A 115343-nucleotide genomic window follows, 5' to 3' on the forward strand; every position below is an offset into this window, starting at 1 on the left:
GCATCGGACATCGGACCGCAATGGAATTGCGGGGCATCTCGTGTTGGCCGCTGGAGCGAAATGTTCCGGACAAAAAATCCTGCTGCGTCTCCAGGGCGTTTGGCCAAGTGGTGACCGAGCTTTCAGCGGTTCGAGAAGCTGTGGCCAGTCATGCTGCCCGAGCAGCCCAGAAACTGCGCCGCGATGGACTGGTGGCCAGCCACATCACCGTGTTCCTGATGACAGACCGATTCGACAATGGCGACCGGGTTCTTCCTCGGTCTGATTACGAAAGTGCCGCGACCGCTGAATTAGGAGGTTGGACCGCTGATAGTCGGAGGTTGGTCGGGGCTGCTACAGCAGTCGTCGAGCGGCTATTCCGTCCAGGTCGTGATTACAAAAAAGCCGGTGTAATTCTGCCGTTCCTCGAACCGGATGCATGCGCTCCACGAGGGCTATTCGACCGGCCTGAACCGAAATCGAAGAACCTCATGGCGGCGTTGGATGCGATTCACGCCCAGTACGGTCGCCGTTCAATTCACTTCGCCGCTGAAGGCACAAAAAAAGCCTGGGAGATGAAGCAGGAATTACGGTCTCCGCGCTATACAACCTGCCTTTCGGATGTTCCGAATGTGCGGTGTTGAGCCGTCAAGCCGGTGTCGAATTTCCAGGCCGCCCAACAGACCTGGGATGATAATAGGCTTCGAAAAAAATGGGGTCGCGTTCCGTTGCCGAACAAGCAATCTGGACGGCCCGAGGAATTCTGGACTTCCCCCCTTTGTAGTTCAGCCAGGTGCTTTGACTCACGCCAAGCAGGTCGGCGGCCTCTTGATTGGACACCTTCATGCGGCGCTGCCATTCAGACAGTTCTCGGCTCTCAAACGGACGTTGCTGGTCACGGAGAGCTTCAAGATGAACGCTATCAATCGCCGCATTGCCATCCTCATCCCACTCGACCGACAGTCCGTATTCCGCCACAGCGGCCCGTGAAAAGAACGCGGTCTTGAGCAGCGGCGAAAGCAGAGTGCCCCCCGTGGAAATCCATCCCGAGAGGTCAACGGAATCGGTGTGCCCGTCTTCCCAGGTGACAACCAGAATTGTCTTCGGTGCGGTGGCCACGGAGGCAATGCGCGGAATCGGGCGGGTATCGGGAAACGCGGGCACTCGAACCTCCATCAAACAACCGGGTAACGCGGGTTGCACAAATTCCACTCGGAAATCAGCCGGTCACGGTTTGAATCTGCCCAACCGGAAATTTCGCCGAAAACATCGGCAGGAACAGACCCACGAAGAATCGCGACCGGGGAAATTCCGACCAAAGCCGAGAAATCAGGCGCAAGCACATGGAAGTGAGGCGGCAGGTGGTCGTTGCCATACACGCGGAGAATCACGTTTCCGAACTGCGTCAGTTTGCCCACATACACCTCATTCCGAGCCGGGGAAAACATACCACAAAAATTACACTGCCTGGGAGCAGTTTTTGCGCTGACATTTCGATGCGTCTCGATAGACCGAGGTTCATTGGGCCAGTTCGCCGAGGCCCCATTTCCGTCTCAATAGAGTGATAATTTGACTTTTGGGACGATTCTCTTTAAAGTCTTAGGTCTCATTGAGACGAGGCGGGATGAATTATGATTATCGGTTACGCCCGAACTTCGACCTTGGACCAAGTCGCCGGTATTGAGGCCCAGGTCCGCGACCTCACGGCAGCAGGTTGCGAAAAGATTTTTCAGGAGCAGGTCTCGTCGGTTGATGTCGCTCGTCGCGAACAGCTTGAACTGGCGCTCGAATTCACCCGTGAAGGGGACACCCTCGTGGTCACAAGGCTGGACCGGCTCGCGAGGTCCGTTTCCCATCTCCTGGGAATTATGGAGACCCTTCGAGGAAGGGGCGCTGAATTGCGAATTTTGGGAATGGGCATCGATACAGCGACGCCGACCGGCAAATTGATGCTGACGGTATTGAGCGGTGTCAGCGAATGGGAGAGGGAGATTATGCTTGAGAGACAGAGAATCGGGGTGGAGAAAGCAAAACGTGAGGGGAAGTACAAGGGCCGGAAGCCCTCCGCCATGCTCAAATCGGACGAAGTTCGACGGCTGAAGGCGGACGGACTTGGCGCAACTGAAATTGCAACCCGACTTGGAATTGGCCGCGCGTCGGTTTATCGCGTTCTTTCCGCCGACGCTTGAACTGGATTCGGTATTGTTTTGTTCTCAAGAAATGAAAATCGCATCATTGCTTTTTCAAGAATAGCCTTTTCCATTTCATCGCGAATGATTTTTAGCTCTTCAAGGCCCTCAGTCAGTGCCTCTGCTTCGTCTTCATTATCAGTTTCTGATAGCGCAATTTCCGTGTCTGCTTTGATTCTGTCTATTTGAATTCGAAACATACAAAGTGGGTAAATTCCTGGTTCTCGACCTCTCGATGTCGTGGAACTAAACCAAGATGGCTCCATGCCCCATAATCTACTAAATTCGCGCTGGCTATAGACAGCGCCCATTTCTAAAAACTCCGCATATAATTCTTTCAAATTCCTCATTCGAATCACCTTTGCAAATTGCTACCTGTGTAGCTATTTATCAAATGATTCAAATTTTCTGTTCGTTATTTATTTTTTAATTCATGGAATTTTTTCTCGATAAAATTAAGCATGACTGCCATCGCTTCGCTCGGCAGCGCATGCGTCGCTGTGAACGCCGTCGCTCGCATGCTCGCTCGGCTTATCTCGCGACCTATCGCTTTCGCTCCTGTACAAATTCATATTTTATAATATTAATATTTCCCCTGTATGGGCGCGAAGGGAATAGGTTTTATCCCCCCTGGAATATCTCAACATAATTAAATATTCCAAGGGGGATAATCTCTTCACTTCGGCATGGTATGCTTCGGTCAAGGTTCAATGTTCGGGCGGTTTTCAATGTTTGAAACAATGCAGGCGGTTATCCTGTACCTGCTTTAACCCGGATTAACTGTCTCCACGACAACAACGGTTCAGCAACAATTTAAACTGATTGGGTAAGTCTGTCTGTCCCACTCTTGCTCAATATGGCAAGCAGTGTTTGGTGTGGATTTCGTTCGGCCATGTCCAAAATAGTATTCATCGACAAGTTTGCTGCTGATGATGGTTGATAATTTCTAATCAGAGCCATCGTCATTTCTCCTACGCCGTCAGCGAGGGTGCCACTTTGTTTACAGTCGCGGCGGCAATCTCAAGGCATCCCATGGGGCTTGGATTTGCTTACAATTCGACTTGGTGGCGGTGCCCACCTCAACTACCCGTTATGCGTATAAAGTTAAATATATGCGTTGGTAGGCTTTAATAACAACAACACCGCTGTAATAATATTTAGTTCAATTTCCTAATTTTATATCTTTCCGCAATTTCTGCAAATAATTTCTCTAGCTCGTCCTTGAGCATTTCGGGGTGGTCATTGACGAGTTGAGCCATTAACTTGGCTCTCCAACTGTCACGCTTCGAAACAAAGTCTCTTCGTAAATTCAGGGGGCGGCGAAAGTGCATTCCTTGAATGAATTTTATTGATGCCATTGTTTTGCTCTTACCTTTGTAATTCATAAATATCCTCAAATAACAAAAACCCCCAAGGGTCGCACGCCTTGGGGGTTTTCACTTATTGTCCACTACTGGACGCCGAAAACACATTGAACTATTGTGCGACCTTGTTCATATCTATTTATCATTTTCTCTTAAATTCACGGCTAAATCAATTTAATTCTCGACTTTACGAAAATTCTGGTGTCGGAAAAATTGTCCAGCAAACGGACATTGTGGGGAGTGGCGGCGAGGTATGAGCCCGCCGCCACCATCGTTGATATCTTGTTATGGTTTTGAGTCTGAATTTTTCAGATAACTGCTTATGTTTTCGTCGGATGTGAAAAAATATGCGCCCTTCATTTCATTCATTAACGAATAAGATGTTGGCATATCCACCTCTATGGCGTTTTCAACCTCACCCCAGTATGTTCCATTCCACCATTCCTTCAACTTCGAACCTAACATTTGTCTTGATATGTACATAGCATCTCCTATTTGTTATTTTACAATGTTCTCGCGTGAGCGAATTTTCGTCAATTTAATTTTATGGCGACAGAGCTTAAGTCTGCCACCAATGGGAAAATCCCCACTTAGGACTGACGCAGTCTGATTTTGGTTGCAATATTTTCATCCAGAAACTCATCCCACATGATTCGTATCAGGTCGAAACCATACGCATCAATGTTGTCATTGATGAATGTCTTGAACCGTTGAATTATCGAATCATCAACGTCTTTATCTGTGAACATCTCAACCATATCCCGTGTTTTAAATTTGAAATTCATCTCGATTGGCATCTCCTTGCGTTGTTATCCGTGGCCAGAGTTACTCAAACTGCCCACACACGTATGGTCGCCGCCCGGTGCCGATTTTGGCAATTTAATTTAAAAATTGACATGCGGTTTTTCGGATTTAGCTGACGTAGCGTTGCAATTATGCAACATGCGATTAACCCTAGCGTGTACTTTTCCACGCGATACAATGTGTTCAGAATTTCAGAATTTCAGAATGAGGCCCCATTGACCTCCTTCGCTTTTTCACCATAGGCTTTTCGAGCCGATGGCCATGCTGGGCAACGGGAGGGTGGCGCATTGCGTCTCATTAAAAACAGCGGGAACGACCGCGTCATCGACGAACTGCGTCATTGCCTTCACTCGAAGTCCTCACTGGATATAGCATCCCCCGAGTTTTCCCTGTTTGCCTTCGCCGAGTTGATGGACCTTTTGGCGGGCGTCGAGCAGGCTCGGTTGGCCTTGCCCTCACCTGACCGCAACGACTGGGCAATGCTTGGCAACGAGTCGGACAGGGCGTTTCGCAATCGGCTGCAAATCCGCTGGCTCGCCAAGCAATGCGCTGACTGGGTGGCGACGAAGGCCGAAATCAAACAGGCCAGCAGTTCCATTCCGCAATCGACCATGGTTGTCCGTTCCGACGCAGGCGTCCCGAGTCGCGTCATCACGGGCACCAGTTCATTTTCCACCAGCGGACTGGGCCTTACGCCGAATCACCAACTCAGCCTCATCCAGGCGGCGGAAAATGCCGATGAATGTTCGCTGTTGGCCTCATGGTTCGACGGCCTATGGTCAAGTCTGCCTGTAACCGGGGATGCCAAGGTCAACCTGCTTGCGCGGTTGCATGAATTGTCGGCCCATCGGCGGCCTTCGCTCATCTACTACCTGACGCTTTTCCACCTGTTCAAAGACCTCGGCGACGAACTCGATGAGGAAAAAATCATCAAGTCGGCCACGGGCATCAAGAACAGCGTTGTCTGGCAGAAGCTCTACAAGTTCCAGCGGGACGGCGTTGTCGGGGCCATCGACAAACTGGAACGCCACGGCGGCTGCATCATCGCCGACAGTGTCGGCCTTGGCAAAACCTTCGAGGCCTTGGCCATCATCAAATATTACGAACTGCGAAACGACCGCGTGCTGGTGCTGGCACCGAAGCGGCTTCGCGACAACTGGACCATTTACAAGGCCAACGACCGCCGGAACGTACTCGCCGCCGACCGTCTGCACTACGACGTTCTGAATCACACCGACCTTTCTCGCGAGGGTGGCCAGTCCGGCGACATCAACCTGTCGCACATCAACTGGGGCAACTATGATTTGGTTGTCATCGACGAGTCGCACAATTTCCGAAACAAGATTACCCACCAGGGTAGGGAAAGCCGCTACGACCGCTTGATGCGTCAAATCATTCGCGAAGGTGTCAAGACCCGAGTGCTGATGCTCTCGGCCACTCCCGTCAACAATCGGCTCGCTGACCTCAAAAACCAGATTGCATTCCTCACCGAGGGAGCGGACGGGGCACTCGACGGCCATGGCATTCCCAGCATCGAGGCGACGGTTCGTCAGGCCCAATTGCAGTTCAATCGCTGGCTTCGCCTGGAGGAGGCCGACCGCAGACCGTCGCGGTTAATGGACATGCTCGGCTTCGACTATTTCAAGCTGCTCGACCTGCTGACCATTGCCCGCTCCCGGAAGCACATCGAAAAGTATTACGGCACCGCCGAGACAGGCACCTTTCCGACGCGCTTGAAGCCGCTCAACATCAAAGCTGATGTGGATTTGGCGGGCCAGTTTCCGGCCATCCGCGATATCAACAACGAGATTCGGCGGCTGAACCTGAGCCCCTATGCGCCGTTGCGGTATGTCCTGCCGCACAAAATGGCGGATTACGACGCCAAGTACAGCACCCGCATTCGCGGCGGCCAGAGTTTTTTCCGACAGGCTGACCGCGAGGAAAGCCTGGTGCATCTGATTCGCGTCAATCTGCTGAAACGCATGGAAAGTTCCGTGGCGTCGTTTGCCTTGACCTTGAAGCGGCAACTCGGCGGCGTCGATGCCTTGCTTGCCCGCATTGATGCTCACGAGGATTCTGTCGAGGAACTGGACATCGACGACGTGGAAATCGACGACCCCACCTATGAGTCGCTGCTGGTGGGCCGCAAGGTCAAGGTGCTGTTGCAGGACGTTGATAGGGTGCGTTGGCGTCAGGACTTGCAGGAGGACCGCAACCGCCTTGCGACGCTGCTCTCCGCCGCCGAGCAGATATCGGCAGAGCGGGATGCCAAATTGGCGGCGCTTCGTAAACTCATTGCCAACAAGGTCAGCCAGCCCATCAATGCGGAAAACAAGAAGGTCATCATCTTCACCGCTTTCGCCGACACGGCGATGTATCTGTATCAGGAACTGTCGGGCTGGGCGCAGAAGGAACTCGGCGTGCATTCGGCGGTGATTGTCGGGGCGGGCAGCAATAAGACCAATCAGCCCAAGTTGCGGACGGACCTTGCCTCCCTGCTGACGGCGTTTTCACCGCGCTCGAAGGAGCGGCCCGCCGAATTTTCCAGCGAGGGCGATATCGATTTGCTCATCGCCACCGACTGCATATCGGAAGGCCAGAACCTGCAAGACTGCGACTACCTCATCAACTACGACATTCACTGGAACCCCGTTCGCATCATTCAGCGGTTCGGACGAATCGACCGCATCGGCTCACCGAACGCCAGCATCCAGCTTGCCAATTTCTGGCCCAACATGGAGTTGGAGGAATACATCAATCTCGAACAGCGGGTGAGCGGCAAGATGGTCTTGCTCGATATCTCGGCCACGGGTGAGGAAAACCTCATCGAGCAGCAATCGGGCAATCAGATGAACGATTTGGAATACCGCCGCCAGCAACTCTTGAAGCTGCAAGACACAGTCATCGACCTCGAAGACCTGTCCAGCGGCGTCTCCATTGCCGACCTGACGCTGAACGATTTCCGCATCGACCTTGCGGGCCACTTGCGGGAACACCCAGGAATGCTCGACTCCCTGCCGCTGGGTTCGTTCGCCGTCACCACGGCGGCGGAATTGGGCGATGCGGCGATTCCTCCGGGTATGGTGTTTTGCCTGCGTGCCGTTGGCGAGGCGGGAACCAATATGGCCGAATCGGGCTATCCGCTGGCTCCACACTATCTGGTTCATGTCGGCGACGATGGCGCGGTGCTGTTGCCTTTCAACCAGCCAAAGCAGATTCTCGACCGTCTGAAAAAGCTCTGCATTGGGCGCGACATGCCCGACGCTTCGGCCTGTGCCAGATTCGACAGGGCCACACGCGACGGCAAGGACATGGGGCGCGCCCAAGGCCTGCTGGCCAAGGCCATCGCATCGGTTGTTGGCAAGAAGGAGGAGAAGGCGGTTGCCAGTCTCTTCACTGCTGGCGGAACCCACGCCCAAAAAGGGGAGTTTGCGGGCGGCAGTGATTTTGAGGTGGTGGCATGGCTCGCCATTTTGTCGGAGGCGGCTGCATGAGTTTTGCCGCATTCCTCGATGCACTGGCATTGCCTGCCGATGCCAAGGTCGAGCAGAGAGTTCCAAAGAAACTGCTGGTGGAGCAAGGGGCACCGACGGCGGCGGACAAGCGCCAAATTCAAGACGGCATCGACGAATTGCAATGGGTCGCGGCGCTGAAGCCGACAAACATCGGCGTCCCCATGTTCCGCGACGCTGACCGTGAATATCTTGAAATCGCCGTTTTGACGGCAGTCTTCCGCCAGAACGCCAAGGCGGCCCGATTGATTGAACTCATTCATCGGGCGATTCCCTACCCGGTCCTGCTGGTGTCGTCATTCCTCGATGCGGACAAGCGGTGTGTCAACGTGTCGGCGGCACACAAGCGGTTTGCCCAGAATGAAGCGGGCAAGTTCGTCATCGATGAAATCCTGACCACGAGCCCCATCGCCCAGGATGTGGTGACCACCGCGACCGCGCAGGCATTTCTCGGTTCGCTTGCGTTGTCCAGATTGCCAACCCGTGACCTTTTCGCTTTCTATCAAGGCTGGATGGATGGCATCGTCGGCCTCGCAGCATCCAGCATAACGGGCCGATTCTCCTTGCCTGAATCGCCCGAGCAAACGCGACAAATGAGAGAATCCATCGCCAGGAATTCACGTATCATCGACGAGCTATCCGCGCTACGGACGCAGGCGGTCAAAGAAAAACAGATGAACCGACTCGTTGAACTGAACATGAATATCAAACGGCTGGAATCTGAATTGGCCGCGAACCAATCCGCATTAAACGGAATACATTTGTGAGAGCCACGCTATGAAAAAAATCGACGCCAATGACCCAGCATCCCAGTCCGCAGACATTGTCACCGACAATTTGTCGCAACTGAAATCTCTGTTTCCCGAGGCGTTTGCCGAAGGAAAAGTCCAGTTTGACGTGCTCCGGCAGTTGCTGGGCGGCGCTGTCGATGAGGCGGACGAGAAATACGGCCTCAACTGGCACGGCAAGCGTCGGGCACGGCAAATCGCCTTGACGCCGAGCACTGGCACGTTGCGGCCTTGCCCTGATGAAAGCGTTGATTGGGACACCACACAGAATCTGATGATTGAGGGCGACAACCTCGAAGTGTTGAAGCTCTTGCAGAAAAGTTATGCGGGGAAGGTAAAACTCATTTACATCGACCCGCCTTACAACACGGGCAAGGACTTCGTTTATCCAGACAACTTTCAAGACAGCATTAGAAGCTATCTCGAAATAACAGGGCAGGTTGATGGTGGCAACAGACTAACGGCAAATACGGAGTCAAGTGGTCGTTTTCATACAGACTGGCTTAATATGATGTACCCGCGATTGAGGCTTGCCAGAAGCCTGTTACGTGAAGATGGTGCCATAATAATTTCTATTGATGAGAAGGAATTGCAGCATCTGAGATTGTTGGCGAACGAAATATTGGGCGAGGAAAACTTTGTTGCGACTGTCAGTGTTGTTTCTAATATGAAGGGTAGAAATGATAAAAAGCATATTGCTGCTTGTCATGAATATATCGTCATATACGCAAATCCAAAATTCATATCAAATGGACTACCTCTGACGGATGAACAAAAGGCTGCATTCAAGTTTACTGATGAGGACGGCTATAGATATGCGTTGAGAGACCTTCGTAAAAGAGGTGGCCCTGACCGTCGAGAGGATAGGCCAAAAATGTTCTTCCCAATTTACTGGGATGTAACATCCGATAAGTGTTCGATGGAAAGGGTTTCTGCCACAGATATTGAAATATATCCCTACCGGGGCGATGGAGCAGAAGGGCGTTGGCGATGGGGTAAAGAAAAAGTAATGAGTCATCTCGACTGGCTCAAAGCTAAGCGTTCTGAGCGCACAGGACGTCTTGATGTTGAGCATCGTGTTTATCTCGACCCCAGCAAATCTCTTGAATCTGAAGTTGATGATGACCTTGATGATGATGACGACGAAGAAGCAGTCGAGCGGACATCAAAGCCGAAATCAATTTGGATTGGGGGAGAGCTTTCCAGTGATAGTGGCAAGCGGTCTCTAAAGGAACTTTTACCCGGAACTGCGTTTGATTTTCCGAAATCGGTTGAACTTATTAGGACGTGTGTGCTTATCGCAACATCAAAAAATGATATAGTGTTGGATTTCTTTGCGGGTTCGGCCACAACGAGTCAATCGGTCATGGCACAAAATGCCATTGATGGACATAGCCGCCGATTTATCATGGTTCAGTTACCAGAGCTTCTTGATATTAAAGATAAAGACCAGAAAGCTGCCGCAGCATTTTGTGATTCTATTGGTCGCCCAAGAAACTTGTCAGAGATAACAAAAGAGCGAATGCGTCGGGCTGGAAAGAAAATTAAGGATGACAACCCTCTCTTCTCTGGCGATACAGGATTTAGAGCATTTAAACTTGATGCATCGAACATCCGTGCATGGAACCCAAACCCAGAAAATATTGTGTCGTCGCTGTTGGAGCACCATGAGCATTTGCTGGAAGATAGAACTGAGGCCGACGTAATCTATGAATTGCTGTTGAAGCTTGGCCTCGATTTGTGCGTTCCGATGGAATCACGGACGGTGGCTGGCAAGTCGGTCAAGGCCGTCGGCGACGGCGTGCTGATGCTGTGCTTGGCCGAAAAACTGGTAGCCACGGAAATCGAGGCGGTCGCGGCTGGTATCGTGTCATGGCACAAGGAGCTTGCCCCTGCGGGCGATTCAACCGTGGTGTTCCGCGACAGTGCATTTGACGGCGACGTTGCCAAGACCAACATGGCCGCCATCCTCGCCCAGAACGGCCTCGAAAACGTTCGCAGTCTGTGAGGCCGTGATGAAACTGCACTTTGAATCCAATCTGGATTACCAGCACGCGGCCATCGAGTCGGTGTGCGACCTGTTCCGTGGCCAGGAAATCTGCCGCACGGAGTTCACGGTTTCCAGCCAGAGCGAGCGGAAGGTTCTCGGCCAAGCCGACCTCCCCTTGGGCGGCAGTTTTTCGCAAGGCCAATTCGGCCTGGTTCAAAACGAGTTGGGCGTCGGCAACAGATTGACCCTGCTCGATGATGAACTGCTCGCCAACCTCAACGAGATTCAGCTTCGGAACGGCCTGCGTCCGTCGGCCTCGCTGGCCTCTGGTGACTTCACCGTCGAAATGGAAACGGGGACGGGTAAGACCTATGTCTATATCCGTAGCGTCTTCGAGTTGAACAAGCGATACGGCTTCACCAAGTTCGTGATTGTCGTGCCTTCAGTCGCCATCAAGGAAGGCGTCTACAAGACGCTGCAAATCACGGCGGAGCATTTCCGCAATCTCTATGCGGGCGTGCCGTTCGATTTTTTCCTGTACGACTCGTCGAAGTTGGGACAGGTCAGGAACTTCGCGACCAGCCAAAATATCCAGGTGATGGTTATCACCGTAGGTGCCATCAACAAGCAGGATGTGAACAACCTCTACAAGGACAGCGAGAAGACCGGCGGCGAGAAGCCGATTGACCTGATTCGCTCGACCTGTCCCATCATCATCGTCGATGAACCCCAGAGCGTTGATGGCGGCCTCGAAGGACGGGGCAAGGAAGCCCTGGACAAGATGAACCCGCTTTGCACCTTGCGGTATTCGGCCACCCATGCGGACAAGCATCATCAGGTCTATCGTCTCGACGCTGTGGATGCGTATGAGCGGAAACTGGTGAAGCAGATTGAGGTGGCTTCGGCGGCAGTCGATGGCGGCCACAACAAGGCCTATGTTCGGCTGGTGTCGGTCAGCAACAAGTCCAACAAAATCCGTGCTGTCCTCGAAGTCGATGTTCAGCGTGGAACGTCTGTGTCGCGTGACCAGATTACGGTCCAGGCCGGTTACGACCTGGAGCAATACACCAATCGCCCCATCTATTCGGGCTATCTGGTGGAGGACATCGGCTGCCGCAAGGGTGACGAGTACGTCCAACTCAGCAATCAGGAAGAACCGTTGCGTATCGGCGGGGCCATTGGTGGCGTCGATGAGGATGCTGTGAAGCGGCAGATGATTCGCCGCACCATCGAGGAGCACCTGGACAAGGAGCTTCGTTTCAACCCGCTTGGCATCAAGATTCTGTCGCTGTTTTTCATCGACGTGGTGGAGCATTACCGCCAATACGACAGCAACGGTGCGCCCGTGAAGGGCAAATACGCCGAGATGTTCGAGGCCGAATACAAGATTGCCGCCGCCAAGCCGAAATTCCGCACCCTGTTCCATGAAATCGACCTGACGCACGAGGCGTCGGACGTGCATGACGGCTACTTCTCCATCGACAAGAAAGGAAAATGGGCACAACCCGACCTTGATGCAGATGGAGAAATGAAGAATCAAACAAGCAGGGACAATGCGGAGCGGGCCTACAATCTCATCATGAAGGACAAGGAGAAGTTGCTCGGCTTTGAGACGAAGCTGAAGTTCATCTTTTCGCACTCGGCCTTGCGGGAGGGCTGGGATAATCCGAACGTGTTTCAGATTTGTGCGCTGCGTGAAATGGGAACCGAGCGGGAGCGGCGACAGACCATCGGTCGCGGCCTACGCCTGTGCGTCAATCAGAATGGGGAGCGGCAACGCGGATTTGAGGTCAATACGCTGACGGTCGTCGCGACAGAGAGCTACGAAGATTTTGCCTTCAACCTGCAAAAGGAAATCGAGGCCGATACGGGCATTCGCTTCGGCATCGTGGAGAAGCACCAGTTCGCAGCGATTGCCGCGCCCGACGCCAATGGCGAGGCCAAACCGCTGGGCGTGGCGAAATCCGAGGCCATCTGGACGTATCTGAAAGAGGCTGGAATGCTCGACGCCAAGGGCAAGGTCCAGGATGCCCTTCGCACGGCCTTGAAGGACAAGACGTTCACACTGCCCGAGGAGTTCGCTTCGCAAAAAGCCGAAGTCAGTGAATTGCTGAAAAAGCTGGCGGGCGGCCTCACGGTCAAGAACGCCGACGACCGCAAGCAAATCCAGACCCGCCAAGCCGTCGTGCAGAGTGCCGAGTTCAAGGCTCTCTGGGACAGAATCAAACACAAGACAACCTATCGGGTGCAGTTCGATAATGAGGCCTTGATTGCCGCCTGCGTTCAGGCGGTGAAAGATTTACCTGTGGTCATCAAAACCCGCCTGCAATGGCGTAAGGCTGATTTGGCCATTGGCAAGGGCGGTGTGGGCACCCACGAAACCTCATCGTCAGCCCCCATCATCCTCGAAGAGCAGGACATCGAGTTGCCCGACATCCTGACCGAGTTGCAGGACAGGACTCAACTGACGCGACGCAGTCTTGTCCGCATCCTGACCGACAGCGAACGGCTCGACGACTTCTTGAAAAATCCGCAGCAGTTCATTGACCTGGTTGCCGACTCCGTCAATCGGGCGAAGCGCATGGCCCTCGTTGATGGCATCAAGTATCAGCGCATCGGCGATGAGGCCTATTACGCACAGGAGCTTTTCAACCAGGAAGAACTGACGGGCTACCTGAAAAACATGCTGCCTGCGACCAAGGCCGTCTATGAATATGTGGTCTATGACTCTGGCGGCGTTGAGAAGGGTTTTGCCGAGGACCTGGAGAAGAACGACGCGGTGAAGGTCTATGCGAAGCTACCGGGATGGTTCCGTGTTCCGACGCCGCTGGGCACCTACAACCCTGATTGGGCGGTGCTTGTAGAAGTCGATGGCATGGAAAGGCTCTACTTCGTCGTGGAAACGAAGAGCAGTCTTTTCGCTGAGGATTTGCGCGACAAGGAGAGTGCAAAAATCAAATGCGGGAAGGCTCATTTTGAGGCTCTGGCCGTTGGTGAAAATCCCGCCACATATTTGGTAGCGAGAAACATCAACGACCTGATGGCAAAAGTGATGTAGTCCCGAGGTTCATCGTTTTTGGATGAATGGGCCGGTGCGGGAATGCGGCCCGCATCAACCGAGACAATGCAGCATGCGGCGGTTGGCCCCCAGACGGCGGTCGCCGAATTCCACCAACATGCGATTTGGCTGCGCCTGCGGTCGTAGCCTTTTGATGTGTTCGAAGGCTTGAAATTCTTGCCCTGGCCGATGCTGACAGGCCAGCAGATATGCTGCCGCCGTACTCCGACTGATACCGGCCCAACAATGGGTCAGCACCCTGGCCCCCTTCGTCAGTGTCTTGCCGAATTCCAGGATGGCCTCGGCGTGGGTGGGAGATGGGCACCCCGCGTACTCCAACAGCGCTGAATTCGAAGACGTAACGGTCATTCCATGGGCATCCCAAAAGTCCAATTTAAGGACATTCATGGAGACCGAGAATTCAGGACGGTCATCGCCAGGGTCAAGAATTGAAACGACATGGGTAGGAGCGAACTCCTCCAGCATTTCGGGCAGTTCATTGAGCCCGCAGATGGCGAGCATGAAGGGCAGATTCCACAATTTCTTGGAATTCGTAGTCATCCCCGGACATTACCAAATTCATACCGCAAAACCAACGCCATCCTTTCTGAAAAATCTGAATAAAATTGATAGTTACTTAATGCTGTGAGTCTTGCTATAGTATAAAAATAATATGCCTCAGGAGGCAAGAATGCTTAATCTCAAACTGTCCGACATCAAGCGGCCTCTTGTGGCCGAAACCCGTAAAAAGTCTACTCGCGATGTTGTCGCTGATGCCATTTTGCATCAAATTTCATTGCTCAAAAATCCGGAATACGTCATTGAGCGGACTCGCTACACCAAAGACGACCAGGGCACCTATGGCCGCAAGGTCGTTGCTCTTCCGCCGAAGCCGTGGTGGTGGCAGGCCGTCGATGGCACCATGATGGTCCAGGTCAAGTACGGTTCCTCCACCATCGTGGAACTTGAGGCCGGTAAGCCGACCATCATCGCCGGGAAAAGCACCAAGGACGTGGAGGTGGCGCTGACCCAGGTCGCCGAAGCGGTGAAGGCGGGAAAGCTGGATGCCCAAATTGAGACCGCCAAAGCCCGCGCAAAGGACAAGCGCAAGCCCAGGAACAAGGCCAATTAGGCCTTATGGGGCGGGATGGATGTTACCTCCCGCCCCATCCCTGGCTTCGCATTGAAGGAATATCACCAATTGTTTTCCATAAATATTTTTGCTATCGCTGCAATATGAATATATTTATCGATTTAGATGGCGTGGTTTTTCGAAATCCCAACAATAATGTTTGGGGTGGTGAGTGCGAGATTTCACCACACGCCTTGGAGTTTCTTCAATTCTCTGTACTGAATTTTAACTGCTTCTGGCTTACGGCCAGAGATAGGTCTGGTAACATTAAGAATATTGAAGCTGCATTCAAGATGGCGTTGAAAGTCGAAATTATTCCTGGTGAGTTGGCCTCCTTGATTCAAGATATTCGGCCAGTTTACTGGAGCGGTACGAAAACCACCGCCATTGACCTGGAATCTGACTTCTATTGGCTCGACGATAACCCCCATCCTGACGACCTGTTGAGGCTCGAATCTGCTGGACGGCTCGACCGGTGGGTTGAGGTTAACACCGAGGTTAATTTTGATGATTTGCTCAGGGTCATGGTGCTGCTGGAGCCTCTGTCCTTCAAACGGTGATAAATACTCGGTGAATTTACATCCGAGGAGCAACGCATGCGACTGCATCAATTTAGCCCGTCATCATTCCCTTCTACGCCAGCAAAATCGCCAGACATCTCGAATGGCGATGATGAAGGGGCTCAGGTTCTTGACGATATCAAGGCCATGGCCGCCCGCTTGAACCGGTTTCTCGATGATGCCTTTGGCAGCATTGAGGCATTTAACCGCCGCCCGAAGCGACCAGCTAAAGCAGACGAACGCTGAGAATTTGATAGGCTTGGTCGGTCGCCGTCCAGCCCGTCTCGACACGCCTGGACCAATGAGCCAAGCTTGATGAGCCTGTTTCCGCCCCAGGGGCTCCGCATGTACAAAATCCGATTGGGGATTGCGGTGAGGCATTCTCCAGGTCGTAGACCAGTTCGTTCATTTCATCGTCCGTCATGGATTTGGATGCCCGTGCAGCCAGTTCGCGGCTGGCGACGTGCAGGACCGTGTATTCCGCCTCCCTCTGGCATGACCGACAGGGTGTTCGGGAAATGACCTCCACGACCCCGTAATCGGATTCTGGAGCCACGCTGACCGCGTCCTTGGCGGTGATGGTCATGTCGGTCCTCGTCGCATCCTCGGCGCAGAGGGCGACTTGCATAATCCGCCCAAAAGAATCGACCATGGTCAGGGGAGAGCCGATTTCGGTCGTGATGTTGGTGATTGCTCCGGTCAGGTGGCCGAATAGCCCAAAAGTTCCATCCAGTAAGCGGGTGCGGGCTTCATTGAAGTCGGTAGCCGCCATGGAGATGCTGCCCTGGGCGGCCACGGATACATTGCCGTTTGAATAGTGCCGCAGAATCTCGATGGTCGCGCCATCGACGACTTTGCCCTCGAATTTGAGGCCCAGTCTGGAGCCACGGTCGATGGGATGTTTGGCGGCCTCCCCAACAAGGCGGAACGGTATGACGAACGTGGATAGGCTGCTGCGTTGATGGGCGGGATTTTGGTAATTCATGGAGACCTCCTTATAGAGGTATTTATCCTGCTACGCTCGCAGCCTGTACCGAACGCTCTTTGAGAATTCCTGCCTCGATTCCGGCGGCGAGTACCGTATCACCGAGAGCGTTTCTGACCTCGTCGGGCAGAACAACGAGTGGTCGCTTCTGGCGGTCAACCGGAAGCCGAACAGCCGTCCCATTAGAGTCGGCTTCGACTCGCACCGAGTTGATGATGATTTCGATACCGGCGATTTCGATGACAACATCGGCAAGGGCGAGCAGCCGACCACAGCCACTCACGGGAGTGATGGCAATGCACTCGCACCTGATGGCGATGCTCTCTTCGTCCGATTCGCTCATGTTGCCCCTGCACGACCGTGATTGTAGGCTTCACAGCTATAAGGCCGCTGTGATGACCACAAACTGCTACTCTTCGTCTGTGGCCTTAACTCGGCGCTTAATTGAGACGGCAATTAATTTACCCCCCATCTTAAACCCTCCCTTGAGTAACATCATGATTATATCATCCTTGTTTTCGAGCCAAAAACACGGTTCCAGCTTAAGATACCTCGAATCATCACTATCCGCAGTCGTAACCGAATACAGTCCCTTTACACTCTCCTCCAATACCGCCTTAACCTCATGCGGGTTTACATGCTCGCTCCATTCCAGTTGGACCCATTTCTTTTTTTGTATTTTCGGAGAACCCTTAATATAACCTTTAACCAGATTAATTTGGTCAAAATAATACCGTCTTTTGGCGATATCATTTTCCTCCCGCATCAGAAATACTAATTTATCAATTACCGCGTGGCACCGGGCGGCATTGAACCAATTGACATGATTAGTAATCGGGTAATCATGTCCAAACCAATTACTATCAATGACAGAGGCTGGTACATGCACCATCTTACTGGCCATATCCTTTATTATATAACATCCATTTACAGCCTCGCCATATGGGCCTGTAGTGGTGGTGATTACCTCTACCGCTGGCTCTGGCTCGGGGCTATGGATAATCAATATAGGCCCTACAGTGGGAGCGGATACGATGGGGTTGGATTGCGCTTTGCGCGCACGCATCGTCACCCACGCCTTGTGGGCGGCTGCAACCCTCTTGGGGTCTTTTCCCCCGCCCGGTGGGGATGTAGGGGGGACAGGAGCTATAGGCCCCTGTAGGCCCGGCAATTGATGCCACTCCACACCATCAATGGTGGGGGGATACTCAACATCCTTCTTGGGGTGCGCCGCACTCCACTGCTTCATAAAAAACGGCACCCCATACTTTTGGCATTGGCGCAGGATGGCCTCGGCCCACTCCCGTTGCATCGGGCGGTGTTTGGCCCCCGATTCACCCCCCACAATGACCCATTGCAGTGTGCCATCAGCCAGCCATGGGGTTAGGTCCACCGGCTCTAATAGCGGCTCGACCGATACAAATCTAACGGCGGCTTTGACCCGCCGCAAATCGTCAAGTCTATGATATGACTTAGGGGTGCCACAAGTAGTACCCATCCAAACATTGGCGGGCACATCTAATGTTTGACTCATATCGGCCATTCGGTCAGACCGTTTTGAGCAAATCAAAAAATTTGTGCCTTTGTTATTTGACTTAATGGCGTCAAATAACTGTATTATAGTGCCATCGTCAACCCCGGAATGGAATGTATCAGACATTGAGTTCACGAATAGGCGGTCAGACCTAACAGTTTTAATCTTATCAATCTCTTTATCGACAATTCCAATTTTTCCGGTGGGGTGGACAACACCATTAACCTTATGTGTCGTCCCCGCATATCCTGGGGTGCCCATGGCTTGATGCCGATGCGCCCAGTTAGTCATATAGCAATTTGCACATTCTGGGCCAATTTTTGAGCAGCCCTTAAACGGATTACTTGTGCCTGTGGCCCATGCTATCCCTGTCGTCATGTTTACCATAATGATGCCCTCTCATTTAAAACAACTCACAAATGGCATCACTACTTTGCTCGGATTTTCCCATTGTTTTGTGGTACTTATTAATAAGCGTGAGCGCTATGTGATGCCTGCTCATATATATTCTTGATATCCATACCGCCATTTGTCCACATTATTTTTGTAGTATAGATTTTGCCAGAATGAGTAATGAAAATCATTACTGCTATTCTTACATGGTTATCACCCGATAACCATGTATAGATTGAACTCACAACATACCTCATACATATACGCATATGCCCTATGGCAGTACCTGTTTTGTTCCATCTGGGCCGATAGTTATGTATAGTTTGACCCTTGATGTATAACCCTCCAACCACCACGGCGCGGACCAGTAACGGATTCATCTACCGTCCAGTATTGGCCCTTTACGGTCCCGTATATCCGCCCACCCATCCCAGGACCAGCCATCATTACCTATTTTTTGGAGTAATGCAGGTTTTTGCAAAATTCGCCTTTACCATTGCCCATAATAAAGACGAATTATGTAATTAATAAGCACCGTAACCAATACGCTATCGGTCAAAGACGCCTTAAAACAATACGTTAAAATCACTCTATACTACACTTTGTACTGTCAATACTTCATTTTGTCAAAATTGACCGGCGCGAAATATTATGGCAACCTCTGCCCATCGACAACACCAGGGGTAATTAACCATGACTACCTATCAGGATATGCGCCAAAATCTGACCGACAACATGTCGCTTGAGGACGTTAAGGCGTACGCACTTAACTACCTCGACATAATCGAGCAAGTTTTTGCAATCCTCGCCGACACCACCGCCCGTAACCGGGCTGCATTGGACGAATATAACGAGGCCATGACCTAACCTAATATCGGGGATAGCCATGGACAAGGTTTGGCTCACCAGTAAGGAGGCGGCTGCATATACGGGGGTGGCCGTAGGCACCTTATATAACCGTCACACGCTAGGCCAGCCCCCCAAGGCCCAAAAAATTGGCAACCGACTCCGGTACCATGTCAGCGAGTTGGACCGGTGGATAACCTCCAACGATAACCACCCACCCCCACCAGCAAAACGAGGGCGAAAACCGATATATTAGCACTCGTTAAAACACCCCGCCTTGAGCGGGGTTTTTTATGGCTTCGTTCTAATTAAGTTCACGAATTCCGGTAACCATGCGGTAACTCAAAATCGTGAAAGTGCATGATAACTCATGAAAGCGAGTGAAGATAACTCTACCGTGTGTTGCAATAGCATTTTATCAAGCTATTGATTTATATGGTATTTTTTGCCTCAGTGGCTGGTTCCGCTAGAATAGTTGATTTTATTGAAGACGTTGTACTTGCCCACCGGCCGCTTCATGGGCATGCGGGCGACCACCTCGAAGCGCTCGGCGTCGAAGACGATCAGTTCGCCGTCGGCCTCCATCACCGAGATCAGCACATGCTTGCCCGAGCGGTCGAACTCGGCATGCGCCGTGGTGCGGCCCGGCGCCGGGCGCAGCGTCCTGGCGATCTCCATGGCATTGAGATCGATGATCTGGATGGCGTCCTTCTCCTTGCCCATGGAGACGTCGATCCAGGCATAGCCGGTGTTTTCGTGGCTGCGCATGAAGAAGCCGGGACCCAGCGTCGGGATGCGCTTGACCGTCTTCCAGGTCTCCATGTCGATGATGCTGATCACCGCCTCCTTCAGGTGCGGCGTCGCCATGTAGTCGCGGCCGTCCTTCCTGAAGATGATGCCCGAGCCCAGATGCGGCATGCCGGGCAGATCGATCTCGGCGATCTTGCGCTTGATGTCCAGATCGACCACCAGCCCCTTCTTGCCGTCGCGCGACGCCCCCATCACCCGCTCGTAGGTGCGGTCGAAGAAGAAGTCGTCCAGGTAGTCGGGGGTGCGGATGCGGATGGCCTGGAAGCGGCCGCCGGGGCTGATGCCTTCCTCCAGGCCCTTCTCGTAGGAATGGACGAAGCCGTTCATCACCGGCCCGGCGTCGTCGGCGTAGGGAATCTCCCAGACCTCCAGGATATCCTTCAGCGCCACCACGAAACTGGACCTGGGCGGCGCGGTATAGACCGCCGAAACCCGCGAGGTGGCCTTCTCGTCGCCCACCACCGGAATCACCTGGAGCGGCGACAGGTCGCGGGCGTCCAGCGCCACCAGGGTGTGGGGCAGCATGTTGCCGACCATCAGGAAGCGCCCGTCGTGGGAGACGGCGACGTTGCGGGTGTTCACCCCGGCCCGGATCTCGGCGACGATCTGCAGGGTATAGAGGTCGTACTTGGTGATCCAGCCGTCGCGCGACGCCAGATAGACGAAGCGGCCGTCGGGCGAATACTTGGCGCCGCCGTGCAGGGCGAAGCGGCTGGCGAAGCGGGCCAGCGGCTTGAACGAATCGCCGTCCAGGATGGTGACGTGATGGTCGCCGGTCTCCACCACCGTGAACAGGTTCAAGGGGTCGGTGGTCCATTGCGGCCGGGCCGGCAGGCCGGCGGGATCGACGCTGACCACGTGCGACGCCTTGATCTCCGCCATGCCCCAGGACGGCACCGCCGCCAGCGGGGTGTAGACGTATTCGGCCAGCACCTTGATCTGCTCCGGCGACAGCTTGTCGGCATGGCCGGGCATCTGGGTGGCGTCGCGCCCCTGGGCGATGACCTTCTCGGCCTCGGCCTTCCTGAGACGGCCGAGATTCTCGGGCAGCAGGGCCGGGCCGATGGCGCCCAGACGGTCGCCACCGTGGCAGGCGGCGCAATGCTCGGCGTAGAGACGGGTGGCATCTTCGGCCGCCAGGGTGGGGGCGGCGAGAATTGTCATCCCGACGACCATCGGAAGGAGGGATCCCATCCTGGCGCGCCTAAGCAAAGCTCGCACGACGGAGCAGGCGGAGATCCCTCGCTGCGCTCGGGATGACAGGTCGGAAATGCTCATGCCAGTCCGATCTCCTCGTCGCTCAAGTAGCATCCCGGGTCTTCCGCCCAGGCGTTGCCGGTGACCCGCTGGGCCCGCACCCGGGTGTTGCCGTTACACATGTCGAGATGGGCGCAGGCCTTGCAGCGCCCCTCCACCGGCCGGGGCCGCGCCTTCAGCCCGGCCATCAGCGCGTCCGAGGTATCGGGCCAGATGGCGGAGAACTGCCGGTCGCGCACGTTGCCCAGATTGTGGTTCCACCACATGGTGTCAGGGTGGACCTCGCCCAGATTGTCGATATTGGCGACGTTGATGCCCGACGCGTTGCCGCCCCACTGCACCAGCTTGGCGGCGATGTGTCCGGCCTTGTCCGGGTGGTTGCGCCGGACCCAGGACAGGAAATAGGGACCGTCGGCGTCGTTGTTGCCGCTGACGAACTCCCGCTCGCGCCCGGCCGAGGCATGAGCCCAGGCGGTGTCGAACAGATAGTCCATGGCGTTGCGCGTCACCTGGATGGTGGCGTCGTCCAGACGGTTCTTGTTGCCGCGCCCGGCGTAGTTCAGGTGCGAGAAGTAGAACTTGGCCACCCCCTCGCTCTCCATCAGGTCAACCACCTGGGGCAGTTCGGCGGCGTTGTCCATGGTCATGGTGAAGCGCAGGCCGACCTTGACGCCCCTCTTCACGCAACGGCGGATGCCGCCCATGGATTCGGCGAAGGCCCCCTGGCGCGCCCGGAAGCGGTCATGGGTGGCATCGATGCCGTCGATGCTGATGCCGACGTAATTGAAGCCGATCTCGGCGATACGGTCGGCGACCCTGTCGTCGATCAGGGTGCCGTTGGAGGACAGCGCGGTATAGAACCCCATCTCCTTGGCGCGGATGGCGATGTCGAAGATGTCGGGACGCAGCAGGGGCTCGCCGCCCGACAGGATCAGCACCGGCACGCGGAAGGACTTCAGATCCCGCATCACGCCGAACACCTCGTCGGTGGACAATTCGCCGGCGAAATCCTTGTCGGCCGAGATGGAATAGCAGTGCTTGCAGGTCAGGTTGCAGCGGCGGATCAGGTTCCAGATGACCACCGGTCCCGGCGGATCGCGGCGCGGCCCCACGGCGGACGGGGCGACAAGCTCGTGCATGAACTGGGAAACGCGGAACAAGGCGAACTCCTACAGACGAAGGCCCGTCTTCTTGAGGATGCGCGACGAGAACAGCACCAGATGGCCGCGCGACAGCGGCCCCAGCGCATCGGCGACGCGCTGGACCAGGGCATCGGCATCGGCCTTTTCCTTGGCGTGGATCATGGCGAACAGGGAATAGGGCCAGTCGGGCAGATGGCGCGGCCGGTGATAGCAATGGCTGACGAACTCCAGCTCGCCCACCCGCCGCCCGGCCTCGGCAATATCCTGGTCGGCCACGTCCCACACGGTCATGCCGTTGAACTTGTAGCCCAGCGCGTAATGATTGGGCACCACCCCGATGCGGCGGATGACGCCCTCGTGCAGCATGCGCTCCATGCGGTTCATCACGTCCTCGGCGGAGGTGCCCACCTGGCGCGCCACCTCGTGATAGGGCTTGTCCACCAGCGGCAGCCCGTCCTGGGTGGCGACCACGATGGCGCGGTCGATGGGATCGAGGGGGGTGGTCATGCCTCAAACCTCAGTCCCACGTAGAACTCCTGGATCTTCGGCATATCGTGAACTTCGACCCCGGTCCTGGCCTCGATCTCGGCCAGCACCTCGGCCTTGCGGCCCGGCTTTTCCGTGGCGACCACGAACCACATGTTCAGCGCGTGCTCGCGGGCGTAATTGTGCGCCACCTCGGGGTAGGAATTGACCAGTTCGGCCACCTCGTCGAAGCGCTCGGCCGGCACCTTCATGGCCGACAGGGTCAGTTCGCCCCCCATCCTCTCGGCGTGCCACATGGGGCCGAAGCGCGAGATGATGCCGTCTTCCTTCAGCTTGCGGATACGGGCCATCAACTGCGTCCCGGTCAGGCCCAAGGGTTCGGCGATGGCCCCGAACGGCTGGTCGCAGATGGGGAAGCCACCCTGCAGGGAATTGATGATGGCGCGGTCGATGTCGTCCATGGCCCGCTCCTATTCCGCCGCCGCCGCCCGGGGGATGGGGCGGCCGTAGCGCGCCCCGGTCTGCTTGAACCGCCGGGTGGAAAACAGCACCGCATGGGGATAGGCGCCCAGGTCGAAGCGCCGCACCAGCCCCGCCACGATCTCCTCCACCGCCGCCCGGTCGCGGCCGTGGATCATGCAGAACAGGTTGTAGGGCCAGTCGGGCAGGCGGGGCGGCCGGCGATAGCACAAGGTCACCTCGGGCGCGTCGCCGAGGCGGCGGCCCACCTCGCTGACCACCGCGTCGGGGATGCTCCACACCGACATGGCGTTGGCCTTGAAGCCCAACTCGTGGTGGCGGACGATGATGCCGAAGCGGCGGATGACGCCTCCGTCGCGCATGGCCTGGATGCGTCCGATCACCTCGGCCTCGTCCATGCCCAGTTGCGCCCCCACCGCCCGGTAGGGATGGGAAACCAGGGGCAGGCCCTCGGCCAGGGCCGAAACCAGGGCGTGATCGCGGTCGCTCAGCTCCATTTGAGGTCGAATCCCAGGTCGATGTGAAAATGCTCGAGCAGCGGCAGGTCGAGGACCTCGATCCCGGCGCTTTGGGAAATCTCGGCCAGCACCTCGGCCACCCGCGCCTTGGACGGCGCGGTCACCACGAACCACAGGTTCAGGCGGTGCTCGCGCTGGTAATTGTGGTTGACCTCGGGGAAGGCGTTGACCAGATCGGCCACCTCTTCCAGGCGGTGGTCCGGCACCGCCATGGCCGCCAGGGTCGAGCCGCCCACCGTGTGGGGACGGAACACCGCGCCGACCCGGCTGACGGAGCCGCCGCGGGTCAGGCGCGCCAACCGGTCCATCACCTCGTCCTCGTCCAGCCCCAGACGCTCGCCCAGCACGGCATAGGGCCGGGATTCCAGCGGGAAGTCCTGCTGGAACTCGTTCAGTAGCCTCTGGTCGAGGTGATCCATGCCTACAGCCCCGTCTTGCCGGCGCGGCTGGTGAAGAAGATGCCGCTGGGCTTGACGGCGGGCAGTTCCGCCACCGGGGCCAGGGTCTCGGTGTCGTAGACCACCACCTTGTCGGAATCCCGGGCCGACAGCCACACCCGCTCGCCCTTGGCGGTGAATTCCATGTGCAGGATGGCCAGCCCCGGCTCCAGGGTCTTGATCACCGTCTTGGTCTGCGTATCGATCACCTGGACCTTGGAGTAATCGGGCAGGGCGAAATTGACCCACACCTGCTTGCCGTCGGGCCGCGCCATGGCGAAGACCGGCTGGCCCGCCACGTCGACACGGGCCTTTTCCGTCCATTTGCCCTTGTCCACCACCAGCACCTGATGATGCCCGATGGCCGGCAGCCACACCTCGTCGCCGGCCACCGCCCAGCCGCGCAGATGGGGCATCTTGTAGACCGGCAGGGCCTCCTTGCCCTTGCCGTAATGGTCGAGGATGCGCTTCACACCCTTGTCGGGGTTCCACAGGTCGAGCAGCGCGATGCCGTCCTCGCCGAACAGCCCGGCCAGATACCAGCGCCCGTCGCCGGTGATCAGCGCGTCATAGGGCAGCTTGCCGATATTGGTGTGCTTGGTGAGCCTGGGGGCCTTGGGGTCGGTCAGGTCGGCGATCCAGATCTCGCCGGCGTCGTAGAGGGAATAGATGAAGCGCCGGCCCGACAGGTCGGCGATGCCGATCACCTTGCTGGCCTTGCCGTCGGCGCCGATGGCGGGAATGTCGGCCACCTGCTCCAGCGTGGCGGCGTCGAACACCTTGATGCCGCCCGGCGTGTAATTGGCCACCGCCACCAGCGAGCCGTCCTGGGAAATGGCGCCGCCGATGGAATTGCCCGACTGCATCACCCGCCCGGCGATGGCGCCGCTCAGGATGTCCACCTTGGTCAGCCCGCCGTCGCGGCCGAACACATAGGCGAAGCGCTGATCGCGGGAATAGACCAGGGCGGCGTGGGACAGATCGCCCAGGCCGGACACGCTGGCCAGCTTGGTGGACGTGCTGTTCTCCACCACCATCAGGCGGCCGTCGGCGCGCTCCACCACTAGGCCGAGGTCGCCGGTACCGCGCAGGACGGGCTGGCAGGCCGACAGCAGGCCGAGGCCCAGACCAAGGCCCAGAACGGTGGCGGCAAGGCGCTTCATTTCAGCTCTCCCATCAGATAGGCGGCGATCCAGGCCGCCTCCTCGCGGCTCAGCATGGCCTTCCACGGCGGCATGGGGGTGCCGGGGCGCCCCTCCAGGATGGTCTCGATCACCGCTTCCGCCGACAGCTTGGCCAAGTCTTCCTGCCGCAGGGGCGAGCCCAGCCCGCCCTGGCGAGTCATGCCGTGGCATGAACCGCAATCCTGGGCCACCATGTCCTTGAGCTTGGCCTGACGCGCCGGTGCGACCTCCGCCGCCGCCGGCCACGCCGCCAGCGCCAACACCACCGCTCCCGTCACTGCCGCAAGCATTCGCATCCTCGGCCCTCCCACAGGCTGAGCGAGGAATATCACTCCCCGTTCCCCAGCGGCTTGACGTTGAGCAAGAGTTTGGAACCTGACCAATCTCACGCCTCGGCGGCGCCGGCCCATTCGGCCATGTCCTGCTCGGCGGCCAGGGCCACCACCTTGCCGATGATCAGCAAGGCGGGCGGCTCCACCTGCCAGCGGGCCACATCGGCCTCCAGTTCGGCCAGGGTGCCGCGCAGCACCCGCTGGGCCGCCGTAGTGCCCTTTTCCACCACCGCCACCGGAGTGGCGGGGTCGAGGCCGGCGCCGGTCAGCCCCCGGGAGATCAGGCCGGTGGTGCCCACCCCCATGTAGACCACCAGGGTGCAGGAGGGATCGGCCAGCCGTTCCCAGTCCAGGTCCAGGGTCTGGTCCTCCAGCAGATGGCCGGTGACCAGACGGACGCTGCGCGCCACCTCGCGGTGGGTCAGCGGAATGCCGGTGGCGGCGGCGCAGCCGGCGGCGGCGGTGATGCCCGGCACCACCTCGGTGGCGATGCCGTAGCGGGCCAGATACATGGCCTCCTCGCCGCCCCGACCGAAGACATAGGGGTCGCCGCCCTTGAGACGGACCACCTTGCGGCCGGGCCGGGCCAGGCTGACCAGCAGATCGTTGATCTGGTCCTGGGGCAGCAGGTGATGGCCCTTGGCCTTGCCCACCGAGATGCGGGTGGTGCCCGGCGGAATCAGGTCGAGAATGCCGTCGCCCACCAGACGGTCGTAGACCACCACGTCCGCCGACGAGATCAGGCGCAGCGCCTTGACCGTCAGCAGATCGGGATCGCCCGGCCCCGCCCCCACCAGATGGACCAGCGGCCTCACATCATCGGCCATATCGCCCCCGTCCCCCCTGTTGCTCACGGCGTCACTTCGACGGTTCCGACCATCTCCGGGTGCGGCCCGCAGCGGTACGGATAGGTGCCCGGCCTGTCGAAGGTCCGTTTCCAGCTTTCCCCCGGAAACAGCCGGTCGGATTCCTCCAGCCCTTCCTGTTCGAAGAACACGCTGTGGCTGGTACGCTTCTCGTCATTGACCCATTCCACCGTGGTGCCGGGCTTGATCCTCAGCGCCTGGGGCATGAACAGGTTCTTGTCCATGCCCACCCGGACGGTGTCGCCCGCCCGGGCGGCGGAGGGGCCGGTCAGGACCAGGGCCGCACCGCCGAGCAGGATCAGCAGGAACCGACGCGTCATGACCGGCCTCCGTTTCCTGGATTACGGCAGCTTCATCGCCTTGATCTCGCCCTCGGCGTCCAGACCCAGCTTCATGTCGAGGGACACGTGGTGGAAGCGGCCGTTGGCGAAGTCGTCGTGGACGGCGAAGCCGACAGTATAGCTCTTGCCCGCCTCGAGGGCCACCGTGCCCGGCTGGGCGCTCTTCAGCTTGCGGGTCATGGTCACCACCCAGTTGCCGCCCTCCTTCTTGCCCGAGGCGGTGAGGTCGGTGCCCGGCTTGAGCACGCGCTCGGCCAGGACGTAGCCGTGCTCGGCGGCGCCCGACGACTTCCAGCGCAGCAGTTCCAGGAAGCCGCCGTTCTTCAGCAGGGCGTCCAAATCGGCCTGGGGCTTCAGCTTGTCCCAGTTGTCGCGCTTGGCGGTGTCGAACTGGGTGCGGCTTTCGGGAACATACTTGGTGACGTAGCCGGCCTTGGTGTCGATGCCCTTCACCGCACCCAGCGCGGCCGCCGCCGGAGCGGTCGGCATGTCACGGGCGTCGGAGTGGCAGCTGGTCCAGCAGCCCGAGCGGGCCGCCATGTCCACCTTGCCGCCGTCGATCATCATGGCGACCTTGACCTCGTTGTCGGGGTCGAGCTTGCCGCCCTTGGCGAAGGGTACGTCGGCATGGGGGCCGGCGGGAAATTCGAAGCGCAGGTAAAGGTTCTCGGCATCGTAGGCCGCCTTGACCTTCAGCGGGAAGGCGGGGCGCTTGCCCGCGATGGGGGTCTTCTCGGCCTTGGCGCCGGACACCAGCTTGGCCCCCATGTCGGTGGCCTCCTGGGAATGGCACTCGAAGCAGCGGTCGCCCTTCTTGAAGGCGCGCACGCCGCCGTGGTCGGCGCCAGTCAGAATCCATTCCATGGAGGTCTGGCCGGGATAGAACAGCATGGTTTCGGAAACGGGCACCCCGTCCCAGTTGACCGCCTTGGGGGCGGCATGGGCGGCACCGGCCACCAGGGTCGAGACGGCGAAAGCCGCGGCGGCGGCATGAAACGCGAACTTACCCATCTGCATTTCCCTCCCAGGATAAAACGACCGGATGCGGAGTCCCCACCCCGCATCCGGCCTTGTCCGTCAGGCTACATCTTGACCGCCTTGATCTCCCCTTCGGCGTCCAGACCCAGCTTCAGGTCGAGGGACACGTGGTGGAAGCGGCCGTTGGTGAAGTCGTCGTGGATGGCGAAGCCGACGCTGTACGACTGACCGGCGGCCAGATTGACCTGGCCCGGCTGGGTCGCCTTGAGACGGCGGACCATGGTGACCACCCACTTGTCGCCTTCCTTCTTGCCGGTATAGGCGACGTCGTTGGCGGCCTTCAGCACGCGCTCGGCCAGGACGTAGCCCTGTTCCGACGCGCCCGAGGATTTCCAGCGGGTCAGGTCGAGGAAGGTGCCGCCGGCCAGCAGGGCGTCGATGTCGGCCTGGGGCTTCAGCTTGTCCCAGTTGTCGCGCTTGGTGGTGTCGAACTGGGTGCGGCTTTCCGGCACATATTTGGTGACGTAGCCCGCCTTGGTGTCGATGCCCTGGACGGCGCCCAGGGCGCCGGCGGCCGGCGCGTTCGGCATGTCGCGGGCGTCGGCGTGGCAGCTGGTCCAGCAGCCCGAGCGGGCTCCCATGTCCACCTTGCCGTTGTCGATCATCATGGCGACCTTCATCTCGTTCTCGGGGTCGAGCTTGCCGCCCGCGGCGAACGGCACCGGATTGTGCGGGCTGGCCGGGAATTCGAGACGCAGGTACAGGTTGTCCGCGTCGTACGCCGCCTTGATGGACAGCGGGACGGCGGGACGCTTGCCGGGAATGGGGGTCTTTTCCGCCTTGGAGCCGGACACCATCTTGGCGCCCATGTCGGCGGCCTCGTTGCTGTGGCACTCGAAGCAGCGGTCGCCCTTCTTGAAGGCGCGGGTGCCGCCGTGGTCGGTGCCGGTCAGAATCCATTCCATGGCGGTCTGGCCGGGGTAGAACAGCACGGTCTTGGTCTCTGCCACCTTGCTCCAGTCCACGGCCTTGCCGGTGACGGGGGGCAGGGCGGCGCCGCCGGCGGCCGGAGCCGCGACGGTGGCGGTGGCCGCAGCCGGAGCGGCGGCGGTCTTGGTCGCGGCCTTCTTGGCGTCGGCCTCGGCCTTCTTCTTGGCCTCCTCGGCGGCCTTCTGCTCCTCCTCCTGCTCCAGCAGGTGGTGGACCGGCTTGTGGGCGATGCCCTTGTGGCAGTCGATGCAGGTGCCGCCCTCGGCCTGGGCGTTCTCGTGCTGCTTCTTGGCGCGCTGCTTCTGCACGGCCGGATTCATCTGGTCGAAGGCATGGCAATTGCGGCATTCCCGCGAATCCGTGCTCTTCATGGTCTCCCAGACGCGCTTGGCCAACTGGTAGCGCTTGCCGTCGAACTTCTCGGGGGTGTTGACGGTGCCCATCAGCCAGTGGAACACCTCGCCGCTGGCCTGAATCTTGCGGACGAACTTGTGGACCCAGTCCCTGGGCACGTGACAGTCGGAACACGTGGCCCGCACACCGGAACGGTTGGTGTAGTGGACGGTCTTCACATACTCCTGGTAGACGTTATCCTTCATCTCATGGCAATTGATGCAGAAGCCAAGCGTGTTGGTGGCTTCCATCGCCGTGTTGAAGGCGCCCCAGAACATGATGCCGCCGACGAAGATCACCCCGGCGCCGAACAACGACGCGCCCAGGACTTTCATCCGCAGCAGTTTTCCGAGCAAGGATTCAGTAGCCATTGCGCTCCCCAGCGTACCCGAGTTGCCCGCCCTCAAGTGAAACCGATACCATGACGGATCGGAATCCGACTTGACCTTGGACAATGATTGATCGGGACGCGGGGCCGGTTTCCATGGAGGCCTGCGTCCCTGACACTCTTCCGGTCAGGCCCGCGCCTTCCTCCTGTCCGCTTGCGCGGACGCCCTCCGGACGGCATGCGCGGGCTCCGGAATGTGACGGACTGTAATCATCACCGGCGGCAATAGACGTGATCTTGATCAATTTACCTTGGGTTTGCCCGCCTTCATTAACATTAGGTCAGTCTAAAATAAAGACACCCCCGCGCCCCCTCCCCCCTTAACCAAGATCAAGTCGCCGCATTCTTTTTAGAGAGATGATAATGAATGTTCGGGGGCGGCATCATCGAGTGCTCCCGGCGGCGGGAGGAACGATGAATTCCGACACCCTGTGCGCGATGAGGCGAAGCCGGCTGTTTTCGGCGATTCCTGCCGCGGACGTTGCCGTCCTGCTGGAGGGGCACCGCACGCTGACCCTTCCCGACGGCGCCCTGGCATTCGCCGAGGGGACCCCCGCCGACTCCCTGCTCCTCGTCCTGTCGGGCGAAATCCTGATCGACCCCTCCGCCGTATCGCCCCAGCTCCGGCTGTCGGTGGGCGACACCGCCGGCGAGGAGGCGGTGCTGACCGGCACCCCCCATGCCGCGACGGGGCGGGCCGCCGGTCCGGTCACCCTGCTGGCCGTGCCGGCCGGCGTCCTGATGGCCTATCTGGAATCCCATTTCGACGTGGCCATCGCCACGATCTCGGCCATGGCCGGCCACCTGCGCGAGCAGGTCCGCGAGATCACCGAACTTAAGATGCAGTCCACCGCCGAACGCCTGGCCAGCTACCTGCTGGCCCTGGCCGGCGACGCCACCGGCCGCGCCGTGGTGCGGCTGCCCTACGAAAAGCGGCATCTGGCCGATCACCTGGGCATGGATCCGGCGACCCTGTCGCGGGCTTTTGCCAAGCTGCGCGATAAAGGTGTGGTGGCCAGCCGCACCGATAAGGTAGAAATCGCCGATGTGGCGAAGCTGAGGACCTATGGCGACTGCGCTGCGTTCACCGCCTAGCGGATCCATGGAACCGAAGATGTCGGGCGGCCCGGTGTCGTGCCCCTGCCATCCGTCCTGCGAGGGTCCCACCGCCGATTGCGACCGCACGCTGACCACGCCGCAGCGGGTCTTCAAGGGCGTGCGCAGCGCCCAGGAGGTGGTGGCGGCCCTGCCGCTGTTCGACGGCATCCTGCCCGACGTGCTCAACCGCCTGCTGGCCGATTCCGCCACCATCACCCGGCGGCGCAGCACCTTGCTGTTCGGGGCCGGCGACGAGGCCGACTGTTTCTATATCGTGCTCGACGGGGCGGTGAAGCTGTTCGCCCTGGCCCAGGACGGCCGGGAAAGCATCGTCGAGATCTTCGGACCCGGCACCTCGTTCGCCGAAGCCGCCATGTTGTCCACCGGCCGCTTCCCGCTGCACGCCGAGGTGATCGAGGACGCCACCCTGATCCGGGTCGGGCGCCGCGCCTTTCTTTACACCCTTCACTCGGACCACGCCCTGGCCTACCGCATGCTGGCCGCCCTGGTGAAGTGGAACCGCCGCCTGGCGGGCGAGATTTCCGACCTCAAGGAACTGACCCCCTGGCAAAGGGTGGCCGAGTTCCTGCTGGCCCAGACGCCGGCCACCGAGGGTCGGGTCGAGGTGCTGCTGCCCTTCAACAAGGAAGTCCTGGCCAGCCGGGTGGGAATCCGCCGCGAAAGCCTGTCGCGGGTGCTGGGCCGGCTGCGCGTGCTGGGAGTGCATACTTCCGGCAATGCCGTCCAGATAGACGATGTAGACCTGTTGCGCCGCGCCTGCTTCGAAGCCGGCAGCGGCCGCAACTGATATGTACTGAGGCCTGGATCAAGACTTTCCTCGACGGAATTTGACGATAGTCACATCCCGACGGTTCCGGGAAGCCCATTGTGCCCAGACCTTAGTACTTTGGCCGCCGCCCCCGTGGGGCCCCCGGCCACGGTGTTGTTTGACGTTAAGGGAGGGTTGCCGTATGTGGAAGGGTGTTCGGAACGCATTGTTGCTGACGGCGCTGCCGTTCGCGATGAGTGGGGCCGCGATGGCGCAGGAAGCGACCTTGAGCAAGGAAGCCAAGGAAGCCAGCGCCAAGATCTACTTCGAGCGTTGCGCTGGCTGTCACGGCGTGCTGCGCAAGGGCGCGACTGGTAAGAACCTCGAGCCGGCCAACACGGCCAAGCTGGGACAAGCCCGCCTCGAGAAGATTCTGGCCAATGGCACCGACGGTGGCATGGTGAACTTCGATGACATCCTGACCAAGGATGAAATCAAGAACATGGCCACCTACATCCAGATGACCCCCGACGTTCCGCCGGAATGGGGCATCAAGGACATGACTGCTTCGTGGAAGGTCACGGTGAAGCCGGAAGACCGTCCGAAGAAGCAGATGAACAAGATCAATCTGAAGAACGTCTTCTCGGTCACCCTGCGTGACTCGGGTGAAGTCGCCCTGATCGACGGCGATACCAAGAAGATCTGGACCATCATCAAGACCGGCTATGCCGTGCACATCTCGCGCCTGTCCGCTTCGGGCCGCTATGTCTACGTCATCGGCCGCGATGGCAAGCTGGACATGATCGACCTGTGGATGGAGACCCCCGCCGTGGTGGCCACCATCAAGATCGGCATGGATGCCCGCTCGGTCGACACCTCCAAGTTCAAGGGCTTCGAGGACAAGTACGCCGTGGCCGGCTCCTACTGGCCGCCGCAGTACGTGATCATGGACGGCGCCGACCTCAAGCCGCTCAAGATCGTCTCGACCCGCTCCATCACCGTGGACGGCGAGTATCACCCCGAGCCCCGCGTCGCCTCGATCGTCTCCTCGATGATCAAGCCGGAGTGGGTGATCAACCTGAAGGAAACCGGCCTGATCAAGCTGGTGGACTACTCGGACATCAAGAACCTCAAGGAAACCACCATCGAGTCGGCCAAGTTCCTGCACGACGGTGGTTGGGACGCCTCCAAGCGCTACTTCCTGGTCGCCGCCAACGCCTCCAACAAGGTGGCTGTCGTCGATACCAAGGAAGGCAAGCTGGCTGCCCTGGTTGACACCAAGTCCAAGCCCCATCCGGGCCGCGGCGCCAACTTCAACCATCCCAAGTTCGGTCCGGTGTGGGCCACCTCGCACCTCGGTGCGGACGTGATCACCCTGATCGGCACCGATCCGGCCAAGAACAAGGCTAATGCCTGGAAGGTCGTCGCCGAACTGAAGAACCACGGCGCTGGTTCGCTGTTCGTCAAGACCCACCCCAAGTCGAACAATCTGTGGGCTGACGCCCCGCTGATGCCGGAAGCGGCCGCCGCCGAGTCGGTGACCGTGTACGACATCAAGAACCTCGACAAGGGCCCGGAAGTGATCAACATCGCCAAGATGGCTGACCTGCCGGAGACCAAGGCGGTGAAGCGCGCGGTGCACGCCGAGTACAACGAGAAGGGCGATGAAGTGTGGTTCTCGATCTGGGCCGGCAAGACCGACCCGTCGGCCATCGTCATCATCGACGACAAGACCCGTAAGCTGAAGGCCGTGATCAAGGATCCCAAGCTGATCACCCCGACCGGCAAGTTCAACGTGTACAACACGCAGCACGACATCTACTAAGACACCAACTCCACCCTACGCCCCCGGGGATCGCAAGGTCCCCGGGGATTTTTTTGTCCTATGGCCGTCTCGCAGGACGACCATAGGCCTCATTCCCTCGGTATCTGGCGGAAGGGCGCGTCCTTGTGACGCTCTCCCGGAGCCTGCCCCACAGAAAAAAGCCCCCGGTCGCGAGACCGGGGGCTCTTGCCGTCGGGACAGGACGCGAAAGGATCAGCCGGCCTGCTTGGCGGCGGTGCGGCGCGCCGCGTCCATCAGCTGCTTCAGGGTCTGCTGGTCGAGAGCGCTGGAGATGATGCGGTCACCGACGATGAAGGTGGGCGTGCCGCCGATGTCCAGGGACCGGGCCAGATCGAAGTTCTTCTTCAGCTGCTTCTCGAGTTCGGCGCCGCCGATATCCTTCTTCAGCTGCTCGACGTTCATGCCCTGCTCGCCGGCAATCTTGTAGATGACCTTCTCGTCCAGGCGGCCGCGGAACTTCATGAAGGCGCGGTGGATGTCGTCGTACTTGGCCTGGCTCTGGGCCTTGGCCAGCAGGGCGACGCGGGCGGCCAGCACCGAATCCGGGCCGAGAATCGGGTATTCCTTGATCACCACGCGGACCTTGCCGTCGGCCTTGATGGCCTCCCACAGGGGGTCGAAGGCCTGCTTGCAGAAACCGCAATTGTAGTCGCTGAACAGCACGACGGTCAGGTCGCCCTTGAGGTTGCCGCCCTGGGGATCGTCGGCATTCTTGTAGATGTCGTCCTTGCGGGCTTCCAGCATCTTGTGGGCGTCGGCCTCGGCCTGGGCGCGCATCTTCTCGCGCAGCGCCTCCAGGGCCTCGCCCAGGACCTCGGGATGTTCCATCAGGTAGTCGCGCACCACCTTCTTGACCGCCTCGGTCTGCTTGGGGGTCAGCGGGACCTCCTGGGCGGCGGCGGGAAAGGAGGCAAGGGCAAGGCCCGACACCATCAGGGCAGCGGCGAAAGTCTTGGCGATCATAGGCGAGGCACCCTCAGCAGGCGGAATGATGGCGGGCATATTGGCCGAAGCCGCAAGGCGGGGCAAGACCTACCACCACTTGCGGCCCCTCTCCTGCTCGGCCCGGACATGCGAGGCGCGTTCCTTGATGTCCTGGATGCGCAGCCATACCGATCCCTGCTTGCCCAGCAACTGCTCGGCCTTGTTGGCGTGGAACTGCGCCTCGGACAGCTTGCCGGACAGCATGTAGTGCTCGGCCAGGGCATAGGAGGCCATGCCCTCCTTGCCGTTGCGGCCAAAGGCGATGGCCAGTTGCTGCCAGGCGAACCGATCCTCGGGCTCGCGGTTGACGGCGGCGGTGAGGTGGGTCTCGGCCTCGCCCAGCATGGCGGGGTCCTCGGTTTCGATCAGCACCTGCCCCAGGGCGATGCGCAGCAGGGCGCTGTCGGGCAGCAGCTTGACCGCCTTGCGGTAGGGCTCGACGGCCTCGGTGCCGCGGGCGTTCTCGAACAGCATCTGCCCCTTCAGTTCCCAGAAATAGGGATCGTTGGGCCGTTCCTTGATCAGGCCGTCGATCAGCCCCAGCGCCATGGCCACATCCGGCTTGCGATAGGCGGCGACGGCGCGGGCGTAGCGCGCCTCGATGCTGGCATCCGTTTCCTTGTAGCGCTGGAAGGTGCGGATGGGCGGCTCGATGAAGGCGAACAGCTTGGCCTTCATCCGCTTGTGCATCTCCACCCATTCCGGCGGCCAGGGCGTCTTGGAATAGGGCGAATGCTCCACCGCGTTGCGCACGAAGGAGACGCGGTCCCGGGTCAGCGGGTGGGTGCGGACATAGGGGTCCTGACGCGACGAGACCAGGGCTTCCTGGTCGCCGAGGATCTCGAAGAACTCGATCAGCCCCTTGCCCGATTGCCGGGTGTCGTCGAGGAAGCGCATGGCCATCTGGTCGGCCTGGCTCTCCTGGCTGCGCGAAAAGGCCAGCAGGCTGCGCATGGCCAGTTCGTTGCCGCCCAGCATCATGGCCGCCGCCGCGTCGCCGCGCCCCGAGGCGGCGCCGGCCGCCGCCGCCAGCAGGGTGGCGAGAATGGCCTCGGTCGAGGCGCTGGCCATGGCGTCGGTGCTACGGATCAGGTGGCCGCCGGCGATGTGGCCGGTTTCGTGGGCCATCACGCCGATCAACTGGCCGGGATGCTCGGACCGCACCAGCAGGCCGGTGTGGAAGAAGATGTTCTGGCCGCCGGCGACAAAGGCGTTCAGCGTCGAATCGATGATCAGGTTGATGCGCACCGCCGAAGGGTCCAGGCCGGCCGCCTGAAAAATTGGCGTCCCGAAAGTCCGGATGGTATTTTCCACCTCCGCGTCACGGATGAACTGCCGTCTGGGCTGCGATTGGGCCAGGGCGGGCGGCATCGAAGCGACCAACAGGAACGTCACCAGAAGGATAATGCGCGTGAGCAAGGATCTCTCCTCATCGGTCAATTCGTTGCGCGGCCGCAATTCCGCTGTTTGCCTCGCCGCTCTGGCGGCGGTGCTGGCGCTGGCCGCCTGCGGTGATCCGGCGCGGCCCGTCGGCCATGTGGGCCATATCTCCGGCTTCGCCGGCATGGTCGCCGCCGACGAGCCCCGCGCCGCCATGCTGGGCCGCGACGTGCTGTCGGCGGGCGGCACCGCCGCCGACGCCGCCACCGCCATCTACTTCGCCCTGGCGGTCACCTACCCGTCCACCGCCAGCCTGGGGGGCGGCGGAACCTGCATAGTACATGATAGCGGCAAAAAGAAGACGGAAGTCTTGGATTTCCCCGCCATCGCCTCGGCCATGTCCGGGCCGCAGCCCTCGGCGGTGCCGGCCAATCCCCGCGGCTTCTACGCCCTGCACGCCAAGTACGGTCGGCTGCGCTGGGAAAGCCTGCTGGTCGAGCCCGAGCGGCTGGCCCGCAGCGGCGTCACCGTGTCGCGCGCCCTGGCCAACGACCTGTCGCGCGGCCTGCCGGTCATCGGCCGCGACCCGGCGGCGCGCGGCGTGTTCATGCGCCCCGACGGCTCGGTGCTGCGCGAGGGCGACCTGATGCTGCAGCCCCAGCTGGCCGGAGTGATCTCGACGCTGCGCCACCATACCGGCAATTTCTATGTTGGTCCCCAGGCCCGCGAGCTGGTCAAGGCGGTACAGGCGGCGGGCGGCACCCTGTCGCTGGACGACCTGCGCGACATCCGTCCCACCTGGCGCGACGCCATCTCCGTCAAGGTCGACAACGAAACCGCCTGGTTCTCGCCGCCGCCGTCGACGGGCAGCACCATGGCGGCCCAGCTGGTCGCCGCCCTGTGGCCGCGCTGGAGCGGGGCCGACGCCGCCGAGCGTCCCCACCTGCTGGCCGAAACCTCGGCCCGGGCCTTCGGCGAACGGGCCCGCTGGATGCGTCCCACCGGATGGAGCGACGAATCCCCCGATGCCCTGGTGGCCGAGGCGCGCATCGCCGCCATGATGGCCGGCTACGCCGCCGACCGCCACCAGCCGGTGGGCGATGTCGCCGCGCCGCCCACCGACAGCCAATCGGGAACCGGCTTCGTCACCCTCGACATCAACGGCATGGCGGTGGCGTGCAGCGTCACCAGCCACGGCCTGTTCGGCAACGGCCGCATGGCGCCCGGCACCGGCATGATGCTGTCGGGGGTTCCCGGCCTCAACGGGCCGCCGGCCACTGCCGTGATGGTCAGCACCAACACCCACAATGGCGCCGTCCGCTTCATCGGCGCCGCCTCGGGCGGCGGTACCGCCGCCTCGGCCCTGGCCCAGAGCTTCCTGGCCGCCACCAAGGACAACAAGCCGCTGTCCGAGTCCCTGGCCCTGCCGCGGCTGGTCCATGCCGGCAAGCCCGACGCGGTCTTCGCCGAGACCGGCGCCATCACCCTGGACCCGGCCCCGCTGCAGGCCCGCGGCCACCAGGTCAGCGCCACTCCCATGCCCAGCCGGGTGGAGGCCATCTACTGCCCCCAGGGCCCCAAGAACTCGGAAGGCTGCGACATGGCCACCGATCCGCGCGGCTTCGGCCTGGCCACGGTGGCGGGCAAGAAGGAATGAGCGAGGCGAAGAGGCAGACATCATGAGCTTCAAGGCGGCCAGGCGGGGGGCCATCGCCCCCTTCATCGTCATGGACGTGATGCGGGCGGCGGCGGCGCGCGAGGCGGAAGGCGCCGACGTCATCCATCTCGAGGTGGGCCAGCCTTCGGGCCAGGCGCCGGCCAGGGTGCTGGAGGCGGCGTCCCGCGCCGTGCGGGCCGAGCCCCTGGGCTATACCCTGGCGCTGGGCCGCGATTCCTTGCGCGAACGCATCGCCCGGCATTACCGGCAGGCCTACGGCATCGCGGTGGCCCCCGAACGCGTCTGCGTCACCACCGGCTCGTCGGCCGGCTTCCTGCTGGCCTTCCTGGCCGCCTTCGAGCCCGGCGACCGGGTCGCCGTGGCCGCGCCGGGCTATCCCGCCTACCGCAACATCCTGGAAGCCCTGGGGGTGGAATGCGTGCTGGTGCCGGTCGGCCCGGCCAGCCGCTGGCAGATCACCGCCGACATCCTGGCCCGCGTCGAGGGCCGGCTGGACGGCGTGGTGGTGGCCAGCCCGTCGAATCCCACCGGCTCCATGCTGTCGGCCCCCGAAGTGGCGGAACTGGCCGCGTGGTGCGAACTGCACGCCATCCGGCTGATCTCCGACGAGATCTATCATGGCATCACCTACGGCCGCGCCGCCGCTACCGCCGCCGGCATGGCCGCCGCCTCCCATGCGGTGGTGATCAACAGCTTCTCGAAATACTACGCCATGACCGGCTGGCGCCTGGGCTGGATGGTGCTGCCCGATGATCTGGCCCGCTCGGTGGAATGCCTGGCCCAGAACCTCTACATCTCGCCGCCCACCCTGTCCCAGGTGGCGGCCGAGGCGGTGTTCGACTGCATCGACGAGTTGGAGGCCCGGGTCGCCGCCTACCGCGCCAACCGCGACATCCTGCTGGCCGAACTGCCGGGGGCGGGTTTCGACCGGCTGGCACCCTCGGACGGCGCCTTCTACCTCTATGCCGACGTGTCGGAACTGACCGGCGACAGCCCGGAATTCTGCGCCCGCATGCTGGCCGAGACCGGAGTGGCCTGCACGCCCGGCGTCGATTTCGATCCCCTGGAAGGGACACGCACCCTGCGTTTCTCCTACGCCGGTTCGGCCGCCCACATGGTCGAGGCGGCCAGACGGCTCAAGGCGTGGAGAAAATAGACGGCTAGGGCCAATCGACATTCAAGCGGATGGGACGAAAAATGGGCCACAGATGAACACAGATTCCCGCTACGCCGGACACAGATAAGGAATATTCCCAATTCATCTGTGTTTACCTATGTTCATCTGTGGCTGAAATTTCTGTCTGGAAGACGCTCTGGCCTGAAATCAGCCGAATTCCCTGAATGCCGATACAGCCTAGACCAGGTCCCGCACCACCTGGCTCATCTCGTCGGCGGCCTTGAAGACGTTGGCGTTCACCGAATAGGCCTTCTGGGTGACGATCATCTTGGTGAACTGGTCCTCGAGCGCCACGTTGGAGGTCTCGACGGCCATGGCCACGATGCCGGCGCCGCTGCCCTGGTCGGTGATGGCGGCGACGGTGAGTTCGCCCGCCTGCTCGGTGGCGCGGAACAGGGTGCCGGAAATGGGGTCCAGCTGATCGGCCGAAACGAAGGTCGCCACCGGAATCTGGTACAGCGTCTTGGTCTCGCCGTTGTCGTAATGGGCGATCACCTTGCCGTCGGTGGCGATCTCCACCGAATCCATGGTGCCGCTGGCATAGCCGTCCTGGTCGATCACCTTGACGCCGAGGCGGGTGGCGCTGTCGCCGGAGAACTGGGTGAGCTTGCGCAGGTCCAGGGTCACCGTATTGGATCCGGCATCGGCGTCGGCCCAGGTCACCGTGAAGGTGGCGCTGGCCGGCGTCAGGATGTTGCCCGCTCCGTCGAAGGTGATGGGAATGGCTTCGCCATAGGTCGTGCCGTCACCGGTGAGATCGCTGACCGTCCCTTCGGCGGCGACCGGCTGGAAGCGCATGTACCACTGGCCGTTGGCGGTGTGCTCGAAGGTAAGCGTCAGGTTGTGGGCCTCGAACGCCTCATCGTAGATGGTCATCGTCTCGGCGATCTCCTCGAATTCCGGCTTGTCGGAATTGAGGTCGATGCTGGCGGTGCTCTGCAGGGTGGGACCGGCCGACCAGTCGACGATCAGGTCGGCGAAGCCGGTCCCCGACGGCGAGGTGGTCGGCGCGGTGATGTTGCCGTCGGCGTCCACGGTGACGGTCACCGGCGAGCCGGTGATGGTGCCGACGCTGCCGCTGGCCGGGTTGGCCGGCAGCGAGAACGCCACTTCCCAGGTATCGCCGTCGACCCGGTTCCAGGTCATGGTCAGGTCCTGGGCGGTGCCGAAACCGTCGGTGATGCTGGTGGTGTCGGTGAAGGTCTTGGTCGAGCCGGTCATGGCGGCGTTGGACGGCAGATTGGCCACCAGCTGAATCTCGGTGGTGGCGAAGCCGTCGCTGCTCTGGCCGATATTGGCGTAGACCGGGGTCAGCGAACCGGGCATTACGACGCCCAGTTCGTCGGCCTGCCAGCCCATCAGGTAATTGCCGTCGGCGGTGGTGAAGTAATTGTTGCCGTCGACCGCCCGCTGGGTGAAGTTGCCCGCCCGGGTATAGAGGGTGTTGGACGCGTTCCCGCTGCTCGGGGCGCCGGTGGCGTCGGGCTGCGTCACGATGAACAGGCCCCGGCCGTTGATGGCCATGTCGCTCCACACGGTGGTCGGCGTGATGGTGCCGGCCTGGGTGATCAGGTTGCGGTCCACCGGCCGCACGCCGAAGATGTTCTTGTTGCCGGCGGTGGTCACCGGATTGACTTGGGCGGTGTGGGTTTCCGACAGCACCGTCTTGAAAAGGGTTTCCTTTTCCTTGTACCCGTTCGTGTTGACGTTGGCGATGTTCTGCGAGATCGAGCCCATGGCCCAATCCATCGTCTGCATCGCCTGGCTCGAATTGGCAAAAGCACCCCAGAGCATCGTCGCCTCCATGTCACGACGGGCATTGATCCGCCTCCAGCGTTGCAATGCGGATGCCACTTGCAAGACCGTTGCATATCAATGCGTTATCTCATCGGAAGGCGGCAGGACTTGCCGGAAGCGGAGTGCAAAAAAGCCCGCCCGGCAGAACTTGCCGGGCGGGCCTTGCGTTCGCCCCCGATGGGGGAAAGCTAGATAAAATAGGCCTTCAAGGGCTCGAAGCCGTTGAAGTTCACCGCCGAGTAGGAGGTGGTATAGGCGCCGGTGGAGAGAATGCGCACCTTGTCGCCCACCTTGAGGGAGACGGGCATCTCGTAACCGGCCTTCTCGTACAGGATGTCGGCGGAATCGCAGGTGGGGCCGGCCAGCACCACCGGGGCGGTATCGTCGCCGTCGCGGGTGGTGACGATGCGGTACTTGATGGCCTCGTCCATGGTCTCGGCCAAGCCGCCGAACTTGCCCACGTCGAGATAGACCCAGCGCACGTCGTCGTCGTAGCCCTTGCGGCTGATCAGCACCACCTCGGTCTCGAGAATGCCGGCGTCGCCCACCAGGGAGCGGCCGGGCTCGATGATCATGGCGGGGATGTTGTTGCCGAAATGCTTGGTCATGGCGTCCATGACGGCCTCGGCGTAACGCTCGATGCCGTCCACTTCCTTGCGGTAGCGGGCCGGGAAGCCGCCGCCCAGGTTGACCATGCGCAGGTCGATGCCGGCGGCGTCGAGCGCCGAGAACAGCATGGCGGCCTTGCCCACCGCGATGTCCCACTGCTTCAGGTCGGTCTGCTGGCTGCCCACGTGGAAGGACACGCCGTAGGGGTCGAGGCCCAGGTCGCGGGCCTTGACCAGCAGATCCTTGGCCATGTCGATCTCGCAGCCGAACTTGCGCGACAGCGGCCATTCGGCGCCGTCGCAGGTCATCAGGATGCGGCAGAACACGCGCGAGCCGGGCGCCGCCTCGGCCAGCTTCTCCAGCTCGGCCTCGGAATCGAAGGCGTACAGGCGGACGCCCTTGGCGTAGGCGTAGGCGATATCCGACTGCTTCTTGATGGTGTTGCCGAACGAGATGCGCTCGGCCGGGGCGCCGTTGGACAGGCACAGGTCGATCTCGCCGCGCGACGCCACGTCGAAGCGCGAGCCCTCGCCCACCAGCATGCGCACGATCTCGGGGGCCGGATTGGCCTTGACCGCGTAATAGACCTCGGCCAGCGGCAACCAGCGTCGCAGGCCCTGATAATTGTCGCGCACCACGTCGAGATCGACGACCACGCACGGGGTGACGGGACGAACTTCCTCAAGGAAACGGGCAATCTTCGCGGTCATCGCGAAATTCCTCTTCGAACAGGCCGGGGGCCGACGGCACCCGAAAACTCTCTCTGTTCGGCCCACGGCACTCAAACCGCGAGACGACGCTTAGGTGACGGCAATTCGGGAAGCCGTCAAATCCGCCGGGAGGTACTTCGCACATCGACCCACAGCAAGGCCCAGGCCTGCCGCGGGGGGAATCCGTTCGCGAAGAGAGGATTGGAGTTCATCGACAGCGACTGCCGAGCCACCACGTTCATAGCTACTTCCTCCAAGCACCGGGGGCTTTACACCCCGCTTGCACCCAGAAGACGCCTTGGACGTCGTTACTTAAACCCCCTCGGGGGCCAGAGGCACGTGCGCTGTACGTCTCACCTGAAGCCGCTATATACGCCGTTTTCGGACGATGAAAAGGGAAAAATGTCCCCTGGAAAAAAAAATCATGGCGGCCAGGGGCTTAGCCTATACTTTTCAAATGGTTATCATGGGAACGGGAATCCGTTTCCCATCCCGTACCCCCCCAGGGATAGCGCCGGCCGGCCGGGGCGGCGCACCATCATTTGATCAGGGCGGAGAGTTCCTTGAATTCCGGGGTGCTGGCCCGGTGCAGCCACTCGAAGATCACCATCTCGACGGTGACGATCCCGATTCCGCAGGCGGCCATGCGCGCCATGGCCGCCTGATAGTTGGCGGGATCGCGCGACGCGCAGGCGTCGGCCACCACCACCGGCTTGAACCCCGCCGCCAGGAAGCCGAGAGCGCTTTGCAGCACGCAGACATGGGATTCGATGCCGGCGATGACGATCTGGTCGCGGCCCGTGCCGCCGATGCGGGCGCGGATGCCCTCGTCGGCGGCGCAGGAGAAATGGATCTTCTCCATGACGGCGCCTTCCGGGGCGTATTCCAGCAACTCGCCCGAGGTGGTGCCCAGACCCTTGGGGTACTGCTCGCTGATCACCACGGGCAGGGCCAGCCGGGCGGCGGCGCGCAGCAGCAGGGAACAGCCGCGATAGACCCGGCGGGGGTCGCTCATCACCGGCGCCAGGCCTTGCTGCACGTCGACGATCAGCAGGCTGGAACGGGGGGCTTCGATCAGCATGGCGGGGGGTCTCCATCAGGTCCGGAACCAGCCTAATCCCGCCCCTGTGGACGGTACAATGGGGAAACCGTGTTCTGTCATTGACTTAAGGCGGGGAAACCATAATTATCCGCCCCCACATGACGACCCATCAAGACATCGGCCGCGAAGACGGCCCGGAAACCGCCACGACCACCTTCGAAGACCTCGGCCTCGGGCCGGAGATTCTGAAGGCGCTCGCTGAATCGGGGTATACGCACCCCACCCCCATCCAGGCCCAGGCGATCCCTGTGGTGCTCATGGGCCGCGACGTGCTGGGCTGCGCCCAGACCGGAACCGGCAAGACGGCGTCCTTCACGCTGCCCATGATCGAGATCCTGGCAGCCGGCCGCGCCAAGGCGCGCATGCCGCGCTCGCTGATCCTGGCACCCACCCGGGAACTGGCCGCCCAGGTGGCGGAGAACTTCGACAAGTACGGCAAGTACCATCCGCTCAAGAAGGCGCTGATCATCGGCGGCGAATCCATGAGCGACCAGGTGGCCCTGCTGGACCGCGGCGTCGACGTTCTGATCGCCACGCCGGGGCGCCTGCTCGACATGTTCGAGCGCGGCCGCATCCTGCTCAACGACGTCAAGGTGCTGGTCATCGACGAAGCCGACCGCATGCTGGACATGGGCTTCATCCCCGATGTCGAGAAGATCGTCGGCCTGCTGCCCAAGATTCGCCAGACCCTGTTCTTCTCGGCCACCATGGGCCCGGAAATCCGTCGCCTGGCCGACGCCTTCCTGATGAACCCCAAGGAAGTGAAGGTCTCCACCGGCGCATCGGCCGCCACCACCGTGGTCCAGGCCATGGCCGTGGTCGAGGAGATCGACAAGCGCGAGACGCTGCGCCACCTGATCCGCATCGAGGAAGTGAAGAACGCCTTCATCTTCTGCAATCGCAAGCGCGACGTGGACGTGCTGTTCCGCTCCCTGAAGAAGCATGGCTTCGACGTGGTGCAGCTGCACGGCGACATGGCCCAGAGCGCGCGGGGCGAGACGCTGGAGAAGTTCAAGAAGGGCGAAGCCCGCCTGATGGTCTGCTCCGACGTCGCCGCGCGCGGCATCGACATCTCGGCGGTCAGCCATGTCTTCAATTTCGACGTGCCGATCCACGCCGAGGACTACGTCCACCGCATCGGCCGCACCGGCCGCGCCGGCATGGAAGGCCACGCCTTCACCATCGCCAGCCCCGACGACGGCCGCTTCGTCGGCGCCATCGAATCGCTGATCGGCACCACCATTCCCCGCATCGAGGTCGAGGGCGTCCCCGCCCTGGACCTGGACATGACCGCCCGCAAGGGCCGGGGCGGCCGCACCGGCGGTTCCAAGGATTCCAAGCGCCCCGCCCGGAGCAAGGACGAGGGCCGCAAGGACGAGGGCGCCAAGCCCCGGCGCGAGCGCAAGCCCCGGCGTGAGGAGACTCCCGCCGCCGAGATCGAGGCCGAGGCCGAGGTCGCTCCCGCCGAATCCATCGAGTCGCCGCGCGAGGAACGTGCCGAGCGGCCCGAACGCGTCGAGCGCTCCCGCGGGCGCGGGCGTGATCGTGACGAGCCCCGCCGCGACGAGCCCCGCCGTGGCGGACGCAATCGCGACGAAGGCCGCCGTGACGAGCGCGGCGGACGCCGCCGTGGCCGCATCGACGAACTGGGTATCGGCGAGATGCTGCATCCCGACGGCGTCATCGGCTTCGGCGACCACATGCCCGATTTCATCGCCGCCGCGGTGCCGCTGCCGGTCAAGTCGGCCAAATCCGCCGGCGACAGCGATGCGGATATGGATGCGGATGCGGATATGGATTCCGAATCCGAGGATTGACAGGCAACGGGGCGGGCCATCTCGGTGGCTCGCCGGCACGACGGAAGGCGTCCCCCATGCAGACCATCTTCGTCCAGGTGAAATGCGAACTGGGGCTGGCCTATCAGGTCGCCGACGAGGCTGTCGATATCGAGCAGGTCTCGGAGGTCCACTCCATCTCCGGCCAGTACGACCTGATGGTGAAGTGCTACCTGGACGATTCGGCCGATATCGGCCAGTTCGTGGTGGATACCATCCAGCGCCTGCCGGGCGTCAAGGATACCTTCACCCTGATCGCCTTCAAGGCGTTCTCCTGAAGTCTTGTTGGGCCGGACTGCCGCCGGGGCGGTGAAATCCACCCACCTCACACTTTAGAATTATTTTAAAGCCGTGACATCCTCCCCACCTTCCTGACAGGGCCTCTCCGTTCCGGGCCTTTGGCCTCGGACGGCGGCGCCTTCCCCGACGCGCCCCATGACGGTCGCGAGGACCAGCAGGAGGAACCCCATGGCATCCCTGAACGGCTCCAAGACTATGGACAACCTGAAGGCGGCCTTTGCCGGCGAGAGCCAGGCCAACCGCCGCTACCTCTATTTCGCCCAGAAGGCGGACGTGGAGGGACACAACGACGTCTCCGCCCTGTTCCGCTCGACGGCGGAGGGCGAGACCGGCCACGCCTTCGGCCACCTGGAATTCCTGGAGGCGGTGGGCGACCCGGCCACCGGCCAGCCCATCGGCCCCACCGATTCCAACCTCAAGGCGGCGGTTGCCGGCGAGACCCACGAATACACCGACATGTATCCCGGCATGGCCCGTACCGCCCGCGACGAGGGTTTCGACGAGATCGCCGACTGGTTCGAGACCCTGGCCAAGGCGGAGAAATCCCATGCCGGCCGTTTCCAGAAGGCCCTGGACGGAATGGGAAGCTGACGCTTCTGTCCGCGCCCTGTGCGGGCAGGATGCCTGCGCTCCAAGGAGGACGGCTTTCCTTGGGGCGCGGCCGTCCCGGCCGCATCGCCTTGAAGGAGGACATCATGCGCGAAGGCAGCCTGGAAGCCCCCACCCGCCATGCCCATGACTGGCGGAGTCCCGATTACCTGGACCCGACCAGGGTGGACGCGGAGCTGCGCCGCCAGTTCGAGATCTGCCACGGCTGCCGCCGCTGCTTCAACCTGTGCGATTCCTTCCCCCGCCTGTTCGACCTGATCGACGCGGCGGGCGATGCCGAGCTGGCGGGTGTTTCCACCCCGGCGCTGAAGCCGGTGGTCGACGCCTGCACGCTCTGCGACATGTGCTTCATGACCAAGTGTCCCTACGTGCCGCCCCACGCGTTCGACCTGGACATCCCCCACCTGATGGTGCGCTACCGCGCCATGGAGACGGCCCGGGGAAACACGCCCTTCGTCGCCCGCCAGCTGACCCGGACCGACCGTAACGGAAGGCTGGCCGGGCTGGCCCCCGCCCTGGCCAACTGGGCGACACGGCGCGGCAACCGCCTGACCCGGCCGCTGCTCAAGCTGGCCGCCGGCATCCATCCCGATGCCGACCTGCCCCGCTATCACGCCGACACCCTGGAAAAACGCGCCAGGGCCGGGGCGCCGCCCATCAACCAATCCGCCCCCGCTTTGGGGCGCAAGGCGGTGCTGTTCGCCACCTGCTTCGGCAATTACAACAATCCCGACATCGGTTCCGCCGCCCGCGCCGTGCTGGCCCATAACGGCGTGGTCACCGAGCTGGTCTATCCCGAATGCTGCGGCATGCCGCAACTGGAGCACGGCGAGATGGAGGAGGTGGCGCGCAAGGCCCGCTCCGTCGCCCGATCCCTGGGCGAATGGATCGACAAGGGCTGGGACATCGTCGCCCTGGTGCCGTCCTGCGCCCTGATGCTGAAATTCGAGTGGCCGCTGATCGAGCCCGGCGACGAGGCGGTCCGGCAACTGGCTGCCGCCACCTGGGACATCACCGAATACATCGTCGACATCGCCCGCAAGGAGGGCCTCGCCCCCGGCTTGAAGCCGGTGCCGGACGGCGTGGTGCTGCACCTGTCCTGCCACGCCCGCGCCCAGAACATGGGGGCCAAGGGCGCCGACCTGCTGCGCCTGATCCCCGACACCCCGGTCAAGGTGGTGGAACGCTGCTCGGGCCACGGCGGATCGTGGGGGATCAAGACCGGGTTCTTCCCGGTGGCGCTGAAGGTGGGCAAGCCCGCCGCCCGCCAGGCCGCCGACAGCGGCTGCGGCCACTTGGCCGCCGAATGCCCCCTGGCCGGGGCGCATGTGGCCCAGGGGATCGAGGGCATCGACCCCGCCTCACGGCTCAAATCCTCGCGCCATCCCGTCGAGATTTTCGCCGCCGCCTACGGCTTGAGCGGAGGGAACCGGTGAACCGGGCCCCGACTAGGCCCAAGGGGTCGCGCTGCTTATGCCGCGAAAGCCAAGCGGAATTTATCGAGGCGTCGCTATGAAAGGGAACGGAAAATGACCGTCATCACTCCCGCCGACATCCTGCCGCTCGACGCCTATGAGAGGGTGCGGCCCCAGACCCGCGCCGCCATCATCGCCCTGAAGCGCAACCGCCGGCTGGCGGTGGGGCCGCATGTCACGGTGTTCTTCGAATGCCGCGACACCATGCTCTACCAGATTCACGAGATGCTGCGCGCCGAGAAGGGCGGCGCGGCCCAGTTGGAAGGCGAGTTGGAGGCCTACAATTCCCTGATCCCCAACGGCGGCGAGCTGATCGCCACCCTGATGATCGAGATCGACGACGAAGGCCTGCGCCACCGGGTGCTGTCGGGGCTGGGCGGCATCGAGGAGAGCATCGCGCTCGAGGTGGACGGCGAAGCCGTCGCCGCCCGCCCCGAGACCGACGTGGAACGCACCACCGCCGACGGCAAGACCTCGTCGGTGCATTTCCTCCACTTCCCCTTCACCCCCGCCCAGATCGAGCGCTTCCGCCGCCCCGGCGCCCGGGTGGTGTTCACCGTTTCCCATCCCGGCTACGGCCACATGGCGGTGCTGCCGCCGGCCACCATGGCCGCGTTGGCGGGCGACTTTTCCTAACTCCCCATCCGGGTGGCACGGGGCCTATCCACAAGAATCTTGCGGATAGGTCCGAACGGGTGTTCCTACGCTTGACCCGGCCCCCCACTATCGGCCAAAACACCTCACCGGAAATTGGATGTTGGCCGATGACCGAACAGTGCAAGCCTGGGACCGGCAGCGGGACCATCGGAGCCTATGAACTGCGCCGCGCCACCGAGGCGGCGGCGCGGGCCGCCTATGCCTGGATCGGGCGCGGCGACAAGGCCCTGGCCGACGATGCCGCCGTCTCCGCCATGCAGGCCGGGCTGGACAGCCTGAACCTGGACGGGCGGATGCTGGTGGGCGAAGGCCCCGCCGACGAGATCGGCATGCTCTATCACGGCCAGCGCTTCGGCTCCGGCACGGCCGAGCCCGCCTGGGACCTGGTGGTCGATCCGCTGGAGGGCACCTCGTTCCTGGCCAAGGGGATGACCAACGCCATGGCGGTGGTAGCCATGGCGCCCCACGGCAGCCTGTTCGACCCGGCTCCGGCCCGCTATATGGAAAAGCTGGCCGCTCCGCCCGCCGCCAAGGGAAAAATCGATCCCCAGGCCCCGGTGGCCGAGCGGTTGCGGCAATTATCCGGGGCGCTGAACAAGCCGGTCGAGGACATCACCGTCTACGTGATCGAGAAACCGCGCCACAAGGCGCTGGTCCAGGCCATCCACGCCGCCGGGGCCCGCGTCGCCCTCTATCCGGCCGGCGACGTGGCCGGCGCCCTGATGGCGGCCATTCCCGGTTCCGGCATCGACGCCCTGATGGGCACCGGCGGCACGCCCGAAGGCCTGCTGTCGGCCATGGCCATCCGCGCCATGGGCGGCGAGTTCCTCGGCCGCATCGACCCGCAGCTGGCCACCGAGGCCGCCGCCGTCCAGGCCGCCGGCATGGACCTTGGCCGCTGGTACCTGTTATCCGAGATGGTCCGCACCGACGACGTGGTGTTCTGCGCCACCGGGATCACCACCGGCCTGCTGCTCGACGGCGTCGAGCGCACCCGCGAATCGGAAAAGACCCAGACCCTGATGATCGGCGGGGCCGCCGGGCCGCGCCAGATGCTGACCTCGTGGCACCACCGCGCCTGACTTGACCCTTCACTTTAGTTAAGGACTCCTCGATGACCACCCACGCCGCAATGGCCAATGCCATCCGCTTCCTGACCATGGACGCCATCGAGAAGTCCAAATCGGGGCATCCCGGCATGCCCATGGGCATGGCCGACGTGGCCACCGTGCTGTTCTCGCGCTTCCTCAAGTTCGATGCCAAGGCCCCCAAATGGGCTGACCGCGACCGCTTTGTGCTGTCGGCCGGTCATGGCTCCATGCTGCTCTACGCCCTGGGCTACCTGACCGGCTTCGACGACCTTTCCGATATCGAGCAGATCAGAAATTTCCGCCAGTTGGGCTACCGCACCGCCGGCCACCCGGAATTCGGCCACGTCGCCATCGCCGAGACCACCACCGGCCCGCTGGGCCAGGGCATCGCCAACGCCGTGGGCTTCGCCCTGGCCGAGAAGATGGCCGCCGCCCGCCATGGCGCCGACATCGTCGACCACTACACCTACGTCATGGCCGGCGACGGCTGCCTGATGGAGGGCCTCAGCCAGGAGGCCATTTCCCTGGCCGGCGTGTGGAACCTGTCCAAGCTGATCGTACTGTGGGACGACAACCACATCTGCATCGACGGCGACACCGCGGTGTCCACCTCGGACGACCAACTGGCCCGCTTCGCCGCCTCCAACTGGGACGTGTGCCGCGTCGATGGCCATGACCCCGAGGCCATCGCCACCGCCATCGAAGCCGCCCGGCAAACCGGCCAGCCCAGCCTGATCGCCTGCCGCACCACTATCGGCAAGGGCGCCCCCACCAAGGCGGGCAGCGAGAAGGTTCACGGCGCGCCGCTGGGCGGTGACGAGATCGCCGCCGCGCGGACCGCCGCCGACTGGCCGCACGCTCCCTTCGAGATTCCCGCCGACGTGCTGTCCGCCTGGCGCGCCGCCGGGAGCAAAGGCGCGGCGGCCCGCGCCCAGTGGGAGAAGCGCCTGGGCGCCTATGGGGCCAAGGCCGAGTTCGAGCGCACCAATACCGGCCAGTTGCCCGAAGCCTGGAAGCAGGCGGTGTCGGCCTTCAAGCAGAAGGTCTCCGCCGAACAGCCCAAATGGGCCACCCGCAAGGCCAGCCAGGAAGTGCTGGAAGCGCTGACCCCCGCCATCCCCGAGATGATCGGCGGCTCGGCCGACCTCACCCACTCGAATCTCACCATCACCAAGGCCACCAAGCCGGTGTCGGCCAGGGACTTCTCGGGCCGCTACATCCATTACGGCGTGCGCGAACACGGCATGGCCGCCATCATGAACGGCCTGTCGCTCCACGGCGGTTTCATCCCCTATGGCGGCACCTTCCTGATCTTCGCCAACTACCTGTGGCCGGCGCTGCGCATGAGCGCCATGATGGACCAGCGGGTGCTCTACGTGCTGACCCACGATTCCATCGGCCTGGGCGAGGACGGCCCCACCCACCAGCCCATCGAGACCCTGGCGGCGCTGCGCGCCACCCCCAACGTGCTGGTGTTCCGCCCCGCCGATCCGGTGGAGACCATGGAGGCCTACGAGGCCGCCCTGGAAAACACCACCGGCCCCAGCGTCTTCGCCCTGTCGCGCCAGAACCTGCCGACGCTGCGCACCACCCACACCGACGAGAACCTCACCGCCAAGGGCGCCTATGTGCTGGCCGAGGCGGAGGGAAGCAAGCGCCAGGTCACCCTGATCGCCACCGGCTCGGAAGTCAGCCTGGCCATGGAGGCCCGCAAGCTGCTGGCCGGCAAGGGCATCGCGGCCGCCGTGGTCTCCATGCCCTGCTGGGAACTGTTCGAACGCCAGCCGAAGGAGTATCGTTCGGCTGTGCTGGGTGAAGGCACCGTGCGGGTCGCCGTCGAGGCGCTGGGCACCTTCGGGTGGGAGCGCTGGACCGGTGAAAACGGCGCCGTCATCGGCATGAACGGCTTCGGAGCCTCGGCCCCCGCCGAGAAACTCTACGAGCATTTCGGCATTACCGCCCAAGCGGTGGCCGACGCCGCCCAGGCCCGCCTCTAAGACGGGCCGGACCGGAAAACGCCAGGAAGGAGATGAAGTAAGATGTCCCTTGTTTCCATGCGCCAGCTCCTCGACCACGCCGCGGAGAACGGCTACGGCATTCCCGCCTTCAACGTGAACAACATGGAGCAGGTCAAGGCGATCATGGAGGCCGCCTCGGCCACCGATTCGCCCGTCATCCTCCAGGCCTCGGCCGGCGCCCGCAAGTATGCCGGCGAGCCCTTCCTCCGCCACCTGATCCTCGCCGCCATCGAGGCGTTCCCCCAGGTTCCGGTCTGCATGCACCAGGACCACGGCACCAGCCCGGCCATCAACGTGCGGGCCATCCAGTCCGGCTTCTCGTCGGTGATGATGGACGGCTCGCTCAAGGAAGACGGCAAGACTCCCGCCAGCTGGGACTACAACGTCGACGTCACCCGGCGGGTGGTCGATATCGCCCATGCCTGCGGCGTCTCGGTCGAGGGTGAGCTGGGCTGCCTGGGCTCGCTGGAAAGCGGCATGGCGGGCGAGGAGGACGGCGTCGGCGCCGAGGGCAAGCTGGACCATTCCCAGCTGCTGACCGACCCGAACGAGGCCGCCGAATTCGTCAAGCTGACCCAGGTGGACGCCCTGGCCATCGCCATCGGCACCAGCCACGGCGCCTATAAGTTCACCCGTCCGCCGACCGGCGAAGTGCTGGCCATCAAGCGCATCAAGGAAATCCACGCCCGCATCCCCAACACCCATCTGGTGATGCACGGCTCCTCCTCGGTGCCCCAGGACCTGCTGAAGATCGTCAACGATTTCGGCGGCGATCTGGGCCAGACCTACGGCGTGCCGGTCGAGGAAATCGTCGAGGGCATCAAGCACGGCGTGCGCAAGATCAACATCGACACCGATCTGCGTCTGGCCGTCACCGGCACCATCCGCAAGTACTTCCACGACAACCCCAAGAAGTTCGACCCCCGCGACTACCTGAAGCCCTCCATCGCCGCCATGGTCAAGGTCTGCACGTCGCGCTACGAAGCCTTCGGCACCGCCGGCCAGGCCTCGAAGATCAAGGTGATCGGGCTGGAGGACATGAGCAGCCGCTACGCCAAGGGCGAGCTGGCTCCCAAGGTGAACTGAGAAACCTCAACATGTCGTCACCCCCGGGCTCGTCCCGGGGGGGCCATGGATGGCCGGGTCAAGCCCGGCCATGACGATTTCTAAGACAGGACCACCCCCATGACCGTCAAGATCGCGCCTTCCATCCTGTCCGCCGACTTCGCCCGCCTGGGCGATGAGGTCAGGGCCATCGACGAGGCCGGCTGCGACTGGGTGCATATCGACGTCATGGACGGCCACTTCGTGCCGAATCTCACCTTCGGCCCGGCCATCATCAAGGCCATCCGGCCCTATACCACCAAGGTCTTCGACGTCCACCTGATGATCGACCCGGCCCAGCCCTATATCGAGGACTACGCCAAGGCCGGGGCCGACATCATCGTGGTGCACGCCGAGGCCGACAAGCACCTGGACCGCTCGCTGCAGCTGATCCGCTCGCTGGGCAAGAAGGCCGGCGTGTCGCTCAACCCCTCGACCCCCGAGACCGTCCTGGAATACGTCATGGACAAGCTCGACCTGGTGCTGGTGATGAGCGTCAATCCCGGCTTCGGCGGCCAGAGCTTCATCGAGGCCCAACTGGAAAAGATCGCCCGCATCAAAAGGATGATCGGCCACCGCATGATCGACCTGGAAGTGGACGGCGGCGTCACCGCCGACAACGCCCACCGCGTGGTCGCCGCCGGCGCCAACGTCCTGGTGGCCGGCTCGGCGGTGTTCAAGACCAAGGATTATGCTGCTAATATTGCGGCGTTGCGGCGCTAATCCGGCAGCGTCAGCCTCCCGTCCTCGCCCAGATTGAAGCCGGGATTCCACGCCACCTCCCAGGCGAAGCCGTCGGGATCGGCGAAATAGCCGCTGTAGCCGCCCCAGAACGCCTCCTCGGCCGGTTTGAGCAGGCGGGCTCCGGCCGCCACCGCTTCGGCCAGCACCCTATCCACCTCGTCGCGGCTGCGGGTGTTGTAGGCCAGGGCGAAACCGGGAAAGCCGCTGCCCTCGGCCGACAGGCGGGCATCGGCGGCAAGGTCGCTCCGGGGATAGAGCGACAGGGCCAGGCCGCCCATCTGATAGAAGGCGACGCCTTCGGCCGCCGCCACCTTGCGCCGCCAGCCCAGCCCTTCATAGAAGGCCCGCGCCCGGTCAAGGTCGGCGACGCCCAGGGTGATCAGACTGATGCGTGGTTCCATGGCGTCTCTCCTCGAGACGAGGATGCCCCCTCGCCGCCGCCATCGGCAACAGGTTCCCCCCGCGCCTGCATCACCGGCACCACACCTGCCCACACCGGCCAGGATATGTCCGCCTCGTCGTCCACCGGCGGGCCGGAGCGGGTCTTGGCCGATCCCTCGGTGATGGCCAGCGCCAGCAGCCTTGTGGCCGCCAGTTCCTTGGCGGTGACCGGCCGCACGGCGGCGCTGCGCCCCGGCGCCAGCTTGTCGATCAGGGCGGCGAAGGCGGCTTCCTTCTCCGCCGGATCGGTGACCTCCACCGCCCGGCCGAACAGCACGACCGACCGGTAGTTCATGGAATGGTGAAAGGCCGAGCGGGCCAGCACCATTCCGTCCACCAGGGTCGCGGTAATGCACAGCTCGGCCCCCGCCGCCATGGCCTTGGCGAGGCGCGAGCCCTGGCCTCCGTGGAACAGCACGCGGTCGCCCATGCGCCAGTGGGTGGTTGGTATACCGACCGGTCGCCCATCCTCGACGAAGGCCACGGTGCAGACCAGCGCCTCGTCGAGGATGGCGGCGATGACCGCGGGGTCGAAGCTGCCCCGCTGGGGCCGCTGGCGGAACGTGGTACGGTCGGTTCTGGCAAGCATGCTGGTCTCTCCTTTCCCATCTATACTGCCCAACGGGTGGTTCCCTGTGAAGGTCCAGTTCTTCTATGATGATAGAACCACTTCGCAAGGCCCGCCATGTCCCTGCCCCTCGTCCTGCCCGCCGATGACACCGGTCTGCCGCTGCACCGCCGGCTCTATCTCGGCCTGCGCGAAGCCATCCTGGACGGGCGGCTGGCGGAGGGTGCCGCCCTGCCCTCGTCGCGTACCCTGGCAGCGCAATTGGGCGTGGCCCGCAACACCGTGCTGGCCGCCTACGACCAGTTGGCGGCCGAGGGCTTCACCGAGGGTTTCCAGGGCTCGGCCACCAGGGTGGCGACCCGCCAGCGCCCGGTGGGGACGCCGCCATCCGCCCGCCCCGCTCCGCCCCCCGCCCTGGGCAGGCGCGCCCAGGCCTGGAACGCCGCCCCGCCCATGCTGATGGCGCGCGACCCGTCGCGCCCCCTCGCCCCCGGCGTGCCCGATCTGGCCGCCTTTCCCCATGCCGAGTGGCGCCGCGTACTGGGGCGGCTGTGGCGGCGCCCGCCGGTGGACCTGATGTGCGGCGTCGATCCCCTGGGCCATCCGCCGCTGCGCCGGGCCATCGCCGAGCATGTGGGACGGACGCGGGCGGTGCGCTGTGTTGCCGATCAGATCATGGTGGTGGGCGGCTCGCAGCAGGCCCTCGACCTGGTAGCCCGCGTGCTGCTGGAACCCGGCGAGACGGTGCTGGTGGAAGACCCCGGCTATGGCGGGGTGGCAGGCGTGCTGCGCGCCGCCGGCGCCCTGGCCGAGGCGGTGCCGGTGGACGCAGACGGCTTCGACCCCGTCTTGGCCGAGGCGCTGTGCCCCGAAGCCCGGCTGGCCTTCGTCACCCCGTCGCATCAGTTTCCCAGCGGGGCCACCATGCCGCTGTCCCGCCGCCTGGCCCTGGTCGGGTGGGCGGCGCGGCGGGACGGCTGGATCGTCGAGGACGATTACGACAGCGATTTCCGCCACTCGGGATCACCCACCGCCTCGCTGCAGGGTCTGGACCGCCATGGCCGGACGCTGTATCTCGGCACCTTCTCCAAGAGCATGTTCCCCGGCCTGCGCCTGGGCTGGCTGGTGGTGCCGCCGCCCCTGCTGCCGGCCTTCGTGGCGGCGCGGCGCACCGCCGACATGGCCCCGGCCGGACTGACCCAGGCGGCCATGGCCGCCTTCATGGAGGAAGGCCATTTCGGCGCCCACCTGCGGCGCATGCGCGCCCTGTACGGCAGGCGGCGGCGGGAACTGCTGGCGGCGGCGGAGCGCATCCTGGGGCCGGGCCTGCCGGTCACCGCCGGCGAGGCCGGCCTGCACGCCATCCTCTGGCTGCCGGAGGGCAGCGACGAGCAAGGGGCGGCGGAGGCGGCTCGTGCCCAGGGGCTGGCCCCGGCGCCGCTCGGTTTCCACCGTGTCACAAAAGGCCCGCCGGGACTGATCCTGGGCTATGGCAATCTGGCCGGATGGAGCCTGGATGAGGCGCTGAAACGGCTGAAAACCACCATCAGCCCCTTGATATAACCGGATTAATCTTTCCGTCACAAAAGCTTCACGCTTCCGTCGCCGGGCTGTAACACAGCACCGGTATAGTGTCGGCCGTGGGAGCTTAGCCTCCCCATCCCGTTGCCTGCCCTTCGGAGGTTCCATGTCCACCAAGACCCTGGCCGTCGCCGCAATCGCCCTGGCCGCCATCGCCACCGCCGGCGCGGCGCAAGCCCGCGATCAGATCCGCATCGTCGGCTCGTCCACCGTCTACCCGTTTTCGACCGCCGTGGCCGAGGCCTTCGGCAAGGCCGGCAAGTTCAAGACCCCGGTGGTGGAAAGCACCGGCTCGGGCGGCGGTCTCAGGCTGTTCTGCTCGGGCGTCGGCCCGGACTTTCCCGACGTGGCCAATTCGTCGCGCCGCATCAAGGCGTCCGAGGTCGAGTTCTGCGGCAAGAACGGCGTGACCGCCATCACCGAGATGAAGATCGGCTATGACGGCATCGTGCTGGCCTCGTCCAAGAAGGCCAAGCCCATCAACCTGACCCGCCAGCAGCTGTTCATGGCCCTGGCCAAGGACGTGCCCCAGGGCGGCAAGCTGGTGCCCAACCCCTATCAGAAGTGGAACCAGATCGATCCGTCGCTGCCCGATGCCAAGATCGTCGTGCTCGGCCCGCCGCCCACCTCGGGCACCCGCGACGCCTTCGTCGAGCTGGTCATGGAGACCGGCGCCGAGAAGTTCCCCGAGCTGGTCGAGCTGAAGAAGGCCGACGCCAAGGCCTTCCAGAAGGCCTACAGCGCCATCCGCGAGGACGGCGGCTACATCGAGGCCGGCGAGAACGACAACCTGATCGTCCAGAAGCTGGAAGCCAACACCGCCATCTTCGGCATCTTCGGCTATTCCTTCCTCGACCAGAACGGCGATAAGGTCCAGGGCGCCACCATCGAGGGCAACCAGCCGACCTTCGACAACATCGCGGCGGGCAAGTACACCGTGTCGCGCCCGCTGTTCTTCTATGTCAAGAAGGCCCATGTGGGGCAGATCGCCGGCATCAAGGAATTCGTCGGCGAATTCGCCTCGGAGAAGGCCTGGGGCAAGTCCGGCTATCTGGCCGACAAGGGCCTGATCCCCATGCCCGACGCCGAGCGTAAGGAATGGGCGGCCAAGGCCGCCGGCCTCGCCGACCTGAAGATGTGATCAAGCGGGGGGAACCGGAACGGTTCCCCCCTTCCTTTCGGTTTTCCCGGTCCGGTCATCGCCATGCCCACCATCCTCCTTACCCTGGTCCTGCTGGGCCTTGCCTCCGCCGCCTATCATCTGGGACGGGGCAAGGCCTTGTCGGTTTCGGCCGACGGCGCGCCGCTGCATTCGCTGCCCCGCTACCACGGCTATTACGTGGCCCTGTGGTGCGGCCTGCCCGCCCTGGCCCTGCTGGTCGCCTGGACCGTGCTGGAGCCCCAGGCGCTCCGCGCCCTGATGATCGCCGCCCTGCCGCCCGAGCTGCGCGGGCTGTCGTCCCAGCATCTGTCCCTGGTGGTCAACGAAGTGCGCAACGTCGCCCTGCACGGCGCCCAGCCCAGTTCGGCGGCGGTGGCCGAGGCGGCGCGGCATTACACCGCCCTGTCCGCCACCGGAAGCTGGCTGCTGACGGCGCTGTGCGCCGCCCTGGCCGTGGCCGGGCTGTCCTGGGGCCGTTCGCGCATCCACGCCGACGCCCGCATGCGCAACGCGGTGGAGCGGGTGGTGGGCGTCGCCCTGGTGGCTTGCTCGACGGTGGCCATCCTCACCACCATCGGCATCGTGCTGTCGCTGATCTTCGAATCCCTGCTGTTCTTCGAGCATGTTCCGCTGCACGCCTTCCTGTTCGGCACCGAATGGAGCCCGCAGATGGCCATCCGCGCCGATCAGGTGGGCAGCTCGGGGGCGTTCGGCGCCGTGCCGCTGTTCGCCGGCACCTTGCTGATCAGCGCCATCGCGCTGGCGGTGGCGGTGCCGTTGGGCCTGCTGTCGGCCATCTACATGTCGGAATACGCCCAGCCGCGCTTCCGCGCCGTGGCCAAGCCGCTGCTGGAGATCCTGGCCGGCATTCCCACCGTGGTCTACGGCTTCTTCGCCGTGCTGACCATCTCGCCCTTCCTGCGGGCCGTCGGCGCCAGGCTGGGCCTGGGCATCGAGGCGGAAAGCGCCCTGGCCGCCGGGCTGGTCATGGGCATCATGATCATTCCCTTCGTGTCGTCGCTGTCCGACGACGTCATCAACGCCGTGCCCCAATCCCTGCGCGAAGGCGCGCTGGGCCTGGGCGCCACCCGCTCGGAGACCGTCATCCAGGTGGTGATCCCCGCCGCCCTGCCCGGCATCATCGGCGGCGTGCTGCTGGCCGCGTCGCGGGCGATCGGCGAGACCATGATCGTGGTGATGGCCGCCGGCATGGCCGCCAACCTCACCGCCAATCCCTTCGCCGCCGTCACCACCGTCACCGTGCAGATCGTCACCCTGCTGGTGGGCGACCAGGAATTCGACAGTCCCAAGACCCTGGCGGCCTTCGCCCTGGGGCTGGTGCTGTTCTGCGTCACCCTGGCGCTGAACATCGTCGCCCTGCACATCGTCAACAAGTACCGAGAGAAGTATGACTGACATGGCCGAAATCACCGCCGCCCCGGCCGCCGCCCAAGCCGCGGCCCGAACCGACGTGATCGCCCGGCGCCTGGCGCGCCGCCACGCCGCCGAACGGCGCTTCCGCGCCATCGGCATCGGCGCGGTGGTGGTCTCGGTGGCCTTCCTGGGCACCCTGCTGTTCAACATCCTGTCCAACGGCTTCGGCGCCCTGCTGCAGACCCGCATCCTGCTGGACGTGGCCTTCGACCCGGCGGTGATGGACATCGGCGAGCGGCGCGACGCCGATTCCCTGGCTGCGGCCGATTACGGCGGGCTGGTCAAGGCGGCCATGGCGGCCCGCTTCCCCGAGGTCGCCAGCCGGGGCGAGAAGCGCGAGCTGAACGCCCTGCTGTCCAACGGGGCCGGCGACGCGCTGCGCCGCATGGTGCAGGATGATCCGAGGATCATCGGCACCACCCGGCCGATCTGGCTGATCGCCTCGTCGGACCTGGACATGGCCGTCAAGGGCATCATGCCGCGCCAGGCGGGGGCCGAGGGCTTGCGCTTCAGCGAGCGCCAGCTGGCCTGGATCGGCAAGCTGGAGGCCGAGGGCGCCCTGGCCCGCCAGTTCAACACCCGGCTGTTCACCGCCGGCGACTCGCGCGAGCCGGAGCTGGCCGGCCTGTTGGGCGCCATCGTCGGCTCGGCCTTCTCGCTGGGCATCACCTTGCTGATCTGCTTTCCCATCGGGGTGGCCACCGCCGTCTATCTCGAGGAATTCGCGCCCAAGAACCGCTGGACCGACCTGATCGAGGTCAACATCAACAATCTGGCGGCGGTGCCCTCGGTGGTGTTCGGCCTGCTGGGGCTGGCCATCTTCCTCAACACCTTCGGCCTGCCCCGCTCGGCGCCGCTGGTGGGCGGGCTGGTGCTGGCGCTGATCAGCCTGCCGACCATCATCATCGCCGGCCGCGCCGCCTTGAAGGCGGTGCCGCCCTCCATCCGCCAGGCGGCCATGGGCCTGGGGGCGTCCAAGCTGCAGACCGTCACCGACCACGTCCTGCCGCTGGCCATGCCCGGCATGCTGACCGGCACCATCCTGGGCATGGCCCATGCCCTGGGCGAGACGGCACCGCTGCTGATGATCGGCATGGTGGCCTTCATCGTCGACATTCCCGCCGGGCCGCTGGACCCCGCCGCCGTGTTGCCGGTCCAGGTCTATCTGTGGTCGGACAGCCCGGAACGCGGCTTCGTCGAGAAGACCTCGGCGGCGATCATCGTGCTGCTGGTCTTCCTGTCCCTGATGAATCTGGCGGCCATCTGGCTGCGCAAGAAATTCGAACGCCGGTGGTAGCCCCCATGAACCAGTACATTCCCAAGGGAACGGCCAAGGTCTCGGCGCGTGGCCTCGACGTCTTCTACGGCGACAAGCAGGCGCTGCACCATATCGACCTGGACATCGCCGCCGGCGAGGTCACCGCCCTGATCGGGCCGTCCGGCTGCGGCAAGTCCACCTTCCTGCGCTGTATCAACCGCATGAACGACCTGGTGGAGGGCGCCAGGGTCAGCGGGACGCTGACCCTGGACGGCAACGACATCCACGACCGCCGGCTGGACGTGGTGCAACTGCGCGCCCGGGTCGGCATGGTGTTCCAGAAGCCCAACCCCTTCCCCAAATCCATCTACGAGAACGTCGCCTACGGGCCGCGCATCCACGGCCTGGCCCGCGACCGGGCCGAGCTGGACGAGATCGTCATGAACAGCCTGGAAAAGGCCGGCCTGCTGGCCGAGGTGGAAAGCCGCCTGTCGGAATCCGGCACCAGCCTGTCGGGTGGCCAGCAGCAGCGCCTGTGCATCGCGCGGGCCATCGCGGTCAACCCCGAGGTGATCCTGATGGACGAGCCCTGCTCGGCGCTCGACCCCATCGCCACCGCCAAGGTCGAGGAACTGATCGACGAGTTGCGCGACAACTACACCATCGTCATCGTCACCCATTCCATGCAGCAGGCGGCCCGCGTCTCGCAGCGCACCGCCTTCTTCCACCTGGGCAAGCTGATCGAGGTGGGCGGCACCGAGGAGATCTTCACCAATCCCTGCGAACCGCTGACCCAGGGCTACATCACGGGCAGGTTCGGTTGATGAGCGAGGCGCAGCCGAAGCGCGGCGCCATTGCGGCGCCCGAAGCGAAGCGGAGGAGCCAAGGGTGCGCGAGCACCCACCCGGCATTTGAGGGGCACGCAAAGTGAGCGAGCATACGGTCAAATCCTACGACGACGAGCTGTCCCACCTGTCGGGCATGATCGCCCGCATGGGAGGGATGGCCGAGGCCCAGCTGGGTTCGGCGCTGCAATCCCTGGCCCGGCGCGACGACGATCTGGCCCACAAGGTGATCGACAGCGACGCCCGCATCGACGAACTGGACCACGAGGTGGACAGCTTCGCGGTGCGCCTGCTGGCGCTGCGCCAGCCCATGGCCGGCGACCTGCGCCACATCGTGGCGGCGCTGAACATCTCGGGCGAGATCGAGCGCATCGGCGATTACGCCGCCAACGTGGCCAAGCGGGTCCTGGTGCTCAACCAGCTTCCCCCCACCTCCAGGGCCGCCGGCGTAATCCGCCTGGGCGAACTGGTGCAGGCCCTGCTGAAGGACATCCTGGATGCCTATGTGGACCGCGACCTGGACAAGGCCATCGGCGTCTGGGGACGCGACGAGGACGTGGATTCCCGCTACAATGCCGTCTTCCGCGACCTGCTCGCCCAGATGACCGGGGATCCCGGCACCATCACCGCTTCGACCCACCTGCTATTCATCGCCAAGAACATGGAACGCATCGGCGACCACGCCACCAACATCGCCGAGACCCTGCACTTCCAGATTCTCGGCACCCAGCCCAAGGGCGAGCGGCCCAAGGGCATTTCCCCCGGAGCCCAGGAATGACCGCCCGCGACACCGCCAATCCCTCCAAGCCCCTGGTCCTGGTCGTCGAGGACGAGGCGGCGCTGGCCACCATGCTGCGCTACAACCTGGAAAAGGAAGGCTACCGCGTCGCCGAGGCCGGCGACGGCGAGGAGGCGCTGACCCTGCTGGCCGAGCGCAAGCCCGACCTGGTGCTGCTGGACTGGATGCTGCCCTCGCTGTCGGGCATCGAGATCTGCCGCCAGATCCGCCGCAAGCCCGCCACCCGCGAGCTGCCCATCATCATGCTGACCGCCCGGGGCGAGGAAGGCGACAAGATCAGGGGGCTGAACACCGGCGCCGACGATTACCTGACCAAGCCGTTCTCGCTGCCCGAGCTGATGGCCCGGGTGCGCGCCCTGTTGCGCCGCGCCCAGCCGGTCAGCCAGAAGGGCCAGATCGGCTGGGGCGACATCACCATGGATCTGGCCGCCCACCGGGTGACGCGCGGCGGCAAGGCCATCCATCTCGGCCCCACCGAATTCCGCCTGCTGCAATTCTTCATCCAGCATCCCGGCACGGTGTTCTCGCGCGAGGAATTGCTGGACGCCGTATGGGGGCCGGACATCTACGTGGAGCCGCGCACCGTCGACGTCCACATCCGCCGCCTGAGGAAGGCGCTCAACTGCGACACCGAGGCCGACATCATCCGTACGGTGCGCGCCGCCGGCTATGCCCTGGACAGCGAGGACGCTGCGTAAAACCCACACACCTTAAACCGTTGAAACTTTCCAAGCCCCGCCTGTATGATCCGCCCGCCTTCCGTCCGGGAGGCGCGTCGAGGCAGAATCAGGTTCCCGCCCGTGGCCGTTCCTCTTCACCAGTCCATCCGCATCGGTTCCTACATCGTGCGCCAGCACCTTTCCGGCAATAAGCGCTATCCGCTGGTGCTGATGATGGAGCCGCTGTTCCGCTGCAACCTGACCTGCGCCGGCTGCGGCAAGATCGACTATCCCGACGCCATCCTGAATTCCCGCATCTCGGTGGCCGACGCCCTGGCCTCCATCGACGAGTGCCCGGCCCCCGTGGTGGTGCTGGCCGGCGGCGAGCCGTTGCTGCACCGCGAAATGGACCAGATCGTCGAGGGCGCCCTGGCCAGGGGCAAGATCGTCTTCGTCTGCACCAACGCCCTGCTGCTGGAAAAGAAGCTCGACAGCTTCAAGCCGCACAAGAACTTCACCTGGACCGTCCACCTGGACGGCAACCGCGAGGACCACGACCGCGCCGTGTCGCGCGAAGGCACCTTCGACCAGGCGGTATCGGCCATCAAGGCCGCCAAGGCCCGGGGCTTCCAGGTCAACATCAACTGCACCCTGTTCAACAACGCCGATGCCGAGCGCATGGCGGAGTTCTTCGACTACACCAAGACCATCGGCATCGGCGGCATCACCCTGTCGCCCGGCTACGCCTACGAGCGCGCCCCCGACACCGAGCACTTCCTCAACCGCCGCGCCACCAAGGAGCTGTTCCGCAAGCTGTTCCGCCTCGGCAAGGGCAAGAAGTGGGAATTCACCCAGTCGTCGCTGTTCATGGACTTCCTGGCCGGCAACCAGACCTACCAGTGCACGCCGTGGGGCAATCCGACCCGCAACGTGTTCGGCTGGCAGCGCCCCTGCTACCTGCTGGGCGAGGGCTACGCCAAGACCTACAAGGAACTGATGGAAGAGACCAACTGGGACTCCTACGGCACCGGCAAGTACGAGAAGTGCGCCGATTGCATGGTCCATTCGGGCTACGAGGCCACCGCCGTCACCGACACCATCAGCCATCCGCTGAAGGCGGCCCTGGTGGCGCTGCGCGGCCCCCGCACCGAGGGCCCCTTCGCTCCCGATCTGCCGCTGGACAACCAGCGCCCGGCCATCGACAACTACGACGAACTGATGGCCAAGAACCTGGAAATGCTACACACCGAGGGTCGGACCAACAACCTTCACCGCGTCTCCCAGGGCAACTAGGGCGGCGCGGCTGTCGAGGCCGACCCGGATCAGCCCCGGCAGTTCCCACGGGCGGCGAGCCAGCGCCGCCATGACGGCCAGCGGCCGGGGGGAGCCGTCGGGAGCCAGCCCCACGAACACCGATCTGGGCAACCCCCGATCCGCCGGATCGGCCACGGCGCGCAGTACGGCGAAGGGCTTTCCCGCCCTGGCGCAGACCCGGGCCATGGCCCCGCTTTCCATATCGACGATGGACGCGCCGCCGTCATGAAGGGCGCGCTTGGCCGCTGGCGTGGCGGCGATGCGGCCGACCGCCGCCACGGTGCCGGAGCGCGAGAAGGGAATGCCCGACAGCAGGCGGCATTTCCACACGCCGTCCGCCTCGAAGGTCTCGCCCTCCCACTGGACGTCGCTGCCCACCACCACATCGCCGGGCCGGAGTGCCGGGTCGAGGCCGCCGGCGATGCCGAAGGACAGCAATCCCTCGGCGCCCTCGGCCAGCAGCCGTTCCGCCAGTTCGGTCACCCGCCGGGTCACGCCGCCCGCCGCCGCCCAGACGGTGCCGGGGGGCAGCAGGGCGCCCTCGGCGGTCATGCCGACGATGACGCCCACCCGCGCCCCCTTGCCCAGTCCCGGCCCCCAGCAGGATTCGGGAAAGGCGTGGTCAGAGGGCATGCATCACGGGCCCGGCATTGCCGGTGGTGAGGTTGCGGTAGCGGGCCAACGCCCAGACCGGGAAAAACTGGCGATAGCCGTGGTAGCGCAGGTAGAACACGCGGGGGAACCCCACCGCGGTGTAATGCTCCTCGTCCCACAGGCCTTCGGCGTTGCGGGTGCGGATCAGGTAGTCGATGCCCCTGGCCACCGCTTGGCTCTTGGTCTCGCCCGCCGCCATCAGGCCCAGCACCGCCCAGGCGGTCTGGGACGGCGTGGAGGGACCACCCTCGCCCCTCGGCTGGTCGTCCCAGTAGGACCGGCCGCATTCGCCCCAGCCGCCATCGTCCCGCTGCTTGGATTCAAGCCACTTGACCGCCCGGCGGAAGGCCGGATGGTCATGGGGCAGGCCGGCGGCGTTGAGCGCGCACAAGCTTGACCATGTGCCGTAGACGTAATTGGTGCCCCAGCGGCCGAACCACGAGCCGTCTTTCTCCTGCTCGCGCAGCAGGTAGTCGACGCCTTCGTGCGCCACCTTGTCCTTGCCGCGCTCGCCCAGCACCGACAGCACCGAGACGCAGCGGGCCGATACGTCGGCGGTGGGCGGGTCCAAGAGCGCGCCGTGATCGGCGAACGGGATATGGTTGAGGTAGTACGAGGTGTTCTCGGCGTCGAAGGCGCCCCAGCCGCCGCCCTCGGACTGCATGCCCTGGACCCACACCTTGCCCTTCTCGATGGGCTCGGCGTACTTCACCGGATCGATGCGGTCCAGCGCCGCCATCACCACGGCGGTATCGTCCACGTCGGGATAGTGGGGATTGTTGTACTGGAAGGCCCAGCCGCCGGGGGCGAGGCCGGGGCGGCGCACCGCCCAGTCGCCCACCACGTCGGTGATCTGGCGGGCCACCATCCAGTCGGCGGCCTTGCGCGCCGCCGCATCGGCCTCGGGCGTGCCCACCTCGAGGATGGCGTGGGTGGCCAGCGCCGTGTCCCAGATGGGCGACAGGCAGGGCTGCACCCAGGCGCGCTCGCCCTCCTCCACCACCAGATTGCGGATGGATTGCTTGGCGATCACCACGCGGGGATCATCCGCAGGGATGCCCAGCACGTCGTACATCCACACCGCGTTGACCATGGCCGGGAAGATGGCGCCCAGCCCGTCCTCGCCGTTAAGGCGCTCGTCGACGAAGGCCACAGCCTTGTCGATGGCCTTTTTCTGCAGCCCCTTGGGGAAGAAGCGGTAGACCTTCTGCAGCACCATGTCGATGCCGCGGAACAGGTAGGCCCAGTTGGAGCGTACCGGCTCCAGGTACCAGTTGGTGACCTTTTCAGGGGGCGTGACGAACAGTTCCTGGATGTGGATGCCCAGGGGATTGCGGGCCTTGGGACGGGTAGTCATCAGCACGGTCAGGGGCGCGATCACCGTGCGCGACCAATAGCTCACCTTGTCCATGTGGAAAGGGAACCAGCGGGGCAGCAGCATGATCTCCACGGGCATGATCGGCACGCCCTTCCAGGGGATCTGCCCGAACAGCGCCAGCAGGGTGCGGGTGAAGACGTTGGCCGTCGCCGCGCCGCCGTGGGCCAGGATGGCGTCGCGCGCCTTCTTCATGTGCGGCGCGTCGATATCGTCGCCGATGGCCTTCAGCGCGAAATAGGCCTTCACCGAGGCGCTGATGTTGAGGTCGCCGCGATGGAACAGCGGCCAGCCGCCATGCTCCTCCTGGATGTCGCGCAGATAGACGCCGATGCGCTTCTCCAACTCGGGATCGCGCTCATCCAGATAGTGCAGATAGAGCACGTATTCGGCCGGGATGGTGGCGTCCGCTTCGAGCTTGAACACCCAGTGGCCATCGTCCCGCTGCTGCTTGAGCAGGGCCTCGGCGGATTCGTTGACCGCGCGGTCCAGCGGATCGCGGAACGCGGCGGCGGTGAAGTCACGGGGATTGATTTCGCTGGGAGACACTGTTCGACCTCAAAAAATGGCTCAGAGCAAACCGTGGCGGAGAATACACCACAGCTTGAAGGCTTTCGAGACCTTGACCGGCGGATCGCGCGGCACGAAGCCCTCGGCCTCCACCCGCTTGAAGATCTCGCGGTACATCTCCTTCATCAAGGTGGCCGGGCGCATGTCTGCCTTGCAGCACTCGGCCTGGGCGGTATCGGAGGCGACGAAATAGCCCCGCGCCTTTTCACCCAGTTCGCGGCACACCGCCACCAGATTGGGGTGGGCCAGAACCTCGTTCGGGTCGCGGCTGGCAATGCCGTGCTTGGTTAAAAGCTCGTCGGGCAGGTAAAGCCGTCCGATCGCCGCATCCACCGCCACGTCGCGCAGGATGTTGGTCATCTGCAAGGCCATGCCGGTGGCGTTGGCGGTCTCGATGGATTTAGGCCGCAGAGGCCCGAACACCCGCACCGACAGGCGGCCGACGGCGCAGGCCACCCGGTCGCAGTAAAGCTCCAGCTCCGCCATGGAAAGACGCGTCACCTCGGGCTGGGCATCGCTCTCGCAGCCGGCGATCACCGCCAGGAAGTCGTCCTTGGGCAGGTTGTACTGGAGGACCGGCCCATGCAGCGCCTTGGCGATGGGATGGGTGGGAGCGCCGGCATACAGCCGGTCCAGCTCCACCCGCCACTCGGCCAGTTGGGCGCGCTTGACATCGGGGTCGCCGGGCTCGTCGGCGATGTCGTCCACCTCGCGGCAGAAGGCGTAGACGGCGTACATGGCGTAGCGCCGGGGGCGGTCCAGCAGGCGCATGCCCCAGTAGAACGAAGAGCCCGAGGCGCGCACCATGCCGGCCACCATCTCGTACTGGCCGGGGTCGATGGCGAAGGGAGCGGAGCCCATGGCGTTCACGACCTCGCCCCCTGGCCGTGGGTGTCCTGGGCCCGGCCCTTCCACTCGCCGCCCCGGCCGCGCCAGTACATCCAGGCGGAATGCAGGGTGGCGCCCAGATAGAACAGCGACACCAGCGGCAGCGCCAGCGCCCACAGGGGCATCAGGCGGTAGTAGCGGATCATGGGATAATAGGCGATGGTCATGGCCGCCCAGGCCAGCGCCCCGGTGGAGGCGCCGCCACCGTTGCGCATGGCCAGCAGGGGCGGCAGGACGAAGACCAGCAGCATGCAGACCACCGTGCCGAGCAGCAGGGGCGGCGAATGGCGCAGTTGGGTATAGGCCGAGCGCGAGATCATCCGCCACAGGCCCTCCGGCCCCTCGTAGCGCCGGGTCGAGATGGTTTCCTCGGCCAGGTCGAGAGTCAGCCGCCCGTGATGGGCCTTCACCGCCGCGGCCAGGGTGCAATCGTCGATCAGCGCGTCCTTGATGGCCTTGATGCCGCCGATCTTTTCCAGCATGGCCGGGCGGATCAGCACGTAGCCGCCGGCCGCGGCCGCCGTGGTGGAGCGCGAATCCTTCACCCAGGCGAAGGGGTAGAGCATGCGGAAGAAGAACACGAAGGCGGGCACGATGGCCTTTTCCCAAACGCTTTCGGTGGAGAGGCGCACCATCAGCGAGGCCATGTCCAGGCCCTCGGCCAGCATGCGCGACACGGTGCGGCGCAGCTCGCCGGCTCCGTGGCGGATGTCGGCGTCGGACAGCAGCAGCAAATCGGCCTCGGGGAATCTGGACCGCGCCACCGCGACGCCGTGATTCTGCGCCCACATCTTGCCGGTCCAGCCGCGCGGCAGGTCGGGGGCCTCGACCACCGTCACCCGGGCGGCCAGCCCCATCTCTTCGGCCGCCTTGCGCGCGGCCTCGGCGGTGCCGTCGGAGGAATGGTCGTCCACCAGCACCACGGAAAAATCGCCGGGATAGTTCTGGGACAGCAGGGATTCGATGGTGGCGCCGATGACGTCGGCCTCATCGCGGGCGGGAATCACCGCCACCACCTGGGGCCAGACTTCCGGCACCACGGCCTGGGGCGCCCCCTCGATCCGCCAGAACGACCCGCGCATGGTGAGCAGCCAGGCCCAGGCCCCCGCCCCGACCACGCCAGCAAGCGACGCCAGACTCATGGAACCTCCCCGATGCTCTTGAACCACTCCACCGCCGCGTCCAGCGCCTCGTCGGCGGGACGGTGGCGGTACCCCAGTTCCCGCTCGGCCTTGGCCGAGGAGAAGAACATGTGCCAGCGCGACATCTTCAGCCCGTCCATGGTGACGAAGGGCTCGCCGCCGAACAGCCGCGCCCAGGTCTCGGCGCCGAGCGCCAGCGGATAGAGCGGCCAGCGCGGCAGCTTCATCAGCGGCGGACGCCCGCCGGTGATCCCGGCGATGCGATTCAGGATGTCGGCGAGCGTCAGGTTGTCGCCGCCCAGGATGTAGCGCTCGCCGATGCGGCCCTTGTCCAGCGCCAGCAGATGGCCCTCGGCCACATCGTCCACATGGACGATGTTGAGGCCGGTATCCACATAGGCCGGCATGCGGCCCGAGGCCGCCTCGACGATCATGCGGCCGGTGGGGGTCGGCTTGACGTCGCCGGGACCGACCGGCGTGGAGGGATTGCAGATCACCGCCGGCAGACCCTGTTCGGCCACCATGCGGCGCACCACCTCCTCGGCCAGGAACTTGGACTGCTTGTAGGGGCCGACCTTGTCGGAGATGTCGCTGGGGGTGTCCTCGTCGGCGGTGCCGCCCTCCACATGGCCGAGCGTCGCCACCGAGGAGGTGTAGACCACCCGCTCGACACCCTCGGCCAGGGCGGCGGTCATCAGCGCCCGCGTGCCTTCCACGTTGGCCATCATCATGGCCGCCGGATCGGGCACCCAGATGCGGTAATCGGCGGCGGTATGGATCAGCACCCGGCAGCCTTCCATGGCCTTCCGGAGCGAGGCGGCATCCTCCAGGCGGCCCTCGACCACCTCCACATGCAGATTGGCGACGTTGCGGCGGTCCGAGGTGGGACGGGCCAGCACGCGCACCGCCTCGCCGCGCGCCAGCAAGGCGCGGACGATGGCGGCGCCGACGAATCCGGTCGCTCCGGTGACGAGAACAGGTGCAGCCATTTCCCCACGCCCCAGCGCGGCCGGGCGGGATCGCGCGGCCGATGGCCGGTAGTTACAACGATTACGCCGGAATCCGCCAGTGATTCTTTGGGACAGCGGGGAGACTCAACCTGTCATCCCGAGCCTTGGCGAGGGATCTCATCCTGAACCGGCTTTTCCGAGCAGGAAATAGCATGCCAGACGAAGATCCCTCCGCCAGGGGCGTCGGGATGACAGGTGGGTATGCGTATGGCCCGGCCCTCAGCCGAAACCGCATTCCACCAGCAGGCGGTGGAAGTCGCGCAGGTGCTTCTCGCCCTGGCTGGGGTCGGGCACCGAGGCGACGAACTTCTCCTCGAACTGCTTCTGGCGCAGATGCTCGACCACCCGGGCCTTGGCCATGTTCAGCGACTTGCCCTCGATCAGCACGCCCGAGCCGCAGAACTTGACCAGCCGGATGGCCCGCATGGCCAGGGGATCGTCGGGCTTATCCACCTTCTCGATGATCTCCTCGGCGGTGAGGTAGCGGACCATCACGTCGTCGATGCGGTCGGCCAGTTCCTTGCGGAAGCCGTCCACCAGGTTGGGACAGGAGCGCAGCAGCTTGTTGGCGTTGGTGAGCGCCGCCATGCGGGCGGGCGGGGCCAGGCGCACCGGCACCCACAGGTCGATGTGGTTGGAGCGCCGCACATGGGCGTCGAGCATCTCGGTGAGGACCTCCCCCATGCTGCGCCCCAAGTTGGAGCCGGCCAGGGTCAGCAGGAACTGCAGCCGCACGCAGCCGTCGGCCAGGGCGCCGAGCAGCAATTGCAGCGCCTGGGGCGCCGAGACGGACGCGCCGCCGCCGTTGAGCACCCGGGCGCCGCGCTGCAGCAGCGCCTCGGCCATGGGCGCGCCGCCCACCACCCGGTCCTTGTCCACCAGCCGGGTCAGCAGCTTGTGGAACATCTCGTATTCCTGGGAGGAATCGTTGCGCGACAGGGGATTGGTGCCGCCCGCCTCGCGCACCACCCGGCCCATCAGCACCTCGCGGCTCTGGGGCAGCGATCCTTCCGCGAACAGCCTGTTCAGCTCGGTGAAGGTCTGGGGAGCGAACTTGGCGGCTTCAGCCGCCCCCTCGGTCAGGCTGACGATGGTGCACAGCGCCGCCGACAGGTTGGACTGGAAGCCCAGCAGGTCCTGGATCACCTGGGCGGGCACGGTGAGGTCGGCGATCACCGCGTCGATCTCCACCATGCTGCCCTTGGCCTCGGGCTCGGCCGACCAGGCAACCAGCAGGTCGAGCTTGCCGAACCACGAGCGCTTTTCCAGCAGCGCCAGGGTCATGTATGAACGCAGCAGAAAGGCGTCACCGCCGCTCGACGCCACCGCCTCGGCGAAGGTCTGGGGGGCCTTGGGCTTCTTGGCGGCGAAATCCCGCGCCCGCTTGCCCAGTTCCTCCCACGATTTGTCGAGGAAGTCCTTGCGCGCCTTGCCCTCCTCGCCCGAGGCCTTGGCCTGCAGGCCGGCGACCCGGTCGATGGCCGAGAACAGCAGGTTGCCCTTGTCGCCGAACCGCTTCATCTCCTTGGCGTCGTGCAGCAGTTCGAAGGGCGTCACCAGCGCCTCGTCCAGGTACTTGCGCAACAGCTTGCCGATGGTGGTGCGCGACGGCTGGGCGTAGAAATCCTCGAGGTCGGAGCAGAGCGGCGCCTCGGTGATGGTGGCGAGGGAGGGATCGCCGGCGGCCTTCTCGGTCGCCTTCTTCTCCATGATGATGGTTTCGGAATGGGTGCCGTCGATGCGCTCGAAATCCTTGACCACACGCACCGCCGCGTGGTTGCCCGCCTGCAGCAGGTTCTCGGCGAACGCCTTGGCCTTGGCCTCGTCGGGGGCCATTTCGGCGATCACCCAGTTTTTGTCGGCCAGGACCTGGACCTCGTACGAGGTCTTCGAGCCGCTCATGACGCGCTCGCCGCCGTGCGGCGCCTTTCCAGGGCCGCCGCCTGCACCTCGCCGCGCGCATCGCCCGAGTCCGCCGCGCGGCGGAACCAGCGGATGGCCGCCGCCTCGTCCTGCTCGACGCCGACGCCAAGCGCCAGCATCACCGCGTAATTGTACTGGGCCTCGGCCAGCCCCTGCTCGGCGGCGCGGCGGCACAGCATGGCCGCCTCGGTGGGGTCGGGGTCGGTGCCGCGTCCCTGGCGCAGCATGTTGGCCAGATTGTGCAGCGCCGTGGCCAATCCCTGATCGGCGGCCTGACGGTAGAGTTCCACCGCCTGGGTCTCGTCCCGCTCGACCCCGGCTCCGGCCTCGTACAGCGCCCCCAGGGCGAAGATGGCGCCGGCGTCGCCCTGATCGGCGGCCTGCTTGAACCACTTGGCGGCCACTTCCGGACTGGCCTCGACGCCGCGGCCCTGGCGGATCATGTTGCCCAGGTTGAACTGGGCCTGCGGATCGCCCTGCTTGGCCGCCTCGCGGAACCATTTCAGCGCGTGGGCGTTGCTTTGCGCCACGCCCAGTCCCTGATCGTACATCACCCCCAGGGAATACTGGCCGCGCGCGTCGCCGGCCTTGGCCGCCTGGGTATAGAGCTTCACCGCCTCGCCCAGGTCGGGGGCGACCCCCTTGCCCTCACGGTAGGCGTTGCCCAGCGCCACCATGGCGGCGGCGTCGCCCTTGTCGATGGCGGCGCGCAGCGCCGCCGGGTCGTCCACCGTCTCGCCGATGCGCAGGGGATCGGTCTCCACCTCGATCTCCGGCAGGGCGATCACCTTGGGACCGGCCTGTTGCGGCGGCGGGTCGGGATCGGGGGCGGGAACGGGCTCGGCGGCGGGGGAAGCCTCCTCGGCCGGGGGGCTGCCGTAATCCGGGCGAACGGCCTGGCGCTTGGCGGGCAGGTCGTCGACGCGGCGGCGCACGTCCACCCCCTCGGCGGCCATCTTCTTCAGCAGGGCCATGGCCTCGGCGTTGCCCTGGCGGGCCGAGCGCACCAGCCACACCACGGCCTCGTCCAGGTCGCGCTTGACCTGATAGCCCAGGCGGTAAAGATCGCCGAGCTTGAACTGGGCGACCGGATCATTTTCCAGCGCCAGAGAACGATAACGGGTGACGATCTCCGGTTCGCGCGCCATTCTGGCCATCCATCCCGAGAAAACCGCCAACCAGAATGCCGCAACGGGACGGCGGAGTCGATGCTATTGGACACAGTACGATTGGATGGCCAAACATGGCTGTATACCGGCATCGCCGACCGTCCCGAGGTGCGGTCGCGGCTGCTCGCCGGCCATCTGGCCCGTGAACTGGGATGCTCGCCGGACGCCATCGTCCTCGGCCGCGACCGCTTCGGCAAGCCCTTCCTGGCCGCCCCGGCCGCCGCCTACTGGTTCAACCTGTCGGCCTGCGGCGGGCTGGTGCTGGTCGCCGGCTCGCACGGCGGGCCGGTGGGCGCCGATGTGGAGACCCTGGCGCGCTGCCGGCCTGTGTGGGAGGATGCGGCGAGGGAATTCGCCCCCGCCGAGCGGGCGCGGCTGGCCGGCCTCGCCCCCGCCGAGCGCCCCCTGGCCTTCGCCCGGCTGTGGACGGCCAAGGAGGCGGTGCTGAAGGCCCGGGGCATCGGCATCGTCAACGGCCTGGTCGAGCCCGATTTGTCGCATCTCGGCGATCTGTCCGCCCCGCCGCCCTGGAATCCCGCCCGGATGAAGGTAGGAGATGACCATTATGCCGTGACTTGGTATACCCTCCCCATCGACGAGGCACGGGTTGTCGCCGCGCGCGCCGAATCCTCGTCAAATCCGGGAATAACGTGACCACGTCCTTGTCTTCAGCCCTGTCCGGCCGCCGCGATCCCTCGCTGATCCGCGACGAAACCCTATGGGAAATCTTCTCCGCCAGCGCACGGGCGTTTCCCCATGCCGCCGCCACCTTCGGCGACGAGACCCTGACCTATACCGGGCTGTCGGCCCGCGCCCAGGCTGTTTCCCGCGCCCTGGCGGCGCGCGGCATCGGACGCGGCGATTTCGTCGGGCTGTGGATGAGCCGATCGCTCGACCTCCATGTGGCGCTGCTGGGCATCCTGGCCTCGGGCGCCGCCTACATCCCCTTCGACACCGAGGCGCCCACCGAGCGGGTGGCCGAGTGCCTGGCCGATTGCGCCGCCAAGGCGCTGATCGTCGATGCCTTCACCATGGGCGGCATCACCGGGTCCATGCCGGCCCACACCCTGATCCTGCCCAGCCTGGAGCAGGCGGCGCCGGAAGGGGCCTCCCCCGACCCCCGCGCCCAGGGCGCCAATCCGGCCGACCCGGCCTACGCCATCTACACCTCGGGCTCCACCGGCAAGCCCAAGGCCATCGTCATCAGCCATTCCAACATCTGCCACTACCTGCGCGCCGCCAATTCCCTCTACGGCCTGCGCTCCGACGACGTGGTCTTCCAGGGCGCCTCGGTGGCCTTCGACCTGTCGCTGGAAGAGATCTTCGTGCCCTATCTGGTGGGAGCCAGGCTGTGGATCGCCGGACGGCGCACCCTGGCCGAGGCCGACCGGCTGCCGGGCGTGCTGGCCGAGGCCGGCATCACCGTGCTCGATACCGTGCCGACCCTGCTGGGCCTGCTGTCCGAGGACATCCCCGGCCTGCGCGTCATCATCCTGGGCGGCGAGGCCTGCCCCCCGGCCCTGGCAGAGCGCTGGTGCCGGCCGGGCCGGCGCATCTTCAATTCCTACGGTCCCACCGAGACCACCGTGGTGGCCACCATGGCCGAGGTCGAAGCGGGCAAGCCGGTGACCATCGGACGGCCCATCCCCAATTACGTCTGCCATGTGGTGGACGACTTCACCAACCCGGTGGCGCCGGGGGTTACCGGCGAATTGCTGATCGGCGGGCCGGGGGTGGCGGCAGGCTATCTCGGCCGCCCGGAGCTGACCGCCGAGAAGTTCATCGCCAATCCCTGGGATTCCGACGGTACCGCCCCGGTGCTCTACCGCTCGGGCGACGCGGTGGCCATCGACGGGAACGGCGACATCACCTTCCACGGCCGCATCGACGATCAGGTCAAGATCCGCGGCTTCCGCGTCGAGCTGGGCGAGATCGAGGCCCGCCTCGCCGCCCTGCCGGGCGTCAACCAGGCGGCGGTCAGCTTGCGCACCGACGACGGCGTCGAGCGGCTGGTGGCGACCATCGTCCCCGAGGCCGGTGTCGAGGTGGAGAGCGGCCCGCTCAAGGAAGGCCTGCGCGGCCAGCTGCCCGCCTACATGGTGCCGTCCCATTATCTGGTGGTCGACGAACTGCCCCGCCTGATCTCGGGCAAGCTGAACCGCAAGGCGCTGAAGGACCTGCCGCTGGACCTGTCGGTGGGTGGGGCTGAGCAGGAGGAGCCAGCCTCCCCCACCGAGGCCGCCCTGCTGGACGCGGCCCGCCGGGTGTTCCCCGGCCAGGCCATTCCCTTCGAGGCCGATTTCTTCCTCGACCTCGGCGGCCATTCGCTGCTGGCCGCCAAGTTCGTCTCGGCGGTGCGCGAGACGCCGTCCCTGGCCAGCCTGACGCTGAACGAGATCTATTCCGCCCGAAGCCTGCGCGCCATGGCGGCGCTGCTCGACCTCCGCACGCCGGCCCCGGGCGCCAAGGCCGCCGACCTGTCGTTCGACCCGCCGACGCTGCGCCGCCGCTTCCTGTGCGGTCTGGCCCAGGCGGCGGCCATGCCGTTCATCCTGGCGCTGACCACCGCGCCGTGGCTGGGCGTGTTCATCTCCTACATGCTGCTGTCGGGCGAGGACGCCAGCTTCCTCAAGGAAGTGGGCACCCTGATGGTCACCTACGCGGTGATCAACGTCGGCACCATCTCCGCCTCCATCGCCCTGAAATGGCTGGTCCTCGGGCGGACCCGGCCGGGACGGCACAAGCTGTGGGGGGGCTATTATTTCCGCTGGTGGTTGGCGCAAAGGGTGGTCAGCGTCGCCCACATCAAGTGGTTCCAGGGCACGCCGATCATGAGCATCTACCTGCGCCTGCTGGGCGCCCGGGTGGGCAGCGACTGCGTGCTGTCGGAGATGGAGGCCGGCGCCTTCGATCTGGTGACCATCGGCAACGGCGTGGCCATCGGCGGCAAGACCCGGCTGGCCAATGCCGAGGCGGTGGGCGACGAACTGGTGATCGGCGTCATCGAGATCGGCGACGACGCCTTCATCGGCAGCTCGTGCATGATCAGCCACGGCGTGGTGATCGAGACGGGCGGCGAACTGGGGGACCTGACCTCCGTGGCGCAGGACGCCCGGGTGGGACGCTACGAACATTGGGACGGCTCGCCCGGCCGCAAGGTCGGCATGGTCGATGAGGCCGCCCTGCCCGAGCCGGCCAATGCCGGTTTCGGCCGCAAGCTGGCCCTGACCGTCTTCTACGCCCTGATGCTGGTGGTGCTGCCGCCCATCAGCCTGCTGCCGATCTTTCCCGCCTTCTTCATCTTCGAGCGCCTGAGCGAGGTTCTGGTGGGCGGCGAATACGCCACCATCCTGCCGCTGCTGGCCTGGCCCACCGCCATGGCGCTGATCGCCGTCACCGTGCTGCTGATCGCCGCCGTGCGCTGGTCGGTCCTGCCGGTGGTGACGGCGGGCAGCTATTCCATCTATGGCAGCCTCTATGTCCGCAAGTGGATCGTCGCCCTGGCCACCGAGCTGATGCTGGAGACCCTGTCGTCGCTCTACGCCACCGTCTACATGCGGCTGTGGTACCGCCTGATGGGGGCCAGGATCGGCAAGGACGCCGAGATTTCCTGCAATCTGGCCGGGCGCTACGACCTGACCGATATCGGACCGGGCTGCTTCATCGCCGACGAGGTGGTGCTGGGCGACGAATGCGTCCGCCGCGGCTGGATGGTGCTGGAGCCGGTGAAGACCGAGGCCCGCGTCTTCGTCGGCAACGACGCGGTGGTGCCGCCCGGCGCGGTGATTCCCGCCGGGACCCTGATCGGCATCAAGTCGCGGCCGCCGGCCAACGAAGAGATGTCGCCCGGCGACACCTGGTTCGGCAATCCGCCGTTCAAGCTGCCGGTGCGCCAGCGCTTCGACGACGTGGGGTCCAACTGGACCTTCGCGCCGCCCCTGTGGCGCCGGGTGTGGCGCGCCGTGTTCGAAGCCTTCGCCGTCTCGCTGCCCACCGCGCTGTTCATCACCTTCGGCATCATGACCGTCGACCTGCTGGCCCCCAGCATCCTGGCCCGCGAATACGCCATCGTCCTGCCGCTGTTCGTCGCGGCCTCGGTGGCCATCTCCGTCTCCCTGGCCCTGTCGTCGGTAGCGGTGAAATGGCTGATGATGGGGGCCTACCGCCCCACCGCCAAGCCCATGTGGTCGTGGTGGGCGCTGCGTACCGAGGCGGTGGCGGTGATGTACTGGGGCCTGGCCGGCAAGGTGCTGCTGGACCACCTGCGCGGCACGCCGTTCCTGCCCTGGTTCCTGTGGCTGTACGGCTGCCGCTTCGGCTCCGGCGTATTCATGGACACCACCGATATCACCGAGTTCGACTGCATCGACGTCGGCGATTTCTGCGCCATCAACTCGCTGTCGGCGCTGCAGACCCATCTTTACGAGGACCGGGTGATGAAGGTCGGCCGGGTCAGGCTGGGCACCGGCGTGACCGTGGGCTCGGGCTCCACCGTGCTCTACGACACCGAGGTGGGCGACTTCGCCCGCATCGGCAAGCTGACCATCGTCATGAAGGGCGAAGGCATCCCCGCCCACTCCCAGTGGGAGGGCGCGCCGGCCCAGACGGTCGCCGGCGGGTCATGAGCGAACCGGTCAAGCGCTCGGTCAAGATCGCCGGCCATGCCACCAGCGTGACGCTGGAGCCCGAGTTCTGGGACTGCCTCAAGGAGATGGCGGCGGCGCGCGGCCTGTCGGTCAACCAGATGGTGGCCGAGATCGACTGCTCGCGCGGCGGCAACCTGTCGTCGGCCATCCGGGTGTTCGTCCTGACCGAACTCAAGAGACAGGCCGCCGGATAAGCCCGGCGGCCTGTCCTCGTCAAGAATCCCCTACCTGCCCAGCTTGCTCAGCACGAACCACGCCAGGCCGCCGGTCACCGCCAGAATGAAGCCCAGGAACGCCAGGGCGATCACGGCATTATTGTCGATAACCATAACTGTCCTCCCCCTCGGAAAACACGTCTTGATATGTGTCAAGACTAGCAGGGTATCCTCCGGCAGGCCTTGATCTGGATCAGTGCGCATACGTCATGCAGACATCACTTATGCGGCATTGAATCCCTATGCCGTTCGCCCTAGGATTATCCACGGAAAGAATGGACAATCCGGCAATCGGGAGGAGCCCGATGGCAAGCCTGAATTCGGAACGGCTGACCTTGGCGGAAACCGGCGCCCTGGCCCTGGACGAGGCCGCCCGGGAACTGGACAAGGCCAACGACACCACCAGCTTTCTCAAGGCGCTGGAGCGCAACCAGCGGGTCTGGCGGACCCTGGCGCACATCGCCATGGCCCGCGCCTGGCAATTCCCCAGCGAACGCCAGGTGGCCTATGCCCTGTCCACCGACGGGCACGGCAACGGCGCCAATGACGAGCGGGTCAATACCTTGATCGACATCAACCGCGAGGTCTCGGACATCCTGGCCCATGGCGACGACATCGCCCGCATCCGCGAGCGGGCCCACGCCATCTGGGAAAGCCGGGGCCGCCCGCAGGGCCAGGACATGGAGCACTGGCTGCTGGCGGAAATGGAACTGTCCAGCGGCTGAAACATTCCGTGCGGACAGGATGCCCACGCTCCCGCCGTCAACCGGAGCGCGGCCGTTCCGGCCGCATGCCGCCGCGTCACGCCGGCTGGTCGGGGGCGCAGACCAGCGGCAGGTATTCCACCGCCTGCTCCACCGGAACCGGGCGGGCGAAGAGGAAGCCCTGGGCGAAATCGCAGCCGTTGTCGGCCAGGAAGGCACATTGCGCCTCGGTCTCCACGCCTTCGGCCACCACGTCCAGGGACAGGGCCTTGGCCATGTGGATGATGGCCAGGCAGATGGCCTCGCCCTCGGGATCGCCGGGCAGGTCGGCGACGAAGGAGCGGTCGATCTTCAGCACGTCCACCGGCAGGCGCTTCAGATAGCTGAGGCTGGAATAGCCGGTGCCGAAATCGTCGATGCTGAGCTTGATGCCCAGGTCCTTGAGGCCGAACAGGATGGCGCGCACCTGATCGGCCTCGCCCATCAGCATGCTTTCGGTCAGTTCCAGTTCCAGCAGCGAGGACGGCAGGTCGTATTCGCGCAGCAGGGCGTCGATCTCGCCGGCCAGGCCGGGATTGCCCAATTGTCCGGCCGACAGGTTGACCGCCACCGGCAGCGCCGTCAGGCCATCGGCGCGCCAGCCGGCCATGGCCGCCAGCGTCCGGCGCAGCACCGTGTCGCCGATGGCGGCGATCAGGCCGCATTCCTCGGCCACCGGAATGAAGCGGGCGGGGGGCACCATGCCGTGCTCGGCGCTCCGCCAGCGGGCCAGGGATTCGAAGCCGGTGACGCCGCCTCCGTCCAGCCGGACCTTGGGCTGCAGGTGGATGAACAGTTCACCGTCGCGCAGGCCGCGGCGCAGGCTCTTCTCCATCTCGCGGCGCTCGATCATCTGGCGATCCATGGCGGCGGTGAAGAACTGGAAGCCCAGCCGGCCCTTCTCCTTGGCCTTGTACATGGCGATATCGGCCTTGCGGATCAGGGTCTCGGCATCGCTGCCGTCGTCGGGCGCCATGCTGATGCCGATGGAGCATCCCACCTCGATGGCCTGGGCGTCGATGGCGAAGGAATCGCCCATCACCGCCAGCACCCGCTCGGCCAGTTCCGCCGCCCTTTCCCGGCTGCGGATATCGGGAGCCACCAGGATGAACTCGTCGCCGCCGTGGCGGCAGATGATGTTGTGCCCGCCCTCGATGGAGCGCAGGCGGTCGGCCACCTCGACCAGCAGGCGGTCGCCGAAGCTGTGGCCCAGCACGTCGTTGACCACCTTGAAATTGTCCAGGTCGATGAACAGCAGGCAGTGCTGCTGCCGCGTCCCGGTCTCGGGCAGGATCTCGTCCAGCTTCTCGCGCAGCACCACCCGGTTGGCCAGGCCGGTCAGGGCGTCGTGGCGGGCCAGGAAGCGGATGTTGGATTCCGCCTCCTTGCGGGCCGAGATGTCGCGCATGATGCCGGAATAGAAGCGGCTGCCCTTGAACGAGAAGCCGGCCAGGGTGACCTCCACCGGGAACAGGGTGCCGTCCTTGCGCTGGGCCGGCTGTTCGCGCGGGTCGGTATTGATGTGGCCGTCCGCATGGTCACGGATGCGGGCCAGGATGGCGTCGTGGCGCTCGCGCATGTGCTCGGGCATCAGCTGGGTGACGTTGCGCCCCATGATCTCGTCCGGGGCGTAGCCGAACATGCGGCTGGCGCCGCGGTTCCACGAGACGATGCGGCCCTCGGCGTCGATCACCACCAGGGCGTCGCTGGCGCTTTCCATCACTAGGCGGAACTTCTCCTCGGAATCGCCCAGATCGTGCAGCAGGTCGGCCACCCGGCCGGTCATGGAGTTGAAGGCGGCGGCCAGGGCGCCGATCTCGTCGGAGGAGGCCACCGGCGCCCGGCGGGTCATGTCGCCGGCCTCCACGTCGCGCACCGCCTCGGCCAGGGCGTCGATGGGAGCCAGGATGGCCCGCCGGGAATAGTGCACCAGAACCCAGGCGCCGACCCCGCCGAACAGCAGGACCAGGGCGACGATCAGCACGGCCCCGGCCGGCAGCTTCAGCGCGCTGAGCAGCGGCTGCTCGACCACCACCAGGAAACGCCGCCCCCCGATCACGAAGGCCTCACTGGTGGTGAACGACCAGGCGCCGTCCAGCCCCCGCCCGATGCCGTCGGCCGCCGACAGCGGCCGCACGGTGCGGGCCAGCACCACCGAGGGATTGCGGTGGGCGATCACCTGGCCGCCGTGGTCGAGGACATAGCTGTTCAACTCGCCCAGACCCGGCAGCGGCTGGGTCAGTTCCCACACCCGATGGAAACGGGCCTGGGCCAGGAGGAAGCCTTCCGGCTGGCCGGTCTTCGGATCCGTGGACGGCACGGCCAGCCCGATCATCGGCTCGTTGGTGGCGGCGTAATGGCGGATGCCACCGATGGCGTTGGCGCCGCCGATCATCGCCGCCGCCACCTCGGGCAGATGGGCGACGCCGGCCGCCCCCTGGGAGATCACCGGCTCGTAACGGCTGGCCCGCGCCAGTATCCCGCCCTGAACATCCAGCACCGCCACCTCGATGAACATGGGCTCGAAGGCGATCAGCCCCTCGGCCAGGGCCTGCCGCCCCCTGGAATCGAGCATGGCGACGCCCTGGCGGCGGATCGGTTCCTCCAGTTCGAGGATCAGGGTTCCCAGGTAATGGCGGAACTCCGAGATGATGGTCCGGCCGACCTGGCGCTGGATGGCCTCGGTCTGGCGGTCCTGCAGGCGATAGGCGCCCACCGACAGGGCCAGCCCGGCCACCAGCAGCGGCCCCAGGGCCAGTCCGACGAAGGCCAGGCGCAGCTTGCGGCGAAGGGAGAGGTCAGCGGCCATCGCCCCCCCTTGTCCCCCGGATCAGCTCCGCCTGCCGCAGAATATGGTCGGGAACCTCGATTCCCAGCCGGCCGGCGGTTTCCATGTTGACCACCAGGCGGAATTCCGCCGTCTCCACCGGCAGGTCGCCGGCCGGCACCCCGCCGAACACCTGGGCGGCCAGCCGGGCGCCCTGTCCGCCCAGCGCCTTCATGTCCAGGCCATAGGACATGAAGGCCCCCTCCACCACGCCGCCGCGGTGGGGCGTGGTCAGGGGGATGCCCCGCGACAGGGTGGCCAGCAGGAGGCGCGGCACCTGCGATGCCACGAAGGCGTCCACCGGCACGAACACCGCCCCCACGTCGGGCGCCATGCCGGCCAGGGCCGCATCCAGTTCCGCCACGTTACGGGCATGGGCCAGGTCGAGCCGGATGCCCAGGTCGGCGGCCACCGGCCTGATCTTGGCCAGGGATACCTGGGGCGACGCATCGTCGGGGTTGTGGGGAACCAGCACCGCCCTGAGGCCGGGCAGCATGGTTTTCAGCCATTGCAGGCGCACCGGTTCCTGGATGCCGAAGGTGACGCCGGTGGCGTTGCGCCCCGGCCGCCCCAGGCTCTCCACCAGGCCGATGGCCATGGGATCGCTGGCCGGGGCGAAGACCAGCGGCGTTCCGGTCACCTTGGCCACCGCGAATCCCGCCTTGGCCGCCGGAGTGGACAGGGTCAGGAACAGGTCGGGCTTCAGCCCCGCCAGCCGCTCGGCCTCGGCCTCCAGGGCGGGACCGGTCACCGGCCCGCGATAATGGTAGGTGACGCGCCCGCCCTCGGCATAGCCCTGGGCGCTCAGGCTCGACTTGAAGCCGTCCAGGGCCTCCTCGGCGACCATGGCGTGGTTGAGCACGCCGATCACCAGCTTGCGGTCGTCGAATACCCCACCCCAGCGCAACAGCGCGAACACGGCCACCAGGGCGGCTCCCCCCACCGCCACCATCGTCCAGCGAAGCCGCATTCAACTCTCCCCTTTCGGCACCCCATACGGATGTAAAGGCAGATGGGAATGACATGTTATCCGTTCAAGCCCGCCCCCGCCATGCGCAAAACGACGTATTGCCTTTTTGTTCACTATGAATTACCGTTTTGTTCACTATGGAGGCGCAGATGGAAGAGCACTGGACCAGCGCGGCCCATGAGATGGTCGCCTATTTCGGGCGGGAGGCGGTTTCCGTCGCCGCACGCCGCGCCGCCGAACTGGCCCGCCGCGGCGACTGGCCTGCGGCGGACCGCGCCATGCTGCTGCTCAGCCGGGTGGAGCGGCTGAACCGGGAGATGGGGGCCGGCCATGCGTGACACCATGCTTTCCCAGGCCTCGGCCGAGGTCACGGCGCTGCGGGCCCTGGCCTGGGTGGTCACCGACCAGGAGCGGGGCATGCGCTTCCTGGCGCTGACCGGCTGCGATGCCGCGACCTTGCGGCGCCGCGCCGGCGAGACCGACGTGCTGGGCGCCGTTCTGGATTTCCTGCTGGACGACGAGACGGCGTTGCGGGCCTTCGCCGACGAGGTCGACCTGCCGGCCCAGTCGGTGGCCCTGGCCCGCTTCGCCCTACCCGGCGCCCTGCGGCGCTAAAGCGTGATGCCTTAAATGTGTATCACGCCTTAGCTTTATTTGTTTTGCCCTCGCCGGGCGGGCGCCTCCGCGCCCTTGGCCGCTCGCTCAATGCTCGCATGAGCGCCGCCCCTCATATTTGAGGCTCAGCGTTCTAGCCCCCGAACAGCCAGCGGCGCAGCAGCCGGGTGGCCTGGGGCATGAAGATGTAGGTCATCAGCAGCACCTGGGCCGAGACCATGATCAGGGCCTTCAGCCACAGGGGCTGGGCGGCGATCAGCGGGCCGATGGTGATGTTCAGCCCCATGACCACGCCATAGGCCACCAGGGTGACCACCAGGGCCATCTTGTGGGGCGACGGGCGGGCCTGGGCGGGAACCTCGGGCAGGTCGAACCAGAATTCCAGGCCGGTGACCTTCTTGATCTCCGCCTCGCTTTCCACCATGCCCTCCAGTTCCAGCAGCAGCCGGGCCCGTTCCTCCGACTTCTCGAAGGCGTGGCACTGTTCCCAGGTGGAGAAGCGGTAGATGGTGACATAGGCGTAGTCGGTGGCCGCCGCCGGCCGCAGCACGTTGACACCCTGATAGCCCGGCCAGTGGGACACCGCCGCCGTGACCCGCGAGATCCAGTCCTCGTAATCGGCCTCGCGGCCCGGTACCGCCTTGCGGGCGATGCTGACGGTGACCGGGCCGGCTTGCTCTTCCATCATGGTTCCCTTTGCACCATTCCGAATCCTCCCTATCTGGGAGTTGAAAACCCGTACGAACAGGGACCACAATGCCGCCATTCGCGGTGGACGGACAGGATTGGATTTTCCTCATGCAGTTCCGGTCGATGGCGGCGGCGGCGGTCGTGGCGGCGTTCAGCCTGGCCCCTGGGGCCAACGGGGCGGAATCCCACGCGGCCACCACTCCGGCCAAGGGGGGGGCCGCCTCTCCCATCGCCGTCTCGGTGGCGGTGGAGAACTTCGCCCTGGTGGAGAAAGCGCCGGTATCGGGCGGCTTCGGCATCTTTACCATCGAGGCCACCGCCCTACTGCCGGCCCCGCGCAAGCGGGAAAGCTTCACCCCCACCGAGGACGAGCATTTCTACACCCTGCGGCGCACGGTGGAACGCTTCCTGCTGCGCAAGGAAATCCCCAAGGGCTGGACCCGCTCCAACGAGGCCACCTTCTCGTTCAAGAACGAACTGGCCCGCTTTCCCCGCGCCGATGGCATCGCCTATGCCATCGAGGGGGAACTGGTGCTGCACGGAGCCAAGCCCATTCCGGTGGGCGTCACCCTGGCGGCACCGCCCGGCGGCGTGGTGCTGCGCTATTCCGTCGGCATCATGGCCGCCAATCAGACCCTGCTGACCAAGGAAGGGGTGATCGACGGCCCCAACCGCAAGGCCGGCTGGATGCTGTCGCTGCGCCCCAGCGGGCCGGACGCCGCCATTCCGGTCCGTGCGGTGTTCGCCGTGCGCGCCGAGGGCGGCGACGAAGCGGCGCAGCGGGCGGCGCTGGAAGGCGTCACCGCCACCCTCAACGCCTCCAGCGACGGCCGGGCCGCCGTGGCGGAGCGGGCCAACGACGCCACGGAATGGCTGAAGCCGCTGCAGACGTTCATCCGCCCCGACCAGGTGACCGCCAAGGGCGGCGGCAAGGAGGCCAAGGACGACAAGAAGGAAAAGAAGGGCGGGCACTAACCGCCATGGAAGACCCAGCCCCGCCCAAGCGCCCCACCACCCGCTCCGGCCGCCCCACCCGGAGCGACCCGCCCGAGGATTGTCCGGTCAAGGACCGCTGCCGCCGGGCCCGCGCCCAGGTCTGCCTGGATTGCGGGGTGGAGCAGAAGCTGCGCCGGGGACGGCGCAAGGCCGCGCCGCCGCCGTGCCCCGTCGAATCGCAGTGATGCCGGAAAAGGCCCGCCTCTACTCGATCAGCCCGCGCCGGATGGCATAGGCCGCCAGTTCGGCGGAATTGTGCAGGTCGAGCTTCTGCATGATCTTGGTGCGGTGGGTCTCCACCGTCTTGATGGCGATGCCCAGATCGTCGGCGATCTCGCGGTTCTTGTGGCCGCGGGCGATCAGTTGCAACACCTCGCGCTCGCGGGCGGTCAGCGAGCCGCCGCCCATGTCCGAGCCTTCCAGGTATTCCTTCACCAGGTCCTCGGACAGGCCGGGGCCCAGATAGGTCTTGCCGGCGCAGACCGCGTTGATGGCGGCCATCAGTTCGGCATGGCCCAGCTTCTTCAGGGCATAGCCGTCGGCGCCGGCCGCCAGGGCCTCGGCCACACGGCGCTCGCAATTGGCGACGGTCAGCACCAGGACGCGCACCTGAGGCGCCACCTGCTTGATACGCCGCGTCGCCTCGACGCCGTCCAGTTCGGGCATGGACAGGTCCATCAGCACCACGTCGGGCGACAGGGTCCGGGCCATCTCGATCGCGCCCTTGCCGTCCTCGGCCTCGCCGACGATGCTGACATCGTCGACCGCCAGCAGGGCAACCAAGCCCTGCCGAACCAGCTGTTGATCCTCGGCTATCAGAATGCGTACCGTCACAGTCGTTCTCCTCCGCCTGCCGGATAATCGCTGAGTTCAGCCCCCACATCAAGGGAATGCGCAAGGCAATGCGTATTCCCTCCCAGACTCGCCGTAGTGATCGAACGATTTTCTTCTGTCTGTGAACTGCTTCACATTGAGGGCGGATGACCATGGGAATCGCCGCCGATTCCCGCTACGGCAAACTCCTGGGCTATTCCGGGGGCACAGGTCGGGACGGCTTCAGCCGTCCTTTTCCGCATAGGGGTTCTTGCCGCCGCGCACGTAGAGGCGGATGGGAACGCCCGGCATCTCGAAGGCCTCTCGCAGGCCGTTGACCAGATAGCGCGAATAGGATTCCGGCAACTGCTCCGGCCGGGTGGCGAACAGCACGAAGGTCGGCGGCCGGGCCTTGGCCTGGGTCATGTAGCGGATCTTGTAGCGGCGGCCGCCCGGCAGGGCGGGCGGCGGATGGCGCTCGATCATGTCTTCCAGCCAGCGGTTGAGCTGGGCGGTGGGAATACGCCGGTTCCACAGGGTCCAGGTGTCCAGCACCGCGTCCATCAGCCGTTCGATGCCCCGGCCGGTCAGCGCCGACAGGGTGACCGTCGCCACGCCCTTGGCCTGGGGCAGCGAGGTTTCCAGGCGGTCCTTCAGACGCTTCAGCGCCGTCTGGGGGTCGTCGACCACGTCCCACTTGTTGATGGCGATGACCAGGGCGCGGCCCTCCTCCACCACCAGCCGGGCGATGGTCAGGTCCTGCTTGTCCAGGATGGCGGCGGCGTCCATCACCAGCACCACCACCTCGGACATGCGGATGGTCTCGATGGTGTTGCCCACCGACAGCTTTTCGATGGCGTCGTAGATCTGGGCCTTCTTGCGCAGGCCGGCGGTATCCACCAGCTTGACGCGGCGGCCCCGGTGCTCCCATTCCACGGCGATGGCGTCGCGGGTCAGCCCGGCCTCGGGGCCGGTGAGCAGGCGGTCCTGGCCCAGCAGTTGGTTGCCCAGCGTCGATTTGCCCACGTTGGGGCGGCCGACGATGGCCATGGTCAGCGGGCGGGTGGGATCGGGCTCGCCGTCCTCGCCCTCGGCCGGTTCCTCCGGCTCGGGATCGTCGCCGTCAGCGGTCAGCGCCCCGGCCTTGATGGCGTGGTCGCGGAGCGCCTCGAACAGTTCGTACATGCCTTCGCCGTGCTCGGCCGAGACCGGCACCGGCTCGCCCATGCCCAGGCCGTAGGACTCGTAGAGGCCGGGCGCCCCCGCCTTGCCCTCGCACTTATTGGCCACCAGGATGACCGGCGTGGGCAGGCGGCGCAGATGGTCGGCGAAGTGGCGGTCCAGCGGCGTCACCCCGGCACGGGCGTCGATCAGCAGCAGGGCCACATCGGCCTCGGACACCGCCATGTCGGTCTGGCGGCGCATGCGGGCCTCGACGGAATCGCCGCCGTCGTCCTCGAAACCGGCGGTGTCCACCACCTGGAAGTCCATGCCCAGCAGGCTGGCCCGGCCCTCGCGGCGGTCCCGCGTCACTCCGGGCAGGTCATGGACGATGGCCAGGCGCTTGCCCACCAGACGGTTGAACAGGGTGGACTTGCCCACATTGGGGCGCCCGACGATGGCCACGGTAAAGGACATGAAATAGACCTAGCGATAGGCGACGAGATCGGCGTCGTCGGTCAGGAAATACAAGGTGCCGTTGGCGACCGACGGAGCGATGCTGATCCCGGCGGGAGCCTCCTCCCAGCCCAGCATGTCGCCGGTATAGGGCGACAGCGACACCAGCTTGCCGTCGGAGGCCGCCACGATCAGGCGGTCCGAGGCCAGGACCGGCCCCACCCAGACGATGCGGCCCTCGCGGTCCTTGGGGTCTTCCCAGCTCTGCATCTCGGTCACCCAGACGATGCGGCCGGTCTTGGCCTCCAGGGCAAGAACCTCGTTGTTGTTGGTCAGCACGTAGAGATAGTCGCCGGCGACCCACGGGCTCTGGACGCCGCCGACCTCTTTTTCCCAGATACGCCGGCCGCTGCGCTGGTCCAGGCAGACCAGCATGTCGGCGTTGCTGATGGCGTAGACCCGGTTGCGGTCGATGGCCGGACGGCCGCGGATATCGAGCAGCGCGCCCACATGCTCGGTGCGGCGCACCGTGGCCAGGGAATCCTGCCAGATCATCGCGCCGGTTTCCACACGCAACGCGAACAATTCGCCCGAGGAATAGGGCACCACCACCATGTTGCCATCGACGGCGGGCGAATTTCCGGCCAGCAGGCCGGCGGATTCGGCGATGCCGGTATGGGTCCACAGCACCGAGCCGTCCTCGGCCGCCAAAGCGTGGGTCTGGTTGTCGACGGTCACCGCGAACACCCGGCCGCCACGCACGGTGGGGGAACCGCGCAGCGGCCCCGACACGGTCTGGCGCCACTCGATGCGGCCGCTGCCGGCATTCAGCGCCACCACCTGGGCGAAGCCGGTGGCGGCGAAGACCTGGCCGTCCTCGTAGGCCAGACCGCCGCTGGTATAGACCTCGGAGGTATCCTTGGGGGTGAGGTCCATCTCCCACAGCCGCTTGCCGGTATTGGCATCGAAGGCGCTGACCATGGACGAGGCATCGACGGTGAAGACCTTGCCGTCGGCGATGATGGGTTGGCCCAGCAGGCGGCGGCGCTTGCCGGCGCCGGCGCCGGCGTCCCGCGTCCAGGCGCGCTGCAGGGCATCGCCCACCATCATGTGGTGCATGGCATGGTTGGAATAGCCGCCGGCCTGGGGCCAATCCTCGTTGTCCTCGGGGGGCGGCAGCACGATCTTGGCCAGCGTCCCGCCGATATCGGGCTCGACCATCTTTTCGCGCGACAGCACAGAGATGCGCTTGCCCGGCAGGGGCGGCGCCTTGTTCTCGCCGATCCAGCTGTCGCAACCGCCCAGCGCCAGCATGGCGATCAACACACCGGCGATCCTGCGCTTCATGACGGTCATTCCCATGGATCAGCTCCTGGCGCGTTGCCCGGTGGCGGCAAGCATTTCCGCCGCGCGGGTCCGAAGGCCCTGGGGCGCGGCGGCATCCTCGGCGATCTTGGCGAACAGTTCGGCGGCGCGGGGCGCCTGGCCGCGCTTGAGGGCGAGCAGGGCCAGGATTTCGCGGGCCGAATGACGCCACGAACTGGATTCCACCGCCAGGGGCTCCACCGACTTCTCGATGGCGGCGGGATCGCCGCTGTCCAGAATCAGGTAGGCGGCCCGGATGGCCGACATGTCGCGATAGACCTTGTCCACCGAGGAATCGGCGGCGATCTTGCCGTACAGGGTGGCGGCACCGGTGAAGTCGCCGGCCTGCTGGGCCATGTCCGCCCGGCGCAGATCGGCCAGCAGGCGGTACCCCTTGGGTCCCTCGGCGGCCAGCTTGCCCAGCACCTCGGCGGCTTCGCCCGCCTTGCCCTGCTCGACCAGGGCCGAGGTCTCGGAATAGCGGGACGAAGCGGCCTGACGCTGCTTGGCGTCCCAGGCCTTCCAGCCCTGCCAGCCGGCCACGGACAGCACCAGGGCCACGACGCCGGCGGTCAGCAGGCCGCCATGCTTCTTCCACAGCCTGTTAAGCTCATCCTGCCGCAGATCCTCGTCCACCTCCTTGATGAGAAGGGCGGCGGCGGCATCGTCGTGCTTGTCGGTCAAGGAACTCTACTCCATGCGGGCGGTCACGCTCCGGGCCTTGCATCCTGGAGCCGCGCCGTAACATAGTCCGCCCCGGCCCCCTTGGCAAACACTGCCGTCGCGTCACGCTCACGCCTCGCGCCATTTAATCGAGCAACCCATGCCGGGAATCTGATTGTCCGGCCCCCGGCCGGTGGACGCCACCAGCCGCATGGCGTCGAGCAGTTCGCGCCGCACCCCGGGCCCGGCGGGCAGGCGGCCGGATTCGTCCAGGCGGCCGCGGTAGCGCAGGCGGCCATCCCGGTCCAGCCCGAAGAAGTCGGGGGTACAGACCGCGCCATAGGCCCGCGCCACATCCTGGCTCCCGTCGAACAGGTAGGGAAAGTCCAGGCCGTGGGCACGGGCGAAGAGCTTCATGTTGTCGAAGGAATCCTCGGGATACTGGAGGGGATCGTTGGCGTTGACCGCCACCACCTCGACACCTTCGGCGCGCAGAAGGGCCGCGTCGCGGACCAGCCGGTCGATGATGGCCACCACGTAGGGGCAGTGATTGCAGATGAAGGCGACCAGCGTGCCCCGCTCGCCGCGCACATCGGCCAGACTCCAGGTCCGCCCGTCGATTCCGGGCAGGGAGAATTCGGGCGCCGTCCAATCCTCGGCGCAAGCCGGCGTGGTCACCGCCATGTCCCGTTTCCCCCCGGCAGAATCTGCCCATTGATTCCCATTTGGCGCGGTCCCACAATATAGCTCAAGTTGTCGGCAGGATCATAGAAATGATCGGGCGAATCATTGCCTTGGCGGGAGTTCTAGCGGTCGGCGGCTGCGCCTGGATCGGCGAGCAGGGCAGCCTCAATCCCGGCCCGCGCCCGCTGCCCAATACCTATACCTTCATGCAGCTCGAAGCCCTGAGCCTGATCAACACCCACAAGACCATCGGCGACCATGTGATTGGCTGGATCACCGGCAAGGATTGTTCCAGCCCCCGGGCCGAGCGCGGCGACGCCTATTGCATCGACCTGCCCAACCGCCCGCCGCCGCCACCCCAGGTCTATTGCTACAGCACCCTGGCCCGGCCCACCTGCTATTCCCAGCCCTATAACGAGGGCAACGACCGCCTGATCGGCTTCGTCCCCGCCTCCACTCCCATTCGCTGATCCCAAACCCCATCTAATACTCGACAGACACCGTCCCCTGCGCGACAGTAATCCCAGGGGCAAGACCGGTGGGGTGGCCGATGGCAACATTGATCCGGATGTCGGAATACCGGGGGGGACCGGGTTTCGTTCATTTCGAACGGGGCGAAATCACGCAATTGCTGACGCTCTACGCGACGCGGGTGGCCCGGGGCGAATGGCGCGACTACGCCATCGACGTCCGGCCGGACGGCGCCGTGTTCTCCATCTTCCGCCACGCCCTCGAGCGTCCCCTCTACACGGTGACCAAATCGGCCTCGGGGCCCAAGGGCTCCACCTGGAGCGTCGCCCGCGCGGGACGGGTCGTATCGCGCTTCCCCACCCTGGCCGGGGCGCTGGGTGCCCTGGAACGGGCCCCCCATCCGGTCGTGCCCTAGCCCATGCGCCACGTCATCGCCGCCCTGATGGTGACCGTCGTCCTGTTCGGCTGCGCCGCGCCGCCGCCGCCGCCGCCGCGGATGAGCGCCGAGGAGCGCGAGGAATTCCGCCAGGACATGCTGGCCGATGTGGAAAAGATCGACGTCTTCCTGCAGAAGACCCGACGCGGCATCAACCTGACCGAAATCACCCTGGGCTGGTTCACCATGATCCTGCTCAACGAACTGAGCGCCCGGGATGCCGGGCTGCATGCCCACATCCACCACGACGACGCCAATGCCGAGCTTTATCTGCGCAACGATTTCCAGCCCGATCCCGGGCGCGAGATCGCCGCCCTCGACGCCCTGGCCCGCCAGGGGGATTCCAGGGAGGCCGAGATCCGCCTGGCGGCGCGGGAATCGCTGGTCTGCCTGACCACCATTCCCAGCCCCAAGACCTCGGAGGAGATGCAGCGGCAGGCCAGGACCGGCCTGATCGCCGCCCTCGTGAAGCTGAGGATTCATCTCGGCCGCATCGCCGAGGCCCACCGCATTCCGGCAGAGCCTCCCGCCGCGACGAACTGACGGGGATAGACCCAAGGGGAATGAAGGAGAGGGAGCGTTTGGGGACCGCTCCCTCTCCAAGCCCCCTCGCGGCCTTGGGGTTCGGGGATGGCCGCGAAGGAACATTTCGCTGGTTTCCGGTAGCTGCGAGGAGGGGACGTTGGGGGCGCCCCCTCCTCTCCGATCGTGCCCGCGGCTTGGGGTTCGGGGATGCCGCGAGCTGACCGTGCCACCGAGGGGACGCCGCCCGGAGACGGCCCCACCTCGTCTTGATCCGCCGTTCAGGCGGCCTTGTTCTCCTCCCCCCGCCCGAGCGGGGCGGCGCCCAGCCGCAGGCTGAAGCCGAACGAACTGCCCAGGCCGTTTTCCGATTCGACCCAGACCCGGCCTCCCAGCCGCTCCACCAGCCGGCGGACCACGGCCAGACCAGTGCCGAGGCCCGGGGCAAGACGCTCGCCGCCGCCATGGGGGCGATAGAAAATCTCGAACATGCGGGCCATGCGGGCCGGCTCGATGCCCAGGCCGTTGTCGCAGACCTTGATGCGAGCCATGTCGCCGTCCCGCGACACCGAGACATGGATCACCGGCCGGCGCTCCGGCGAGCGGTAGCGCACGGCGTTGTCGAGCAGTTGCATGAAGATCTCGATCAGCGAGGCCTGGTCGGCCTCGACCTCGGGCAGCGGGTCCACCACCAGGGTGGCTCCGGCCTCGGCCAGCACCTCGGCCAGACGCTGCCGGGCGACGGTCATGGCGACCCAGGCGGAATTCACCTCGCCGGTGCGCGGGGTGGAATCCACCGCCACGAACTCCCGAAGGCCGCTGACCAGCGCCCGCATGCGCCGTGCGCCGTCGACCACATGGCCGACATAATCCTTCACGTCGTCGTCGCAGCCGGCCTTGTCGTGGCTGGCCAGCAGCTGGGAGTACGACACCATGCGGCGCAGCGGCTCCTGCAGGTCGTGGGCGGCCACGTCGGCGATACGCTCCAGATCGGCCACATAACGGCGCAGCCGGTCGCGCTGCTCGGTCAGTTCCGCTTCCCTGAGACGCAGGCGCTCGGCGGTCCGCCGCTGCCAGCAGATCGCCTGGAACAGCAGCAGGCACAGCCCGCCCACCCCCAGGGCCATGACGGCCCCCAGGACCATGCCGCCGGTCCGCCCGCTTTCCATCGGGTGGGCCGTGCCGATGGCGGCGAACTGCCGTTCGATGCCGGGGTTGAAGCCCAGGCCCAGCCAGAACAGCGCCACCAGCAAGACGCCGGCCACGGCCGAGAGACGGCCGAAGCCGCCGCCGTCGTCGAAGCGCTCAATGATCGGAATGTGCCGCGGCACCATGCTGTCTCCACCCCGCCCCGCCGGCCATCGTCCGGTGGGGAAACCCAGTGGAGCTTTTATAGGCGCAAGTTCACAACGGAATTACGGCAGTGATTGAATTGCGCACCAATACCCTGTAAACGATTGGTGAATACCATAACAGTCCGTCGGCCGGAGAATGCAGTGTCGGCAAAAGCCCATGTCCTGATCGTCGAAGACGAGCCCGTCACCCGTGCCAAGCTTGCCGCCTACCTCACCGGGGAAGGTTTCCAGGTCAGCGAAGCGGCGGACGCCAAGGACATGAAGGCCATCGTGTCCAAGACCGTCCCCGACGTGGTGCTGCTCGACATCAACCTGCCCGACGAAAGCGGCCTGATCCTGGCGCGCGAGCTGCGCGCCAAGTCGTCGGTGGGCATCATCCTGGTCACCGCCCGCCAGGACGAGACCGACCGCATCGTCGGCCTGGAAATCGGCGCCGACGACTACATCACCAAGCCGTTCAATCCCCGCGAACTGGCCGTGCGGGTCCGCAACCTGCAGCGCCGCGTCGCCCCGACCATGGCCGCCGAGCGCTCGGCCACCGGCATCCACAATTTCGCCGGCTGGCGCCTGGATTGCGATGCCCGCCAACTGGCCTCGCCCACCGGCGAACTGGTGCGGCTGACCCGTGGCGAGTTCGACGTGCTGGCCGCCCTGGCCCGCAACGCCGGGCGGGCGCTGACCCGCGACCAGCTGCTCGATCTGACCCAGCATGACGGCGAGGCGGTGATCGACCGCACCATCGACGTGCTGGTGGGCCGCCTGCGCCGCAAGATCGAGGCGGATTCCCGCCACCCCTCCATCATCCTGACGGTGCACGGGGTCGGCTATCGCCTGGTGGCGAACTAAAATTCCCGTTTCTTCGTGACGGTCCCTATCCGTGGCGCTCCACGTCGCCCTGGACCTCGTCGCCCTTCAGTCCGTGCGCCCACATCAGGCCGAGCACCGCCCCCTTCATCCGGGGCAGCAGGCGCCAGATCAGCAGTCCCAGCCCGGCCAGCGCCACCGCCATCTGGACTTCCAGCGGCGGGTGCCATGTCTGCTCGGCCGCCAGGACCAGCGGCACCACCACATGGCCGGCGACCAGCACGGTGAAATAGGCCGGGCCGTCATCGGCCTTGATATGACCCAGGCGTTCGCCGCAATAGGGACAGGCGGCACGGATGCGCAGATAGCCCTCCAGGCACTCCCCGACGCCGCAACGGGGGCACAGCCGCCGCGCCCCGCGCCAGATGGACAGGGCGATGGGGCGGCCGCGGCCATGCTCCGACGGCGGCAGATTGGCGGGCGGCGGGGCGGGCTTGCAGACGGGGACGCGCAGGCGCTGGGGCATTCGGGCAGCCTTTTTGCGAATAAGACGCACTTTGTGGAAGTGGGTCTCAGGGCCGGGCTTTTCCAGCGGAATGACTCGGTTTGGCCCTCTTCGGCCTGTGGGTGCGGAGCGCCGCGTCGAAGGCGGCGCGGCCCCAGGCGCACAGTTCCGCCCCGTCCTCCACCACGTCGGCCGGAACCTCCCAATAGGGCATGACCATGGGCTTGTCCGCCCACGGCTTGAACTGTGCCGCCCCCGCCGCCTCGAACATGGCGCGGTTGCCGTCGTCGGCCTTCATGAACAGGCAATCCCAGGCGATCAGCGCGAACATCAGCCCGTCGAGATAGAGGCCGAATCCCCCGAACATGGCCCGTGCCGTCACCGGCCCGAGCGGCGAGAGCATGTCGCAGAGGTGATCGGCGAACTGGCGGCTCACGGGGGCGTTCCCCGTCGGGCCTCAGCCCCCGGCACCGGCCTGCTCGAGATAGTCCTTCTTCTTTTCCATGTCGCCGTCGCTGTCGGCGAAGCGGGCGGCGATGGCCTCGAACTCGTCGCTGAGCGCCAGGAAGGCCTCGACGATGTCGGGGTCGAAATGACTGCCCGCCCCTTCGGCGATGATCCGCACCGCCTTGTCGTGGGGCATGCCCTCCTTGTAGACCCGGCGGCTGATCAGGGCGTCGTAGACGTCGGCCACCGCCATCAGGCGGGCCGAGACCGGGATGTCGTCGCCGCCGATCCCCCGGGGATAGCCGCTGCCGTCCCACTTTTCCTGGTGGCCGTAGGCGATCTCCTTGGCCATGGCCAGGAATTCCACCGGCGTGCCCAACGAGCGCTCGGCATGCTCGATGGCGTCACGGCCCAGGGTGGTGTGGGTCTTCATGATCTCGAATTCATGGGGCTCGAAGCGTCCCGGCTTCAGCAGGATGCGGTCGGGAATGCCGACCTTGCCGATATCGTGCAGCGGCGCCGACTTGAACAGCATGTCGATGACGGAATCGTCGAGGGTGGCGGAAAAGCGCGGGTGGTCCTTCAGCTTCCCGGCCAGGGCGCGGACGTAGAACTGGGTGCGGCGGATGTGATTGCCGGTGTCGGAATCCCGCGTCTCGGCCAGCGAGGCCATGGCCAGGATGGTGACGTCCTGGATGGCGGCCAGTTCGCGGGTGCGGCGTGCCACCTCGGTCTCCAGATAGGCGGCCTTGTCGCGGAGGAAATCGGCCCCGGCCTTGACCTTGAGGTGGGTCTCGACCCGGGCCAGGGCCACCGCCGGAGTGATGGGTTTGGTGACGTAGTCCACCGCCCCCAGCCGCAGCCCGGCCTCCTCGTCCTCGGCGCCGCTCATGGCGGTGAGGAAGATCACCGGAATGTCGCGGGTGGCGCGGTCGGCCTTCAGGCGGCGGCAGACCTCGTGCCCGTCCATACCGGGCATCATGATGTCCAGCAGGATGAGGTCGGGCGGCGCCTCCGAGGCGGCGATGGCCAGGGCCTTCTCGCCGTTGTTGGCGATCTTGACCCGGTAGAGGTCCTTCAGCAGGCCGCTCATCAGCTTCAGGTTGTCGGGCGTGTCGTCGACCACCAGGATGGTCGGGCGGGTATCGTCGGAACTCATGACAAGGTCACCTTCAGGGCGCGTTCAATGGCTTTCTTGACGGCGGCGATGGACACCGGCTTGACCAGATAGCCGGAGACCTTGAGGCCCTTGGCGGTCATCACCGCCTCCTCGCCCGAATCCGAGGTCAGCATCACCACCGGAGTGGCCGCCACCTCGGGAATGGGCGCCTTCTGCAGGGTCGCCACATAGGCGAAGCCGTCCTCGCCCGGCATGTGGATATCGCACAGCACGATGGTGGGGCGGATGCGCAGCGTCTCGGAGATGGCCGCCTTGACGTCGCCGGCATCGTAGAGGCTGGACGGCGGAATGCCGATCTGCATGAGAATCTGGCGGAGGGTCAGCCGGATGAAGGGCTCGTCGTCCACCAGCAGCACCTTGATCCGGCGCAGTTCCGTTTCGTTCATGAGGCACCTTTGTCGGCAAGAAGGAGGGCAAGCGCGTCGCGTAACTCGTCCAGGGTGGGGGCCAGCAACGGGGCCAGCATGGCCACCGCCTCGCCGTTGCCGTTCCTGGCGGCATTCTCCAGATCGGCGGCCAGCCGGCCCAGCCGCACGGCGCCGGCGGTGTTGGCCGTGCCTTTCAGGCCGTGGGCCGTCTCGCGCAGGGCGGCAAGCTCGGTCTCGGCCCCGATGCGCGCCACCTTGGCCCCGGCATCGTCGAGGAAGGCGGCCAGGATGGGGCGCAGCCGCGCCATGTCCCACTTGTAGATCGCCCCCATGCGCTCGAAATCGAAGATGTCGGGATCGATCTCGGGCAGGGCCGGGGCGGAGGCGGGGACAGGCGCCGCCGCCATGGGAACCGCCACCGGCGCGGCACGCCGCCATTTCAGCAAGGTGGCGAACATGGCGTCGGGATCGATGGGCTTGGCCAAGTGGTCGTTCATGCCGGCCTCCAGGCATTTCTCCTTGTCGGCCTGCATGGCGTTGGCGGTCATGGCGATGATGGGCAGGTCGCCAAAGCCCAGCCTGCGGATTTCGCGCGTCGCGGTGACGCCGTCCATCACCGGCATCTGCATGTCCATCAGGACCATGTCGTAGGGGGCGGCCCCGACCATTTCCACGGCGACGGCGCCGTTCTCGGCCAGTTCCACCACCACGCCGCCGTCGGCCAGCAATTCGCTGGCCACCTGCTGGTTGAAGTCGTTGTCCTCGACCAGCAGGACCCTGAGGCCCCTGAGCCCGGACAGGTCGGCTTCGTTCACCGCCGCGCCGGCGGAATCGTCGGGTTCGTCCTCCGGCACGGCGCCCAGTGAGCGCATGGCGGCGTCGAACAGCAGCGAGGGATTGACCGGCTTGATCAGCACCTCCTCGATCCCGGCATGCTCGGCCCCCGCCATCACCTCCTCGCGGCCATGGGCGGTGACCATGATCATGTGGGGCGTCCGCGTCAGGCCGAGGCCCTTGATGGCGTAGGCGGTCTCGATGCCGTCCATGCCGGGCATCTGCCAGTCGAGGAAGACGATCTGGTAGGCGTCGTCGCCGCCCATGGTGCGGCGCACCGCCTCCACCGCCAGGGCGCCGGATTCCACGTCGTCCACCTTGAAGGACATGGCGGCCAACATGTCCACCAGCACGGCCCGCGCATTCTCGTTGTCGTCGACCACCAGCATGCGCCGCCCGCGCAGGTCGGGCCTGGGCAGCAGCTTGCGGCGCGGCTTGCCCTTGCCCAGCGTGGCGGTGAACCAGAAGGTGGAACCCTGGCCCGGCTCGGATTCGACGCCGACGCCGCCGCCCATCAGCTCAGCCAGCTTTTTGGAGATGGCCAGGCCCAGCCCGGTGCCGCCGTACTTGCGGGTGGTGGAGGAATCCGCCTGCTGGAAGCTCTGGAACAGGCGTCCCCGCTGTTCCTCGCTCAGGCCGATGCCGGTGTCCCGGACCTCGAAGCGCAGCACCACCTCGCCGCCGAGATCCTGGCCCAGGCGGACCCGGATGGCGATCTCGCCGGCTTCGGTGAACTTCACCGCGTTGTTGGCGTAGTTGATCAGAATCTGACCCAGGCGCAGCGGGTCGCCCACCAGATCGTTGGGAACGTCGGAGCCGACGTCGAACACCAGTTCCAGACCCTTGGCCGTCGTCTTCTCGGTGATCAGGTTGGCGACGTTGTCCAGCACCTTGTCCAGGTAGACCTCGGTGTGCTCCACCGCCAGCTTGCCGGCCTCGATCTTGGAGAAGTCGAGGATGTCGTTGATGATCCCCAGCAGGTGCTGGCCCGATTGCTGGATCTTCCTGACATAGTCCTTCTGGCGCGGGTTGAGTTCGGTCTTCAGCGCCAGATGACTCATGCCGATGATGGCGTTCATGGGCGTCCTGATCTCGTGGCTCATGTTGGCCAGAAAGTCGGCCTTGGCCTGGGAGGCCGCCTCGGCCTTCTCCAGCGCCTGATGCAGCAGGGTGTCGGCCTCCTTCTGTCGGGTGATGTCCTGGTAGGCGCCGTACATGTACCTGATCTTGCCGTCCTCGTCGTGAACCAGCTTGCCGGCGGCATGGACCCAGACCACCTTGCCGTCCACCGGCCGCCTGTAGGCGTAGATGGAATCGTAGTGGTCGTAGCGCCCCTCGATGGCGCCGAGATAGCGTTCCTCGGTGGCCTTGGCGGTTTCCGGGTTGGCCTCCACCAGCCGGTTGAACCACTCGTCGGCCAGATGGTAGCGCCCATCGGGCTTCAGCGACTCGCCCAGGATCTTGGCCGCGCGCTCGGACTGGTAGTAGTAATCCGGGTCGCTGTAATCCACCTGCCAGTAGCCCGATCCGGTCAGTTCCAGGGCGATGTCCGACAGGACGTTGACCCGCTTCAGGTTCTCCGCCGCCTGCTTGCGCTCGGTGATGTCGACGAAGGTTCCCACCAGCCCGCCGGGCGAGCCGTCGGCCTTGCGGAAGCCCGCGACGTAGTAGAGCGTGTCGTGCAGCTTGCCGTCGGCGAAGGGAATGGGCATCTCCTTCTCGACGGACGAGGCTTGGGCGATGACGGTCTCGTCCTCTGCCTGATAGGCGATGCGGTCGGCCTCGGGCAGGTAGTCGAGGTCCAGCACCCTTTTCCCGATCAGGTCGCCGCGACGGACGCCGAAGGTCTGCTCGTAGGCGCGGTTGAAGCCCAGGAAGCGGGCGTCCGCCCCCTTGTAGAACAAGGGATAGGGGATGGTGTCCACCATGGCCTGCTGGAACATGGCCTGGTCGCGGATGGCGTCCTCGGCCTCCTTGCGCTCGGTGATGTCGCGGAACGACACCACGGTGCCCACCACCCTTCCGTCCTTGACCACCGGCGTGGTGCTGTATTCCACCGGAAAGCTGGTGCCGTCCCGGCGCCACAGCACCTCATCGTCCACATTGCGCGGCCGGCCGTCGTGCGAGGTGTGGAACATGGGGCAGTCCTCGCGCGGGAAGGCGGTGCCGTCGGGGCGGGTGTGGTGGACCATGGCGTGCATCATCCGGCCCACCAGATCCCCGGGCTCGTAGCCCAGCATGCGGGCGCCGGCCGGATTGATGAAGCTCATCCGCCCGTCGGGCGCCAGTCCGGCGATTCCCTCGTTGATGGAGGCAAGGATCAGGCGCGAACGCTCTTCCGCCTCGCTTAGTTGGTCGTTGGTGGATTCCAGTTCCTGCTGGCGCGCCGCCAGTTGCCGTTCCGAAGCCGCCAGGGTCGCCGCCTGGACTTGGGCCTCGGCCAGCAATTGCCGTGTCCTGCCGGTGCGCTCGATGATCTCCAGGCTCATGGCCATGAGCGGCATGATGCCGTCCAGCAGGGCCTGATCGCGGGGGCCGAAGCCCTCCATGGCGGCAAGCTCCGCCACCGCCAGCAACCGTTCGCCGCGCAGCACCGGGATCACCGCGATGGATTTGGGCGCCACGTCGCCGGTGGCTCCGCCGATGCGGATATAGTCGGGCGGCGGCCGGGTGACGATGATCGGCGCGCGCTCCAGGGCGCACTGGCCGACCAGCCCCTCGCCGATCTCGAGGCCCTGTTCCAGGCTCTTGCGCTCACGGTGGGCGTAGCCGCCCAGCAGGTGGAGGCGCTTGCCCTCCCCGTCCAGCAGGTAGAAGGCGGCCTGGCCCAGCTTGAGCAGCGGCGCCAGCATGGAGAACAGCGTGCGGACCAGTTCGGCGGGGTCGGCGGTGGTCTGCAATTCGGCGGAAATGGCGGCCAGGTGGGTCTTGACCCAGCGCTGCTCCTCCATCTGGCGGGAATCGGCGCGCAGCACGTCGATGGAGCGGGCCAACGCCCCCACCTCGTTGGGCAGGTCGGTTCCGGGAACCTCCAGCTCCAGCCGGCCGGTGGCCAGTTGCCCCACCACCTCGCTGAGACGGTCGATGGGCCGGCGGATGGACAGGCTGACCATTCCCCCGGCCAGCAGGCTGGCCGCCACCGCGCCGGCCAGCAGCCCCAGGGTGAGCAGCATGCCCCGTTCCGCCGCCTGGGCCGCGCCGGCGGCCTCGATGCGGGCGCGCTCCTCCTTGTGATCGGCCGCCATCCTCAGCGCGGTATCGGCGGCGGCGGCGATATGCTGGAAATCGCGGGTCGAGACGAAGGCGGCGGCCTCGGCGCCGTTCCGGCGCAGCAGGAGCATGGCTTGGTCGACGCTGCCCTTGAAGGCGCGGAACTGCCCGTCGAAACGGATGAGGTTTCGCCGGCTCTCCTCGTCGAGGGCGTGGAGGCGGATCGCCTCGAGCTCGCGGCGCAGGCCAGCTTCGGCCTCGGCCAGTTGGGCAGCGGCCCGCTCGCGCTCCGCCGCGTCGGGGGCCAGGATGGCCTGGCGGACCGCCCGGCCCATCCAGGCCAGTTCGATCCGGGCATCCTTGAGGCCGGAAATGCTCCGCAGCTCATTCTCGTACAGCCGCTGGAAGCCGGTATTGAGGACACTCTGGTTGTACAGACCGGCCAGCCCGAGCAGGACGGTCAGCAGCAGCACGATGGCGAAACCCGCCAGCAGCTTGGCCCGCAAGGTCGGACGCTCCAGGACTTTCAGCAGACGGTTCATGGCGTTGCCTCATTCCCGGCCGGCGCGGCGGCGAACTGGCGGCGCTGGATTTCCAGATTGAGAGCCAGCAGCGAGGCCAGTTCCTCGAACTGCACCACATCGGCGGCGGACGGGGGATGGAGAACGGCGATCTCCACGGCGCCCAGCGGGGTATCGTCGAGCATCAGCGGCGCCATCAGCACCCCGGCCGGCGCAGCGTTGCCGAGGCCGGAGCGGATGGACCACGCCTCGACCTCCCGGCCGGCCAGCACCCGGCTCCGGCGGTCGAGGACGCACTGGCCGAGCAATCCCGCCCCAGGAAGCAACTGCCCGGCGATTCCGGGGGGGGCAGCGTAGGACGCCGCCAGGTCCATGGCGGGCGCGCCGTCGCGGCCGAACACGTAGACCGCGCCCTGCAGCGCCCCCAGGATGTCGTGGGCCTCGGCCAGGAAGACCCGGCCCAGTTCGGCGACGCTCTTGGCCCGCTGGAACTTCAGCGCCGCCTCGGCCCGCCGGTTCTTGCGCCCGGCGCTTTCCGCCTGCTCGCGGGCATAGTGCTCGATGCGCCGGGAGGCCATGGCCTGGGCATGCTGGCCGCGCGCCAGATTGAGCAGCAGCCCGGCAATCACCAGCAGGATCAGGCCGGTGGACAGCCCCGCCACCATGCCGTCGCGGTCGGCGGTGGTGGCGGACAGGTCGTCGGCCACCACCAGCGACCAATCGCCATAGGGATCGTTCCACCGTACCCGGGTGGCGGCCAGGACATGGTCCCGGCCGGCGATCCGCACGATGCCGGGATCGGTGGAGAACGGCAGGACCGGAGGATCGGCCTTCTCGAACATGGCGCCGAACTGCCTGAGCTCGCGGATGGAGGCCAGGCGCTCCGCCGTGACCTCGCCGGCCAGATGCCCGATCCACTCGGAGCGGCTGCTGGCGAATACCACGCCCTGGGGCGACAGCAGCAGGGCGATGCCGGCCCGGCCCCGCAACAGGCCGTCGACCCGTTCCAGGTCGGTGCGGGCCACCACCGCGCCGATGGGGGCGCTATCGCGCTGGGCAGAGGCGCGTACCGGGGCGGTGAAATACAGCGCCCGGTCGCCGCGCGCCAGGCTGACGGCGGCATAGACGTTGCCCTGCCCCTTCATGGCCATCTTGTAGTAAGGCCGGAACGCCACGTCGAGTCCGGTGGACGGCCGCCCGCTGTTGTCCCACGACGAATGGATGATTCCGTCCGTCCGCACCACGAACACCCCCTGGGCATCGTTGGAGCGGGCCACGTCCTCCAGCAATCCCGAGATACGGGGAAGATTGGCCGGCACCTCGCCGCGCGCGTCGAACTTGATATCCTGGGCCACCGCTCCCAGCAGCGACAACGCCCCCATGACGTTGCCGTTCAAGGTCTGGGACATGATCTCCACGCCACGCCGTTCGGCCTCGATCGTCAGCCGGGACAGGTGCTCGTCGTTGCGCGCCGCAACGGTCAGCCCCCCGGCCAGCCCGCCACCCAGGGCGGCAACAGCCAAGGCCAACAACCACCCCAGGCCACGGCTCCTGATCAGCACATCCCGCATCCGGCCTGTCCCAAAGCTCTCAGGAGCAGGAAGCTCCCCCTGAACCAAGGCAGGATAGCCCAGCAACCAGCAAACGAAAATTCCTTTTCATCCGCCCCCTTGCGCCACGGACGAAGACGGGACAAAGCAACCCCGACACAGGGCCGGGGTTGCGGAAGGTTTCGGAGTCAAAGCAAAACTCACAAAAATACTCTAACAGGGGAAATAGTACCAATATCATGCCGTTATGTAAAGACAAAAACACAATAATGCCTGATTGCGCTTGATTGTTAATTATGACGATTTTTAGCAATATTTCTTGCTGATCTGATCGATTCTTTATTTGAGGCGCCCATGCCCGCATTTCTGCGGACACGGGACTCCCCAAGACTATTGCACTAGGCCCGCTTCAGGTTGGGATAGCGGACATCCTCGATCAGATGCTGAATCTCCTGCGACGGGGCGGGAGTGAACATGCTGACCACGATGATGACCACGAACCCGAGCGGAATGCCGAAGATGCCGGCCGAGATCGGGTTGATATCCCACCAGAGGTTGGCCGGAACCGCGCGCGGGATGCCGAAGAACATCTCGCGCAGCCAGGGCTGGGTGGTGGCCATGTAGTAGAAGGTGATGCCGACGCCGGCCGCCATCCCGAGGGTGGCGGCGATGCCGGTGGCACGCTTCCAGAAGATGCCCAGCGTCAGCGCGGGGAAGAACCCGGCCGCCGCCAGCGAGAAGGCCGCCGACACCAGGAACAGGATGTCGGCGGGCTTTTGCGCCGCCACCAGCGCCGCCAGCACGGCGACGACCAGCAGCAGGGTCTTGGACAGCATGACGCGGCGGGCCACCGGCGCGTTCGGATCGATCATCTTGTAATAGAGATCGTGCGACAGCGCGTTGGCGATGGTCAGCAGCAGACCATCGGCGGTGGACAGCGCGGCGGCGAGACCGCCGGCGGCCACCAGGCCCGAGACCACGTACGGCAGGCCGGCGATTTCCGGGGTGGCGAGCACCACGATATCGCCGCCGATGGCGATTTCCGCCAATTGCACGATGCCGTCCTTGTTGATGTCGGTGACCGAGAGCAGCGACGGGTCCACCGCCGCCCAATTGGCCACCCAGGCCGGCAACGCCGTGAAGGCGGTGCCCACCACGTCGTTGTAGACCACGAACTTCACCAGCACCGCCAAAGCGGGGGCGGAGAAGTAGAGCAGGAAGATGAAGAACAGCGACCACGTCACCGAGGCGCGCGCCGCCCGCACCGACGGCGTGGTGTAGTAGCGCATCAGGATGTGGGGAAGCGCCGCGGTGCCGACCATCAGGCACAGGATCAGCGCCAGGAAGTTCTTCTTGGCGATGGCCCTGGCATTCTCGTCCTTGGCGGCGAAGGCCTCGCCATGGGCGGCGATGGGCGCGGCCCTGGCCGCCACGGCCGCCTCCTTGGCCCAGGCCGCCTTGGCCGCCGCCTCGTCCTTGGGGAACTTGGCCAGCGCGTCCTCGGCCTTCTTGACGGAATCGGCGTTGCCCGACGACTTGGCCTCGGCCGCCTTGGCCTCCAGGCCCGCCTTGCCGGCGGCCATGGCCTTGGGAATGTCGGCCAGCTTGGCCTTGGCCTCGTCGGCCCTGGCCTTGAAGATGCCGCGCACCTCCAGTTCCTTGGGATCGGCGTTGAGCTTCTTCTCCAGCTCGGTGACCTTCTGCAGCTGGAAGCCGTAGACCGCCTGGGGAATCGGTATGCCGGTCTGCTTGACCGACAGCCACACCAGCGGGGTCAGGTAGGCGATGATCAGGATGATGTACTGGGCCACCTGGGTCCAGGTGACGGCGCGCATGCCGCCCAGGAACGAGCAGACCAGGATGCCGCCCAGGCCGACGAAGATGCCGAGCGTGAAGTCCACCCCCGACAGCCGCGTGGTGATCAGGCCGACGCCGTAGATCTGCGCCACCACATAGGTGAACGAGCACAGGATGGCGATGACGATGCCGACGAAGCGGGGGCCATGGCCGCCGTAGCGGGCACCCAGGAAGTCGGGAATGGTGAACTGGCCGAACTTGCGCAGGTAGGGCGCCAGGAACAGCGCCACCAGACAGTAGCCGCCGGTCCAGCCCATGATGAAGGCTAGGCCGGAATAGCCGGTCAGGTACAGGGTTCCCGCCATGCCGATGAACGAGGCGGCGCTCATCCAGTCGGCGCCGGTGGCCATGCCGTTGAACACCGCCGGCACCCGGCGGCCGGCCACGTAATACTCGTCGGCGTCGCTGGTGCGGCTCATGATGCCGATGCCGGCATAGAGCAGCACGGTCATCACCAGGAAGCAGTAGCCGATCCATTGCCTCGACATACCCATCTGCTCGGCGATGGCCAGCAGGATGACGAAGCCGAGGAAGCCGCCGGTGTAGAAGCCGTAGACCTTGGTCAGTTGTTGCGTGAAGGATTTGATGGATTGGGTGGGCGCCCCGGTGGGGGCATCGCCTGGAATTCCAGCCATTAGTCCTCTCCCTCCTCGACTCCGTATTCCTGGTCCAGCGCGTTCATGTATTTGGCGTAGTACCAGATGATCCAGACATAGACGATCAGCGCGCCCTGGGCTCCAACCCAGAAGCTGAACGGCCATCCCATGAAGGAGAAGCTGAGTTCGCGGGCAAACCAGCCGATGATAAATGTCACGAAGAACCAGATCCCGAGCAGGATTGCCGTTATCTTGAGGTTCCTGTGCCAATACTCCTCGTGTTTTTCTGTGAGCTGCATGAGTCCTCCCAAATTGTCCCCCCGAAGTTCGCTCGGGTTTGTTATGCAATATTGAGATGCAAAAACTCAGAAACGTCCCGTGGGCAGGTTGACTCCCGCCTTGATACCCGTCTCTTGCTCGAGCTGGAGTGCGACTTTGGGCTCGAACCTGGCGAGCCGGTGAACAACGCCTTCGGCCTTGTCGCGCTGGCCGAGGCGAAGATAGGCATGAGCCAGCTGGTACCAGCCATAGGGGCTCATGGGTTGCAGTTCGGTATTGCGCTTGAGGGCGGTGACCGCCTCCTCCACCTGCCCCGACTTGATCAGCGCCAGGGCCAGGCCGTACCAGGCGCGGTCCAGCTTGCCGTCGAGTTCGACGGCGCGGCGGAAGGCGGCTGCGGCCTCGGCGCTGTCCCCCGCCTCCTCCAGCAGAAAGCCCAGGTTGAACCAGGTGGCGGGCTGCGCCGGGTCGAGATCGAGGGACTGGCGGAACAGGGCGGCCGCCTCGGCCGCGCGCCCCTGCTCCGCCCTGGTATGGGCGATGGAGGAGACGATCCTGGCGTCATGCGGCGCGATGCCCCGCGCCCGCTCCCAGTAATGGACGGCCATGTCGTGACGCCGGGTCAGCAGGCAGAGAATCGCCATCTTGTGGCAGAACCAGAGTTCGAAGCCCTTCTTCATGCATCCCCCTGCATCAGGTCGTGGCGAACGAAGATCAGCAACGCCCAGAGCCAGAACAGCAACAGGAACGAAACCACCGGCACATGCCGGTCGGCCACCTTGCCGGGCGTGATGCGGCGCACCACCCTGACCACCGGAGAGGTCAGGAAGCGGAACAGCCGGTAGACGGGATTGTTTTCGTGCCGGCCGAAGCTCAGCACATAGACGAGAAGCTGCCCGAGGAGCAGAAGTCCCGCGAACTTGACCAGTTCATGAAGCAAAGCCAAGGCAAACTGCATTCTCAGCACCCCTGGATCGTTGATCGGCCAGACATGGGGTCGGAAAACGGGCCATTACTGCAATGCAAAAATATGTTCGCAAGTGCGAAGTCACACACGAGCACTAAACGTCAGGTTGCCGTAAGCTATCCGACATTTACTAAGCGCGCAACAGTTAATCATGAACGGCGATTGTTGCACCGCAAATAGACCGGACCAAAGGTATTATGACGAAGATCAAGACAAGGAATTCTTCATACTCCACATCAAGGCATTTATGGCCTTGAAGGCCTGCTTCAGGCGGTCGCGATCGCCGGATTTCAGCCGTTTGGGATCTATGGCGTTGGACAGGGGCAGCCCGGCGGCGAGGTCGGCCTGCTGCTGTTCCAGCAGGATACGCACCATCAGTTCATGGCTTTCCCGGAAGGCGGCAGCCTCGCCGGCCGACATGTGACCGCCCTCGGCCAGCAGCCTCAGGCGTTCGCCGGTTCCGGTGGCCTCGATGCGGTGCTTGAGCGCCAGGACGCGGGCCGCCGAGGTCAGCGGCAGCAATCCCGCCATCTTGATGTCCAGCCGCCCGTTGCGGGTGATGAACTGCCCGAGGATGCCGAGCGGCGCCTTGATGTCGCCGGCCGCCTGGGCCATGGCGTGCAGGAACTGGGGGGAACGGGCCGCCTGTTCGGTCAACTGGCGCCGCAGGTCGGAGGCCAGCCCGATATCGCCGTGAACCGGGCGGAAATCGACGAAAATATGGACGTTCAGCAACTCCTTGCCGTCGGCTCCGCGAATCCAGCGCTGGATCTGGGCGTCCCAGCCAGCGACGTCGTGCCGCCACTCGGCGTTGCAGGCCATCACCCCGCCGCCGCAGAACGGTACCCCGGCGGTGTTGAGGATGTCGCAGATGCGCTTGCCCAGTTCGGCGAACCAGGGATCGTCCCCGGGGCCGCCGGCGTGGACGATGGCATTGTCCTGGTCGGCGCCGAACAGCCCCTCGCGCCGGCCGCCCGAGCCCAGCAGCAGCAGGCACCATTGGGCCGGCGCCTTGCCCCAGCCCTCGGCCTCCATGGCCTGCTCGGCCAGGCGGGCGGCCCGCTCGGTCAGGGCGCGCAGCACCGAGCTCAGCACCGCCGCCACGCCCAGCGCCTCGACCCGCTCGGCCAGCAATTCCGCCGCCAGCCGGGGCAGCTTGGCCTTGGCCTTGCGCATGTCCTCGGCCGAGCGGGCCGCCTCGACCTCGTCGCCGACCAAGAGGGCGGTGGACGAGCGCATGTGCATCAGGCCGCGCAAGGTGACCACCCCGGCGCCCACGCCCTGTTCGTCCACCGCCACCAGATGGCGCAGCCGCAGGCGGTCCATGCGCCCCATGGCCACGTAGGTGAAGGCGTCGCTGCGCACCGTGGCCACCGGCGAGGACATCACCGCCCCCAGGGGGACGTCGGCGGCCTCGTTGCGGTGCTCGGCCACCGCCTTCAGGACGTCGCGCTCGGTGACGATGCCCACCGGCCGCCCGGCCTCGTCGACCACCACCAGGGAGCTGATCCCCTTGAGACTCATCACCTTGGCGGCCTCGGCGATGGTCGCCCCGGGCCGCGAGGTGGCCAGCGGCGTTCCCATGACCTCGGAGACGCGGTGGCGGTAGGCAAAGCTGTCGATCCGCTCCAGCGGCAACTCGTCGCTCATGGTTTCCCCCTCAGCTGAGTATCCTCGTCCCACCCCATGTCCTTCTGGCGCGACCATTGACCGGCGGCCTTGCGCGAGAAGGCCCGCGCCTCGCCCAGCGTGCGGATGCCCCGGCGCTCCAGCTGCGGAACCAGCCGCACCCAGATTTCCGCCGTCACCAGGCTGTCGCCCAGGGCGGTATGGCGGCCGGTGATGTTGATGCCCATGCGCGCCGCCTGATCGTCGATCTCGAAGCCGGTCTCCTCCGACGACAGCGCCGCCGCCAGCAGCAGGATGTCGAGGCGCTGCGGCGGCCGCCATTCAAGCCCGGCGCCGCGCACCGCGCGCTCCAGCAGGGCCAGATCGAAGCCGATGGAATGGCCGACCACCACCGATTCCGCCATGAAGGCCAGCACCTCGGGCAGGATTTCGGCGATGGCCGCCTTGCCGCTCACCATGGAATCGCTGATGCCGTGCACGGCGGTGGAGCGCGCCGGGATGTGGCGGCCGGGATTGACCAGCAGGTCCAGCACGGTGGAACGGTAGAGCCGCGCCCCGTGGCAGCGCACCGCGCCGACCGAGATGATGGAATCCCGGCTGCTGTCCAGGCCGGTGGTCTCGGTGTCGAGCACCACCACCGGCAGTTCGGCCAGCAGCGTGCCGTCGGCGGGCGGCGGGGCGGCGGGCGGCTGGTCGTGGAGGTCCAGGGCGAATTCCACCTCGTGGCCGGCGGTCTGCTCGTCGGAGGGGAAGATGATCACCGATCCCCGGTGCTCGCCCAGGTCGAGCAGGGAGACGGGATGGGCCAGGCCGTCGAGCATGACCAGATCGGCCCCGACCGCCTTGCCGCCCGAGCGGGCGCCGCGCTGCAGGGCGGCCAGCAGGCTGTTACGGTCGACGGCGGCGTAGATGGAACCGCCGATGGCCATATGGCCGCCGCCCAGGACCCGCTTGGCCGGCCCGTTGATCAGGCTGATCAGCCCGCTTTCGGTGATCACCACCACGCCGTCGTGGATGGCCCTCAGCACCGCGGCCAGCCGCCGGTCCGGCTTGGCGGCCTCGTGGTGACGGCGTTGCGACAGCCCGGCGACCAGCCGCGCCATCTCGCCCATGGGGCCCTGGTCGCGCTCCATCTGCTCGGCGATGGCCTGGGGAAACAGCTGGCCGTGGGCGACGGCCTCGATGCCCGACCGCAGGCGGCGCAGCCGCTCGAAGTGGGAGCGCGCCGCCTCGTGGATGACGATCAGCGAAAGCCACCCCGCCACCAGCAACAGGCCGGCCACCCAGGCCGGCGGCGCCAGATCGGGCCGGTGAAGGGGCAGCAGCGCGGCCACGGCCAGGCCGAGCAGCACCGCCGCCAGCCAGCCGACGATCAGACTTATCCTGCGGAACCGGGTCGGATCCATCCACGCCCCCCCAACAACAAGCGGCGTTCCGATATTCGGTTTTTCTTTCTGGTTTAACGCTTCGGGCGCAAATCACACAAGCGGTATCGGGCGGCTGCCATTGCCCCACCGGCCTCCCGCTCCTTCAGGATGCCGATGATCTGCTCCTCGCTGAACCGGCTGGGTTTCATTCGTCCGCCCTTTCGATGGGCCGGGCTCTACCCAAATCTGGAGGAGGTTTCCCATGGCAGGTCACGGCGATTAGGTCAGGCCGATCAATGCCGCCAGTTTGGCCCGAACCTCGTCCAGAACGGAGCTCGGAACGGCTTGGCCCACCGGTAGGATTGGACGGGCCAGGGTGTCGATGCTCCGCACATGGCTGGTCAGGATTTCACCGCCCAGCTTCAGGCCGGTCGGCAGCACCACGCTGGTTCCAAAGGGACGGATCCTCGAGGTGATGGGGCAGACGATGGCAAAGCCGCTGGCCCGCCAGAACGCCAGCGGCGACACCACCAGGGCAGGCCGTCGGCCGCCTTGCTCCCGCCCGGTGCGGGGATCGAAATCGGTCCAGATCAGATCGCCGGCCTCGGGCTCGAAGGCCTCGCTCATTCCACCGCCTCGCGGCCGGCATCCGGCCCCCAATCGAAGGCGTCGCGCATGTCCTCTTGCGTCATGCCGACCAGCAGATCGGCCAGCCGATAGCGCGGCCGCGCCACCGAGATCACCACTTGCGTCCCGGCGGCCTCGATCTCAACCCTGGCACCTTCGGTCAGGCCGACCTGACAGGCGATATCCTTGGGAATGCGAATACCCAGACTGTTGCCCCAGCGCGCCACTTGACCCAGCATCAATGCCTCCATGCCATGGAGATAGGATAATGTTTATCCGGAGGATATACAAGGGGACGGGGGTGGTAATGGGCTCTGCCCCCGCTTTCCCCTAACCGCGTCCAGGCATAGGAGAGTGATGATGAACGACTGCGCCCGGCAGTGTCCCAAGAAAGTGCTGGTGGACAAGGGTGTCGGTCTCTGCCTTCAGGGGCGAGGCTATGAGGTACTCAATGCCGAAGAACTGAAAATCGACCCGGTGCATTGGTGCTTCAGGGTCATCCGCCCAAGTCACAGCGTCTTCGAGTTCTGGAACGGTACCATCCAAGAGCTTGCTGAAAAATGCGCTCCATCACGGCAGAAGTGGCTAGACGACGCCAAGGCCGCCAGGGCGGCTAGATCAGGTCAACGACCCGCCTCTTAGCTCGGCGGCAGCAGAGGCGATCACTCAAAACCGGCCAGGCGAGTGGCGCACACTCTTGTCGCGAATGTGTCTCGATGCAATAGTGTCTTAATTGATATTAATGGAGGGGGGATAAATGATGATTCGGCACATCGCGTGGCTTGTCGCTGCCGTTATGGTTTCTGGTTGTGCAACATACTCCCCCGAAGAGATAGCAAGCCTCGATTACGGCCCATACCCAACAAACTACAAGGAAATTATTCAGTCCCGTCTGAACGGAACCCTGAAAGACCCCATGTCAGCTCAAATTGAGTATAGAGCAGGCCCAAAGCAAGTGTGGCAGAAGGGCAGCATCATTACGCAGAAAACTTATGGATGGGGCGTGTGCTTGTGGCTCAATGCGAAGAACTCCTTTGGCGCTTACGTTGGCCGCAGACCGCTCTCTTTTATCATTCGCAATGGCGCCATAGTTGATGCGCACGGAGAAATGGAAACCAATATGTTCGACACAGGGCTTGCGAATGCCATGTGCAATCAGGTTGGAGCCACATAACCGAGGGCCTGTGTGCCTCTTGCCTATCAATTTGACCAAGGACCACGCCATCATAGTGCGACAATGGCACCACCGCCATTCCCGCCCAGAGCGTCGTCAGAGACGATCCGACCGTCCGGCAGTACCGGATACCTGATAGATCAAAAACCCAGCCAGACGAGTCGGAAGCGGGGAGATAGGAATCGCTCTTTGTGACCGTTCTTTGTGAATGCGACTTCCTGCTATCATGGCGGCAGCGTAGTGTAGCACGAATGTCATAGCCGTTAAGCGGTGCGGCCAATTTCAGAAGACCAAACACAATGATAATGCGACTGCTATTTTTAGTTGCTTATGTTTCGTTGCTGCTCTCTCCAGCTCACATGGTGATGGCGGCCACTATCGAGCTGACGCAGCAAGAGCGAGCTTGGCTGAACAAGAATCCCGAGATTCGTATCGGCATCGACAGGCAATGGATGCCTTATGTCTACGAACGAAGCCCCGGAACAATCACTGGCGTCGAAGCCGACCTCCTGGAACGGATCAATACCCTCACCGGTGCGAACATCAAATTGGTACTGGGCCAATGGAAGGATATGGTTGCGCAAGCCGAGCGAGGTGAGATTCACGGTGTCGCCGTATCGGTCGCCCATCCTGAGCGCGCCAAGTTCTTCCTGTTCAGTTCCAGCCCGTACAAGAGTTCCCGCTTTATCTATGTGCGAGGAGAGCGAGAATCGTCACTGAGATCCATGGCGGATCTGAACGGCAGGAAGGTTGGCTTGTTGGCCGGAAACCTGATGGACAAAAAGGTATTGTCCCGCTGGCCTGAAATCACCCTCGTTGAGAAGGTATCCAACCAAGACCTTGCGCTCGGCCTGCTGAACAAGGAAATCGACGGCGCTATTTTCACGCTCAGCCTGTCACTGATGATACGGGAAGAAATGATCCCCGACTTGAGGATCGGATTTTCTGTACCGGAGAGTGAAGCGGCGCTGGGCTACTCGATTAACAAAGAGTATCCAGAACTGTTGTCGATCATCAATAAGGGGCTGGAGGCCATCCCCCCCAACGAGGTCCAGTCGATCCTTGACAAATGGAGCGCCAATACCGCCAAGGCAACGCCCCGGACGGAATTGAGCGATGCGGAAACGGCTTGGCTGAAAGCGCACCCGGTCATACGGACGCAGATTTTTAATTCCCCCCCTATCAACTACTGGGAAAACGGTCCGCATGGAATCGCCGTCGACACGGTTGAAGCCATTCTGGGAAAGCTGGGGGTTCGGCTCGAATATGAACATGGGCCAAGTTGGTCCGAGACGCTGGACGCTATGCGGACGCGCAATGGCGTTGATCTGTTGCTCAACGCCAAATACACGCCAGAGCAAGAAGCGTTTCTTACATACAGCAACGACCACCTGACCCAGCCGCTGTTGATCTTTAGCCGCACCGATGAGAAAGGCATTCTTGGACTGGATGACCTTGCTGGCAAGACGGTTGCTGTCGAGCAGGGCTATGGGCTGCGGGAAACATTGGCGAAGAACCATCCCCACATCAAGCAGGTGTTGTACGAGGATACCGTTTCGGCACTCGCCGCCGTCAGCAGCAAGCAGGCGGATGCCTATATCGGTGGGCTGATGGTTGCCCAGTACCATATTGCACAGCGCGGCTTCAGTAACATCAAGGTTGCCGCTGGGACGAATCTGGGCAGTCATACCCAGGCATTCGCTGCACGCAAGGACTGGCCGGAGCTCATCTCCATACTTAACAAAGGACTTGCGTCATTAAGTGTGGATGAGCGCAATGCCATACATCGTAAGTATGCTTCTGTCGAATTTGCGGAGCGGATCGACTACACGCTCCTGTGGAGAGTACTTGTCGGAGCCTCACTCATCATCGCCGGAGTCTTCTATTGGAACCGACGCTTGGCTCATGAAATCACCCTGCGGAAAGCGGCTGAATGCAAGTACCATGAGATAAACAAGCAGCTTGAGGGGGCTGCCCACAAACTGGCCCAATCCAACGCTGAGTTGGAGCAGTTCGCCTATGCCGCATCCCATGACATGCGCGAACCCTTGCGCATGATCAGCTCCTATCTCGGCTTACTGGGCCGTCGATACGGCGCGTGCCTGGATCAGGATGGACACGAGTTTCTGGCCTTTGCCAAGGATGGCGCCACGCGCCTCGACCGGATGATCCTTGGTCTCCTCGACTACTCTCGTATCGGCCGCACGTCCCGGCCAAGGGAGCCCGTGCCTCTCACCGATGTTCTGGCCGAAGCCGTCACCAATCTGCAGGTCGCCATCGAGGCCGCCCAGGCCTGCGTGAACATTCCTACGCCCTTGCCACAGGTTCTGGGGCACAGGGAGGAGTTGGTACGGCTGTTCCAGAATCTGATCGCCAACGCCGTAAAATACTGCTCGCCCGAACGAACGTCCGCAGTAACCATCACCGCCGAGCGAGACGACACCCGCTGGCGCATATCGGTCGCCGACAACGGCATCGGGATTGCCCCCGAGAACCATGACCGTGTCTTCGGCATCTTCCAGCGCCTGCACGGTGTCGATGTCGAGGGGGCCGGCATCGGACTCGCGAGTTGCAAGAAGATCGTCCAGCACCACGACGGCAATATCTGGGTAGAGGGTGAACAGGGTAAGGGGTGCACTATCGTGCTCACCCTTCCAGCCACGGAGTAGAAGACACCCTAGCACGCATCCCGCAGAGATGCTGCAGCAGCCGGGGGCTGGCCGAGGAAAGCCTTGCCTGATCCCACGCCTCCGTCCAGCCACACTCCCGGCACTTGGCGCAAGTGGTAGGATTCGAACCGACGACCGAGGCCGCAGGGGGGCCTTGCTCGCTTCAGCGTTTCCCCCCTTCCCACCATCGTGCACCTGCGCTATAACCCTCGCCTCTCGTTCACCGAGATCCGCGCAGCCGTAGCTCAGCTGGATAGAGCGCTGCCCTCCGAAGGCAGAGGTCTTGAGTTCGAATCTCAACGGTTGCGCCATTTTCCTTCATATTTTTCAATGACTTAGCAGAATTACCCCAACGCCTAAAAATGGCGTTGATTCTGCATGAATTTATCCAATTGGCGAAGTTATTGTAATTGCACAATAATTTACAGCATAGAAATCAGCATCAATACACAAATCTATACACAAAAAAGTAGTGTATTTGTCTTTACTTATTAATATTATGAGGTATATTTAATTATAACATCAATAACATGGAGGAATAGATGGATGCATCAGGGTATATTAAAGTGATTGACGGCGTATATATCTACAGCCGCGAAAATGCGGTGACGGGGATTTGGCATTATTATTTTAAGATTGGCAAAAGGGTATTTCGCAAATCAACAGCTACGACCGATATCAATAAAGCGAAGATAGTCGCTATCCACCAATTTCAGGAGGCGACAATCAATATCGACAAGGTGCCTGCCATTGCAGCGGCACCAGCACCAGCCAAAACTGTATCGTTCAAGATGGTGGCGAATCGCTGGTTGAACACGCGTCGGGAAGAGAACGATTTTGAACGGAATAACAAGGTGGTGACCAGTTATCTCATTCCGTTCTTTGACGGGGTGCTGAAGATGAAGGACATCAGCACCATCACCCAATCTCAAATCAACGACTATATCTTATGGCGGCGGTATTATCGGGTGACGGGTGACGGATCGAAGCAAACCATGAATATCTATCAGCGGGGCGGAAGGCAGGTCAAAGCTGAGGTGGTTCAATATGGGGCTCTGGCAGACTCCACATTGAATCGGGAGAATATCACCCTAAACCACATCATCAAATTTGCAATGAGCGAAGGGGTGGTCAATCCATCAGCCCTCATCAATGTTCCCAGGTTCAAAGTGGAAGACGATAATCGCCCTCACTTCACTGAACAGCAGGCTGATAAATTATGCCATTTGGCGAGAGACCGAACCAAGGTGAAGAACACCAGGAACCAGCGTGAGCGTCGGATGGTATATAATTTCGCAATCCTTCTTCGCTATACGGGAATGCGTCCTGGTGAATTGCTATCCGTCAGATGGGGTGATGTTGATGATAAAGCACGAATCATTAACTTGCCTGGGACAAAGGGGGCAAACAAAACGGGGAAGCGGAAGGTTCCTCTGCTGTTCAAGGAAGCCATCGACCAAATTCACCAAATGCGGCAAGACCGCCGAGATGAACTCGATGGGAATGAACCAAAATCTGGGGAGCATCTATTCCTTAAAACGGATGGAACACGAATCGAATCCCTCAAAACAGCGTTTAGCAATTTAGTTGAAGCCTGTGACTTCGAACCATCGAAAAAGGGCGATTTTCTTTCTCCATATTCGTTCCGCCATACCTTCATCACCCAAATGTGCCGTTCAAGGGCACCAATAGCCCTCACGGCGAAGGCACTCGGAACAAGCGTGGAGATGATACAAAAATACTACGACCACAATATCACCGATGATATTTTGATGTGGATGGACACCGCCAAGGCAGAGGCACCCGCCCCAGTTCAAGCCCCAGCGCCAAAATCCAGTGGAATGCTCAATCTGGAATTTGGCACCGGCGGAGCGTATATCGAATTTGGGAACGATGGCGTCGGTGTGATCCGTCGAGACTGATGGCTGATGATGGAAAGTTGAGATTCCCAACTTTCCATGTCAGGTGGCTGGGATCACCCCAGATGGGAATGACGGAAATATCGTCTGTGCAGATGGGCAGTGATGGGCTGCTGGTCCTGGGGTGAAAATTCTCAGGAAATTTGCTGGTCGGTCATATTTCAGAAGATCAAAATCCCTAACGAAACTCCTCTAGATAGTAGTTTCGTCTGGGATTTTTCGTGGCTGACCGGAAGGCTTGAAAGTTGGGAGTCTCAACTTTTTGCGGGGCTGGGATCAATTCGATCTCACTACTGGCATCGAACATCCGACGGGCTATCCCTGTCGCCTCTGCCGCTGTTGCCCAGAACACCAATGGGCGCCCTTTTTCACGAACGACTAAAAAATTATTTTCAAAAAATCATATCAAATTTTTCAAATCCATCCATTTGTGACATCAACCGCTTATCATCTTCCTTTATTTTATCAAGCTCATCACTTGTTATTTCTGCCCACTTTGCAAAAGCCTGATATTTCATCTCCTGCAACAGTTCTCTATACTCAATCTCACTATGAAGAATTCTTGCCGGAGGCTCAAATCCCGCCGCCCGAAAAACATGTGACCAGCGCTGATAAATATCATCATCTGAGTAATTATCATTTACTGGTGTATAGTAATAATCTGGGTCATGATCATTTAATCTGTCAGAATATTCACGGATAATATCGTTAAGTTCCATCATTGATATATTATACTCGCGGCAGATTTCACTTTTTACAATCCTATTGCGAACAACATAACGGTCTATATCTTCTTTTAATAAGTCATCAGCATCACATGGTGCGCAAATCTTGTATCTAAGCACTTCATATCGGCAAAATACCTCAAACCATCGCTGTGTTCCTGTTAAAGAAGCCATTCCAGCCCCCGTGAATTGCTGCTTGATGACGCCTTTAGCATGGCGAGGTTAGCGGGTTGTTCTTTCGGTGCCGACCAGTCCGATGTCTCGGCAACCCTGGCAATAAAAATGAAGGAGTTGCAGAAAAAGATTTTCTGACATTTCCTAGATGGGCAGCCTAACCGCCACTGATTGACGCTAAGATACCCAAATTTCCGCCCAGCCGGAAGGCGGAATGGTGCGATTTTGTCATCGCCATCAATGAAGCCCTGTGCTCGGAATTTCAGTTTCGGGGCATCGGCATCGAACTTGCGAGTGTTCCGGCGACTACGGTCACGCATCGACAAATTGGAATAGAAACGCATTGATAAACCAAATTTTTCGTCAAATGGCTTTGATTTTTTAGTGACCCAACTTGGAATATAGCCATCGATCATGAGCCAATTTGAGGGATTGGCTACCGAAAATTCCACATGGCTAACCCATCACCCCATCAAATTGACCGCCTTTTTCAGCATGGCATCGTTGACGTCGATATAGCGCTGGGTGGTTGCCAAGGACGAATGCCCAGCCAAGTGCTGCAATACCCTTGCCCCAACGCCCTTCTCGGCAAGTGTCGTTATGAAGGAGCGTCGACCGGAATGGCTGGATGCCCCATCGATCCCCGCATCGGCATAAATCTTCCTGAATAGCTGGACCAACGTGTTTGCCGAGAATGGCTTGTTGGATTTCTGGCTGGCAATCAGGGGGCGGGAAGATTCCCGGGAATCTTGGAGGGCAATGAATCGAGCCACCTCCTTCTGAAGCTTGTCGCCAACCATGA

General features: G+C 64.0%; 107 protein-coding genes and 1 tRNA gene (1 of these 108 running past the window's edge). 49 read left to right on the forward strand and 59 right to left on the reverse strand.

All coding sequences use genetic code 11. The features are described 5' to 3' along the window. Window positions 1–623, forward strand: a 623-nt coding sequence (locus tag H261_RS23695; RefSeq protein WP_008612907.1) for a DUF4113 domain-containing protein, incomplete at its 5' end; no start/stop codon positions are given. A 4-nt stretch (window positions 624–627) separates the two neighbouring features. Here the strand turns inward: H261_RS23695 and H261_RS24610 are convergent. Both H261_RS24610 and H261_RS23700 read right to left on the reverse strand, forming a co-directional pair. Next, entirely contained in the window at window positions 628–1143 is a 516-nt protein-coding gene (locus H261_RS24610; RefSeq protein WP_152426597.1) for a hypothetical protein, read from the reverse strand. Between the two features lie 11 nt (window positions 1144–1154). Further along, complete coding sequence (locus H261_RS23700; RefSeq protein ID WP_008612912.1) at window positions 1155–1397, reverse strand: DUF4160 domain-containing protein; 243 nt, start codon at window positions 1395–1397, stop codon at window positions 1155–1157. A gap of 213 nt (window positions 1398–1610) precedes the next feature. Between H261_RS23700 and H261_RS00010 the strand changes: the two genes are divergently transcribed. Further along, window positions 1611–2168 carry a recombinase family protein gene (locus H261_RS00010; protein ID WP_008612914.1) on the forward strand — a complete coding sequence of 186 codons (558 nt, stop codon included), beginning with the start codon at window positions 1611–1613 and terminating at the stop codon, window positions 2166–2168. Here the strand turns inward: H261_RS00010 and H261_RS24615 are convergent. Further along, window positions 2141–2518: a hypothetical protein gene (locus tag H261_RS24615; protein WP_152426599.1), complete on the reverse strand. Its 378-nt coding sequence runs from the start codon at window positions 2516–2518 to the stop codon at window positions 2141–2143. The genes H261_RS00010 and H261_RS24615 overlap by 28 nt on opposite strands. 2105 nt (window positions 2519–4623) lie before the next feature. On the opposite strand from H261_RS24615, the gene H261_RS00020 reads away from it, so the two are divergent. From H261_RS00020 to H261_RS00035, 4 genes are read left to right on the forward strand one after another with little or no spacing between them, the layout of a single operon-like run. Next, window positions 4624–7830, forward strand: coding sequence for a helicase-related protein (locus H261_RS00020; protein ID WP_008612924.1), 3207 nt, complete (start codon window positions 4624–4626; stop codon window positions 7828–7830). Further along, complete coding sequence (locus tag H261_RS00025; protein WP_008612925.1) at window positions 7827–8615, forward strand: DUF4391 domain-containing protein; 789 nt, start codon at window positions 7827–7829, stop codon at window positions 8613–8615. The genes H261_RS00020 and H261_RS00025 overlap by 4 nt, the downstream gene beginning before the upstream one ends. Before the next feature lie 10 nt (window positions 8616–8625). Then, entirely contained in the window at window positions 8626–10644 is a 2019-nt protein-coding gene (locus tag H261_RS00030; protein WP_040475516.1) for a site-specific DNA-methyltransferase, read from the forward strand. 7 nt (window positions 10645–10651) lie between these two features. Continuing rightward, window positions 10652–13684 carry a type III restriction-modification system endonuclease gene (locus H261_RS00035; RefSeq protein ID WP_008612927.1) on the forward strand — a complete coding sequence of 1011 codons (3033 nt, stop codon included), beginning with the start codon at window positions 10652–10654 and terminating at the stop codon, window positions 13682–13684. Window positions 13685–13738: 54 nt separating this feature from the next. On the opposite strand, the gene H261_RS23125 is transcribed toward H261_RS00035, so the two are convergent. Further along, window positions 13739–14206: a tyrosine phosphatase family protein gene (locus tag H261_RS23125; RefSeq protein WP_161624990.1), complete on the reverse strand. Its 468-nt coding sequence runs from the start codon at window positions 14204–14206 to the stop codon at window positions 13739–13741. A gap of 169 nt (window positions 14207–14375) precedes the next feature. Here H261_RS23125 and H261_RS00045 point away from each other — a divergent pair, with 169 nt between their 5' ends. The 3 genes from H261_RS00045 to H261_RS24630 all read left to right on the forward strand — a co-directional run bounded on the left by H261_RS00045 (window position 14376) and on the right by H261_RS24630 (window position 15622). Then, window positions 14376–14816, forward strand: a complete 441-nt coding sequence (locus tag H261_RS00045) for a DUF6641 family protein (protein WP_040475537.1) — start codon at window positions 14376–14378, stop codon at window positions 14814–14816. Window positions 14817–14920: 104 nt separating this feature from the next. Next, window positions 14921–15376 carry a hypothetical protein gene (locus H261_RS24625; protein WP_152426600.1) on the forward strand — a complete coding sequence of 152 codons (456 nt, stop codon included), beginning with the start codon at window positions 14921–14923 and terminating at the stop codon, window positions 15374–15376. Between the two features lie 36 nt (window positions 15377–15412). After that, a complete protein-coding gene (locus H261_RS24630; protein ID WP_152426601.1) occupies window positions 15413–15622 on the forward strand; it encodes a hypothetical protein in 210 nt (69 codons plus the stop codon). On the opposite strand, the gene H261_RS00055 is transcribed toward H261_RS24630, so the two are convergent. From H261_RS00055 to H261_RS23705, 3 genes are all read right to left on the reverse strand, one after another. Further along, entirely contained in the window at window positions 15603–16361 is a 759-nt protein-coding gene (locus tag H261_RS00055; protein WP_008612952.1) for a hypothetical protein, read from the reverse strand. The two genes, H261_RS24630 and H261_RS00055, sit on opposite strands and share 20 nt — an antisense overlap. Before the next feature lie 22 nt (window positions 16362–16383). Beyond that, window positions 16384–16704 (reverse strand): hypothetical protein, encoded by a 321-nt coding sequence (locus H261_RS00060; protein WP_008612953.1) that lies wholly within the window; start codon window positions 16702–16704, stop codon window positions 16384–16386. Window positions 16705–16770: 66 nt separating this feature from the next. Further along, entirely contained in the window at window positions 16771–18282 is a 1512-nt protein-coding gene (locus tag H261_RS23705; protein WP_081608822.1) for a DUF5131 family protein, read from the reverse strand. A 699-nt stretch (window positions 18283–18981) separates the two neighbouring features. Between H261_RS23705 and H261_RS25280 the strand changes: the two genes are divergently transcribed. After that, window positions 18982–19155 (forward strand): hypothetical protein, encoded by a 174-nt coding sequence (locus tag H261_RS25280; protein WP_161624991.1) that lies wholly within the window; start codon window positions 18982–18984, stop codon window positions 19153–19155. A 19-nt stretch (window positions 19156–19174) separates the two neighbouring features. Beyond that, the gene (locus H261_RS26680) at window positions 19175–19390 is read left to right on the forward strand and encodes a helix-turn-helix transcriptional regulator (RefSeq protein WP_081608823.1); all 216 of its coding nucleotides are present in this window, start codon (window positions 19175–19177) and stop codon (window positions 19388–19390) included. Window positions 19391–19584: 194 nt separating this feature from the next. On the opposite strand, the gene H261_RS00070 is transcribed toward H261_RS26680, so the two are convergent. The 12 genes from H261_RS00070 to H261_RS25690 all read right to left on the reverse strand — a co-directional run bounded on the left by H261_RS00070 (window position 19585) and on the right by H261_RS25690 (window position 29683). Beyond that, window positions 19585–21108, reverse strand: coding sequence for a nitrite reductase (locus H261_RS00070; protein WP_235062828.1), 1524 nt, complete (start codon window positions 21106–21108; stop codon window positions 19585–19587). 110 nt (window positions 21109–21218) lie between these two features. Further along, window positions 21219–22361 (reverse strand): heme d1 biosynthesis radical SAM protein NirJ, encoded by a 1143-nt coding sequence (nirJ, locus tag H261_RS00075; protein ID WP_008612956.1) that lies wholly within the window; start codon window positions 22359–22361, stop codon window positions 21219–21221. Window positions 22362–22370: 9 nt separating this feature from the next. Next, window positions 22371–22850: a siroheme decarboxylase subunit beta gene (ahbB, locus tag H261_RS00080; RefSeq protein ID WP_008612957.1), complete on the reverse strand. Its 480-nt coding sequence runs from the start codon at window positions 22848–22850 to the stop codon at window positions 22371–22373. After that, window positions 22847–23290 (reverse strand): Lrp/AsnC family transcriptional regulator, encoded by a 444-nt coding sequence (locus tag H261_RS00085; protein WP_008612958.1) that lies wholly within the window; start codon window positions 23288–23290, stop codon window positions 22847–22849. Before H261_RS00085 ends, ahbB (H261_RS00080) begins: the two co-directional genes overlap by 4 nt. A gap of 9 nt (window positions 23291–23299) precedes the next feature. Further along, window positions 23300–23806, reverse strand: a complete 507-nt coding sequence (ahbB, locus tag H261_RS25285; protein ID WP_008612959.1) for a siroheme decarboxylase subunit beta — start codon at window positions 23804–23806, stop codon at window positions 23300–23302. Further along, entirely contained in the window at window positions 23797–24246 is a 450-nt protein-coding gene (locus H261_RS25290; RefSeq protein WP_008612960.1) for an AsnC family transcriptional regulator, read from the reverse strand. The genes ahbB (H261_RS25285) and H261_RS25290 overlap by 10 nt, the downstream gene beginning before the upstream one ends. A gap of 2 nt (window positions 24247–24248) precedes the next feature. Continuing rightward, window positions 24249–25427, reverse strand: coding sequence for a cytochrome D1 domain-containing protein (locus H261_RS00100; protein WP_008612961.1), 1179 nt, complete (start codon window positions 25425–25427; stop codon window positions 24249–24251). Beyond that, a complete protein-coding gene (locus tag H261_RS00105) occupies window positions 25424–25744 on the reverse strand; it encodes a c-type cytochrome (RefSeq protein ID WP_052004117.1) in 321 nt (106 codons plus the stop codon). Before H261_RS00105 ends, H261_RS00100 begins: the two co-directional genes overlap by 4 nt. An 89-nt stretch (window positions 25745–25833) precedes the next feature. Next, complete coding sequence (cobA, locus tag H261_RS00110; RefSeq protein ID WP_008612963.1) at window positions 25834–26607, reverse strand: uroporphyrinogen-III C-methyltransferase; 774 nt, start codon at window positions 26605–26607, stop codon at window positions 25834–25836. Between the two features lie 23 nt (window positions 26608–26630). Continuing rightward, on the reverse strand, window positions 26631–26966 hold the full coding sequence (locus H261_RS00115) for a cupredoxin domain-containing protein (protein ID WP_008612964.1): 336 nt from the start codon (window positions 26964–26966) through the stop codon (window positions 26631–26633). Window positions 26967–26987: 21 nt separating this feature from the next. Further along, window positions 26988–27998, reverse strand: coding sequence for an ethylbenzene dehydrogenase-related protein (locus H261_RS25685; protein WP_040475539.1), 1011 nt, complete (start codon window positions 27996–27998; stop codon window positions 26988–26990). Window positions 27999–28069: 71 nt separating this feature from the next. Further along, window positions 28070–29683, reverse strand: coding sequence for a NapC/NirT family cytochrome c (locus H261_RS25690; RefSeq protein ID WP_235062829.1), 1614 nt, complete (start codon window positions 29681–29683; stop codon window positions 28070–28072). A gap of 467 nt (window positions 29684–30150) precedes the next feature. Between H261_RS25690 and H261_RS00130 the strand changes: the two genes are divergently transcribed. The 3 genes from H261_RS00130 to H261_RS00140 all read left to right on the forward strand — a co-directional run bounded on the left by H261_RS00130 (window position 30151) and on the right by H261_RS00140 (window position 33428). Further along, complete coding sequence (locus H261_RS00130; RefSeq protein WP_008612967.1) at window positions 30151–30831, forward strand: Crp/Fnr family transcriptional regulator; 681 nt, start codon at window positions 30151–30153, stop codon at window positions 30829–30831. A 7-nt stretch (window positions 30832–30838) separates the two neighbouring features. Further along, the gene (locus H261_RS00135) at window positions 30839–31642 is read left to right on the forward strand and encodes a Crp/Fnr family transcriptional regulator (RefSeq protein ID WP_040475521.1); all 804 of its coding nucleotides are present in this window, start codon (window positions 30839–30841) and stop codon (window positions 31640–31642) included. A 247-nt stretch (window positions 31643–31889) separates the two neighbouring features. Continuing rightward, window positions 31890–33428, forward strand: a complete 1539-nt coding sequence (locus H261_RS00140; RefSeq protein ID WP_322096259.1) for a cytochrome D1 domain-containing protein — start codon at window positions 31890–31892, stop codon at window positions 33426–33428. A 213-nt stretch (window positions 33429–33641) separates the two neighbouring features. On the opposite strand, the gene H261_RS00145 is transcribed toward H261_RS00140, so the two are convergent. Both H261_RS00145 and H261_RS00150 read right to left on the reverse strand, forming a co-directional pair. Then, window positions 33642–34412 carry a DsbA family protein gene (locus H261_RS00145; RefSeq protein WP_008612971.1) on the reverse strand — a complete coding sequence of 257 codons (771 nt, stop codon included), beginning with the start codon at window positions 34410–34412 and terminating at the stop codon, window positions 33642–33644. Window positions 34413–34481: 69 nt separating this feature from the next. Then, window positions 34482–35852: a M48 family metalloprotease gene (locus H261_RS00150; RefSeq protein ID WP_008612972.1), complete on the reverse strand. Its 1371-nt coding sequence runs from the start codon at window positions 35850–35852 to the stop codon at window positions 34482–34484. On the opposite strand from H261_RS00150, the gene H261_RS00155 reads away from it, so the two are divergent. Then, window positions 35839–37470, forward strand: coding sequence for a gamma-glutamyltransferase (locus H261_RS00155; protein WP_040475540.1), 1632 nt, complete (start codon window positions 35839–35841; stop codon window positions 37468–37470). The two genes, H261_RS00150 and H261_RS00155, sit on opposite strands and share 14 nt — an antisense overlap. Window positions 37471–37492: 22 nt before the next feature. After that, window positions 37493–38647 (forward strand): pyridoxal phosphate-dependent aminotransferase, encoded by a 1155-nt coding sequence (locus H261_RS00160; protein ID WP_008612974.1) that lies wholly within the window; start codon window positions 37493–37495, stop codon window positions 38645–38647. A gap of 198 nt (window positions 38648–38845) precedes the next feature. On the opposite strand, the gene H261_RS00165 is transcribed toward H261_RS00160, so the two are convergent. The 3 genes from H261_RS00165 to H261_RS00175 form a co-directional block, all read right to left on the reverse strand. Continuing rightward, window positions 38846–40474, reverse strand: a complete 1629-nt coding sequence (locus H261_RS00165) for a flagellar hook protein FlgE (protein ID WP_322096260.1) — start codon at window positions 40472–40474, stop codon at window positions 38846–38848. Between the two features lie 179 nt (window positions 40475–40653). After that, entirely contained in the window at window positions 40654–41784 is a 1131-nt protein-coding gene (locus H261_RS00170) for a type III PLP-dependent enzyme (RefSeq protein ID WP_008612977.1), read from the reverse strand. A gap of 538 nt (window positions 41785–42322) precedes the next feature. Beyond that, the gene (locus tag H261_RS00175; protein ID WP_008612978.1) at window positions 42323–42865 is read right to left on the reverse strand and encodes a hydrolase; all 543 of its coding nucleotides are present in this window, start codon (window positions 42863–42865) and stop codon (window positions 42323–42325) included. Between the two features lie 119 nt (window positions 42866–42984). Between H261_RS00175 and H261_RS00180 the strand changes: the two genes are divergently transcribed. The 9 genes from H261_RS00180 to rpe all read left to right on the forward strand — a co-directional run bounded on the left by H261_RS00180 (window position 42985) and on the right by rpe (window position 52698). Further along, entirely contained in the window at window positions 42985–44703 is a 1719-nt protein-coding gene (locus tag H261_RS00180) for a DEAD/DEAH box helicase (RefSeq protein WP_008612979.1), read from the forward strand. Window positions 44704–44759: 56 nt separating this feature from the next. Next, the gene (locus H261_RS00185) at window positions 44760–44999 is read left to right on the forward strand and encodes an Lrp/AsnC ligand binding domain-containing protein (protein WP_008612980.1); all 240 of its coding nucleotides are present in this window, start codon (window positions 44760–44762) and stop codon (window positions 44997–44999) included. A 190-nt stretch (window positions 45000–45189) separates the two neighbouring features. Beyond that, the gene (locus H261_RS00190; RefSeq protein ID WP_008612981.1) at window positions 45190–45612 is read left to right on the forward strand and encodes a rubrerythrin family protein; all 423 of its coding nucleotides are present in this window, start codon (window positions 45190–45192) and stop codon (window positions 45610–45612) included. Window positions 45613–45671: 59 nt separating this feature from the next. Continuing rightward, entirely contained in the window at window positions 45672–47066 is a 1395-nt protein-coding gene (locus H261_RS00195; RefSeq protein ID WP_008612982.1) for a (Fe-S)-binding protein, read from the forward strand. A gap of 93 nt (window positions 47067–47159) precedes the next feature. Further along, window positions 47160–47741 carry a DUF3501 family protein gene (locus H261_RS00200; protein ID WP_008612983.1) on the forward strand — a complete coding sequence of 194 codons (582 nt, stop codon included), beginning with the start codon at window positions 47160–47162 and terminating at the stop codon, window positions 47739–47741. Window positions 47742–47869: 128 nt separating this feature from the next. Then, window positions 47870–48844 (forward strand): class II fructose-bisphosphatase, encoded by a 975-nt coding sequence (gene glpX, locus H261_RS00205; RefSeq protein ID WP_008612993.1) that lies wholly within the window; start codon window positions 47870–47872, stop codon window positions 48842–48844. Between the two features lie 32 nt (window positions 48845–48876). Continuing rightward, on the forward strand, window positions 48877–50850 hold the full coding sequence (tkt, locus tag H261_RS00210; protein ID WP_008612994.1) for a transketolase: 1974 nt from the start codon (window positions 48877–48879) through the stop codon (window positions 50848–50850). A 42-nt stretch (window positions 50851–50892) separates the two neighbouring features. Continuing rightward, window positions 50893–51957, forward strand: a complete 1065-nt coding sequence (gene fba, locus H261_RS00215) for a class II fructose-bisphosphate aldolase (RefSeq protein WP_008612998.1) — start codon at window positions 50893–50895, stop codon at window positions 51955–51957. 99 nt (window positions 51958–52056) lie between these two features. Continuing rightward, window positions 52057–52698: a ribulose-phosphate 3-epimerase gene (rpe, locus tag H261_RS00220; protein ID WP_008612999.1), complete on the forward strand. Its 642-nt coding sequence runs from the start codon at window positions 52057–52059 to the stop codon at window positions 52696–52698. On the opposite strand, the gene H261_RS00225 is transcribed toward rpe, so the two are convergent. Together H261_RS00225 and H261_RS00230 are read right to left on the reverse strand one after the other, a co-directional pair. After that, window positions 52695–53120 (reverse strand): VOC family protein, encoded by a 426-nt coding sequence (locus H261_RS00225; RefSeq protein ID WP_008613000.1) that lies wholly within the window; start codon window positions 53118–53120, stop codon window positions 52695–52697. The genes rpe and H261_RS00225 overlap by 4 nt on opposite strands. Next, window positions 53099–53749, reverse strand: coding sequence for a pyridoxamine 5'-phosphate oxidase family protein (locus tag H261_RS00230; protein WP_008613001.1), 651 nt, complete (start codon window positions 53747–53749; stop codon window positions 53099–53101). Before H261_RS00230 ends, H261_RS00225 begins: the two co-directional genes overlap by 22 nt. Before the next feature lie 96 nt (window positions 53750–53845). On the opposite strand from H261_RS00230, the gene pdxR reads away from it, so the two are divergent. From pdxR to hpnH, 8 genes are all read left to right on the forward strand, one after another. Beyond that, on the forward strand, window positions 53846–55291 hold the full coding sequence (gene pdxR / locus H261_RS00235) for a MocR-like pyridoxine biosynthesis transcription factor PdxR (protein WP_008613002.1): 1446 nt from the start codon (window positions 53846–53848) through the stop codon (window positions 55289–55291). Between the two features lie 124 nt (window positions 55292–55415). Next, window positions 55416–56450: a PstS family phosphate ABC transporter substrate-binding protein gene (locus tag H261_RS00240; protein ID WP_008613003.1), complete on the forward strand. Its 1035-nt coding sequence runs from the start codon at window positions 55416–55418 to the stop codon at window positions 56448–56450. 63 nt (window positions 56451–56513) lie between these two features. Further along, window positions 56514–57887, forward strand: coding sequence for a phosphate ABC transporter permease subunit PstC (gene pstC, locus H261_RS00245; protein ID WP_008613005.1), 1374 nt, complete (start codon window positions 56514–56516; stop codon window positions 57885–57887). Window position 57888: 1 nt separating this feature from the next. Beyond that, complete coding sequence (pstA, locus tag H261_RS00250) at window positions 57889–59202, forward strand: phosphate ABC transporter permease PstA (RefSeq protein WP_008613007.1); 1314 nt, start codon at window positions 57889–57891, stop codon at window positions 59200–59202. A gap of 5 nt (window positions 59203–59207) precedes the next feature. Further along, window positions 59208–59987, forward strand: coding sequence for a phosphate ABC transporter ATP-binding protein PstB (pstB, locus tag H261_RS00255; RefSeq protein WP_008613009.1), 780 nt, complete (start codon window positions 59208–59210; stop codon window positions 59985–59987). A gap of 103 nt (window positions 59988–60090) precedes the next feature. Next, the gene (phoU, locus tag H261_RS00260) at window positions 60091–60786 is read left to right on the forward strand and encodes a phosphate signaling complex protein PhoU (protein ID WP_008613010.1); all 696 of its coding nucleotides are present in this window, start codon (window positions 60091–60093) and stop codon (window positions 60784–60786) included. Next, window positions 60783–61505 carry a phosphate regulon transcriptional regulator PhoB gene (gene phoB, locus H261_RS00265; protein WP_008613013.1) on the forward strand — a complete coding sequence of 241 codons (723 nt, stop codon included), beginning with the start codon at window positions 60783–60785 and terminating at the stop codon, window positions 61503–61505. The genes phoU and phoB overlap by 4 nt, the downstream gene beginning before the upstream one ends. A gap of 102 nt (window positions 61506–61607) precedes the next feature. Beyond that, the gene (gene hpnH / locus H261_RS00270; RefSeq protein ID WP_008613015.1) at window positions 61608–62759 is read left to right on the forward strand and encodes an adenosyl-hopene transferase HpnH; all 1152 of its coding nucleotides are present in this window, start codon (window positions 61608–61610) and stop codon (window positions 62757–62759) included. Here the strand turns inward: hpnH and H261_RS00275 are convergent. The 7 genes from H261_RS00275 to H261_RS00305 all read right to left on the reverse strand — a co-directional run bounded on the left by H261_RS00275 (window position 62706) and on the right by H261_RS00305 (window position 71490). Next, window positions 62706–63413: a phosphorylase family protein gene (locus H261_RS00275; protein ID WP_008613018.1), complete on the reverse strand. Its 708-nt coding sequence runs from the start codon at window positions 63411–63413 to the stop codon at window positions 62706–62708. The two genes, hpnH and H261_RS00275, sit on opposite strands and share 54 nt — an antisense overlap. Beyond that, a complete protein-coding gene (gene shc, locus H261_RS00280; RefSeq protein WP_008613019.1) occupies window positions 63403–65358 on the reverse strand; it encodes a squalene--hopene cyclase in 1956 nt (651 codons plus the stop codon). The genes H261_RS00275 and shc overlap by 11 nt, the downstream gene beginning before the upstream one ends. A gap of 21 nt (window positions 65359–65379) precedes the next feature. Continuing rightward, window positions 65380–66240 carry a presqualene diphosphate synthase HpnD gene (hpnD, locus tag H261_RS00285; protein ID WP_052004118.1) on the reverse strand — a complete coding sequence of 287 codons (861 nt, stop codon included), beginning with the start codon at window positions 66238–66240 and terminating at the stop codon, window positions 65380–65382. Between the two features lie 5 nt (window positions 66241–66245). Then, entirely contained in the window at window positions 66246–67409 is a 1164-nt protein-coding gene (locus H261_RS00290; protein WP_008613023.1) for a glycosyltransferase, read from the reverse strand. After that, entirely contained in the window at window positions 67406–68398 is a 993-nt protein-coding gene (hpnA, locus tag H261_RS00295) for a hopanoid-associated sugar epimerase (protein WP_008613025.1), read from the reverse strand. The genes H261_RS00290 and hpnA overlap by 4 nt, the downstream gene beginning before the upstream one ends. Window positions 68399–68638: 240 nt before the next feature. After that, the gene (locus H261_RS00300; RefSeq protein WP_008613027.1) at window positions 68639–70321 is read right to left on the reverse strand and encodes a hypothetical protein; all 1683 of its coding nucleotides are present in this window, start codon (window positions 70319–70321) and stop codon (window positions 68639–68641) included. After that, the gene (locus tag H261_RS00305; RefSeq protein ID WP_008613030.1) at window positions 70318–71490 is read right to left on the reverse strand and encodes an SEL1-like repeat protein; all 1173 of its coding nucleotides are present in this window, start codon (window positions 71488–71490) and stop codon (window positions 70318–70320) included. Before H261_RS00305 ends, H261_RS00300 begins: the two co-directional genes overlap by 4 nt. Window positions 71491–71571: 81 nt before the next feature. On the opposite strand from H261_RS00305, the gene H261_RS00310 reads away from it, so the two are divergent. The 4 genes from H261_RS00310 to H261_RS00325 all read left to right on the forward strand — a co-directional run bounded on the left by H261_RS00310 (window position 71572) and on the right by H261_RS00325 (window position 77097). After that, a complete protein-coding gene (locus H261_RS00310; protein ID WP_008613036.1) occupies window positions 71572–72165 on the forward strand; it encodes a 4'-phosphopantetheinyl transferase family protein in 594 nt (197 codons plus the stop codon). Continuing rightward, window positions 72162–76136 carry a Pls/PosA family non-ribosomal peptide synthetase gene (locus H261_RS00315; protein WP_008613037.1) on the forward strand — a complete coding sequence of 1325 codons (3975 nt, stop codon included), beginning with the start codon at window positions 72162–72164 and terminating at the stop codon, window positions 76134–76136. Before H261_RS00310 ends, H261_RS00315 begins: the two co-directional genes overlap by 4 nt. Continuing rightward, window positions 76133–76351, forward strand: a complete 219-nt coding sequence (locus H261_RS00320) for a ribbon-helix-helix domain-containing protein (RefSeq protein WP_008613038.1) — start codon at window positions 76133–76135, stop codon at window positions 76349–76351. Before H261_RS00315 ends, H261_RS00320 begins: the two co-directional genes overlap by 4 nt. A gap of 326 nt (window positions 76352–76677) precedes the next feature. Continuing rightward, window positions 76678–77097 carry a DUF2934 domain-containing protein gene (locus H261_RS00325; RefSeq protein ID WP_008613039.1) on the forward strand — a complete coding sequence of 140 codons (420 nt, stop codon included), beginning with the start codon at window positions 76678–76680 and terminating at the stop codon, window positions 77095–77097. Between the two features lie 76 nt (window positions 77098–77173). Here the strand turns inward: H261_RS00325 and H261_RS00330 are convergent, their stop codons facing one another. Both H261_RS00330 and H261_RS00335 read right to left on the reverse strand, forming a co-directional pair. Continuing rightward, window positions 77174–79924, reverse strand: a complete 2751-nt coding sequence (locus H261_RS00330; RefSeq protein WP_008613040.1) for a bifunctional diguanylate cyclase/phosphodiesterase — start codon at window positions 79922–79924, stop codon at window positions 77174–77176. Continuing rightward, window positions 79914–80912 (reverse strand): ABC transporter substrate-binding protein, encoded by a 999-nt coding sequence (locus tag H261_RS00335; RefSeq protein WP_152426606.1) that lies wholly within the window; start codon window positions 80910–80912, stop codon window positions 79914–79916. Before H261_RS00335 ends, H261_RS00330 begins: the two co-directional genes overlap by 11 nt. A 149-nt stretch (window positions 80913–81061) precedes the next feature. Between H261_RS00335 and H261_RS00340 the strand changes: the two genes are divergently transcribed. Then, complete coding sequence (locus H261_RS00340) at window positions 81062–81250, forward strand: hypothetical protein (RefSeq protein ID WP_152426607.1); 189 nt, start codon at window positions 81062–81064, stop codon at window positions 81248–81250. Beyond that, window positions 81243–81527 carry a DUF3572 domain-containing protein gene (locus tag H261_RS00345; RefSeq protein ID WP_008613044.1) on the forward strand — a complete coding sequence of 95 codons (285 nt, stop codon included), beginning with the start codon at window positions 81243–81245 and terminating at the stop codon, window positions 81525–81527. Before H261_RS00340 ends, H261_RS00345 begins: the two co-directional genes overlap by 8 nt. 133 nt (window positions 81528–81660) lie before the next feature. Here the strand turns inward: H261_RS00345 and H261_RS00350 are convergent, their stop codons facing one another. Further along, on the reverse strand, window positions 81661–82215 hold the full coding sequence (locus H261_RS00350) for a hypothetical protein (protein WP_008613045.1): 555 nt from the start codon (window positions 82213–82215) through the stop codon (window positions 81661–81663). 110 nt (window positions 82216–82325) lie between these two features. Here H261_RS00350 and H261_RS00355 point away from each other — a divergent pair, with 110 nt between their 5' ends. Next, complete coding sequence (locus tag H261_RS00355; protein ID WP_008613046.1) at window positions 82326–83192, forward strand: hypothetical protein; 867 nt, start codon at window positions 82326–82328, stop codon at window positions 83190–83192. Between the two features lie 5 nt (window positions 83193–83197). Further along, window positions 83198–83398 carry a hypothetical protein gene (locus H261_RS00360; protein ID WP_008613047.1) on the forward strand — a complete coding sequence of 67 codons (201 nt, stop codon included), beginning with the start codon at window positions 83198–83200 and terminating at the stop codon, window positions 83396–83398. A 19-nt stretch (window positions 83399–83417) separates the two neighbouring features. Here H261_RS00360 and H261_RS00365 read toward each other — a convergent pair whose 3' ends face one another. From H261_RS00365 to H261_RS00385, 5 genes are all read right to left on the reverse strand, one after another. Continuing rightward, window positions 83418–84047, reverse strand: a complete 630-nt coding sequence (locus H261_RS00365; RefSeq protein WP_040475527.1) for a response regulator — start codon at window positions 84045–84047, stop codon at window positions 83418–83420. Window positions 84048–84269: 222 nt separating this feature from the next. Continuing rightward, window positions 84270–85664 (reverse strand): ribosome biogenesis GTPase Der, encoded by a 1395-nt coding sequence (der, locus tag H261_RS00370; protein WP_008613057.1) that lies wholly within the window; start codon window positions 85662–85664, stop codon window positions 84270–84272. A 9-nt stretch (window positions 85665–85673) separates the two neighbouring features. Beyond that, window positions 85674–87005: a PQQ-like beta-propeller repeat protein gene (locus tag H261_RS00375; RefSeq protein WP_008613060.1), complete on the reverse strand. Its 1332-nt coding sequence runs from the start codon at window positions 87003–87005 to the stop codon at window positions 85674–85676. 3 nt (window positions 87006–87008) lie between these two features. Then, on the reverse strand, window positions 87009–87692 hold the full coding sequence (locus H261_RS00380; protein ID WP_008613062.1) for a tetratricopeptide repeat protein: 684 nt from the start codon (window positions 87690–87692) through the stop codon (window positions 87009–87011). A 108-nt stretch (window positions 87693–87800) separates the two neighbouring features. After that, window positions 87801–88355: a thioredoxin family protein gene (locus H261_RS00385; protein WP_008613064.1), complete on the reverse strand. Its 555-nt coding sequence runs from the start codon at window positions 88353–88355 to the stop codon at window positions 87801–87803. Between the two features lie 89 nt (window positions 88356–88444). Here H261_RS00385 and H261_RS00390 point away from each other — a divergent pair, with 89 nt between their 5' ends. From H261_RS00390 to H261_RS00400, 3 genes are all read left to right on the forward strand, one after another. Next, on the forward strand, window positions 88445–88825 hold the full coding sequence (locus H261_RS00390; protein WP_008613067.1) for a hypothetical protein: 381 nt from the start codon (window positions 88445–88447) through the stop codon (window positions 88823–88825). Window positions 88826–88905: 80 nt separating this feature from the next. After that, window positions 88906–89241: a DUF2794 domain-containing protein gene (locus H261_RS00395; protein ID WP_152426608.1), complete on the forward strand. Its 336-nt coding sequence runs from the start codon at window positions 88906–88908 to the stop codon at window positions 89239–89241. A gap of 3 nt (window positions 89242–89244) precedes the next feature. Further along, complete coding sequence (locus H261_RS00400; RefSeq protein ID WP_008613070.1) at window positions 89245–89805, forward strand: hypothetical protein; 561 nt, start codon at window positions 89245–89247, stop codon at window positions 89803–89805. 260 nt (window positions 89806–90065) lie between these two features. Here the strand turns inward: H261_RS00400 and H261_RS00405 are convergent, their stop codons facing one another. Continuing rightward, window positions 90066–91118: a sensor histidine kinase gene (locus tag H261_RS00405; protein ID WP_008613071.1), complete on the reverse strand. Its 1053-nt coding sequence runs from the start codon at window positions 91116–91118 to the stop codon at window positions 90066–90068. A 162-nt stretch (window positions 91119–91280) separates the two neighbouring features. Here H261_RS00405 and H261_RS00410 point away from each other — a divergent pair, with 162 nt between their 5' ends. Then, window positions 91281–91985: a response regulator gene (locus tag H261_RS00410; RefSeq protein ID WP_008613072.1), complete on the forward strand. Its 705-nt coding sequence runs from the start codon at window positions 91281–91283 to the stop codon at window positions 91983–91985. Window positions 91986–92010: 25 nt separating this feature from the next. Here the strand turns inward: H261_RS00410 and H261_RS00415 are convergent, their stop codons facing one another. The 14 genes from H261_RS00415 to H261_RS00480 all read right to left on the reverse strand — a co-directional run bounded on the left by H261_RS00415 (window position 92011) and on the right by H261_RS00480 (window position 108119). Continuing rightward, window positions 92011–92469 carry a DUF983 domain-containing protein gene (locus H261_RS00415; protein WP_008613073.1) on the reverse strand — a complete coding sequence of 153 codons (459 nt, stop codon included), beginning with the start codon at window positions 92467–92469 and terminating at the stop codon, window positions 92011–92013. A gap of 46 nt (window positions 92470–92515) precedes the next feature. Beyond that, window positions 92516–92884, reverse strand: a complete 369-nt coding sequence (locus tag H261_RS00420; protein WP_008613074.1) for a TfoX/Sxy family protein — start codon at window positions 92882–92884, stop codon at window positions 92516–92518. A 21-nt stretch (window positions 92885–92905) separates the two neighbouring features. After that, on the reverse strand, window positions 92906–94054 hold the full coding sequence (locus tag H261_RS00425; protein ID WP_008613080.1) for a response regulator: 1149 nt from the start codon (window positions 94052–94054) through the stop codon (window positions 92906–92908). Then, window positions 94051–94461, reverse strand: a complete 411-nt coding sequence (locus H261_RS00430) for a response regulator (protein ID WP_008613083.1) — start codon at window positions 94459–94461, stop codon at window positions 94051–94053. The genes H261_RS00425 and H261_RS00430 overlap by 4 nt, the downstream gene beginning before the upstream one ends. Then, window positions 94458–99029 (reverse strand): response regulator, encoded by a 4572-nt coding sequence (locus tag H261_RS25895; protein ID WP_008613085.1) that lies wholly within the window; start codon window positions 99027–99029, stop codon window positions 94458–94460. Before H261_RS25895 ends, H261_RS00430 begins: the two co-directional genes overlap by 4 nt. Beyond that, window positions 99026–100537 (reverse strand): GAF domain-containing protein, encoded by a 1512-nt coding sequence (locus tag H261_RS00440; RefSeq protein ID WP_008613088.1) that lies wholly within the window; start codon window positions 100535–100537, stop codon window positions 99026–99028. The genes H261_RS25895 and H261_RS00440 overlap by 4 nt, the downstream gene beginning before the upstream one ends. Before the next feature lie 419 nt (window positions 100538–100956). After that, window positions 100957–103050 carry a sodium:solute symporter family protein gene (locus H261_RS00445; protein ID WP_008613090.1) on the reverse strand — a complete coding sequence of 698 codons (2094 nt, stop codon included), beginning with the start codon at window positions 103048–103050 and terminating at the stop codon, window positions 100957–100959. After that, a complete protein-coding gene (locus H261_RS00450; RefSeq protein WP_008613093.1) occupies window positions 103050–103310 on the reverse strand; it encodes a DUF4212 domain-containing protein in 261 nt (86 codons plus the stop codon). Before H261_RS00450 ends, H261_RS00445 begins: the two co-directional genes overlap by 1 nt. A 66-nt stretch (window positions 103311–103376) precedes the next feature. Next, window positions 103377–103970 (reverse strand): tetratricopeptide repeat protein, encoded by a 594-nt coding sequence (locus tag H261_RS00455; protein WP_008613095.1) that lies wholly within the window; start codon window positions 103968–103970, stop codon window positions 103377–103379. Further along, the gene (locus H261_RS00460; RefSeq protein ID WP_008613097.1) at window positions 103967–104248 is read right to left on the reverse strand and encodes a hypothetical protein; all 282 of its coding nucleotides are present in this window, start codon (window positions 104246–104248) and stop codon (window positions 103967–103969) included. The genes H261_RS00455 and H261_RS00460 overlap by 4 nt, the downstream gene beginning before the upstream one ends. A gap of 216 nt (window positions 104249–104464) precedes the next feature. Next, window positions 104465–105907: a putative nucleotidyltransferase substrate binding domain-containing protein gene (locus H261_RS00465; protein WP_008613099.1), complete on the reverse strand. Its 1443-nt coding sequence runs from the start codon at window positions 105905–105907 to the stop codon at window positions 104465–104467. Beyond that, a complete protein-coding gene (locus H261_RS00470) occupies window positions 105904–107292 on the reverse strand; it encodes a 3'-5' exonuclease (RefSeq protein WP_008613101.1) in 1389 nt (462 codons plus the stop codon). The genes H261_RS00465 and H261_RS00470 overlap by 4 nt, the downstream gene beginning before the upstream one ends. Before the next feature lie 240 nt (window positions 107293–107532). Further along, window positions 107533–107880: a type II toxin-antitoxin system PemK/MazF family toxin gene (locus H261_RS00475; protein ID WP_008613103.1), complete on the reverse strand. Its 348-nt coding sequence runs from the start codon at window positions 107878–107880 to the stop codon at window positions 107533–107535. Further along, a complete protein-coding gene (locus tag H261_RS00480; protein ID WP_008613105.1) occupies window positions 107877–108119 on the reverse strand; it encodes an AbrB/MazE/SpoVT family DNA-binding domain-containing protein in 243 nt (80 codons plus the stop codon). The genes H261_RS00475 and H261_RS00480 overlap by 4 nt, the downstream gene beginning before the upstream one ends. A gap of 518 nt (window positions 108120–108637) precedes the next feature. Here H261_RS00480 and H261_RS24645 point away from each other — a divergent pair. The 4 genes from H261_RS24645 to H261_RS00495 all read left to right on the forward strand — a co-directional run bounded on the left by H261_RS24645 (window position 108638) and on the right by H261_RS00495 (window position 113645). Continuing rightward, on the forward strand, window positions 108638–109054 hold the full coding sequence (locus H261_RS24645; protein ID WP_152426611.1) for a hypothetical protein: 417 nt from the start codon (window positions 108638–108640) through the stop codon (window positions 109052–109054). A 299-nt stretch (window positions 109055–109353) separates the two neighbouring features. After that, on the forward strand, window positions 109354–111723 hold the full coding sequence (locus H261_RS23135) for a transporter substrate-binding domain-containing protein (RefSeq protein WP_008613109.1): 2370 nt from the start codon (window positions 109354–109356) through the stop codon (window positions 111721–111723). Window positions 111724–111957: 234 nt separating this feature from the next. Then, window positions 111958–112034 (forward strand) — tRNA-Arg (locus H261_RS00490). A gap of 231 nt (window positions 112035–112265) precedes the next feature. Then, window positions 112266–113645, forward strand: coding sequence for a tyrosine-type recombinase/integrase (locus H261_RS00495; RefSeq protein ID WP_008613110.1), 1380 nt, complete (start codon window positions 112266–112268; stop codon window positions 113643–113645). A 389-nt stretch (window positions 113646–114034) separates the two neighbouring features. On the opposite strand, the gene H261_RS24650 is transcribed toward H261_RS00495, so the two are convergent. The 3 genes in view from H261_RS24650 to H261_RS00500 are tightly spaced (at most 48 nt apart) and all read right to left on the reverse strand, a layout consistent with a single transcriptional unit that may run on beyond the window. Then, the gene (locus H261_RS24650; protein WP_152426612.1) at window positions 114035–114541 is read right to left on the reverse strand and encodes a hypothetical protein; all 507 of its coding nucleotides are present in this window, start codon (window positions 114539–114541) and stop codon (window positions 114035–114037) included. Next, window positions 114529–114957: a hypothetical protein gene (locus H261_RS24655; RefSeq protein ID WP_152426613.1), complete on the reverse strand. Its 429-nt coding sequence runs from the start codon at window positions 114955–114957 to the stop codon at window positions 114529–114531. The genes H261_RS24650 and H261_RS24655 overlap by 13 nt, the downstream gene beginning before the upstream one ends. Before the next feature lie 48 nt (window positions 114958–115005). Then, window positions 115006–115343, reverse strand: partial view of a tyrosine-type recombinase/integrase gene (locus H261_RS00500; protein WP_008613112.1) — the 3' portion only. 235 nt of this gene lie beyond the right edge of the window; 338 of the gene's 573 nt are visible here — the last part of the coding sequence; its start codon lies off the right edge, out of view — the gene reads right to left on this strand; the stop codon is at window positions 115006–115008.

It is taken from the genome of Paramagnetospirillum caucaseum, assembly GCF_000342045.1.
GTDB classification, from domain to species: domain Bacteria; phylum Pseudomonadota; class Alphaproteobacteria; order Rhodospirillales; family Magnetospirillaceae; genus Phaeospirillum; species Phaeospirillum caucaseum.

Bases quoted from the DNA above. Each gene is read 5' to 3' on its own strand.
- H261_RS00010 (WP_008612914.1), top strand. From the start codon at position 1,611: ATGATTATCGGTTACGCCCGAACTTCGACCTTGGACCAAGTCGCCGGT.
- H261_RS24615 (WP_152426599.1), bottom strand. From the start codon at position 2,518: ATGAGGAATTTGAAAGAATTATATGCGGAGTTTTTAGAAATGGGCGCT.
- H261_RS00025 (WP_008612925.1), top strand. From the start codon at position 7,827: ATGAGTTTTGCCGCATTCCTCGATGCACTGGCATTGCCTGCCGATGCC.
- H261_RS00030 (WP_040475516.1), top strand. From the start codon at position 8,626: ATGAAAAAAATCGACGCCAATGACCCAGCATCCCAGTCCGCAGACATT.
- H261_RS00035 (WP_008612927.1), top strand. From the start codon at position 10,652: ATGAAACTGCACTTTGAATCCAATCTGGATTACCAGCACGCGGCCATC.
- H261_RS23125 (WP_161624990.1), bottom strand. From the start codon at position 14,206: ATGCTCGCCATCTGCGGGCTCAATGAACTGCCCGAAATGCTGGAGGAG.
- H261_RS00045 (WP_040475537.1), top strand. From the start codon at position 14,376: ATGCTTAATCTCAAACTGTCCGACATCAAGCGGCCTCTTGTGGCCGAA.
- H261_RS24625 (WP_152426600.1), top strand. From the start codon at position 14,921: ATGAATATATTTATCGATTTAGATGGCGTGGTTTTTCGAAATCCCAAC.
- H261_RS24630 (WP_152426601.1), top strand. From the start codon at position 15,413: ATGCGACTGCATCAATTTAGCCCGTCATCATTCCCTTCTACGCCAGCA.
- H261_RS00055 (WP_008612952.1), bottom strand. From the start codon at position 16,361: ATGAATTACCAAAATCCCGCCCATCAACGCAGCAGCCTATCCACGTTC.
- H261_RS00060 (WP_008612953.1), bottom strand. From the start codon at position 16,704: ATGAGCGAATCGGACGAAGAGAGCATCGCCATCAGGTGCGAGTGCATT.
- H261_RS23705 (WP_081608822.1), bottom strand. From the start codon at position 18,282: ATGGTAAACATGACGACAGGGATAGCATGGGCCACAGGCACAAGTAAT.
- H261_RS25280 (WP_161624991.1), top strand. From the start codon at position 18,982: ATGACTACCTATCAGGATATGCGCCAAAATCTGACCGACAACATGTCG.
- H261_RS26680 (WP_081608823.1), top strand. From the start codon at position 19,175: ATGGACAAGGTTTGGCTCACCAGTAAGGAGGCGGCTGCATATACGGGG.
- H261_RS00070 (WP_235062828.1), bottom strand. From the start codon at position 21,108: ATGACAATTCTCGCCGCCCCCACCCTGGCGGCCGAAGATGCCACCCGT.
- ahbB (WP_008612957.1), bottom strand. From the start codon at position 22,850: ATGACCACCCCCCTCGATCCCATCGACCGCGCCATCGTGGTCGCCACC.
- H261_RS00085 (WP_008612958.1), bottom strand. From the start codon at position 23,290: ATGGACGACATCGACCGCGCCATCATCAATTCCCTGCAGGGTGGCTTC.
- ahbB (WP_008612959.1), bottom strand. From the start codon at position 23,806: ATGGAGCTGAGCGACCGCGATCACGCCCTGGTTTCGGCCCTGGCCGAG.
- H261_RS25290 (WP_008612960.1), bottom strand. From the start codon at position 24,246: ATGGATCACCTCGACCAGAGGCTACTGAACGAGTTCCAGCAGGACTTC.
- H261_RS00100 (WP_008612961.1), bottom strand. From the start codon at position 25,427: ATGAAGCGCCTTGCCGCCACCGTTCTGGGCCTTGGTCTGGGCCTCGGC.
- H261_RS00105 (WP_052004117.1), bottom strand. From the start codon at position 25,744: ATGCGAATGCTTGCGGCAGTGACGGGAGCGGTGGTGTTGGCGCTGGCG.
- cobA (WP_008612963.1), bottom strand. From the start codon at position 26,607: ATGGCCGATGATGTGAGGCCGCTGGTCCATCTGGTGGGGGCGGGGCCG.
- H261_RS00115 (WP_008612964.1), bottom strand. From the start codon at position 26,966: ATGACGCGTCGGTTCCTGCTGATCCTGCTCGGCGGTGCGGCCCTGGTC.
- H261_RS25685 (WP_040475539.1), bottom strand. From the start codon at position 27,998: ATGGGTAAGTTCGCGTTTCATGCCGCCGCCGCGGCTTTCGCCGTCTCG.
- H261_RS25690 (WP_235062829.1), bottom strand. From the start codon at position 29,683: ATGAAAGTCCTGGGCGCGTCGTTGTTCGGCGCCGGGGTGATCTTCGTC.
- H261_RS00130 (WP_008612967.1), top strand. From the start codon at position 30,151: ATGAATTCCGACACCCTGTGCGCGATGAGGCGAAGCCGGCTGTTTTCG.
- H261_RS00135 (WP_040475521.1), top strand. From the start codon at position 30,839: ATGGAACCGAAGATGTCGGGCGGCCCGGTGTCGTGCCCCTGCCATCCG.
- H261_RS00145 (WP_008612971.1), bottom strand. From the start codon at position 34,412: ATGATCGCCAAGACTTTCGCCGCTGCCCTGATGGTGTCGGGCCTTGCC.
- H261_RS00155 (WP_040475540.1), top strand. From the start codon at position 35,839: ATGCGCGTGAGCAAGGATCTCTCCTCATCGGTCAATTCGTTGCGCGGC.
- H261_RS00160 (WP_008612974.1), top strand. From the start codon at position 37,493: ATGAGCTTCAAGGCGGCCAGGCGGGGGGCCATCGCCCCCTTCATCGTC.
- H261_RS00165 (WP_322096260.1), bottom strand. From the start codon at position 40,474: ATGGAGGCGACGATGCTCTGGGGTGCTTTTGCCAATTCGAGCCAGGCG.
- H261_RS00170 (WP_008612977.1), bottom strand. From the start codon at position 41,784: ATGACCGCGAAGATTGCCCGTTTCCTTGAGGAAGTTCGTCCCGTCACC.
- H261_RS00175 (WP_008612978.1), bottom strand. From the start codon at position 42,865: ATGCTGATCGAAGCCCCCCGTTCCAGCCTGCTGATCGTCGACGTGCAG.
- H261_RS00180 (WP_008612979.1), top strand. From the start codon at position 42,985: ATGACGACCCATCAAGACATCGGCCGCGAAGACGGCCCGGAAACCGCC.
- H261_RS00185 (WP_008612980.1), top strand. From the start codon at position 44,760: ATGCAGACCATCTTCGTCCAGGTGAAATGCGAACTGGGGCTGGCCTAT.
- H261_RS00190 (WP_008612981.1), top strand. From the start codon at position 45,190: ATGGCATCCCTGAACGGCTCCAAGACTATGGACAACCTGAAGGCGGCC.
- H261_RS00200 (WP_008612983.1), top strand. From the start codon at position 47,160: ATGACCGTCATCACTCCCGCCGACATCCTGCCGCTCGACGCCTATGAG.
- glpX (WP_008612993.1), top strand. From the start codon at position 47,870: ATGACCGAACAGTGCAAGCCTGGGACCGGCAGCGGGACCATCGGAGCC.
- tkt (WP_008612994.1), top strand. From the start codon at position 48,877: ATGACCACCCACGCCGCAATGGCCAATGCCATCCGCTTCCTGACCATG.
- fba (WP_008612998.1), top strand. From the start codon at position 50,893: ATGTCCCTTGTTTCCATGCGCCAGCTCCTCGACCACGCCGCGGAGAAC.
- rpe (WP_008612999.1), top strand. From the start codon at position 52,057: ATGACCGTCAAGATCGCGCCTTCCATCCTGTCCGCCGACTTCGCCCGC.
- H261_RS00225 (WP_008613000.1), bottom strand. From the start codon at position 53,120: ATGGAACCACGCATCAGTCTGATCACCCTGGGCGTCGCCGACCTTGAC.
- H261_RS00230 (WP_008613001.1), bottom strand. From the start codon at position 53,749: ATGCTTGCCAGAACCGACCGTACCACGTTCCGCCAGCGGCCCCAGCGG.
- pdxR (WP_008613002.1), top strand. From the start codon at position 53,846: ATGTCCCTGCCCCTCGTCCTGCCCGCCGATGACACCGGTCTGCCGCTG.
- H261_RS00240 (WP_008613003.1), top strand. From the start codon at position 55,416: ATGTCCACCAAGACCCTGGCCGTCGCCGCAATCGCCCTGGCCGCCATC.
- pstC (WP_008613005.1), top strand. From the start codon at position 56,514: ATGCCCACCATCCTCCTTACCCTGGTCCTGCTGGGCCTTGCCTCCGCC.
- pstA (WP_008613007.1), top strand. From the start codon at position 57,889: ATGGCCGAAATCACCGCCGCCCCGGCCGCCGCCCAAGCCGCGGCCCGA.
- pstB (WP_008613009.1), top strand. From the start codon at position 59,208: ATGAACCAGTACATTCCCAAGGGAACGGCCAAGGTCTCGGCGCGTGGC.
- phoB (WP_008613013.1), top strand. From the start codon at position 60,783: ATGACCGCCCGCGACACCGCCAATCCCTCCAAGCCCCTGGTCCTGGTC.
- H261_RS00275 (WP_008613018.1), bottom strand. From the start codon at position 63,413: ATGCCCTCTGACCACGCCTTTCCCGAATCCTGCTGGGGGCCGGGACTG.
- hpnD (WP_052004118.1), bottom strand. From the start codon at position 66,240: ATGGGCTCCGCTCCCTTCGCCATCGACCCCGGCCAGTACGAGATGGTG.
- H261_RS00290 (WP_008613023.1), bottom strand. From the start codon at position 67,409: ATGAGTCTGGCGTCGCTTGCTGGCGTGGTCGGGGCGGGGGCCTGGGCC.
- hpnA (WP_008613025.1), bottom strand. From the start codon at position 68,398: ATGGCTGCACCTGTTCTCGTCACCGGAGCGACCGGATTCGTCGGCGCC.
- H261_RS00300 (WP_008613027.1), bottom strand. From the start codon at position 70,321: ATGAGCGGCTCGAAGACCTCGTACGAGGTCCAGGTCCTGGCCGACAAA.
- H261_RS00305 (WP_008613030.1), bottom strand. From the start codon at position 71,490: ATGGCGCGCGAACCGGAGATCGTCACCCGTTATCGTTCTCTGGCGCTG.
- H261_RS00320 (WP_008613038.1), top strand. From the start codon at position 76,133: ATGAGCGAACCGGTCAAGCGCTCGGTCAAGATCGCCGGCCATGCCACC.
- H261_RS00325 (WP_008613039.1), top strand. From the start codon at position 76,678: ATGGCAAGCCTGAATTCGGAACGGCTGACCTTGGCGGAAACCGGCGCC.
- H261_RS00330 (WP_008613040.1), bottom strand. From the start codon at position 79,924: ATGGCCGCTGACCTCTCCCTTCGCCGCAAGCTGCGCCTGGCCTTCGTC.
- H261_RS00335 (WP_152426606.1), bottom strand. From the start codon at position 80,912: ATGCGGCTTCGCTGGACGATGGTGGCGGTGGGGGGAGCCGCCCTGGTG.
- H261_RS00340 (WP_152426607.1), top strand. From the start codon at position 81,062: ATGGAAGAGCACTGGACCAGCGCGGCCCATGAGATGGTCGCCTATTTC.
- H261_RS00345 (WP_008613044.1), top strand. From the start codon at position 81,243: ATGCGTGACACCATGCTTTCCCAGGCCTCGGCCGAGGTCACGGCGCTG.
- H261_RS00350 (WP_008613045.1), bottom strand. From the start codon at position 82,215: ATGATGGAAGAGCAAGCCGGCCCGGTCACCGTCAGCATCGCCCGCAAG.
- H261_RS00355 (WP_008613046.1), top strand. From the start codon at position 82,326: ATGCAGTTCCGGTCGATGGCGGCGGCGGCGGTCGTGGCGGCGTTCAGC.
- H261_RS00360 (WP_008613047.1), top strand. From the start codon at position 83,198: ATGGAAGACCCAGCCCCGCCCAAGCGCCCCACCACCCGCTCCGGCCGC.
- der (WP_008613057.1), bottom strand. From the start codon at position 85,664: ATGTCCTTTACCGTGGCCATCGTCGGGCGCCCCAATGTGGGCAAGTCC.
- H261_RS00375 (WP_008613060.1), bottom strand. From the start codon at position 87,005: ATGGGAATGACCGTCATGAAGCGCAGGATCGCCGGTGTGTTGATCGCC.
- H261_RS00385 (WP_008613064.1), bottom strand. From the start codon at position 88,355: ATGGCGGTGACCACGCCGGCTTGCGCCGAGGATTGGACGGCGCCCGAA.
- H261_RS00390 (WP_008613067.1), top strand. From the start codon at position 88,445: ATGATCGGGCGAATCATTGCCTTGGCGGGAGTTCTAGCGGTCGGCGGC.
- H261_RS00395 (WP_152426608.1), top strand. From the start codon at position 88,906: ATGGCAACATTGATCCGGATGTCGGAATACCGGGGGGGACCGGGTTTC.
- H261_RS00400 (WP_008613070.1), top strand. From the start codon at position 89,245: ATGCGCCACGTCATCGCCGCCCTGATGGTGACCGTCGTCCTGTTCGGC.
- H261_RS00405 (WP_008613071.1), bottom strand. From the start codon at position 91,118: ATGGTGCCGCGGCACATTCCGATCATTGAGCGCTTCGACGACGGCGGC.
- H261_RS00415 (WP_008613073.1), bottom strand. From the start codon at position 92,469: ATGCCCCAGCGCCTGCGCGTCCCCGTCTGCAAGCCCGCCCCGCCGCCC.
- H261_RS00425 (WP_008613080.1), bottom strand. From the start codon at position 94,054: ATGAGTTCCGACGATACCCGCCCGACCATCCTGGTGGTCGACGACACG.
- H261_RS00430 (WP_008613083.1), bottom strand. From the start codon at position 94,461: ATGAACGAAACGGAACTGCGCCGGATCAAGGTGCTGCTGGTGGACGAC.
- H261_RS25895 (WP_008613085.1), bottom strand. From the start codon at position 99,029: ATGAACCGTCTGCTGAAAGTCCTGGAGCGTCCGACCTTGCGGGCCAAG.
- H261_RS00445 (WP_008613090.1), bottom strand. From the start codon at position 103,050: ATGGCTGGAATTCCAGGCGATGCCCCCACCGGGGCGCCCACCCAATCC.
- H261_RS00450 (WP_008613093.1), bottom strand. From the start codon at position 103,310: ATGCAGCTCACAGAAAAACACGAGGAGTATTGGCACAGGAACCTCAAG.
- H261_RS00455 (WP_008613095.1), bottom strand. From the start codon at position 103,970: ATGAAGAAGGGCTTCGAACTCTGGTTCTGCCACAAGATGGCGATTCTC.
- H261_RS00460 (WP_008613097.1), bottom strand. From the start codon at position 104,248: ATGCAGTTTGCCTTGGCTTTGCTTCATGAACTGGTCAAGTTCGCGGGA.
- H261_RS00465 (WP_008613099.1), bottom strand. From the start codon at position 105,907: ATGAGCGACGAGTTGCCGCTGGAGCGGATCGACAGCTTTGCCTACCGC.
- H261_RS00470 (WP_008613101.1), bottom strand. From the start codon at position 107,292: ATGGATCCGACCCGGTTCCGCAGGATAAGTCTGATCGTCGGCTGGCTG.
- H261_RS00475 (WP_008613103.1), bottom strand. From the start codon at position 107,880: ATGAGCGAGGCCTTCGAGCCCGAGGCCGGCGATCTGATCTGGACCGAT.
- H261_RS00480 (WP_008613105.1), bottom strand. From the start codon at position 108,119: ATGCTGGGTCAAGTGGCGCGCTGGGGCAACAGTCTGGGTATTCGCATT.
- H261_RS24645 (WP_152426611.1), top strand. From the start codon at position 108,638: ATGATGATTCGGCACATCGCGTGGCTTGTCGCTGCCGTTATGGTTTCT.
- H261_RS23135 (WP_008613109.1), top strand. From the start codon at position 109,354: ATGATAATGCGACTGCTATTTTTAGTTGCTTATGTTTCGTTGCTGCTC.
- H261_RS00495 (WP_008613110.1), top strand. From the start codon at position 112,266: ATGGATGCATCAGGGTATATTAAAGTGATTGACGGCGTATATATCTAC.
- H261_RS24650 (WP_152426612.1), bottom strand. From the start codon at position 114,541: ATGGCTTCTTTAACAGGAACACAGCGATGGTTTGAGGTATTTTGCCGA.
- H261_RS24655 (WP_152426613.1), bottom strand. From the start codon at position 114,957: ATGATCGATGGCTATATTCCAAGTTGGGTCACTAAAAAATCAAAGCCA.